General features: G+C 72.3%; 103 protein-coding genes, 4 tRNA genes and 1 riboswitch (2 of these 108 cut by a window edge). Of the genes, 49 read left to right on the top strand and 58 right to left on the bottom strand.

Going from position 1 to position 112,891, the window contains the following annotated elements; genetic code table 11:
* On the top strand, nt 1–1,077 hold the 3' portion of the coding sequence (gene dnaG, locus AC07F3_RS07715) for a DNA primase (RefSeq protein ID WP_479111470.1). The gene continues 819 nt to the left of window position 1, outside the view; only the last 1,077 of its 1,896 coding nucleotides appear in the window; its start codon lies beyond the left edge, outside the window; it ends in the stop codon at nt 1,075–1,077.
* A 308-nt stretch (nt 1,078–1,385) separates the two neighbouring features.
* Entirely contained in the window at nt 1,386–2,636 is a 1,251-nt protein-coding gene (locus tag AC07F3_RS07720; protein WP_479111472.1) for an RNA polymerase sigma factor, read from the top strand.
* A gap of 49 nt (nt 2,637–2,685) precedes the next feature.
* On the opposite strand, the gene AC07F3_RS07725 is transcribed toward AC07F3_RS07720, so the two are convergent.
* The 4 genes from AC07F3_RS07725 to AC07F3_RS07740 all read right to left on the bottom strand — a co-directional run bounded on the left by AC07F3_RS07725 (nt 2,686) and on the right by AC07F3_RS07740 (nt 8,329).
* Nucleotides 2,686–4,614 carry an ABC transporter ATP-binding protein gene (locus AC07F3_RS07725; RefSeq protein ID WP_479111474.1) on the bottom strand — a complete coding sequence of 643 codons (1,929 nt, stop codon included), beginning with the start codon at nt 4,612–4,614 and terminating at the stop codon, nt 2,686–2,688.
* A complete protein-coding gene (locus tag AC07F3_RS07730) occupies nt 4,611–6,344 on the bottom strand; it encodes an ABC transporter ATP-binding protein (protein ID WP_479111476.1) in 1,734 nt (577 codons plus the stop codon). The genes AC07F3_RS07725 and AC07F3_RS07730 overlap by 4 nt, the downstream gene beginning before the upstream one ends.
* 129 nt (nt 6,345–6,473) lie before the next feature.
* Nucleotides 6,474–7,919, bottom strand: a complete 1,446-nt coding sequence (locus tag AC07F3_RS07735) for an FGGY family carbohydrate kinase (protein ID WP_479111478.1) — start codon at nt 7,917–7,919, stop codon at nt 6,474–6,476.
* Between the two features lie 110 nt (nt 7,920–8,029).
* Complete coding sequence (locus tag AC07F3_RS07740) at nt 8,030–8,329, bottom strand: YtxH domain-containing protein (RefSeq protein WP_450893406.1); 300 nt, start codon at nt 8,327–8,329, stop codon at nt 8,030–8,032.
* 171 nt (nt 8,330–8,500) lie between these two features.
* Between AC07F3_RS07740 and AC07F3_RS07745 the strand changes: the two genes are divergently transcribed.
* The 3 genes from AC07F3_RS07745 to AC07F3_RS07755 all read left to right on the top strand — a co-directional run bounded on the left by AC07F3_RS07745 (nt 8,501) and on the right by AC07F3_RS07755 (nt 8,892).
* Nucleotides 8,501–8,573, top strand: a tRNA-Asn gene (locus AC07F3_RS07745).
* Between the two features lie 5 nt (nt 8,574–8,578).
* A tRNA-Asn gene (locus tag AC07F3_RS07750) sits at nt 8,579–8,651 on the top strand.
* 164 nt (nt 8,652–8,815) lie between these two features.
* A tRNA-Ile gene (locus tag AC07F3_RS07755) sits at nt 8,816–8,892 on the top strand.
* Nucleotides 8,893–9,113: 221 nt separating this feature from the next.
* Here AC07F3_RS07755 and AC07F3_RS07760 read toward each other — a convergent pair.
* From AC07F3_RS07760 to AC07F3_RS07775, 4 genes are all read right to left on the bottom strand, one after another.
* Entirely contained in the window at nt 9,114–10,235 is a 1,122-nt protein-coding gene (locus tag AC07F3_RS07760) for a hypothetical protein (RefSeq protein ID WP_479111480.1), read from the bottom strand.
* A 34-nt stretch (nt 10,236–10,269) separates the two neighbouring features.
* Nucleotides 10,270–12,498 carry a hypothetical protein gene (locus AC07F3_RS07765; RefSeq protein WP_479111482.1) on the bottom strand — a complete coding sequence of 743 codons (2,229 nt, stop codon included), beginning with the start codon at nt 12,496–12,498 and terminating at the stop codon, nt 10,270–10,272.
* Between the two features lie 67 nt (nt 12,499–12,565).
* Nucleotides 12,566–12,997 carry a hypothetical protein gene (locus tag AC07F3_RS07770; RefSeq protein ID WP_479111484.1) on the bottom strand — a complete coding sequence of 144 codons (432 nt, stop codon included), beginning with the start codon at nt 12,995–12,997 and terminating at the stop codon, nt 12,566–12,568.
* Between the two features lie 437 nt (nt 12,998–13,434).
* Nucleotides 13,435–13,614 (bottom strand): hypothetical protein, encoded by a 180-nt coding sequence (locus AC07F3_RS07775; protein ID WP_469834005.1) that lies wholly within the window; start codon nt 13,612–13,614, stop codon nt 13,435–13,437.
* Nucleotides 13,615–14,181: 567 nt separating this feature from the next.
* Between AC07F3_RS07775 and AC07F3_RS07780 the strand changes: the two genes are divergently transcribed.
* Nucleotides 14,182–15,420, top strand: coding sequence for an MFS transporter (locus AC07F3_RS07780; RefSeq protein ID WP_479111927.1), 1,239 nt, complete (start codon nt 14,182–14,184; stop codon nt 15,418–15,420).
* On the opposite strand, the gene AC07F3_RS07785 is transcribed toward AC07F3_RS07780, so the two are convergent.
* Both AC07F3_RS07785 and AC07F3_RS07790 read right to left on the bottom strand, forming a co-directional pair.
* The gene (locus AC07F3_RS07785) at nt 15,302–16,615 is read right to left on the bottom strand and encodes a methyltransferase domain-containing protein (RefSeq protein WP_479111485.1); all 1,314 of its coding nucleotides are present in this window, start codon (nt 16,613–16,615) and stop codon (nt 15,302–15,304) included. The two genes, AC07F3_RS07780 and AC07F3_RS07785, sit on opposite strands and share 119 nt — an antisense overlap.
* A gap of 191 nt (nt 16,616–16,806) precedes the next feature.
* On the bottom strand, nt 16,807–17,163 hold the full coding sequence (locus AC07F3_RS07790) for a hypothetical protein (RefSeq protein ID WP_479111487.1): 357 nt from the start codon (nt 17,161–17,163) through the stop codon (nt 16,807–16,809).
* A gap of 323 nt (nt 17,164–17,486) precedes the next feature.
* On the opposite strand from AC07F3_RS07790, the gene AC07F3_RS07795 reads away from it, so the two are divergent.
* Both AC07F3_RS07795 and AC07F3_RS07800 read left to right on the top strand, forming a co-directional pair.
* Nucleotides 17,487–18,323, top strand: coding sequence for a helix-turn-helix domain-containing protein (locus AC07F3_RS07795; protein ID WP_479111489.1), 837 nt, complete (start codon nt 17,487–17,489; stop codon nt 18,321–18,323).
* Nucleotides 18,320–18,526, top strand: coding sequence for a DUF397 domain-containing protein (locus AC07F3_RS07800; protein WP_479111491.1), 207 nt, complete (start codon nt 18,320–18,322; stop codon nt 18,524–18,526). Before AC07F3_RS07795 ends, AC07F3_RS07800 begins: the two co-directional genes overlap by 4 nt.
* A 165-nt stretch (nt 18,527–18,691) precedes the next feature.
* Here the strand turns inward: AC07F3_RS07800 and AC07F3_RS07805 are convergent, their stop codons facing one another.
* The 5 genes from AC07F3_RS07805 to AC07F3_RS07825 all read right to left on the bottom strand — a co-directional run bounded on the left by AC07F3_RS07805 (nt 18,692) and on the right by AC07F3_RS07825 (nt 25,337).
* Entirely contained in the window at nt 18,692–20,059 is a 1,368-nt protein-coding gene (locus tag AC07F3_RS07805; protein WP_479111493.1) for a carboxyl transferase domain-containing protein, read from the bottom strand.
* A complete protein-coding gene (locus tag AC07F3_RS07810) occupies nt 20,052–21,464 on the bottom strand; it encodes an acyl-CoA synthetase (protein ID WP_479111495.1) in 1,413 nt (470 codons plus the stop codon). The genes AC07F3_RS07805 and AC07F3_RS07810 overlap by 8 nt, the downstream gene beginning before the upstream one ends.
* A 275-nt stretch (nt 21,465–21,739) precedes the next feature.
* Nucleotides 21,740–23,317: a GAF domain-containing protein gene (locus AC07F3_RS07815; RefSeq protein WP_479111497.1), complete on the bottom strand. Its 1,578-nt coding sequence runs from the start codon at nt 23,315–23,317 to the stop codon at nt 21,740–21,742.
* 57 nt (nt 23,318–23,374) lie between these two features.
* The gene (locus AC07F3_RS07820) at nt 23,375–24,412 is read right to left on the bottom strand and encodes a rod shape-determining protein (RefSeq protein WP_114035450.1); all 1,038 of its coding nucleotides are present in this window, start codon (nt 24,410–24,412) and stop codon (nt 23,375–23,377) included.
* Between the two features lie 358 nt (nt 24,413–24,770).
* Nucleotides 24,771–25,337: a hypothetical protein gene (locus tag AC07F3_RS07825; protein ID WP_479111499.1), complete on the bottom strand. Its 567-nt coding sequence runs from the start codon at nt 25,335–25,337 to the stop codon at nt 24,771–24,773.
* 147 nt (nt 25,338–25,484) lie between these two features.
* Between AC07F3_RS07825 and AC07F3_RS07830 the strand changes: the two genes are divergently transcribed.
* A complete protein-coding gene (locus AC07F3_RS07830) occupies nt 25,485–26,171 on the top strand; it encodes an SCO2400 family protein (RefSeq protein WP_479111501.1) in 687 nt (228 codons plus the stop codon).
* A 33-nt stretch (nt 26,172–26,204) separates the two neighbouring features.
* On the opposite strand, the gene AC07F3_RS07835 is transcribed toward AC07F3_RS07830, so the two are convergent.
* Complete coding sequence (locus AC07F3_RS07835; protein ID WP_479111503.1) at nt 26,205–26,624, bottom strand: MarR family winged helix-turn-helix transcriptional regulator; 420 nt, start codon at nt 26,622–26,624, stop codon at nt 26,205–26,207.
* Nucleotides 26,625–26,798: 174 nt separating this feature from the next.
* Here AC07F3_RS07835 and AC07F3_RS07840 point away from each other — a divergent pair, with 174 nt between their 5' ends.
* The 3 genes from AC07F3_RS07840 (at nt 26,799) to pip (ending at nt 29,448) form a co-directional block, all read left to right on the top strand.
* Nucleotides 26,799–27,827 (top strand): NADP-dependent oxidoreductase, encoded by a 1,029-nt coding sequence (locus AC07F3_RS07840; RefSeq protein WP_479111505.1) that lies wholly within the window; start codon nt 26,799–26,801, stop codon nt 27,825–27,827.
* A gap of 155 nt (nt 27,828–27,982) precedes the next feature.
* Nucleotides 27,983–28,408: an organic hydroperoxide resistance protein gene (locus AC07F3_RS07845; RefSeq protein WP_388977977.1), complete on the top strand. Its 426-nt coding sequence runs from the start codon at nt 27,983–27,985 to the stop codon at nt 28,406–28,408.
* A 59-nt stretch (nt 28,409–28,467) separates the two neighbouring features.
* Nucleotides 28,468–29,448 carry a prolyl aminopeptidase gene (gene pip / locus AC07F3_RS07850; RefSeq protein WP_479111507.1) on the top strand — a complete coding sequence of 327 codons (981 nt, stop codon included), beginning with the start codon at nt 28,468–28,470 and terminating at the stop codon, nt 29,446–29,448.
* Here pip and AC07F3_RS07855 read toward each other — a convergent pair.
* The gene (locus AC07F3_RS07855) at nt 29,424–30,593 is read right to left on the bottom strand and encodes a serine hydrolase domain-containing protein (protein WP_479111509.1); all 1,170 of its coding nucleotides are present in this window, start codon (nt 30,591–30,593) and stop codon (nt 29,424–29,426) included. The genes pip and AC07F3_RS07855 overlap by 25 nt on opposite strands.
* Before the next feature lie 129 nt (nt 30,594–30,722).
* Here AC07F3_RS07855 and AC07F3_RS07860 point away from each other — a divergent pair, with 129 nt between their 5' ends.
* The 4 genes from AC07F3_RS07860 to AC07F3_RS07875 all read left to right on the top strand — a co-directional run bounded on the left by AC07F3_RS07860 (nt 30,723) and on the right by AC07F3_RS07875 (nt 34,340).
* Nucleotides 30,723–31,541, top strand: coding sequence for an EI24 domain-containing protein (locus AC07F3_RS07860; RefSeq protein ID WP_479111510.1), 819 nt, complete (start codon nt 30,723–30,725; stop codon nt 31,539–31,541).
* Between the two features lie 57 nt (nt 31,542–31,598).
* Nucleotides 31,599–31,937, top strand: coding sequence for a YrdB family protein (locus tag AC07F3_RS07865; RefSeq protein WP_479111512.1), 339 nt, complete (start codon nt 31,599–31,601; stop codon nt 31,935–31,937).
* Nucleotides 31,938–32,023: 86 nt separating this feature from the next.
* Entirely contained in the window at nt 32,024–32,875 is an 852-nt protein-coding gene (locus tag AC07F3_RS07870) for a hypothetical protein (RefSeq protein WP_479111514.1), read from the top strand.
* A gap of 61 nt (nt 32,876–32,936) precedes the next feature.
* A complete protein-coding gene (locus AC07F3_RS07875) occupies nt 32,937–34,340 on the top strand; it encodes a PepSY-associated TM helix domain-containing protein (protein ID WP_479111929.1) in 1,404 nt (467 codons plus the stop codon).
* Between the two features lie 46 nt (nt 34,341–34,386).
* On the opposite strand, the gene AC07F3_RS07880 is transcribed toward AC07F3_RS07875, so the two are convergent.
* Both AC07F3_RS07880 and AC07F3_RS07885 read right to left on the bottom strand, forming a co-directional pair.
* On the bottom strand, nt 34,387–35,583 hold the full coding sequence (locus AC07F3_RS07880) for a pyroglutamyl-peptidase I (RefSeq protein WP_479111930.1): 1,197 nt from the start codon (nt 35,581–35,583) through the stop codon (nt 34,387–34,389).
* Between the two features lie 117 nt (nt 35,584–35,700).
* Nucleotides 35,701–36,294: a TetR/AcrR family transcriptional regulator gene (locus tag AC07F3_RS07885; RefSeq protein WP_479111516.1), complete on the bottom strand. Its 594-nt coding sequence runs from the start codon at nt 36,292–36,294 to the stop codon at nt 35,701–35,703.
* 147 nt (nt 36,295–36,441) lie between these two features.
* Between AC07F3_RS07885 and AC07F3_RS07890 the strand changes: the two genes are divergently transcribed.
* Entirely contained in the window at nt 36,442–38,889 is a 2,448-nt protein-coding gene (locus tag AC07F3_RS07890) for a beta-glucosidase (protein ID WP_479111518.1), read from the top strand.
* A 353-nt stretch (nt 38,890–39,242) separates the two neighbouring features.
* Here the strand turns inward: AC07F3_RS07890 and AC07F3_RS07895 are convergent, their stop codons facing one another.
* Nucleotides 39,243–40,136: an SGNH/GDSL hydrolase family protein gene (locus AC07F3_RS07895; RefSeq protein ID WP_479111520.1), complete on the bottom strand. Its 894-nt coding sequence runs from the start codon at nt 40,134–40,136 to the stop codon at nt 39,243–39,245.
* 335 nt (nt 40,137–40,471) lie between these two features.
* On the opposite strand from AC07F3_RS07895, the gene AC07F3_RS07900 reads away from it, so the two are divergent.
* Nucleotides 40,472–40,966 (top strand): DUF3145 domain-containing protein, encoded by a 495-nt coding sequence (locus AC07F3_RS07900; protein WP_120723681.1) that lies wholly within the window; start codon nt 40,472–40,474, stop codon nt 40,964–40,966.
* A 73-nt stretch (nt 40,967–41,039) separates the two neighbouring features.
* Here the strand turns inward: AC07F3_RS07900 and fabF are convergent, their stop codons facing one another.
* The 5 genes from fabF to AC07F3_RS07925 form a co-directional block, all read right to left on the bottom strand.
* A complete protein-coding gene (fabF, locus tag AC07F3_RS07905; protein ID WP_479111522.1) occupies nt 41,040–42,302 on the bottom strand; it encodes a beta-ketoacyl-ACP synthase II in 1,263 nt (420 codons plus the stop codon).
* Between the two features lie 78 nt (nt 42,303–42,380).
* On the bottom strand, nt 42,381–42,629 hold the full coding sequence (locus AC07F3_RS07910; protein WP_053730594.1) for an acyl carrier protein: 249 nt from the start codon (nt 42,627–42,629) through the stop codon (nt 42,381–42,383).
* Nucleotides 42,630–42,688: 59 nt separating this feature from the next.
* Nucleotides 42,689–43,684, bottom strand: coding sequence for a beta-ketoacyl-ACP synthase 3 (locus AC07F3_RS07915; RefSeq protein WP_479111524.1), 996 nt, complete (start codon nt 43,682–43,684; stop codon nt 42,689–42,691).
* A gap of 13 nt (nt 43,685–43,697) precedes the next feature.
* Nucleotides 43,698–44,615, bottom strand: coding sequence for an ACP S-malonyltransferase (locus AC07F3_RS07920; RefSeq protein ID WP_479111526.1), 918 nt, complete (start codon nt 44,613–44,615; stop codon nt 43,698–43,700).
* Between the two features lie 89 nt (nt 44,616–44,704).
* Nucleotides 44,705–45,901 (bottom strand): PucR family transcriptional regulator, encoded by a 1,197-nt coding sequence (locus AC07F3_RS07925; protein WP_114035463.1) that lies wholly within the window; start codon nt 45,899–45,901, stop codon nt 44,705–44,707.
* Nucleotides 45,902–45,960: 59 nt separating this feature from the next.
* Between AC07F3_RS07925 and AC07F3_RS07930 the strand changes: the two genes are divergently transcribed.
* Entirely contained in the window at nt 45,961–46,620 is a 660-nt protein-coding gene (locus AC07F3_RS07930; RefSeq protein ID WP_479111528.1) for a pirin family protein, read from the top strand.
* Here the strand turns inward: AC07F3_RS07930 and AC07F3_RS07935 are convergent.
* Nucleotides 46,607–47,425 carry a serine hydrolase domain-containing protein gene (locus tag AC07F3_RS07935; protein WP_479111530.1) on the bottom strand — a complete coding sequence of 273 codons (819 nt, stop codon included), beginning with the start codon at nt 47,423–47,425 and terminating at the stop codon, nt 46,607–46,609. The genes AC07F3_RS07930 and AC07F3_RS07935 overlap by 14 nt on opposite strands.
* Nucleotides 47,426–47,604: 179 nt before the next feature.
* Between AC07F3_RS07935 and AC07F3_RS07940 the strand changes: the two genes are divergently transcribed.
* Nucleotides 47,605–48,099, top strand: coding sequence for a MerR family transcriptional regulator (locus tag AC07F3_RS07940; RefSeq protein ID WP_479111532.1), 495 nt, complete (start codon nt 47,605–47,607; stop codon nt 48,097–48,099).
* A 6-nt stretch (nt 48,100–48,105) separates the two neighbouring features.
* Nucleotides 48,106–49,134: an aldo/keto reductase gene (locus tag AC07F3_RS07945; protein WP_479111534.1), complete on the top strand. Its 1,029-nt coding sequence runs from the start codon at nt 48,106–48,108 to the stop codon at nt 49,132–49,134.
* Nucleotides 49,135–49,151: 17 nt separating this feature from the next.
* Here the strand turns inward: AC07F3_RS07945 and AC07F3_RS07950 are convergent, their stop codons facing one another.
* The 7 genes from AC07F3_RS07950 to AC07F3_RS07980 all read right to left on the bottom strand — a co-directional run bounded on the left by AC07F3_RS07950 (nt 49,152) and on the right by AC07F3_RS07980 (nt 57,031).
* The gene (locus tag AC07F3_RS07950) at nt 49,152–50,354 is read right to left on the bottom strand and encodes an acyltransferase family protein (RefSeq protein WP_479111536.1); all 1,203 of its coding nucleotides are present in this window, start codon (nt 50,352–50,354) and stop codon (nt 49,152–49,154) included.
* Complete coding sequence (locus AC07F3_RS07955; RefSeq protein WP_479111538.1) at nt 50,351–51,394, bottom strand: alpha/beta hydrolase; 1,044 nt, start codon at nt 51,392–51,394, stop codon at nt 50,351–50,353. The genes AC07F3_RS07950 and AC07F3_RS07955 overlap by 4 nt, the downstream gene beginning before the upstream one ends.
* A gap of 440 nt (nt 51,395–51,834) precedes the next feature.
* Nucleotides 51,835–52,518 (bottom strand): response regulator, encoded by a 684-nt coding sequence (locus AC07F3_RS07960; RefSeq protein ID WP_479111540.1) that lies wholly within the window; start codon nt 52,516–52,518, stop codon nt 51,835–51,837.
* 9 nt (nt 52,519–52,527) lie between these two features.
* Nucleotides 52,528–53,802 (bottom strand): sensor histidine kinase, encoded by a 1,275-nt coding sequence (locus tag AC07F3_RS07965; RefSeq protein ID WP_479111542.1) that lies wholly within the window; start codon nt 53,800–53,802, stop codon nt 52,528–52,530.
* 97 nt (nt 53,803–53,899) lie between these two features.
* On the bottom strand, nt 53,900–54,763 hold the full coding sequence (locus tag AC07F3_RS07970; protein WP_479111544.1) for a DUF4429 domain-containing protein: 864 nt from the start codon (nt 54,761–54,763) through the stop codon (nt 53,900–53,902).
* A gap of 117 nt (nt 54,764–54,880) precedes the next feature.
* Nucleotides 54,881–56,092: an alpha/beta hydrolase gene (locus AC07F3_RS07975; protein WP_479111546.1), complete on the bottom strand. Its 1,212-nt coding sequence runs from the start codon at nt 56,090–56,092 to the stop codon at nt 54,881–54,883.
* A 255-nt stretch (nt 56,093–56,347) separates the two neighbouring features.
* The gene (locus AC07F3_RS07980) at nt 56,348–57,031 is read right to left on the bottom strand and encodes a TetR family transcriptional regulator (protein ID WP_479111548.1); all 684 of its coding nucleotides are present in this window, start codon (nt 57,029–57,031) and stop codon (nt 56,348–56,350) included.
* Between the two features lie 108 nt (nt 57,032–57,139).
* Between AC07F3_RS07980 and AC07F3_RS07985 the strand changes: the two genes are divergently transcribed.
* Entirely contained in the window at nt 57,140–58,738 is a 1,599-nt protein-coding gene (locus AC07F3_RS07985) for an MFS transporter (RefSeq protein ID WP_479111550.1), read from the top strand.
* 174 nt (nt 58,739–58,912) lie between these two features.
* Nucleotides 58,913–59,227: a small hydrophobic protein gene (locus AC07F3_RS07990; RefSeq protein ID WP_450893287.1), complete on the top strand. Its 315-nt coding sequence runs from the start codon at nt 58,913–58,915 to the stop codon at nt 59,225–59,227.
* A gap of 591 nt (nt 59,228–59,818) precedes the next feature.
* On the opposite strand, the gene aceE is transcribed toward AC07F3_RS07990, so the two are convergent.
* Nucleotides 59,819–62,548 carry a pyruvate dehydrogenase (acetyl-transferring), homodimeric type gene (gene aceE, locus AC07F3_RS07995; RefSeq protein ID WP_479111552.1) on the bottom strand — a complete coding sequence of 910 codons (2,730 nt, stop codon included), beginning with the start codon at nt 62,546–62,548 and terminating at the stop codon, nt 59,819–59,821.
* Between the two features lie 429 nt (nt 62,549–62,977).
* Between aceE and AC07F3_RS08000 the strand changes: the two genes are divergently transcribed.
* The 6 genes from AC07F3_RS08000 (at nt 62,978) to AC07F3_RS08025 (ending at nt 67,575) form a co-directional block, all read left to right on the top strand.
* On the top strand, nt 62,978–63,400 hold the full coding sequence (locus AC07F3_RS08000; RefSeq protein WP_479111554.1) for a DUF3052 domain-containing protein: 423 nt from the start codon (nt 62,978–62,980) through the stop codon (nt 63,398–63,400).
* 113 nt (nt 63,401–63,513) lie between these two features.
* The gene (locus AC07F3_RS08005; protein ID WP_479111556.1) at nt 63,514–63,972 is read left to right on the top strand and encodes a peroxiredoxin; all 459 of its coding nucleotides are present in this window, start codon (nt 63,514–63,516) and stop codon (nt 63,970–63,972) included.
* A 165-nt stretch (nt 63,973–64,137) separates the two neighbouring features.
* On the top strand, nt 64,138–64,713 hold the full coding sequence (locus AC07F3_RS08010) for a TerD family protein (protein WP_114035479.1): 576 nt from the start codon (nt 64,138–64,140) through the stop codon (nt 64,711–64,713).
* Between the two features lie 92 nt (nt 64,714–64,805).
* Nucleotides 64,806–65,381 carry a TerD family protein gene (locus tag AC07F3_RS08015; protein WP_114035480.1) on the top strand — a complete coding sequence of 192 codons (576 nt, stop codon included), beginning with the start codon at nt 64,806–64,808 and terminating at the stop codon, nt 65,379–65,381.
* A gap of 160 nt (nt 65,382–65,541) precedes the next feature.
* Nucleotides 65,542–66,684, top strand: coding sequence for a DUF475 domain-containing protein (locus tag AC07F3_RS08020; RefSeq protein WP_479111559.1), 1,143 nt, complete (start codon nt 65,542–65,544; stop codon nt 66,682–66,684).
* Nucleotides 66,685–66,837: 153 nt separating this feature from the next.
* Nucleotides 66,838–67,575, top strand: coding sequence for a TerD family protein (locus tag AC07F3_RS08025; protein ID WP_479111561.1), 738 nt, complete (start codon nt 66,838–66,840; stop codon nt 67,573–67,575).
* Between the two features lie 9 nt (nt 67,576–67,584).
* Here AC07F3_RS08025 and AC07F3_RS08030 read toward each other — a convergent pair whose 3' ends face one another.
* On the bottom strand, nt 67,585–68,406 hold the full coding sequence (locus tag AC07F3_RS08030; protein WP_479111563.1) for a TerD family protein: 822 nt from the start codon (nt 68,404–68,406) through the stop codon (nt 67,585–67,587).
* A gap of 200 nt (nt 68,407–68,606) precedes the next feature.
* Between AC07F3_RS08030 and AC07F3_RS08035 the strand changes: the two genes are divergently transcribed.
* From AC07F3_RS08035 to AC07F3_RS08050, 4 genes are read left to right on the top strand one after another with little or no spacing between them, the layout of a single operon-like run.
* Nucleotides 68,607–69,770 (top strand): HpcH/HpaI aldolase/citrate lyase family protein, encoded by a 1,164-nt coding sequence (locus AC07F3_RS08035; protein WP_479111565.1) that lies wholly within the window; start codon nt 68,607–68,609, stop codon nt 69,768–69,770.
* A gap of 22 nt (nt 69,771–69,792) precedes the next feature.
* Entirely contained in the window at nt 69,793–72,366 is a 2,574-nt protein-coding gene (locus AC07F3_RS08040; RefSeq protein WP_479111567.1) for a phosphoribosyltransferase, read from the top strand.
* On the top strand, nt 72,363–73,178 hold the full coding sequence (locus AC07F3_RS08045; RefSeq protein ID WP_479111569.1) for an HAD family hydrolase: 816 nt from the start codon (nt 72,363–72,365) through the stop codon (nt 73,176–73,178). Before AC07F3_RS08040 ends, AC07F3_RS08045 begins: the two co-directional genes overlap by 4 nt.
* Before the next feature lie 41 nt (nt 73,179–73,219).
* The gene (locus AC07F3_RS08050) at nt 73,220–73,879 is read left to right on the top strand and encodes an O-methyltransferase (RefSeq protein ID WP_479111570.1); all 660 of its coding nucleotides are present in this window, start codon (nt 73,220–73,222) and stop codon (nt 73,877–73,879) included.
* A 416-nt stretch (nt 73,880–74,295) separates the two neighbouring features.
* On the opposite strand, the gene AC07F3_RS08055 is transcribed toward AC07F3_RS08050, so the two are convergent.
* The 3 genes from AC07F3_RS08055 to AC07F3_RS08065 form a co-directional block, all read right to left on the bottom strand.
* Entirely contained in the window at nt 74,296–74,508 is a 213-nt protein-coding gene (locus tag AC07F3_RS08055; protein ID WP_479111572.1) for an FmdB family zinc ribbon protein, read from the bottom strand.
* A gap of 314 nt (nt 74,509–74,822) precedes the next feature.
* Nucleotides 74,823–75,338 (bottom strand): DUF4383 domain-containing protein, encoded by a 516-nt coding sequence (locus AC07F3_RS08060; RefSeq protein WP_479111574.1) that lies wholly within the window; start codon nt 75,336–75,338, stop codon nt 74,823–74,825.
* Between the two features lie 114 nt (nt 75,339–75,452).
* Nucleotides 75,453–76,814, bottom strand: coding sequence for a hypothetical protein (locus AC07F3_RS08065; RefSeq protein ID WP_479111576.1), 1,362 nt, complete (start codon nt 76,812–76,814; stop codon nt 75,453–75,455).
* 161 nt (nt 76,815–76,975) lie between these two features.
* Here AC07F3_RS08065 and AC07F3_RS08070 point away from each other — a divergent pair.
* A tRNA-Val gene (locus tag AC07F3_RS08070) sits at nt 76,976–77,047 on the top strand.
* 300 nt (nt 77,048–77,347) lie between these two features.
* Here AC07F3_RS08070 and AC07F3_RS08075 read toward each other — a convergent pair.
* Nucleotides 77,348–78,211: a nuclease-related domain-containing protein gene (locus AC07F3_RS08075; protein ID WP_479111578.1), complete on the bottom strand. Its 864-nt coding sequence runs from the start codon at nt 78,209–78,211 to the stop codon at nt 77,348–77,350.
* Nucleotides 78,212–78,350: 139 nt separating this feature from the next.
* Between AC07F3_RS08075 and AC07F3_RS08080 the strand changes: the two genes are divergently transcribed.
* The 3 genes from AC07F3_RS08080 to AC07F3_RS08090 all read left to right on the top strand — a co-directional run bounded on the left by AC07F3_RS08080 (nt 78,351) and on the right by AC07F3_RS08090 (nt 80,836).
* Nucleotides 78,351–78,527 (top strand): hypothetical protein, encoded by a 177-nt coding sequence (locus tag AC07F3_RS08080; RefSeq protein WP_479111580.1) that lies wholly within the window; start codon nt 78,351–78,353, stop codon nt 78,525–78,527.
* Between the two features lie 493 nt (nt 78,528–79,020).
* The gene (locus AC07F3_RS08085) at nt 79,021–79,596 is read left to right on the top strand and encodes a DUF1990 family protein (RefSeq protein WP_479111582.1); all 576 of its coding nucleotides are present in this window, start codon (nt 79,021–79,023) and stop codon (nt 79,594–79,596) included.
* Between the two features lie 154 nt (nt 79,597–79,750).
* Nucleotides 79,751–80,836, top strand: a complete 1,086-nt coding sequence (locus AC07F3_RS08090) for a magnesium and cobalt transport protein CorA (protein WP_479111932.1) — start codon at nt 79,751–79,753, stop codon at nt 80,834–80,836.
* A gap of 30 nt (nt 80,837–80,866) precedes the next feature.
* Here AC07F3_RS08090 and AC07F3_RS08095 read toward each other — a convergent pair whose 3' ends face one another.
* Both AC07F3_RS08095 and AC07F3_RS08100 read right to left on the bottom strand, forming a co-directional pair.
* Nucleotides 80,867–81,136: a hypothetical protein gene (locus AC07F3_RS08095; RefSeq protein WP_479111584.1), complete on the bottom strand. Its 270-nt coding sequence runs from the start codon at nt 81,134–81,136 to the stop codon at nt 80,867–80,869.
* 120 nt (nt 81,137–81,256) lie between these two features.
* The gene (locus tag AC07F3_RS08100; RefSeq protein ID WP_479111934.1) at nt 81,257–81,712 is read right to left on the bottom strand and encodes an RNA-binding S4 domain-containing protein; all 456 of its coding nucleotides are present in this window, start codon (nt 81,710–81,712) and stop codon (nt 81,257–81,259) included.
* Between the two features lie 72 nt (nt 81,713–81,784).
* Between AC07F3_RS08100 and AC07F3_RS08105 the strand changes: the two genes are divergently transcribed.
* On the top strand, nt 81,785–82,015 hold the full coding sequence (locus AC07F3_RS08105) for a DUF2277 domain-containing protein (protein WP_479111586.1): 231 nt from the start codon (nt 81,785–81,787) through the stop codon (nt 82,013–82,015).
* A 100-nt stretch (nt 82,016–82,115) separates the two neighbouring features.
* On the opposite strand, the gene AC07F3_RS08110 is transcribed toward AC07F3_RS08105, so the two are convergent.
* Nucleotides 82,116–82,751, bottom strand: coding sequence for a DedA family protein (locus AC07F3_RS08110; protein ID WP_479111588.1), 636 nt, complete (start codon nt 82,749–82,751; stop codon nt 82,116–82,118).
* Nucleotides 82,752–82,931: 180 nt separating this feature from the next.
* Between AC07F3_RS08110 and AC07F3_RS08115 the strand changes: the two genes are divergently transcribed.
* Nucleotides 82,932–83,537 carry a superoxide dismutase family protein gene (locus tag AC07F3_RS08115; protein ID WP_479111590.1) on the top strand — a complete coding sequence of 202 codons (606 nt, stop codon included), beginning with the start codon at nt 82,932–82,934 and terminating at the stop codon, nt 83,535–83,537.
* A 78-nt stretch (nt 83,538–83,615) separates the two neighbouring features.
* On the opposite strand, the gene AC07F3_RS08120 is transcribed toward AC07F3_RS08115, so the two are convergent.
* Nucleotides 83,616–84,074, bottom strand: a complete 459-nt coding sequence (locus AC07F3_RS08120) for a DoxX family protein (RefSeq protein WP_479111592.1) — start codon at nt 84,072–84,074, stop codon at nt 83,616–83,618.
* Between the two features lie 82 nt (nt 84,075–84,156).
* The gene (locus AC07F3_RS08125) at nt 84,157–85,836 is read right to left on the bottom strand and encodes an alkaline phosphatase D family protein (RefSeq protein WP_479111594.1); all 1,680 of its coding nucleotides are present in this window, start codon (nt 85,834–85,836) and stop codon (nt 84,157–84,159) included.
* Between the two features lie 230 nt (nt 85,837–86,066).
* Between AC07F3_RS08125 and AC07F3_RS08130 the strand changes: the two genes are divergently transcribed.
* Entirely contained in the window at nt 86,067–86,819 is a 753-nt protein-coding gene (locus tag AC07F3_RS08130; protein ID WP_479111596.1) for an ABC transporter permease, read from the top strand.
* 257 nt (nt 86,820–87,076) lie between these two features.
* Nucleotides 87,077–87,658: a TMEM165/GDT1 family protein gene (locus AC07F3_RS08135; RefSeq protein WP_479111598.1), complete on the top strand. Its 582-nt coding sequence runs from the start codon at nt 87,077–87,079 to the stop codon at nt 87,656–87,658.
* Between the two features lie 79 nt (nt 87,659–87,737).
* Here the strand turns inward: AC07F3_RS08135 and AC07F3_RS08140 are convergent, their stop codons facing one another.
* Nucleotides 87,738–88,400 carry an HAD-IA family hydrolase gene (locus AC07F3_RS08140; RefSeq protein WP_479111600.1) on the bottom strand — a complete coding sequence of 221 codons (663 nt, stop codon included), beginning with the start codon at nt 88,398–88,400 and terminating at the stop codon, nt 87,738–87,740.
* Between the two features lie 196 nt (nt 88,401–88,596).
* Nucleotides 88,597–89,472, bottom strand: a complete 876-nt coding sequence (locus AC07F3_RS08145; protein ID WP_479111601.1) for a peptidoglycan-binding domain-containing protein — start codon at nt 89,470–89,472, stop codon at nt 88,597–88,599.
* 193 nt (nt 89,473–89,665) lie between these two features.
* Between AC07F3_RS08145 and AC07F3_RS08150 the strand changes: the two genes are divergently transcribed.
* The gene (locus AC07F3_RS08150; protein WP_479111603.1) at nt 89,666–91,735 is read left to right on the top strand and encodes an MDR family MFS transporter; all 2,070 of its coding nucleotides are present in this window, start codon (nt 89,666–89,668) and stop codon (nt 91,733–91,735) included.
* A 12-nt stretch (nt 91,736–91,747) separates the two neighbouring features.
* Here AC07F3_RS08150 and AC07F3_RS08155 read toward each other — a convergent pair whose 3' ends face one another.
* The 5 genes from AC07F3_RS08155 to AC07F3_RS08175 all read right to left on the bottom strand — a co-directional run bounded on the left by AC07F3_RS08155 (nt 91,748) and on the right by AC07F3_RS08175 (nt 95,941).
* Complete coding sequence (locus AC07F3_RS08155) at nt 91,748–92,251, bottom strand: GNAT family N-acetyltransferase (protein ID WP_479111605.1); 504 nt, start codon at nt 92,249–92,251, stop codon at nt 91,748–91,750.
* A gap of 58 nt (nt 92,252–92,309) precedes the next feature.
* Nucleotides 92,310–92,636 carry an antibiotic biosynthesis monooxygenase family protein gene (locus AC07F3_RS08160; protein WP_114035504.1) on the bottom strand — a complete coding sequence of 109 codons (327 nt, stop codon included), beginning with the start codon at nt 92,634–92,636 and terminating at the stop codon, nt 92,310–92,312.
* A gap of 222 nt (nt 92,637–92,858) precedes the next feature.
* The gene (locus AC07F3_RS08165) at nt 92,859–93,569 is read right to left on the bottom strand and encodes a pyridoxamine 5'-phosphate oxidase family protein (protein WP_479111607.1); all 711 of its coding nucleotides are present in this window, start codon (nt 93,567–93,569) and stop codon (nt 92,859–92,861) included.
* Between the two features lie 63 nt (nt 93,570–93,632).
* Nucleotides 93,633–94,613, bottom strand: a complete 981-nt coding sequence (locus AC07F3_RS08170; RefSeq protein WP_479111609.1) for a phosphotransferase family protein — start codon at nt 94,611–94,613, stop codon at nt 93,633–93,635.
* Between the two features lie 80 nt (nt 94,614–94,693).
* Nucleotides 94,694–95,941: a cytochrome P450 gene (locus AC07F3_RS08175; RefSeq protein ID WP_479111611.1), complete on the bottom strand. Its 1,248-nt coding sequence runs from the start codon at nt 95,939–95,941 to the stop codon at nt 94,694–94,696.
* A gap of 237 nt (nt 95,942–96,178) precedes the next feature.
* Here AC07F3_RS08175 and AC07F3_RS08180 point away from each other — a divergent pair, with 237 nt between their 5' ends.
* On the top strand, nt 96,179–97,348 hold the full coding sequence (locus AC07F3_RS08180) for a steroid 3-ketoacyl-CoA thiolase (RefSeq protein ID WP_479111613.1): 1,170 nt from the start codon (nt 96,179–96,181) through the stop codon (nt 97,346–97,348).
* Nucleotides 97,349–97,444: 96 nt separating this feature from the next.
* The gene (locus AC07F3_RS08185) at nt 97,445–98,650 is read left to right on the top strand and encodes an alpha/beta hydrolase (protein ID WP_479111614.1); all 1,206 of its coding nucleotides are present in this window, start codon (nt 97,445–97,447) and stop codon (nt 98,648–98,650) included.
* Here the strand turns inward: AC07F3_RS08185 and AC07F3_RS08190 are convergent.
* The 7 genes from AC07F3_RS08190 to AC07F3_RS08220 all read right to left on the bottom strand — a co-directional run bounded on the left by AC07F3_RS08190 (nt 98,647) and on the right by AC07F3_RS08220 (nt 107,009).
* Complete coding sequence (locus AC07F3_RS08190; RefSeq protein ID WP_479111615.1) at nt 98,647–99,069, bottom strand: aggregation-promoting factor C-terminal-like domain-containing protein; 423 nt, start codon at nt 99,067–99,069, stop codon at nt 98,647–98,649. The two genes, AC07F3_RS08185 and AC07F3_RS08190, sit on opposite strands and share 4 nt — an antisense overlap.
* 307 nt (nt 99,070–99,376) lie before the next feature.
* Nucleotides 99,377–100,192 (bottom strand): ECF transporter S component, encoded by an 816-nt coding sequence (locus AC07F3_RS08195; protein WP_479111616.1) that lies wholly within the window; start codon nt 100,190–100,192, stop codon nt 99,377–99,379.
* Entirely contained in the window at nt 100,189–101,985 is a 1,797-nt protein-coding gene (locus AC07F3_RS08200) for an ABC transporter ATP-binding protein (protein ID WP_479111617.1), read from the bottom strand. Before AC07F3_RS08200 ends, AC07F3_RS08195 begins: the two co-directional genes overlap by 4 nt.
* Nucleotides 101,982–103,073 (bottom strand): energy-coupling factor transporter transmembrane component T, encoded by a 1,092-nt coding sequence (locus AC07F3_RS08205; RefSeq protein ID WP_479111936.1) that lies wholly within the window; start codon nt 103,071–103,073, stop codon nt 101,982–101,984. The genes AC07F3_RS08200 and AC07F3_RS08205 overlap by 4 nt, the downstream gene beginning before the upstream one ends.
* 584 nt (nt 103,074–103,657) lie before the next feature.
* Nucleotides 103,658–104,299, bottom strand: a complete 642-nt coding sequence (locus tag AC07F3_RS08210) for an SCO2322 family protein (protein ID WP_479111618.1) — start codon at nt 104,297–104,299, stop codon at nt 103,658–103,660.
* Nucleotides 104,299–105,528 (bottom strand): prenyltransferase/squalene oxidase repeat-containing protein, encoded by a 1,230-nt coding sequence (locus AC07F3_RS08215; protein WP_479111619.1) that lies wholly within the window; start codon nt 105,526–105,528, stop codon nt 104,299–104,301. The genes AC07F3_RS08210 and AC07F3_RS08215 overlap by 1 nt, the downstream gene beginning before the upstream one ends.
* A gap of 130 nt (nt 105,529–105,658) precedes the next feature.
* Nucleotides 105,659–105,729: riboswitch (cobalamin riboswitch) on the bottom strand.
* A gap of 224 nt (nt 105,730–105,953) precedes the next feature.
* Nucleotides 105,954–107,009: an MBL fold metallo-hydrolase gene (locus AC07F3_RS08220; protein ID WP_479111621.1), complete on the bottom strand. Its 1,056-nt coding sequence runs from the start codon at nt 107,007–107,009 to the stop codon at nt 105,954–105,956.
* 357 nt (nt 107,010–107,366) lie between these two features.
* Between AC07F3_RS08220 and AC07F3_RS08225 the strand changes: the two genes are divergently transcribed.
* The 5 genes from AC07F3_RS08225 to AC07F3_RS08245 all read left to right on the top strand — a co-directional run.
* A complete protein-coding gene (locus tag AC07F3_RS08225) occupies nt 107,367–108,827 on the top strand; it encodes an aldehyde dehydrogenase (protein ID WP_479111622.1) in 1,461 nt (486 codons plus the stop codon).
* Complete coding sequence (locus tag AC07F3_RS08230; RefSeq protein WP_479111624.1) at nt 108,827–109,060, top strand: ferredoxin; 234 nt, start codon at nt 108,827–108,829, stop codon at nt 109,058–109,060. The genes AC07F3_RS08225 and AC07F3_RS08230 overlap by 1 nt, the downstream gene beginning before the upstream one ends.
* 209 nt (nt 109,061–109,269) lie before the next feature.
* Entirely contained in the window at nt 109,270–111,834 is a 2,565-nt protein-coding gene (lanKC, locus tag AC07F3_RS08235) for a class III lanthionine synthetase LanKC (protein WP_479111626.1), read from the top strand.
* 54 nt (nt 111,835–111,888) lie between these two features.
* Nucleotides 111,889–112,023, top strand: coding sequence for a SapB/AmfS family lanthipeptide (locus tag AC07F3_RS08240; protein WP_114035518.1), 135 nt, complete (start codon nt 111,889–111,891; stop codon nt 112,021–112,023).
* An 84-nt stretch (nt 112,024–112,107) separates the two neighbouring features.
* Nucleotides 112,108–112,891: the start of an ATP-binding cassette domain-containing protein gene (locus AC07F3_RS08245; protein WP_479111628.1), read on the top strand. The gene runs 872 nt beyond the window's last position; 784 of the gene's 1,656 nt are visible here — the first part of the coding sequence; it begins with the start codon at nt 112,108–112,110; its stop codon lies off the right edge, out of view.

Here is a 112,891-nt window from a genome sequence, read left to right on the forward strand (position 1 = left end):
GCGTGCCACCTGGCCGGGGTCACCACCGCCATCGCGACCTGCGGCACGGCGTTCGGCGGCGACCACATCAAGATCCTGCGCCGCCTCCTGATGGACAACGGCTCGGCCCGCGTGATCTTCACCTTCGACGGCGACGCGGCTGGCCAGAAGGCGGCCCTGCGCGCCTTCGAGGACGACCAGAAGTTCGCCGCCGAGACGTACATCGCGATCGCCCCCGACAACATGGACCCCTGCGACCTGCGGCTGGCCAAGGGCGACGAGGCGGTCGTGGACCTGGTCCAACCCCGCACCCCGCTCTTCGAGTTCGCGATCCGCCAGATCGTCGGACGCTACGACCTGGAGACCCCGGCGGGCCGGGCCGCGGCCCTCGACGAGGCGGCCCCCATCGTCGCCCGGATCAAGAACGTCGCCTCCCAGCACGAGGTCGCCGTCCAGCTCGCCGGGATCCTCGGCATCCTGGACACCCAGTTCGTGGTCAAGCGCGTCGCCCAGCTCGCCCGCTGGGCCCGCGACCGCGGCGGCAAGGGCCCCGCGCCCACGCAGCACCGCCGCCAGGAGTACGAGACCGCCGCCCCCCGCGCGGCCGCAGCCCCCGGCCCCGCGCTGAACCTGCGCAGCCCCGCCCACCGCACCGAACGGGAGCTGCTCAAGCTGGCGTTGCAGCACCCGCACCTGGTCTCCCCGGCGTTCGACGCGTACGGGGTGGACGAGTTCACCGCCCCGCCCTACGCGGCGGTCCGCCAGTGCATCCAGGAGGCGGGCGGCGCCACCGACGCCCCCTCCGACTACCTGCCGACCGTCATGGACCGCGCGCCCAACGACGTGGTCCGCGCTTTGGTCACCGAGCTCGCCGTGGAGGCCATCCACGCCCGCACGGTCGACGAGGCGTACGCGGGCGAGCAGCTGGTGGCCGTCCGCCGCCGCGCCGTCGACCGCCGCCTCCTGGACATCCAGGGCACCCTGGCCCGCCTCGGGCAGAACGGCGATCCGGCCCAACTGGCCGCCGTCCAGAACGAGTTGTGGGTCCTCCAGCAGTACGGCCAGGCCCTGCGCAACAAGGGCGCGGCAGCACTCTGACCCTCTGCGGGGCAGCACACCAAACCCTGAGCGGGGGAGCGCGAGCGAGTGTTGCCGGGGGCCCGTCTCGCGGTCGCGAGCCCCCTTTCGGGCGCGCCTTCTTTAATCGCGGCCGTAGTGGGTAGCCGTTGAGGCAGAAGGCCTTCGTCTCATGTATCCGGCGTCCGGTCGGCGTTCCCGGCCGAAAGGCGGATGGGGCGCCCGCGGTGGCATATCCATCCGGGTAACCACCCGGTCACGCACCGGCTTCAAAAAGTCACCGCACGCCCGTCGCGGCGACCATGTGTCGTACCCCACACTGGGTTGCGGTGCCTGAGTCCTCGGAGCGCGGCCGGCCCACCCTCGGGGGTGGGCACCTCACCCCCGCGGATCCGCTCATCGTGTACGGGACGGAAAGCGGCCCGGCCGCCCCCGTCCCGCTGCCGCACGCCCCCGATCCGGCAGCGATCACCCTGGAGGTCGCCCCCGTGCAGACCCAGACCCTGACCGACAACGACGTCGTCACGGCCGTACCGCCGCAGTCGCGGGCCGTACACCACCCGGAGGCGGAGCCGTCCGGCCCGGCCGCCGGGCCCGTTCCCGAGCCGGTCACCGAGGACGAGGTCCCAGAACCCCCCGAACCGCAGCCCGGCCGGGTGGATACCGGCGGGCCGTCCTCCGATCTCTTCCGTCAGTACCTGCGCGAGATCGGCCGCATCCCGCTGCTCACCGCGGCCGAGGAGGTCGAGCTCGCCCGGCGCGTCGAGGCGGGCCTGTTCGCCGAGGAGAAGCTGCGCAACACCCCCGACCCGGACTCCCAACTCGCCGTGGATCTCGACAAGTTGGTCGTCATGGGCCGGATGGCCAAGCGCCGCCTCATCGAGGCCAACCTGCGCCTGGTGGTCTCCGTCGCCAAGCGGTACGTGGGCCGCGGGCTCACCATGCTCGACCTGGTCCAGGAGGGAAACCTCGGACTGATCAGGGCGGTCGAGAAGTTCGACTACGCACGCGGCTACAAGTTCTCGACGTACGCGACCTGGTGGATCCGCCAGGCCATGTCCCGGGCGCTCGCCGACCAGGCCCGCACCATCCGCGTGCCCGTCCACGTGGTCGAGCTCATCAACCGCGTGGTGCGCGTCCAGCGCCGGATGCTCCAGGAGCGGGGCTACGAGCCGACCGCCGAGGAGGTCGCCGCCCACCTCGACCTGACGCCCGAGCGGGTCGGTGAAGTGCTGCGCCTGGCCCAGGAGCCGGTGTCGCTGCACGCGCCGGTGGGGGAGGAGGACGACGTCGCGCTCGGCGACCTCATCGAGGACGGCGACGCCGCGTCCCCCGTCGAGTCCGCCGCGTTCCTGCTGCTCCGCGAGCACCTGGAGGCCGTGCTCTCCACGCTCGGCGAGCGCGAACGCAAGGTCGTCCAGCTGCGCTACGGCCTCGCCGACGGCCGCCCGCGCACCCTGGAGGAGATAGGCCGCATCTTCGGCGTGACCCGCGAACGGATCCGCCAGATCGAGTCGAAGACGCTGAACAAGCTCCGCGACCACGCGTTCGCGGACCAGCTGCGCGGCTACCTGGACTGACGAAGGCCGGTACGGAACGAATCCGCACCGGCCCCGACTCCCGTACGGGTCAGTCGACTTCGGCGACCGCCTGGGCGAACTGGGCCGCGTACAGGCGCGCGTACGCGCCCTCCGCCGCCAACAGCTCGTCGTGCGTGCCCTGTTCGACGATCGAGCCGTTCTCCATCACCAGGATGACGTCCGCGTCCCGGATGGTGGAGAGGCGGTGGGCGATGACGAACGACGTGCGCCCGTGGGCGAGCCGCGCCATCGCCTTCTGGATCAGCACCTCGGTACGGGTGTCGACCGAACTCGTCGCCTCGTCCAGGACCAGGATCACCGGGTCGGACAGGAACGCCCGCGCGATGGTGATGAGCTGCTTCTCGCCCGCGCTCACCCCGGTGCCCTCGTCGTCGATGACGGTGTCGTAGCCCTCGGGCAGGGTCCGGATGAACCGGTCCGCGTGCGCGGCCTTCGCCGCCTCCTCGATCTCCTCGCGGGTGACCTCCTTCGGGGCGCCGTACGCGATGTTGTCCGCGATGGAGCCGCCGAACAGCCAGGTGTCCTGGAGCACCATGCCGATCCCGGAGCGCAGCTCCTCGCGGGTCATCCTCGCCGCGTCGACCCCGTCCAGGGTGATCCGGCCGCCGGTGACCTCGTAGAACCGCATCAGCAGGTTCACCAGCGTCGTCTTGCCCGCGCCCGTCGGACCGACGATCGCGACCGTGTGCCCGGGCTCCACCTTCAGCGAGAGGTTCTCGATGAGCGGCTTCTCCGGCTCGTACCGGAAGGACACCTTCTCCAGCGAGACCGCGCCGCGCAGCACCTCGGGGCGCTCGGGCGAGGCCGTCTCGGGCGCCTGCTCCTCGGCGTCGAGCAGCTCGAAGATCCGCTCGGCCGATGCGACACCGGACTGCACCAGGTTCGCCATCGAGGCGACCTGGGTCAGCGGCATCGAGAACTGGCGCGAGTACTGGATGAAGGCCTGCACGTCACCGATGGACAGGGCACCGGTGGCGACCCGCAGACCGCCGACGACGGCCACCAGGACGTAGTTCAGGTTCGAGACGAACATCATCAGCGGCTGCATGACGCCGCTGTTGAACTGCGCCTTGAACGACGCCTCGTACAGCGCGTCGTTCTGCTCGGCGAAGGCGTCCGCCGACTCCTGCTGGCGCCCGAAGACCTTCACCAGGGCGTGCCCGGTGTACATCTCCTCGACGTGCGCGTTCAGCTTGCCGGTCGACTTCCACTGCTGGACGAACTGCGGCTGCGACCGCTTGCCGACCTTCGCCGCCACGAACACCGACAGCGGCACCGTGACCAGCGCCACGAGCGCGAGCAGCGGCGAGATCCAGAACATCATGACCAGCACGCCGACGATGGTCAGCAGCGAGTTGATGAGCTGGCCCATGGTCTGCTGCATCGTCTGCGAGATGTTGTCGATGTCGTTGGTCGCGCGGCTGAGCACCTCACCGCGCTTGGCCTTGTCGAAGTACGACAGGGGCAGCCGCGACAGCTTCGTCTGGATGTCCTCGCGCATCCGGAACACGGTGCGGTTGATGGCCCGGTTGGAGAGCCGGGTCGCCACCAGCATCATGAGCCCGGCGCCCACGTACACCGCGAGCGCGGTGAGCAGGACGCTGCCGACCGCGCCGAAGTCGATCTTCTGGCCGGGGGTGAAGTCCACGCCCGAGAGCATGTCGGCGAGGCCGCCCTCGCCGCGGTGGCGCAGCCCCTCGATCGCCTGCGCCTTGGTGGGCACGTCGCGCAGGTTCCAGCCGATGACCCCGGCGAAGACGAGGTCGGTCGCCTTGCCGAGGATCTTCGGCCCGACCACCGAGAGGCCGACGCTGCACACCACCGCGAGCAGCATCACGCTCAGCGTGGCCTTCTCCGGAGCCAGCCGCTTGACCAGCCGTTTTCCGGACTCCTTGAAGTTCATCGACCGCTGATCCGGGCCGCCGCCCATCATCATGCGTCCACCGGGCCCGCTCATGCCGCCTCAGCCTCCGTCAGCTGGGAGAGCACGATCTCCCGGTACGTCTCGTTGTCGGCCATCAACTCGTGATGGCGGCCGGTCCCGACGACCTGTCCCTCGTCGAGGACGATGATGCGGTCGGCGTCCCGGATCGTGGAGACCCGCTGGGCGACGATCACGACCGTGGCCTCGGCGGTCTCGCGGCCGAGCGCGGAGCGCAGGGCCGCGTCGGTGGCGTAGTCGAGCGCCGAGAAGGAGTCGTCGAAGAGGTAGATCTCCGGGCGCTGCACCAGCGTTCTCGCGATGGCGAGCCGCTGGCGCTGACCGCCGGACACGTTCGTGCCGCCCTGCGCGATCGGCGCGTCCAGGCCGCCCTCCAGCCTGCCGACGAACTCCTTCGCCTGCGCGACCTCCAGGGCGTGCCAGAGCTCCTCGTCGGTCGCGTCCGGATTGCCGTACCGCAGGTTGGTGGCGACCGTCCCCGAGAACAGGTACGGCTTCTGCGGCACCAGCGAGACCGTCTTGGCGAGCAGGACGGGGTCCAGCGTGCGCACGTCCTCGCCGTCGACCAGCACCTGCCCGTCGGTCACGTCGAACAGCCGCGGCACGAGCCCGAGCAGGGTCGACTTGCCGCTGCCCGTCGACCCGATGATCGCGGTGGTCTCGCCGGGCCGGGCCACCAGCTCCACGCCCCGCAGCACGGAGGCCTCCGCGCCCGGGTACTTGAACTCGGCGCCCCGCACTTCCAGATGGCCGTGCCGGCGCAGCTCGCGCACCGGGCTCTTGGGCGGCACCACGCTCGTGTCGGTCCCCAGGACCTCCTCGATGCGCTCGGCGCAGACCTCGGCCCGCGGCACCATCATGAACATGAAGGTGGCCATCATGACGGCCATCACGATCTGCATGAGGTACGCGAGGAACGCGGTGAGCTGGCCGATCTGCATGTGGCCGCTGTCGATGCGCTGGGCACCGAACCAGACCACCGCGACCGACGAGACGTTCACGACGGTCATGACGGTCGGGAACATGAGCGCCATCAGGCGCCCGGTGGCCAGGGAGACGTCGGTGAGCTCGGTGTTGGCGCCCTTGAAGCGGCCCTGCTCGTACTCGTCCCGTACGAAGGCCCGGATCACGCGGTTGCCGGTGATCTGCTCGCGCAGCACCCGGTTCACCGTGTCGAGCCGGGTCTGCATGGTGCGGAACAGCGGCCGCATCTTGCGCACGATCAGCGAGACGGCGATACCGAGGACGGGGACGACCGCCAGCAGCACAGCCGAGAGCGGCACGTCCTGGCCCAGGGCCATGATGATGCCGCCGACGCACATGATCGGCGCGGACACCATCAGCGTGAACGCCATCAGGACCAGCATCTGGACCTGCTGGACGTCGTTGGTGGTGCGGGTGATCAGGGACGGCGCCCCGAAGTGGCCGACCTCGCGGGCCGAGAAGGACTGCACTCGCGCGAAGACGGCGGCCCGCACGTCCCGCCCGAGGGCGGCCGCGGTCCGGGCACCGAAGAAGACGGCACCGATGTTGCAGAACACCTGGACGAGGCTGACGGTGATCATGATGCCGCCGTGGCTCAGGATGTAGCCCGTGTCACCGTTCACGACACCGTTGTCAATGATGTTCGCGTTGAGGGTGGGCAGATAAAGGGTGGCGCTGGTCTGCAGCAGTTGCAGCAGGACCAGCAGGGCTATCGGTTTCTTGTACGGCCCTAGATGGGACCGCAGGAGTCGTATGAGCACGCGCAGGCTCTCCGGGTCGGCAAGATCGGGGGTTCGACCCCCCATCTTGCGACACTCCACCCCTGGAAGCTCAAGCGATTATCGGGGTGAAGTCAAAAGGAATAGCAAAGAGCGTAGGACCCCTCCGCGTCAAGAACCCTGGCCGAAGGCGCCGGGGTGGATCTCGTCACGCGTCGCGATGTACTGCTGACGCACCGCCTGCCCCACGGCCAGTTCCTCGCCCGGCTCGAAGACCTGCGCCGACGCCCCCTGCCAGGCCGGCGGGGTGTGCGCGGCGAGCGTGCCCTGCGAGACGCCGAGCGCCCAGGCCGCCTGCCGGGCCGCGCCGAGCGCCGCGTACTCGGCGGGCTGCGGCACGACCACCTGCGTACCGAAGATCGCGGGCGCCGCCGCCTGCACGGCGGGCAGTTCGGCCGCGGCACCGAGCAGGAAGACCCGCCGGACCTCGACCCCGCGCACCCGCAGCACGTCCAGGGCGTCGGCCAGCGAGCAGAGCATGCCCTCGAAGGCGGCCCGCGCCAGGTGCTCCGGCTTCATGGACTCGCGCCGCAGGCCGGTCAGGGTGCCCGCGGCGTGCGGAAGCCGGGGCGTGCGCTCGCCCTCCAGGTAGGGCAGCAGCACGAGACCGCAGGCGCCGGGGGTGGACTTGAGGGCCAGCGCGCTCAGTTCGGCGAGATCCTCGACGCCGAGCATCTCCGCCGTGCCGCGCAGGGCCCGGACGGCATTGCTCGTATGCACGACCGGCAGATGCATTCCGGTCGCGTCGGCGAAGGACGTAATCATCCCGCTCGGGTCGGCCAGCGCCTCGTGATGCACGGCCATGACGGAGCCCGAGGCGCCGAGCGAGACCACCGCGTCGCCCGCGCCGACACCGAGCCCGAACGCGGCCGCCATCGTCTCGCCCGTACCGGCGGAGATCAGCAGGCCCTCGGGGGTGGTGCCGGCCGCGTCGGAGGGCCCGAGCACATCGGGCAGGGCCACCTGGTGGCCGAGCGCGAGCTCGATCAGGTCGGGGCGGTAGAAGCCGGTGGCGGCCGACCAGTAGCCGGTGCCGGACGCGGCGCCGCGGTCGGTGGTGCGGCGCGCGGGCCGGCCGAGCAACTGCCACACCAGCCAGTCGTGCGCCTGAAGGATGCCCGCGGTGCGCTGGGCGGCCTCCGGCTCGTTCCGCGCCAGCCAGCGCAGCTTGGCCACCGCCTGCGCGGCCTGCGGCACACACCCGACGGCCTTCGCCCAGGCCTCCCGGCTGCCCAGCGCGTCGATCAGGTCGGCGGCGGAGACCTGCGCCCGCTTGTCGTTCCCGGTCAGCGCGGCCCGCACGAGGTTGCCCTGGCCGTCCAGCGGTACGAGGCCGTGCTGCTGGGCCGCGACCCCGATGGCCTGGACGCCTTCCAGGAGCCCGCCGGTCGCGGCCTCGCCGAGCGAGAGCAGCCAGGCCTGTGGATCGACCTCGGTCGCCTTCGGTTCGACGGGATGCGGGGCGTACCCCTGTCGCAGCACGGCACCCGTGTCCGTGTCGCAGACGACGATGCGAGTGAAGGCGGAAGAGCTGTCAAGACCGGCGACTATCCCCATGCCTGAGATTCTGCCGCACGCGAGGGGCTCCTGGGACGGCGGTGGCCGGGACAACGCTGTCGGGGCCGTCGGGGTTGTCGTGCGGGCCGCGCGCCGGACGCGACGGCGGGTCAGGTGTTGCTGGTGCCCCAGTCGTCCTCGGCCCCCGGACCGCGCTCGCGCAGGGAGCGCACCCGGTCGGTGACGGAGGCGGGCATCTTGTCGCCGACCTTCTCGCTCACGGCCTGGAAGGCCTTGCCCGCGACCTGGCGCGAGGTCTGCGCGGCGGATTCGGCGGTGTTCCGCACCGCGGGGTTCTGCGCCATCTGACGTGCGGACTTCTTCAACTGCTCGTAACGCTCGCGTCCGGCCCGGGTTCCGAGCACGTATCCGAGAGCCAGTCCGGCGGCGAACGTGAGCCGGTATCGCATGGCGGTCACCCTTCCCTAGCGTGTGTGCCGCGCCTACCCGCGCAGCCCCGTGATCACCCAGGGCGGAACCGATTGGCGGAGCACCCCCCTGCTTGCGCTAATGTATGTGTCGCAGCGAACGCACGCCGCCCGGGATCACCCCAGGTAGGTACGTTCGATGCAACGAGGCATTCCCCTGTAGCTCAATTGGCAGAGCAGCCGGCTGTTAACCGGCAGGTTACTGGTTCGAGTCCAGTCGGGGGAGCTCGATCTCCTGTAGCTCAATTGGCAGAGCAGCCGGCTGTTAACCGGCAGGTTACTGGTTCGAGTCCAGTCGGGAGAGCAGCGGAATCGGACCCTTCGGGGTCCTTTTTCGTATCCCGTGGAACCGCTGGGATCCCCGCGAAGTCCTCATGGGCGTGCGATGCCGACCATCCGAGGCAGGAGATCGTATGAGCGGCTATGCTGCGGCAGACGGCGCGCACAAATGTGCGCGACGCGCCGTTAGGGGCGGTAGCTCAGCCGGTTAGAGCAGCGGACTCATAATCCGTCGGCCGTGGGTTCGAGTCCCACCCGCCCCACCACGAGGCGCAGGTGCAGAAACGATCTGGCCTGCGCCTTTGGCGTTTCCGGAGTGCGGTGCGGCGTCCGTCGATCCGCTCCGGGCGGCCGCATCAGGAGCGGATCGGGGCCGCCGGACGATCTCCTTCGAGTGATCACCCGCACGGCTCACCAACGCCGCCGCGCGCGTGTCGTGACCCCGCCGGGCGGGACCTCCCGGCCCCGTCCGGCGCCCTCGACGGGCCTACGCCCCGGCCGTCATCCGCACGTCGGTGCACCCCCGTTGCTTCGCCTCCCCGTCCGCGAACGCCTTCAGGGCGGTGTTCGCGAAGTCGGGGGAGTAGTGGGGGACGGGGTAGGTGATGTCGTTGCCGTGCTCCTCCAGCAGGCGAGTGAGGAGGAACGAGGCCGGTTCCGTGGACTGGGGGCACGTCGCGGTGGCCCAGGCGTAGTCCCTCGGCACGTCCGGCGCCCTGAGGAAGGAGGGCACACTGCCTGCCCGGAGTGCCTTCGCGCTCGCGCCGTAGAACGCGAACAGGCCGTATCCGGGCTTCTGGGACGCGGTGGCGAGGTAGCAGTTCACCTGAGGGGTCTGTGTGTCGGCAGGGAACTCCATGGCATGGGGGACGCCGTTCTGCGTCGCCGTCGAGGCGAGGGCACGCAACGCGGCGCAGGAGCCGGTCGACTGGCCGAGAGGCTTGGCCGGGTTGGGCCTGGCGCCGTAGGGAGGCGATGAGACGGTGGTCAGTTTTTCGCCCCCGCTCGCCTCGCAGCCGTACTTCGCCGCCGTCTTCTGGGCGGTCTCCGCGGTCACTCTGCCCAGTCCCGTGAGGGCGGCAGGACTTTTTGACGGGGCGAAGCCCGGCGCGGCGAAGGACCCGTAGGCGACGAGCGCCTTGCTCCTGTCGTTCCGGCAGTCGAGTGCGACCTGAACAGCCGCGCTGCCGTCATTGCGCACGACGCCGGACCAGCCCGCGCCGAGCGGCGCGACCTGCCCCCTGGTCCCGTTGTTGATGTCGGAGCCGGAGGGAAAGGCCTCCAAGGACGAGGGCTTGGTAGTGCTCCAGCGCAGAGACATCTCCAGAGAGCCTTTGCTCCCGGAGTCCGCCCTCAGCACCAGGCAATGGGCCAGATAGCCGTCATCGACCTCAAGGGATCTCGCCCGCAGCTCCGAGGACTCCAGCGCCGCGGCGAGTTCGCCCTGCGCCACATTCCCCCCACAGGCCCGGTCCACCGACCGGCTGTCGCGCCAGGAGTCGTATATGCCGGTGCTGTAGAGGGTTTGGGCCGCTATGGCCAGAACGGCGACGAACGCCCCCGCGTACCAGCCGGGGTGGATGCGTCGGATCCTGGAGTTCTTCTGCATGGTGCTCATTCTGTCGAGGGCCGTTCCGGGGGCGTCAGCGATCGGGCCGGAGGAAGCGCATGGAGTCGTTGCGGCTGGTGCCGTACTCGTTCTGGCCGACGTGGAGGAAGTACTTGGTGTAGTCGCTGTCGAGGTCGTGCCCGCGGCTCTGGGCCCACATCCTGACCATGTGATCGACGTCGCGCTGGCCGGCGTCGTACGTCTTCGCGTTCGCGTCGGTCGCCTCGAGATTCGCCTCGGCCGTGTGTTCCTTGTTGGACTCGTACGTCCAGATGTCGACGCTCTTGGTGACGAGGTCTCCGACGGGACTGAGATCGGACACCGGGTTGAACATGAGGGCCGTGCTCAGCGACGTGCCGATTCCGTGGTTGAAGTCGGCGGCCCACTGCGTCTTCTTGAAACGCTCGTCGAAGATGATGTCCGCCCGGATACCGTCGTAGGAGCCCATGGCGCGCGAGGACTCGACGATGCGATCCTGGATGGTCTTCTCCCCGGCGTCCTGCGGGATAGCGGCCAGGACGTCGTGCGAGTACTTCTGCTCCGCGCCGTAAAGGTGCCCGAAAGCCTCGGGGTCGTCGGCGATTCCCCGCATGAGTTTGGTCAAGTGGTCCGGTGCCAGGGCCAGATGGGCGCCGTCCTTGTCCTCCCAGACCACCCCTGGCTCGTTGACGGTAGTGTCGTAGTGCGTATCGGACTTGGCGAACGTCTGGTGCGTGTCCGCCGTGTACGACGTCATGATGTGCGCCAGCGGCTCGGTGAGGTTCTTCGGCAGCTTCTGGGCGTGGTTGTCGGCGTTCAACGTGTCCACCGTCTGTTGCAGGATGCTCGCCTGGGCCGTCGTGTGGTGGGCGATGGGGTGGTACGTGCCCGGTGCGTTGCCCGTGGTCGCGGCTTCCAGGGCGGCGCCGAAGCCCTTGCGGACGTCGCCGTCCTCCACCGTGACCGGCATGCCCAGGGTGGTGCCGCCGGGCGGGGTCGCGAAGTGGTCCACCACCGTGTTCCAGTCCCGGCCGTGCAGCAGGTAGTTGAGGTTGTCGCCGTGCGCCGGGTCCAGGTAGGCGGTGCTGGTCGCCGGGTCGTGGGACATGATGCCGAGGACGCCGTCGAGGGGATCGTTGGCGAACCAGCCCCGGTCGCCGTCGCTGAACTTGTCGCGCAGCGACCAGACGGAATCGAGGTTCCCCTTGGCCGTGTAGGACGTCTCCGCGTGACGGATGTCGTCCGCGGTGTCCTTGAGGAACTGCCCGGCATAGCCGTCACCGTGCTGCATGAGCGTGACCAGGCTCTGATAGCCGCGGACCTTCTCGTCCGGGATCTTGCTGAGGCCGTCCAGCTTGAATTGCTCGGTTCCGGCCTTCCGGAGCTGCTCGCGGAAATTCTTGTAGAACGCGGAGTCGGGGTCACGGGTCGCCGTGGCCAGGGTGGTGGCGAGGCCCTTCTGGAGGTCCAGGTACTGGCCGCCGTCCTTCTTGTCCTTGTAATGGGCGAGGCTGTCGAGGGAGTTGGAGAGTTTCACGGTGCCCTCGGCGCCGAGTTCGTCGAGGAGCGTCTGGCTGAAGACCTTGTCGCCGGAATTGTCGCGGAAGAGGCGCTGCAACTCGGCGTAGTCCTGGGGAGTGGCCTTGCCCGAGTCGATGCGCAGCGCGAGGTCCTTGCCCTCGTCCGCCTCGTACTGCTCGATGTCTCCCTTGGCCTTCCCGTTGAACCCGTTGGTGGTCCCGTCCAGGCGGTCGGAGTCCTGGACCACCTGGGTGAGGGCGACCTCGAAGCCCTGGTCCGCGTCGCACACGCTCTTCACCGCGTTGTCGATCCGGCTCTGCCAGGCGGAGGCCTTGTCCCGGGCGGACTGCTGGAAGTCCGGGTCGTGGTGGTAGGCGCTCAGCTCCCCCTTGTCGAGGCTGCCGGCGTCGAACGTGACGTTGCCGGTGGCCGAGACGGCCATGCCGTCCTTGATCGCGGCGTCCCGTTCCGATTCCACCTTCTTTCGGAGCTCGACGAACTGGGTGTGCGCGTCCCTGAGGAGCGAGGCCATCGCCTTGGCCTCGGTCTGGGCGTACTTGTATTCGTTCAGGGTGATGTCGAACGTGGCGTTCGCGGCCTGCGCACTCTCGCCCACCCATTGCGTGGGCAGCGTGATGGTGTGCACCTGATCGTGGTACAGCGTCTCGCGTTCCTTGAACTGGCCGGCCATTTCCTCCCACTTCGTCGCCGCCGTGGTCAAGGTGGACAGGTCGGTCGCCAATATCTCTTGGTACGTGGGCATATGAGGTCGTCCTGTATGTCTGCGAGGCCGGAGATAGGTGGGGAGGGGGATGAGGAAGGGCGAGGAATCAGTAGTGGTCGATGGGGGAGTCGGGGCGGCCGATGTTCTGGTGGACCCCGAAGTCGGTCTTCTGGAAAAGGGAGTTGGCGCCGCGCAGCGCGGACTTCTCGCCTGCGAGGCGGTTCATGAGGCCCTGCACCTGCTCGCCCCAGGTGTGCTGCGCCTTCTTCAACGCGCCGGACGTCACCCAGCCGTGCCCGTCGTGCGGGCCGAATTCCTTGATGGCGGCGGCAGTTGACTCGTCGGCGTGCGTGCCGGACTTCTTGGTGTCCGGTTCGAGGTGGGTCTCGATGGTGTTGGCGGCGGCCCGCTTCGCCTCGGGGGTCGAGACGAGCCCCGACTGCCCGGGGCTGGTGAACAGCGGTGGCCCCGGCGGCGGTTGGTGGTCCAGGCTCATGCGGGACGGCCCGCCGTGCTCAGTGGTCGTATCGGTGGACATGCGACGATCTCCTGAGTCCTGTGGTCCTGCCGTGCGGTGGTCGTGTACTCGACGTTTCCGGGGACGCCCGGACTGCCATCCTCAGTTCTGGTCCACCGGGACGCGTGAGGCTTGAGGGCTTTCTGAGGGAACGGTTCCTCGGGCCTTGGGGCCCGGATCACGGGCACTCCTGGGGCGGCCATGGCTCTCCACCCCCCCACGCCCGCTGGCGGCGGCCGACCGACGCACCGCTTCGGGCCGGGGCCGCCTCATGACTGACAGGTTCTTGATCCTAAAGAGAGCGAGGCGCGGCGGGCGGCCCCTTGGCGCCAACGGAGGGCGCCGACGCGGGTTGTGAGGGTTTCGCGCAGACGGGAACAGCTAAGGCCCCCGGTGGTGCGCACGGGATGTGCGGTGGCCGGGGGCCTCTCGGGCAGGGCTCGTGGGCTACGAATCTTTCACAGGGCGGACTGGAAGGCCGAGGCGCTCGGCACGTTGGCGGCGGTCGTGGTGACGCGGTCGAGGGCGACCGGGACACGGCCGGCGTGCTGTGCCGCCGCCCGCGCGGTGAGCGGCGTGCGCCGGGCGGTCTGCGGGGCGGCGGGGCGGCGGGCGGCGGCGGAGATCAGGGTGTTCATGGTTGGCCTTCCGGCGAGATGCGTCGCCGCCCCCGCCGGATGACGGCGGGGGCGGCGACGACGCTACGTACTGATCGGGGGAAGCGTAGCGGCGCCCGGGGGCCGCGGCGCGCGCTTCCTGGCGTGGCATAAGGATGGCGCGAGCGGCCGGAACGGGCCGCCGCGCCCGCCACCTGAGGCGATGGGCCGAAGAGGGCGTCCGCACCGCTTTCGCGGGGCCCGGGATTGGCCGGGAAACCCGGTTTCGGGGCATTGACCCGGCCGGGGTACGGCGCCCGGGGCGACGGGTCCTGCCGGGGCCGGGGGCCGCCAGGAGCGGGGGGACGCCAGGGGCGATGAGTACGTCTGGACACGTGAGCGGCCGCTGCGGGCCGGGGGCGGTGGCACGCTCGTGAGCACCGGGGGCGTCCCCCTGTGAGGCCGCCCCTACCTCGGTGTTCGTGGCCGGGGTTAGCATCCCGCGTGACCGAACAAGCCGAGCAGCCCGCCGAGACCGCCGCACCGCCCAGCGCCACCGCCGCGTCCGGGACCGCCTCCCCGGCGGCCGACGGCTCCGCCACCGGGGAGATACCCGCGGCGCGGCGCCGCATATTCGCCGACCTCACGCCGTTCCGGGTATCGCCGGACTACCGCAGGCTCTGGTTCGGCAACATGGTGTCCTGGGTCGGCAGCGGCATGACCGCGCTCGCGATCTCCCTCCAGGTCTACGACCTCACCGGCTCCAGCTTCCACGTCGGTCTGGTCGGCATCTTCACCCTCGTACCGCTGGTCGTGTTCGGGCTGTACGGCGGGGCCATCGCCGACACCGTCGACCGGCGCAGGCTCGGGCTGTACAGCGCGCTCGGATCCGCCGCGCTCTCGGGGGCGCTCGCGGCCGGAACGTTCGCCGGGGTCGCGAACGTGTGGTTCCTGTACGCCGTCATCGCTCTCCAGTCGGTCTGCCAGGCCCTGAACGCGCCGGCCCGCTCCGCGATGATCCCGAAGCTGCTGCCGCCCGAGCAGCTGCCCGCCGCCAACGCCCTCAACTCCATGATCATGACGACCGGCACGCTGGTCGGGCCGATGCTGGGCGGCCTCGTCGTCGGCTTCGCCGGGTACAAGACCGCGTACCTCATCGACGCGGTCACCTTCGCGGCCTCGCTGTACGCGATGTGGCGGCTGCCCGCGATGCTGCCCGAGCGGACCGGGGCCAAGCGGGCCTCGGTCCTGGACGGGCTGCGCTTCCTCGCCACCCGGCCCAACCTGCGGATGACGTTCTTCAGCGACTTCTGCGCGATGATCCTGGCCCATCCCCGCGCCCTGTTCCCGGCCGTCGCCGTCCTCTGGTACGGCGGTGACGCGCGCACCACCGGCCTCCTCGTCGCGGCGCCCGCCGTCGGGGCGCTGCTCGGCGGGGTGTTCTCCGGCTGGCAGGGGCGCATCCACCGGCACGGGCTCGCGGTGCTGATCTCGGTCGGCGGGTGGGGCGCCGCCATCGCGGCGTTCGGGCTGACCCGGCAGCTGTGGCTCGGCCTGTTGATGCTCGCGGTCGCCGGGTTCTCGGACACCGTCTCCATGGTGTTCCGCAACACGATGATGCAGGTCGCCGCGCCGGACGACATGCGGGGGCGTCTCCAGGGCGTGTTCATCGTGGTGGTCGCGGGCGGGCCCCGGCTCGGGGACTTCCTCGCGGGTACGGTCGCCGACCTCACGTCGCCCGCGGTGATGGTGGTGGGGGGTGGGGTCGCGTGTGTGCTTGCCGTGACGGTGCTGGGGCTGAGTCGCAGGGGGTTCGCCCGGTACGACGCGCGGCGGCCCGTCGCGTAGGGGGCCGGGGATCTGGGGCCCCGCCCGGTACGGGGTCGTCCGGCTCGTCCAGCCAGACGCGTTCGCCCCCGGCGTCCACCGTCAGGCCGAAGCGCTCGATGCCGGGGCGGCCTCGTGTGGTCCACCAGTCGAGTGCGGCTCGCACCTCGTCCCACAGCCGGCGGGGCCCCGACTGCCACACGCGGGTCGCCGCGTGCTCCCGGAACTGCGCGCACGCCCAGGAGCGGTCCGTCAGGCCGTAGAACCAGACGGCACGCGCGCCGTCGTCCTGATCGGCGACGACGCGCACGCAGTCCCGGACGCACAGGCCCACCACGAAGTCCTGAGCGCTGAATCGACCGCCAAGGAGTTGTTCCTCGGTGACGGTGCTCGAAGACTCCTCCCCCTCGGCGACGCTGCCGGTCACGTACTCGGCGTGCGGCACGGGCGGTTGACGCTGGGTGCGTGCCTTCATGAACTCCACGGGCCCGGTGAACAGCCCCGAAGCGCTCTTGCCGTCATCGGCGACGACCAACCGGGCCACGGCGTCCCCGTGGCTGTAGTGCGTCCCCCACGGGGCCACCACGATCGCGCCGGGCCGGGACTGCTGCACCCACGCGTAGGGGACGGACCGCAGGCCGCAGGTCGCGATGACGCGGTCGTACGGCGCTCCCTCGCCGTAGCCCCGCAGCCCGTCGCGGGTCACCACGTGCACGGGAAGGCCGAACACGTTGAGTGCGGTACGGGCGTCGGCCGCGACATCGGCGTCCAGCTCGACGCTGATGACGTTCTCGGTCCCCAGCCGGTGAGCGAGGAGGGCCGCGTTCCAGCCGGTCCCGGTGCCGATTTCCAGGACGCGGTCGCCGGGCCGCACGTCGAGGTCGGCGAGCATCCGGAAGACGACGGACGGCATCGACGCCGATGACGTGGACGACAGCCCGGGCTCCGTGCCGGTGTGCCTGCCGTCGTCCCATTGCGTCACCACGGGAACGTCCGCGTCCGCGTACCCGTACCACCCCTCCGGGTCGTCGGCGCGCGACACGGGAACGCTCTGCCCCGTCCGCATGTCCCACGGCCAGATGAGGTCGGGGAGGAAGCTGCCGCGCGGAACGGCAGCGAACGAGGGTGCCCAGTCCGAAGTGAGCGCCCCCGCGGAGATGAGGACACGCCCCAGCTCCGCGCGGCCGGGGCGTTCCTGGTGTGCGTCGGCGGCCACCGGCTAGCCGGCCTTCGGCGGGTTGGGTACGCCCGGGCCGCCGTCGGGGGTGGGCGGCGGGTGCGGTCCGGGGTAGGGCTCGCCCGGGAGTTTGTCGCCGCCGTGGGCCAGTGTGGTGCTCATGGGTGCTCTCCTTTGCCACGCGATTGTCGTACCCGTTCCGTTCCTACGAAGCGGGGCCCGGTCCACTGCTACCGATGAGTGAACCGACTCTGGAGGTCCGCCAGGCACGCGGCGTCCTCGGGCCAGAGATGGCCGCCGAGGTGGCGCGCGTACAGCAGGCAGATGTTCTGGGCGTCATTACGTGCCGCGCACGGCTCCGTGACCTGGACGCGGGTTTCCGCCTCGCGCCAGAACACCCACACCGCGCGGCCGCTCCTGTCCTCGATGAACAGCACGTGCGCCGCGTGCTCACCCTCCACGTGCTGCTCCAACTCGCAGTGCTGGAACTCCACCACGTCGTCGGTGGCGGCGCCCGTGCCGACGAGCTCCACGGCGGCGGACACCAGCGGTGCGGAGAGACACAAGGGGGCACGGCAAAGGCTCATCGGGGTGTCCTCGCTCGGTCGGCGACCGGGGCACGGTCCGCACTCGGGTGAAGCCCGCCAGGCAAGGGACCGAGCCGTCGAGACGCCTCGTCCCGCCTGCTGTGCCGGCTCGCTGGATCGGTGGCCCACGCCCTCAACTCCCTTGCCGTGGACACGAGTCGGCGAATGTGACGGGTCGCCGACCGCGTGCTCCCGGGGGCCCTATTCTCACCAGGCACGGCCACTCCTCTCCGTAGCGCCATCGCTACTCGGGGTTTCAGCGTGGCCCACACGTGGGGACCGTTCAACCTGTTGGAAGAGAACGAAAGGTTGGTGAACCGCCCTTGAACCGCAAGGAGTTGAGGCCGGATGCCTCGCCACAGGCAGCGTATGGGGCCCGTCTGCGCAGCTTGCGGGAGGCGCGCGACTGGACGCAGGACCAGCTCGGCGAGCGCATGGAATATTCCAGCGTGCACATCTCGGCGGTGGAAACTGGTCGGAAACCTCCGACTCTCCGATTCTCGCGTAGTGCGGACCGCGCGTTCGGCCTTGAGGGCAGCGCGGACGCGTTCGAGCGTGAGTACCGGCAGGTGCGCCAGGGCTCCCTCTTGGAGGGGTTCCCGGAGTACGTCAAGTACGAGGCTCGGGCCACAGAAATCCGGCTGTACAACATCGGAATCATTCCGGGGCTGTTGCAGACGCCGGAGTACGCACGGGTGTTGGCCGAGAGCGCCGTACGCCGCGGTGCCATCACGCCTGAACAGGCGGCCGATCGCATCGCGTTCCTCGCGGAGCGCCAAGCCGCTCTGATGCGGCCCCGTCCTCCCATGGTCTTCGTGGCCATGGACGAAAGCTGTATCCGGCGTACCGTCGGTGGCCCATCCGTCATGGACGCCCAGCTGGCTCGTCTCGTCGAGTTCGCCGAGCTGCCCAACACCCTTCTCCAGGTGGTGCCGTACGACATCGGCGAGCGTCGCACGTTTGACCTGCCCGTCAACCTCCTGACCCTGCCGGACCGCTCCGTGATCTGCTACGCGGAGTCCCAGGCGCAGGGCAATCTTGACCGCGAGAGCGCATCGGTGGAGCCCATGTTGACGGCCTACCATCAGTTGCAGGCCGAATCGCTGTCGCAGGCGGCATCGGTGGCCATGATCGAGCAGGTACGAAAGGGCAAATCGTGACGACCGAATCTCCTCGCTGGTTCAAGTCTTCGTACAGCAACAACGGTGGTGACTGCGTAGAGGTCGCCGCCAACCTTGTCGTCACGAGCGGTATCGTCCCCGTCCGTGACTCCAAGGCGCCGAACGGTCCGGCTCTGGCCTTCCGTGTGGACGCGTTCTCTTCCTTCGTAGGAAGCCTCAAGACCGGAGAGTTCGGCTCCTGACCGCAAGAGCACCACAGAAAAGCCCCGCCCCTTCGGCCCATCCGAAGCGGCGGGGCTTCCTGTCGCCGGGAGCGAGTCCGCGCGACCGGAACACCGCGCGGGCCCGGTCCGGGCGGTCGGTGCGCGGACCGTCGGCGGCAACGGGCTTGGGCGCGAGCGGCGAAACTACGCGCCCACCACCCCCCTCGCCACCCCCAGCTCCACCAAATCCTGTGGCCGCAGCCGGAGTTGGGACGCCGTTCGGCGGACCTCGTCCTCGCCCCGCTTCAGGATCGCCGCCGCGAGTTCGGGCGCGATCACCGAGAAGTAGCTGTCCGCCGTCACCCACGTGCGGTCGGGGGAGGTCAGGGCCAGGGCTCCGCCCGAGCCGCCCTCCCCGATGACCAGGGTCGTCACCGGGACGCGCGCGGAGGCCACCGCCGCGAAGGCCTCCGCGATGGCCGCGCCCTGGCCGGACCGCTCCGCGGCCGCGTCGTTCGCCGCGCCCGGGGTGTCCACGAGGGTCAGGACCGGGATGCCGAGCCGGTCGGCGAGGCGGATGAGGCGGGCCGCGGCGCGGTAGCCCGCCGGGCGGGTCGCGGTGCCGGTCTGCGCGGCGTACGCGTAACTCACGCCGTCGTGCAGCCCGAAGCCGCACAGCATCCCCGGGTCCACGCCCCCGCACCGGTCGCCCACCAGCTCCCGGCGGTGCGAGAAGTACGCGTCCAAGTAGGGCTCGGCGCGCGGCCGTTGAGCCGATCGGGCGCGGCCCACCGCGTCCCAGCCGTCGGCCGGGAGGGCGCGCGCCACGAAGGGGTCCGGAACCGGGGCCGGTTCGGCGAGGCGGGGCCCGGCCAGCAGGGTGAGCCACTCCGCCAGGGCGTCCCGCAGGTCCTCGCTCGGCACGATGGCGTCGATCTGGCCCGCCGCGAGCTGCCCCTCCGCTCCGTAGGCGGCCGGATCCGCGTCCGCGGGGCGCACCCGGGAACCCGCGAAGCCGATCTGGGCGCCCGGCAGAGCCAGGATCACATCGGCGCCCGCGCCGAGCGTGGCCCAGCCGCCGCCCGTCGTCGGGTCCCGCAGTATCGCGATCTGGGGCAGCCCCGCCTCCCGCAGCAGCGCCGACTGGCGTGCGACGCGCTGGAGTTGGGTCAGCGCCAGCATGCCCTCCTGCATGCGGCTCCCGCCGGTGGCGATCAGCGAGACCAGCGGAAGGCGCCGCTCGCGCGCCGTTTCGTACGCCGCCTCCAGGCGGTCACCCGTCCTCTGCCCCAGCGACCCGCCGAGGAAGCCGAACTCGAAGGAGATCAGCACGCACGGCCGCCCCGCCACGCTCGCCAGGCCGTGGACCACCGACTCCCGCTCGCCGGTGCGCTCCGTCGCCCGGGCCCGTGCGGCTCCGTAGCCCGACCAGGCGAGGGGGCCGTCCTCGGGGAAGTCCCGTGCGGCGTAAGGGAGTTCGGTGAACTCCGTGACCGCCGTGGCGATCGCCGCCCGCGCGGACAGGCGCGCGGGCGTGCCGCCGGACGCGTCGTTCGGCTTCCGCTCAGACATGCAGGGCTCGCTTCATGATCTTGCCCATGTCGTTCCGGGGCAGTTCGGGCAGGTAGTGCACCACGCGCGGACGCTTGTGCGGGGAGAGCTGGGAAGCCACGTGCTGGATCAAGTCGGCCTCGGGGGGCGGTGATTGGTGGTCGGCCGGTACCACCCACGCCACGATCCGCTCGCCCAGGTCCGCGTCCGGCTCGCCCGTCACAGCAGCCTCGCGGACTCCGGGGTGGTCGAGCAGCGCGTTCTCGATCTCGCCCGCGCCGATCTTGTAGCCGCCGCTCTTGATGAGGTCGGTGGCCTTGCGGCCGACGATCCGCACCTGGCCGTCCGCGTCCACGCTCGCCATGTCGCCGGTGCGGAACCAGCCGTCCTCGGTGAAGGCGGCGGCCGTCGCGTCCGGCCGGTTCAGATAGCCGCTGAACAGGTTCGGGCCGCGCACCTGGATCTCGCCGATGCCGTCGGACTCGTCGGCGAGCCGCAGGTCGACGCCGGGCAGCGGCACGCCGACCGTGCCCGGGCGCGCCTCGCCGTCCGCCGTCGCCGCGCAGATCATCAGCGTCTCGGTCATGCCGTACCGCTCGATCACCGCCCGGCCGGTCGCCCGCGCGATGCGGCGGTGGTCGGGTGCGGGCAGCGCCGCGGAACCGGACACCAGCAGCCGCGCGCCCGCCAGCGCCCGCGCCAACTCCGGATCGCCGTCGACCGCTTCGGCGAGCCGGTGGTACATCGTCGGCACCCCGAACAGCATCGTCGCGCCCGCCGACAGCTCCCGCGTCACCCCCTCCACCGAGAACCGCCCGAGGTGGCGCACGGAGCCGCCGCGGCGCAGCGGGCCGAGGACGCCCAGGATCAGGCCGTGGACGTGGAACAGCGGAAGTCCGTGCACCAGGACGTCGTCGGCCGTCCAGCCCCAGGCGCCCTGGAGCGCGTCGAGCGTCGCCGCGAGCGCCCGGCGCGGCAGGACGGCCCCCTTCGGCGGGCCGGTCGTCCCGGAGGTGTACACGATCAGCGCGGGTGCCTCGTCGGCGGGCTCGGGCGGCAGCTCCGTCACCGTCCCGGCCAGCGGTATGTCGATGCGCGTCAACTCGCCGAGCAGAGGCGGAAGTTGGTCCTCCGGCGAGGCCAGCACCACCGTCGGCCCGCTGTCCCGGACGATGTGGGTCAGCTCGCGTTCGCCCGTCTTCGGGTTCAGCGGCACCACGGGCACCCCCGCGACGAGGGCCGCCACCACACCGACCACCGTCCGCGGGGTCGGCGTCGCCCAGACCGCGACCCGCCCGGCGCCCGCGAGACGGCCGGCCAGGGCGCCTGCCGCGCCCGCCAGCTCGGCATGGGTCAGGGACAGCCCGCCGAAGCGGACCGCCTCCCGGGGCTCGGCGGCGTACAGGGAGGGGAAGAGAGGGGACACGTACGGGACTCCTCGGAGGTCGACGGCGCGGGCGGGCCCGAACCGTGCCGGGCCCAGGTCGTCGACCCTACGCGGCGCCGCCCGGACGCATGATCCGCATCCTGCCGTACGCGTCCCCGCGTTCCGCTGGAGCGGCTTGCGGCGGGGGCCGTGGTCCAGCTCACCTCTTACCGCCGACACGGACCCGAGGGGCCGGGACGCAGGCCGTGCGCGGCCGCCCACCCTCACCGAAGGGGCCGTCCGCGGCCGACTTCTCGTGCGCGGACCCGGGCGGGCTACTGGAGCGGGGCCTGCCAGGTCAGGGTCGTGCCGCGGATGCCGTCGTCGCGCATGCCGTTGTCGACGACGGTGAGGCGCACCGCCGCCCGCCCGTCGGGGAGTTCGGCGCCCGCGTCGACGACCACGCGCACCGAGGACACCCCGGCCCGGCGGTGCGCCGCGGCCAGCGCGCCGCGCAGGGCCGCGATCAGCTGGGTGTCCACCGGCTCGCCGACCAGGGCGTCGACCGGGCCCTCGAACCGTACGGAGGGCCGGAAGCCGAGCAGGGCGCCCGCGCCCGCCGTCTCGCGCAGGACCCGGCCGCGCAGGGTGGTCGGGGCGTCGGCGGGCGGCTGCTGGAGGGCGAAGATCGCGGTGCGCACCTCCTGGATGGTGGAGTCCAGCTCGTCGACGGCCCGGGTGAGCATCTCGTCGGTGTCGTCGGCGGCGGCCTTCTCGGCCCGGCGCCGGGTGGACTCCAGCATCATCTCGGTGGCGAAGAGCCGCTGCACGACCAGGTCGTGGAGGTCGCGCGCGATCCGGTCGCGGTCCTCGTACACGGCGAGCTGTTCGCGGTTGTGCTGGGCGTCGGCCAGGACGAGGGCGAGGGCCGCCTGCGAGGCGAACTGGGCGGCGAGCAGCCGGTCCACCGCCGTGTACGGCCGGTCGCCGCGCCTGCGGGGCAGCGCGAGCGTGCCGATCAGCTTGCCTCCGCTCTGGAGCGGCAGCATCATGCTCGGCCCGAACCGGGTGCGCACGTGGGTGGTCATCCGGGGGTCGGTCGCGGAGTCCTCCAGGAACACCGGCTCTCCGCCCAGGAGTTGGACCAGGACGGGCGAGCCGGGCTCGATCGTGGTGCCGATGATGTCGTCGGGGTCGTCCGGCGCGGACGCGGCGACGATCTCCATGCCGCCCGCCGGGGTGGGCTGGAGCACCACGCCGGCCGCCGCGTCCGCGAGCAGCCGGGCCCGCTCGGCCACCGTCATCAGCGCGTCCGCCGCCGTCTCGCCGGTGAGCAGCGAGGTCGTGACGGCCGCCGCGCCCTCGATCCAGCGCTCCCGCAGCCGTACGGTCTCGTAGAGCCGGGCGTTGCCGATGGCGATCCCGGCCTGTGCGGCCAGGACCCGCAGCATCGCCAGGTCCTCGTCGGTGAAGGGGCCGCCGTGCTTCTCGGTGAGGTAGAGGTTGCCGAACACCTGGGTGTGCACGCGGATCGGGACGCCCAGGAACGAGCGCATCGGCGGGTGACCGGGCGGCAGGTCCGTCGAGCGGGGGTCGGTGCGCCGGTCGTCCAGGCGCAGCGGGCGCGGGTCCTCGATGAGGGCGCCGAGCAGGCCGGTGCGGCCGTCGGGCAGCGGGCCGATGCGTTCGCGTTCGGCGTCGGTGAGCCCGGCGGTGTACAGCTCGGTGAGCCGGCCGCGCTCGGGGTCGACCACCCCGAGCGCCCCGTACCGGGCATCGGTCAGCTCGGTCGCCGTGTCCACGATGTGCTGGAGCGTGGTGCGCAGTTCGAGGTCGGTTCCGACGCCGAGCACCGCCTCCAGGAGCATCGGCAGCCGGGGCGCCGTGCTGTCCGGATTCTCCGCTTCACTCATCCTTCGAGGATCTCCCACCGCGGCCGTCCGTCCCGGCAGGGGCGACTGTCGCGCCGCTCACTCGGCCAGCGGGTCGAGCACCATCGGGTGGATCTGGCCCTCCAGCATCGCGCCGAGGCCGAGGATCGCGCACACGTCGGGCCGTTCCGCGATGTGCACCGGCATGCCCGTGGAGTCGCGCAGCATCTGGTCGAGGCCGGGCAGCAGCGCGCTTCCGCCGACCATCATGATGCCGCGCTCGGCCAGGTCGGCGACCAGGTCGGGCGGGCACTCCCGGAGCACCTTGCCGATGCCGTCGAGCACCGCGGTGAGCGGGGTGTGGATGGCGTCGCGTACGGCGGCGGTGTCGACCAGGACCGAGCGGGCGAGGCCGGTGGCGACGTCGCGGCCGTGGATCTCGGTGGACGCGGGGCCCTGCGGGGTGAGCCCGTTGCCCCTCAGGGCGAGTTGCAGGGGGCGCACGGACTGGCTGGGCAGCATCAGTTCGTGCTGGTGGCGCAGGTGCTGGATGACCGCGTGGTCGATGGCCTCGCCGCCGACCGGGATGCGGACGGCGGTCACGATGGCGCCGAGCGAGAGCACGGCGATCTGCGTGGTGGCGGCTCCGCACACCATGATCATGGTGGCGGTGGGCTGCTCCACGGGAAGGCCGCAGCCCACTGCGGCCGCGATCAGGGTGTCGACGAGCTCGACCCGGCGGGCGCCGAGGCCCACCAGGGTCTCCATCGCGGCGCGCTGGGCGAGCGGGTCGCTGTCGTGCGGGGTGCAGGCGGCGGCGCGCAGCCGCGGCTTGCGGCGCAACTGGCGGCGCAGCTTCTCGCCCAGCAGGTGGCGCAGCATGCGCTGGGCCATCTCGATGTCGACGACGGTGCCGCCGGACACCGGGCGGGCCACCCGGATGTAGTCGGGCGTGCGGCCCGTCATCTGTTCGGCGAAGGCGCCGACGGCGATGAGCGCGCCGGTACGGGTGTTGACGGCGGCCACGCTCGGCTCGTCGACGACGAGCCCGGCTCCCTTGACGTAGACCCGGGTTCTCGCGGCCCCGAGGTCGACGGCTACATGGCAACGGCGCAACTGCTCAAGACTGACGGTCACGGCAGATCCTCCCGAGAGCGGTACATAGTTCGCATCATGCGACCGCGCGGGGGCCCGCGCGCGCTGGGATGCGCCGGTCGGGGAACCCCGACCTGACGCCCGGCCAGAAAGGCGACACCCCGCAGGTCAACCCCTGTCTCACGCCCCTGGCCGATCCCCGTCCGGGCGCCTTCTGCCGGGTCGTCAGCTGACCGGGATGAGCGTGCGCGGGGAGGCGGGGCCAGGGTTGAGCGGGGCTCAGCTGACGGGGACGGGCGTGGTCGGGCCGCCGGGTCTCATGGCGGCAGGCGTTGGGGCAGGGCATGGGGTCAGCGTGGGCGGGCTTGGGTGGGTGGGGTGTGGTCGGGTGGCCGGGGTTTCATGGCAGCAGGCGTTGGAGCAGGCCCCAGGTGAACTCCGCGACGCGGGTTCCGCCGCCGGGCAGGGTGATCGCGAGCTGCCAGCGGGTCGGCGCCGAGCCCTCCATCGGGCGGGCCGGGGCGAAGGCCCGCGCCACCTCGTCCACCGTGCACGCCCAGGGCCGCAGATCCTCCTCCCCGCGCAGCTCGGGGCCCGGTATGCCGGGGGCTCGGACCAGCCATTCGTTCCACACCGCGCCGCCGGGCCCGGCCAGCACCTCGAACCGCAGCCCCGGCCAGAGCGGCACCGGCCACAGCCGCGCCTCGCAGTCCAGGTCCCCGATCCGGCGCGGCACCACCGCCTCGGGCTCCCCGAGCACCGAGCGGTAGCGCGCCAGGGCGCCCCGGGACCGGGACGACCGGGTCATCGCCTGCCAGCGTTTGTTGGCCTCGCGCATGTCCGCCACCGAGGCGCCCAGCTCGTGCCGGGCGTCCTCGACGAGGCCCGGCTGGTGGTCGGCCATCCGCCGCAGCAGCACCAGTTGGAAGTCCAGCGGGCCCAGCGGGCGCGTCACGGTTTCCGTCATGACGTCCATCCTGCCCGGCCGCACTGACAACGCCCCGGTCCATGGCGATTCGTCACGCGGCCACGCCCTGGAAGCCTCCCTTCCGCACAAGATCCACACATCTCCGGCCCCATTTGTTGCCCGGCCGCCGCATAGCCTCCCTGGGCCATGGATTACTGCCACTCCTGCCGACGGCACCTCAACGGCGCGCTGGCCTGCGCCGGTTGCGGAACCCCCGTCGAGGAGCTCGCGCCCGCGCCCGAGGACGAGCTCCTGGTGTACGCGGGTGCCCCGCGCGGCGTCGCGGAGGTGCTGGGGCCGTCCGGTCATCGCCGCGCCCGCGGGGGGCGGCGCGGACGGCGCAAGCGCGGGAAGGCGATCCTCTTCGGCTCGGCGGGGCTGGTCCTGGTGGCCGGGGCGGTCGGGTTCGTGCAACTGGCCCTGGAGGCGCCGGTCGACGACCGGGCCTCGACCGTGCACGAGGACCAGACGATCTCCGATCCCCAGCCGCTGCCGTCGGGCAGCGAGGCCGCGGTGCCCGCGAGGCCGACGGTGAAGCCGGTGTCCTCGCGGGGGCACGGGCGCGGATCGGGCCCGGCAGGCGGGGAGCCCGGCCGTGGCGCGGGTGAGGCCGAGCCGCCCCGGAGCGAGGGCCCCTCGCCCCGGGGCTCCACCCCGGACACTCCCGGCCCGGGCCCCACTTCGTCCCGGCCCGCGACCACTCCCACGCCCGGGGCGCCCGATTCACCCCCGCCGGGTGGGCCGAGCACCCCGGGCGGGACCGCGCCGTCGACGCCGCCCCCCGCGCCGCCCAAGCCGAAGCCCTGCAAGCCCTTCCTCTTCTGGTGCGTCTGACCCGCGGACAGGCAGGCACCAGGACGGCGGCCGTCAGCCCAGCATGCGGCGGAGCAGGTCCCGCAGCACCGTGCGCTCCTCGGTCGTGAGCTCGGCCAGCGGCTCCCGGGCGAAGTTCAGGGAGTCCCGCAGACGGGTGGCGGTCGCGAGACCTTCGGGGGTGGGGGCGGCCAGTTTGACGCGGCGGTCGTCCGGGTCCGGGCGCCGTTCCACCAGGCCCCGGACTTCGAGGCGGTCGACGATGCCCGTGATGTTCGACGGCTCGCACTTCAGCTTCAGGGCGATTCGCCGCATCGGCATCGGTTCCAGGGCGAGCAGCCCGAGGACGCGGGCCTGCGCGCCCGTGAGGGCGTGCTCGGCCGCGGCCCGGTCGTACTCCTCGTAGTAGCGGCCGACGACCGTGCCGATCAGCTCGACGACTTCGAGGCTCAGGGGATCCATGCGGGAGGGCATGCCCCCAGCCTACCGAGTTACTTGACAATCTCAAATATCCAGGCGCATTGTTCTTTCAGTACCTGAAGTATTCGGCACTCGGCCCATCGGCGTACCGGTGCGGCGACGGCGTGCCGATAGGTACTGACGTACCCGATCCACCGATCAGCATTTGCTCGCAGGAGGACGCACCCCATGGCCACCTCGTCCGCACTCCCCGCCACCAGCCGCGAATGGCACCTCGTCGCCCGCCCGAACGGCTGGCCCGCGCCCTCCGACTTCGCGCTCCGGGAGGTCCCCGTCACCGAGCCCGGGGCGGGCCGCATCCTGGTGCGGAACCTCTTCATGTCGGTCGACCCGTACATGCGCGGCCGCATGAACGACGTGAAGTCCTACGTCCCGCCGTTCCAGCTGGAGCGGCCGATGGACGGCGGCGCGGTCGGTGAGGTCATCGCCTCGAACGACGAGCGGTTCGCCGTGGGCGACCACGTCCTGCACGGCCTCGGCTGGCGCGAGTACGCCGACGTCGACGCGAAGCACGCCACCAAGGTCGACGGGGAGATCGCCCCGCTCTCCGCGTACCTCGGCGTGCTGGGCATGCCGGGCCTGACCGCGTACGCCGGTCTCCTGGAGGTCGCCTCCTTCAAGGAGGGCGACGCGGTGTTCGTCTCCGGCGCGGCCGGCGCGGTGGGCAGCCAGGTCGGCCAGATCGCCCGGCTCAAGGGCGCCTCGCGGGTCATCGGCTCGGCCGGGTCCGACGAGAAGGTCAAGTGGCTCGTGGAGGAGCTCGGCTTCGACGCCGCCTTCAACTACAAGAAGGGCCCGGTCCTGGAGCAGCTGCGCGCGGCGGCCCCGGACGGCATCGACGTCTACTTCGACAACGTAGGCGGCGAGCACCTCGAAGCCGCCATCTCGGCGCTCAACGTGCACGGCCGCGCCACGATCTGCGGAATGATCGCGGGCTACAACGACACCGAGCCCACCCCCGGCCCGCGCAACATGGCCATGATCATCGGTAAGCGGCTGCGGCTCCAGGGCGTTCTGGTGGGTGACCACTACGGCCTTCAGCAGCAGTTCGTCGGCGAGGTCGCGGGCTGGCTCGCCTCCGGCGAGCTCAAGTACAACGAGACCGTCGTCGACGGCATCGAGAACGGCGTCGAGGCCTTCCTCGGCATGCTGCGCGGCGAGAACACCGGAAAGATGGTCGTCTCGCTCGGCGAGTAGTCCCCGGACGGGCCCCGCCCGGGCGGCGCGGAGTGTGCGGTGGGAAGTGACCCACCGCACACTCCGCCTCATGGTTTCCGCGATCCGATAAGGTTTTTCCACATCCCGGCGGCCGTGGGCGCGAGCGGCCGCGAACCCAGGAGGAGCAGCCCAGCATGTCCATACAGAAGTCCGAGGTCCTCTACACCGCCGTCGCCACCGCCGAGAACGGCCGCGACGGCCGCGTCTCCACCGACGACGGCCGGCTGGACGTCGTCGTCAACCCGCCGAAGGAGATGGGCGGCAGCGGCGCGGGCACCAACCCCGAGCAGCTCTTCGCCGCCGGCTACAGCGCCTGCTTCCAGGGCGCCCTCGGTGTCGTCGCCCGCAACGAGAAGGCCGACATCTCCGGCTCGACCGTCACCGCGCACGTCGGCATTGGCAAGAACGACGACGGCTTCGGCATCCACGTCGAGATCACCGCGTCCATCCCGAACGTGGACCGCGCCACCGCCCAGGACCTCATCGAGAAGGCCCACCAGGTCTGCCCGTACTCCAAGGCGACCCGCGGCAACATCACGGTGAACCTCGCGGTCGCGTAACCAGTGCCCCGCGAAGGACCGCGCCCCGAGGGGCGCGGTCCTTTGTCATGCTGGCCCGCATGACCTTTCCCGAGACGGCCCCGTACGACCACGGCATGCTCGACACCGGTGACGGACACCGCGTCCACTGGGAAGTCTGCGGAAATCCGCGGGGAAAGCCCGCGGTCGTGGTGCACGGCGGGCCCGGTTCCGGCGCGGGGCCGTTCTGGCGGCGCTACTTCGACCCGGCCCGCTACCGCGTCGTCCTCTTCGACCAGCGCGGCTGCGGCCGCTCCACGCCGCCCGCCAGTGACGCGGCCACCAGCCTGGCCACCAACACCACGCACCACCTCGTCGCGGACATGGAGCGGCTGCGCGAACACCTCGGCATAGCCAAGTGGCTGCTGTTCGGCGGCTCTTGGGGCGCCACGCTCGGCCTCGCGTACGCGCAGAAGCACCCGGAGCGGGTCAGCGAGGCCGTCCTCTTCTCGGTCGTGACGACCGGCCGGGCCGAAGTGGACTGGATCACCGAGGGGGTGCGGGTCCACTTCCCCGAGGCGTGGGCCGACTTCCGCGCCGCCGCGCACCCCGCCGAGGGCGAGCGGCTGGTCGACGCGTACGCCCGGCTGCTCGCCGACCCCGACCCGGCCGTGCGCGAGGAGGCGGCCCGGATGTGGTGCCGCTGGGAGGACACGCACGTACGGGCGGCGGGCACGCCGCTGGTCGAGGAGTTCGGCGAGACGCGGTACACCGATCCCGCCTTCCGGATGGCCTTCGCCCGCATCGTCACGCACTACTGGCGCCACGCGGCCTGGCTCGACGAGGGCCAACTGGTCGAGGGCGCGGGCAAGTTGGGCGGCGTCCCCGGTGTGCTCATCACCGGAGGACAGGACCTCAGCTCGCCGCCCGATCCCGCGCGGGCGCTCGCCGCGCGATGGCCGGGGTGCGAACTCCTGGTCGTCGACGAGGCCCGGCACGGCCTGGGCCACCCCGGCATGAGCGGGGCGGCCCAGGCCGCGCTGGACCGGTTCGCGCGCTACTGGCCGATCGCCGCGTTGTAGACCGCGCGCGCCAGCCGCTCGTTCTCCGGGGCGGCGCCGCCCGGGAAGGCGAACCGGCGCCGCGTGTAGCCGTACGCCAGGCCCGAGCGCGGGTCACCGAGGGCGAGGGAGCCCGCGGCGCCGCTGTGGCCGAAGGTGTTCGCGCCCAGCGCGGGGTAGGTGAGGCCGAGCGCCTGGAACCCGAGGGCGAAGTCGCTCGGGTTGCCGAGCACCAGGTCGGGCCCGGTCGAGTGGACGAGGGCGAACTCGGCGACGGTCTCCGGCTTCAGGAGCGGGCCCTGTCCGTTGAACGCGCCGATGGCGGCCGCGTACATCCCGGCGATGCCGCGCGCGTTGCCCGCACCGCCCACCGAGGCCGGGCTCTTGGCCAGCGAGGCGGGCGAGTTGACGAAGTCCACCAGGTCGAAGGACGGGTCGGCGCTCGTGTTGAACGCGATCGGGAGCCGGCTGTAGCGGCCGACCGCGCCCGCTGCGAGGACGGCCTGCTGCTCGGGCGTCGGCAGCATCGGCAGGACGTCGCGGTAGCGGGCCCGCTCGGCCTCGGGCAGCCCGAGGAAGAAGTCCAGGCCGTACGGCGCCCGCACGCGCTCCTCGAAGATCTCCTGGACGGTGCGGCCGGTCGCCCGCACCACCACCTCGCCGGCGAGCGCGCCGATCGCGAGCGCGTGGTAGCCGTGGCCCACGCCCGGCTTCCAGAACGGCCGCTGGCTCGCGAGCCGTTCGGCGACCACGCGGTCGTCGGCGAGCTCCTCCGGGGTGAAGCCGTCGTCCGCGCCGATGACGCCGGAGCGGTGCGTCAGGAGCTGACGCAGCGTCACCTCGCCCTTGCCCTCGGCTGCGAACTCGGGCCAGTAGTGGGCAACTTGACGGTCCAGGTCGAGGACGCCGTCCTGGACGAGGAGGGCCACCACGAGGTAGGCCGCGCCCTTGGTGGTGGAGAAGACGCCGGACAGCGAGTCCCCGGAGACGTCACCGGCCCACAGGTCCACGACCAGACGGCCGTCCTTGTACGCGGCGAGCTGGGCCGCCGGGTCGTGCTCCTCGGCGGCCACGAACGCCGCGAACTCCTCGCGCACGCTCTCGTATCCGTCGGCGACGGTGCCCTGCACGGTGATGGCCGTCGTGGTGATGGTGTTGCTCGACATCTGGAGTACCCCCCGGGTCGTTGCTGGTGATGAGCACAACCCAAGAGTTAGCGCCCTTCATTCCCGCAGCGCGAGCAATCTTCGACGCGGCTGGATCCCGCCCCACCGCGGCCGGATAAGGTCGGTGCCATGCGTGATCTCGGGGCGGGCTTCGGATATCTGGTCAAGGGGCAGCGATGGGCCGCCGGGCACGGCCGGTCGCTGGGCGTCGGGCTGCTGCCCGGCCTCCTCACGCTCGTCCTGTACGTGGGCGCGCTGGTCGGACTCGCCTACGGCGCCGACGACTTCGTCGGCTGGGCGACCCCCTTCGCCGACGGCTGGTCCTCGCCCTGGCTCGGCCTGTTCCGCGGCTTTCTGACCGCGCTGGTCTTCGCGCTCGGCCTGCTCCTCGCCGTGATCTCCTTCACCGCGGTGACCCTGCTCGTCGGGCAGCCCTTCTACGAGAAGCTGTCCGGCGACGTGGACCGGGCCGAGGGCGGCGGCGAGGCCCCCGAGTCCGGCCTCTCGCTCGGACGCGAACTGTGGGTCTCCGCCCGCGACTCCGTGCGCATCCTGGTCAGGGTCGCCTGCTACGGCGTCCTGCTCTTCGCCCTCGGCTTCATCCCGGTCGTCGGCCAGAGCGTGATCCCGGCGATCGGCTTCTGCGTCACCGGCTTCTTCCTCACCGAGGAGCTCACCGCGGTCGCCCTCCAGCGCCGGGGCATGGAACTGCCCTCCCGGCTCGCCCTGTTGCGCTCGCGCCGCCTGATGGCCCTGGGCTTCGGCGTGCCCCTCGCGCTCGCCTTCGTGATCCCGCTGGTCGCCGTCTTCCTGATGCCGGGCGCGGTGGCGGGCGCGACCCTGATGGTGCGGGACCTGCTGGGCGAGTCGGAGCCGGACCCCGAGCCGGAGGCGGAGGGCGGCGCGGGTGCGGGCCCCGGTCCGGTCCGCGTCCCGCACACCTCTTGATCCCGGGGCCGGTCGCGGTCAGCATCGCCGCATGACCGAACGCGCCGGTGTGGCCGGATGAAGACCCTCAAGCCGCTCAACCTGCTGCTGATCTTCCTGCTCGAACTCGCCGTCCTCGCCGCCGCCTGCTTCTGGGGCTTCGCCCGGGACGCGGGTTGGCTCGTGCGCATCCTGCTCGGCATCGGCGCCCCGGCCGCGCTCGCCGTGGTGTGGGGGCTGTGCGGGGCGCCCGACGCCCGGTACAAGACGCGCGGCGCGGTACGGGTCCTCTTCGAGGTCGCCTGGTTCGGCAGCGGGGCGGCCGCCCTGGCCGTCGCGGGCCAAACCGGGGCGGCGCTGGTGTTCGCGGCGGTCGCGGTGGTGAGCAAGACGCTCGCCGTCCTCTGGCGGCAGTAGCCGTCCGCGCGTCCGGAGCGTGACCTCGGGCTTCGGCCGACCCCGACCGCGGGGGCGGCGTCCGCAAATGGCATGATCTGGCCGTCATGACGAATGCCCGGTCGCCGCTGCGCACCCTGCGGGCCGCGATGTTCGCGGCGTTGTGCGTGGCTTTGGCCGCGGTGGGGCATTCGTCCATGTCCGGGCATGACATCCCCTTCCCCGTCCTGCTCGCCGCGTTCGCCGCCACGGGAGCGGTTGCCTGGTGTGGGGCCGGACGGCAGCGCGGGGTCGCCGCCATCGCGGCCGGCCAGGTCGCGGCCCAGGGCGCCCTGCACGTGCTGTTCGCCAAGACCCAGCCCATGACCGGGATGCCCGGCATGACTGGCACGACCGGAGCGTCCGGGATGGCGCACGCGCCGGACCCGATGCCCATGCCGATGCCGATGCCGACGATGACGTGCGGGGCGCGGTACGCCCATCTCATGCCGGACCCGTCCGACGGCCACGCCATGCAGGACATGCCGGGGATGGCGTCCATGACATCCACGTCCATGACATCCGTGGCCGGGGACTCCATGACCGGGGCCGCCGACCAGGCGCACGCCCTCGCCATGGACGCCGCCGCCCACACCATGTCCGGCGGCATGCTCGCCGCCCACCTCCTCGCCGCCCTGGTCTGCGGGCTGTGGCTGTGGCGCGGCGAGACCGCCGCCTTCCGGCTGGCCCGGGCCGTCGGCGCGCTCGGGGTGCTCGCCACGCGACCGCTGCGCCGCGCCCTCGCCCTCGTACGCACCTGCGTGCCCGCGCCGTCGCGGCCCGCGCGCAGGCCGCGACCGCACCACCGCCCGCGCCCGAGGCTGCGCGGAGCGGTGCACAGCCATGCCTTCATCCGGCGGGGGCCGCCGGCCCGGGGACGCACCCGAGCCACGGCCCCCGGCCGACCCGCCTTCGCCTGATCCGGCACCGGCGTGGCCAGGGGTCCCTTCACCCATGCCCACGCCGATCGTCAGGATCCTCATGTCCGTCGACACCCCTTCGCGGGAAACCGCGCCACCTCCCACCACGCGGCCCTCGACCTGGGCCGCGCTGCGCCCGCTCGCGCTGCGGCTGCACTTCTACGCGGGGGTGCTGATCGCCCCGCTGCTGTTCCTGGCCGCCGTCACCGGCCTGCTCTACGCGCTGTCCTTCCAGGCCGAGAACGTGCTGTACCGGCACGAACTGCGGGTCCCCGCGGGTGAGGCCGTACAGCCGCTCACCGCCCAGGTCGCCGCCGCGAAGGCGGCCCACCCCGAGGGGGAGGTGACCGCCGTCTGGCCCTCGCCCGAGGAAGGCGCCACCACCCGTGTCCTCATGAAGGCTCCCGGTCTCGCGCAGGACGAGTCGCTGGCCGTGTTCGTGAACCCGTACACCACCGAGGTGCGCGGCGCGCTCGCCAGCACCGGAAGCTCGGGCGCGCTGCCGCTGCGCAGCTGGCTCTCGTCCTTCCACGCCGACCTCAAGCTGGGCGAGGCGGGCCGCAACTACAGTGAGCTGGCGGCCAGTTGGCTCTGGGTCGTCGCCCTCGGCGGCGCCCTGCTGTGGATCGGCCGGCGTCGGCGGGCCCGGCTGCTGCGCCCCGAGCGCGGCGCCACCGGCCGCCGCCGCACCCTGTCCTGGCACGGGTCGGTCGGCCTGTGGGCGGTGGTCGGCCTGGTGCTGCTCTCCGCCACCGGCCTCACCTGGTCGCGGTACGCGGGCGAGAACATCGCCGAGCTGAAGGACCGGCTCGGCGGCGCCACCCCCACCGTCGCGGCGGCCACCGCGGGCGGCATGGGCGCGGGCGGCCACGAACACCACGAGGGCATGGTGATGCCGCCCGCCGCGCCCTCCACGCTCACCCTCGACCAGGTGGCCGAGACCGCGCGCGCCCAGGGCGTGCGGGCGAGCATCCAGATCAGCCTGCCCAGCGCGGGCAAGGGCTTCGTGGTGCGCGAGCGCGACACCGAGTTCCCCGTGCACCTGGACTCGGTGGCCATCGACCCCGCCGACGGCAAGGTCCTGGACGTGCTGCGGTTCTCCGACTATCCGCTCCTGGCCCAGCTGACCCGCTTCGGCATCGACGCGCACATGGGCGTCTTCCTCGGCCTGCCCAACCAGCTCGCTCTCGCGGCGCTCGCCGTGGCGCTGATCGCGCTCATCGGCTGGGGCTACCGCATGTGGTGGCAGCGCAGGCCCACCAAGGAGCGCGCCCTCGGCGTCGGCCGCCCGCAGCCGCGCGGCGCCTGGCGCAAGGTGCCGCTCCCGGTGCTGCTCGTGCTCGGGGCGGTGACGGCGGTGGTCGGCTGGTTCGTCCCGCTCCTCGGGCTCAGCCTGCTGGCGTTCCTCGCCGTGGACGCCCTGCTCGGCCTGCGCGCCCGCACACGGGCCGCACGTACGTCCTGAACTCCGCCGGGCCCGCACGCGGTTGACGCGTGCGGGCCCCGCGGGGCTATGCGGCGGCGACCCGGACGATCGCCCTCAGCTGGGCCACGATGTCCAGCCGGTTCCGGACGAACTGGGGGTCCGTCACCGTGCCCGTCGCCGGATCGGTGTTCCCCGGCCCGAACTGCAGCACCGGCGTGTGCACATGGCCGCCCGGGATGCTCAGGCCCAGTCGGTCGCGGAGCAGGGTGGCCCGGTAGGCGATCTCGTTGGAGAGGTAGTCGCCGCCGCCCCCGGCCCGTGCGGTCGAGCCCGGGGTCGGCCCGTCGGGCCGGTCCACCGGCTCCGTCGCCCCGGCCGGGATCTCGGTCACGTCGGTGTGGTCGTACACCGGGAAGCGGCCGGTGGGCGCGGCCACGATGTCCTGGTACGGCAGCGTCGTCCGGGTCCACTGCGGCTGCGTCGCCGGGTCGCTCACCGGGACCCGGCCGGTGCTCGACGCGTTGTCGTTGTCCGGGAAGCCGCCCCGCCAGGCCCCGTTGAACCGCTCGACGTCGATGCGTCCGACGCGGCCCTGGCTCACCGTGGTGAAGACGTCCACCTTCGGCAGCACCGGCGCCAGCGCCCGCTCGACCACGCCGTCGGCGAAGTCCTGCCAGCGCACCGGGAAGGTCACCGTCTCGATCCGGGCGGGCTGCCCGTCGGCGGTGCGGACCCAGGTGCCGTCCAGGGCGAGCGCGGTCGCCCCCGACGGATTGCTGATCCTGATGTCCCGGTCCAGGGTGAACGGGTCGAAGCCGGTCAGCAGGATCTTCTTGAAGCCCTTGCCCCGCGGGTAGTCGACGGTGCTCTGCCCGCGCGAGGTCTGCTCCAGCCGGTCCAGGAGGGCCGTGCGGTCCGCGTCGGACAGGCCGAACTCCGGCTGCCAGAGCCGCAGTTCGCGGGTCAGGCCGAGACGGGCCCAGTACAGCGGGCGGTCGTCGTCGCGGCTCAGGTCGCCGCCCGCGGGCCCCCGGCCCTGCACCCGGTCCACCGCCCGCCGCCACAGCCGCGTCCCCTCGCGCTCGACGAGTCGCCGGGCCGCGCCGTAGGACCGGGTGGCCTCCAGAGCGCGGGTGAACCCCGGTGCCACGTCCGCGAATCCGCTGCGCGCCAGGATCTCCTTGGGCACGGGACCGTCGAGGCGCTGCTCCTCGACGGTGGCCTGCCGGGGCACGGTCGCCGCCTGCGCGGGGGCCGGGCCGAGCAGCGTACAGAACGTCATCGCCGCGACCGCCCACCCGAGCCGCGCCACCCGTACACGTCGTCGCACCACAGATCCTTCCGTCGAAGTCCGGTGGCGCCCAGTATTCGCACGGAAGTCCCGTGTGGATAGAGGGACTTATGAGCCGTCGGTGGCGTTGGCGGTCCCGAGCAGGGAGACGAAGTCCTGGAAGGCGGCCGCCATGTCCACCGACCCGGGGTCGAGCAGCCACTGGTACTGGAGGCCGTCCATCACCGCGACGAGCAGCGGGGCCGCCCGTTCCGGGGTGAGCCCGCCGGGGAGCCGGTCGCCGTACTCGGCGCGCAGCACCGCGGTCATCTCCTCGCGCACCTGGGCGTAGCGGCGCGTGAAGAACGGGCGGGCGGGGTGGTCGTCGGTCACCGATTCGCCGAGCAGCGCCGAGAACGTCTGGACGATGCCGGGCCGCATCGCGTTGTACTCGACCAGCGACGCGAGGAGTTCCAGCCGCCAGCCCTCGGCCGAGGTGCGGCGCCCGCCGGTGTCCCACTGGTCCCGCTCCTCCAGGACGGCGACGAGCAGCGCCTCCTTCGTGGGGAAGTAGTGGAGCAGGCCCTGCTGGGTGAGGCCGACCCGCTCGGCGACCGCGCCGAGGGAGGCGCCCCGGTAGCCGCGCTCCGCGATGACCTCCAGGGCGGCCCGCAGGATGTCCGCGCGCCGTTCCTCGCTTCTCGCGCTCCTGGTCCTCGCCATGTCCGCCCCCGCTCCGTGCCGGTCCGTCGGTGTTCCGAGAGGACCGTACGGCATTCGATTGTCACGGACAGATAACTAACCCTACCGTTCTACAGGTAGCCGGGCCACCATGGACCCAGCAGCGGACTTCAACGAGGAGGTACGGCCGTGGCAGACGCACCTGTTTCCACCCCCGACTACAGCGAGGCCGTGGAGACGGCGCTCGGCAAACTCGATCTGGAGGCCAAGGCCCGGCTGCTGGCCGGGCAGGACATGTGGTCGCTGCCCGCCCTGCCGCAGATCGGGCTCGCCTCCCTGGTGATGTCCGACGGGCCGATCGGGGTGCGCGGCGTCCGCTGGACCGCCGACGACCCGTCCGTCGCCCTGCCCTCGCCGACCGCGCTCGCCGCCACCTGGGACCCGGAGCTCGCCCGCCGGGCCGGCACCCTGCTCGCCCAGGAGGCCCGCCGCAAGGGCGTCCACGTGCTGCTCGCGCCGACCGTGAACCTGCACCGCTCACCGCTCGGCGGCCGCCACTTCGAGTGCTACTCCGAGGATCCCTGCCTCACCGGCGAGATCGCCTCCGGCTACGTGGGCGGCGTCCAGGGCGGCGGCGTCGGCACCACCGTCAAGCACTTCGTCGCCAACGACGCCGAGACCGACCGCTTCACCGTCGACAACGTCGTCGCCCCGCGCCCGCTGCGCGAGCTCTACCTCGCCCCCTTCGAGGCCATCGTCCAGAACCCCCGCCCCTGGGGCATCATGGCCGCCTACAACCAGGTCAACGGCACGACGATGACCGAGCACCACCACCTCCAGAACGAGGTGCTGCGCGGCGAGTGGGGCTTCGACGGGTTCATCGTCTCCGACTGGATGGCCGCCCGCTCGACCGCCGGGGCGATCCTCGGCGGACTCGACGTCGCGATGCCGGGCCCCCGGACCGTCTACGGCGACGCCCTCGCCGCCGCCGTCCGCAAGGGCGAGGTCGACGAGTCGGTCGTCGACGACGCGGTACGCAACGTGCTGCGGCTCGCGGCCCGCGTCGGCATCCTCGACGGCGTCGACGGCGCCGTCACCGAGCTCCCCGCCGCCGTCGACGGCCCGGCGCTGGCCCGCGAGATCGCCCGCCGCGCCTTCGTCCTCGTACGCAACGAACGCGACGCCCTGCCCATCGACCCGGCCCGCGTCCGCACCGTGGCCCTCAGCGGCGCCGCCGCCCGCGACGCGCGCGTGCTCGGCGGCGGCTCGGCCACCGTCTTCCCCGAGCACGTCGTCTCCCCGCTCGACGGCCTCACCGCGGCGCTGCCCGAGGGCGCGCTCACCTACACCGTGGGCGCCGACCCGAGCGACGAACTCGCCCCCGCCGACCAGGGGTTCGAGCTGCGCGCCGTGTGCCGCGACGCGGCGGGCAACGTCCTCGGCACGGGCTCGCTGCCCAGCGGCCAGGTCCAGTGGATCGGCGACGACCTGCCCGCCGGGGTGACCCACGAGGCGCTGCACTCCGTCGAGGTCACCGGCACCTTCACCCCGCGCGAGAGCGGCGAGCACGCCTTCGGCACCCGGGGCATCGGCGCCTTCGCCCTCCGCGTCGACAGCCACACCCTGTGGGAGGGGACGCAGCCGATGGGCGACGCGTCCGACCCCTTCGAGGCGTTCTTCGGCGCCCCCGCCGAACGCGGCCGCGCCCACCTCAGCGAAGGCGTCCCCGTCGAGGTGTCCCTGCGGCACACCGTGCACCGCGGCGCCGACGTCCCGCTCACGGCCGTGATGTTCTCGCTCACCCACCTCGGGCCGCGGCGCGACCCCGACGAGCTGATCGCCGAGGCCGTCGAGGCGGCGCGCTCGGCCGAGGTCGCCGTGGTGGTGGTCGCCACCACCGACCGCGTCGAGTCCGAGGGCTTCGACCGCCGCGACCTGCGGCTGCCCGGCCGCCAGGACGACCTCGTCCGCGCCGTCGCCGCCGCCAACCCGCACACCGTGGTGATCGTCAACTCCGGCTCCCCGGTGGAGCTGCCGTGGCGCGACGACGTCGCCGCGGTGCTCCTCAGCTGGTTCCCCGGCCAGGAGGGCGGCGCCGCCCTCGCCGACGTCCTGCTCGGCCGCGCCGAACCGGGCGGCCGCCTCCCCACCACCTGGCCGGCCGCGCTCACCGACGCCCCCGTCACCGAGGTCCGCCCCACGCGCGGCCAACTCCCTTACGAGGAGGGCCTGTTCATCGGCTACCGCGCCTACGACCGGGCCGGTACGCATCCCGCCTACCCCTTCGGGCACGGGCTCGGCTACACCAGCTGGGAGTACGAGTCCCTGGAGGTGACCCCCACCCAGGCCAAGGTCCGCGTCCGCAACACGGGCGCGCGCGCCGGCCGCGAGACCGTCCAGATCTATCTGGTGCCGGTCGCCGACCCGGTGGAGCGACCGCGGCGCTGGCTGGCCGGGTTCGCCTCCGTGGAGGCCGGTCCTGGAGAGGCGGCGGAGGTCGAGATCCCGCTGCGGGGGCGGGCGTTCGAGATCTGGGACGAGGAGGCCGGGGGGTGGGTCTTCGTGCCGGGGCAGTACGAGGTGCGGGCCTGTCGTTCCTTGGCGGACGTTCGCCTCTCAGCGACGCTGGAGGTGTGAGGGTGGGGGCCTCGACCGCCCTGCCGGGCGGGTCCGCCCCCAACCCCTCCTCCGCCCGCGCACCGTGCGTGGTTGGTCGCGCAGTTCCTCGCGCCCCTGACCCGTTTTCGTGCTCGGGCCGTGTGTGGTTGGTCGCGCAGTTCCTCGCGCCCCTGACCCGCTTTCGTGCTCGGGCCGTGCGTGGCTGGTCGGGTGTTTCAGCCTGTCCGGCGTTTGAGGACGAGCGCCCTTTCGGCGCGCGATACGGGGTCTGGGGCGGAGCCCCAGGGAGACGGCCCGCACACATCTCACCCCCGGAGGGTCTAGGGAAGGGGCGGGGTGGGGGACTCCGGGGTCTGGGGCGGAGCCCCGGGTCAGCCCCCCGACGTCACCTTTCCGTACGCGATCTCCGCCAAGCGGCCCTGCCCGTTCTTGCTGGGATGGAACCAGTCCCAGGGACTCAGCTGGTCACCGTCGAAGCGGTAGTCGAAGACCGCCCCGCCGTCGTAGCGACAGGCGCGGTCCTTCGCGCACACGTCCCTGAGGACCTCGTTGTACGCCACCACCCGCCGGTACACCTCCGCGCGCCGCTCGGTCGCGGCCGCGCCCAGGTCGTCGGCGTCGGCCAGCATCGACCGGCAGATGCCCAGCTTCCAGATCTGCTTGCCCAGCGGGCTGCCCCGCCCGGTCGACCACAGCCGCTTCAGATCGGGCACGCTCGACACGTACACCTGGGACTTCGGGGACACCGTCCGCAACTGCCGCAGGGACGCCTGGAACTCCGCGCGGAAGGTGCTCACCGGCGTCATGTCCGCGACGTCGTCGCGGCAGGCGTCGTTGGCTCCGGCCATCACCGTGACCAGGCCCGGGTGCTGGGCCGCGGCCAGGCTCATCTGGGCCGGGAGATCGGCCATCCTGGCGCCGGTCTTCGCGTAGTTCCAGCTCTTGGCGGGAGCCTGGGGGCCGAGCAGGCGGGCCGCGAGCGAGTCGACCTGCGCGTCGCTGCCGGTCGCCCAGGAGACCTCCGGGCAGTCCGCGAGGACCGTACAGGCGTCGAAGCCGCGGGTGATGGAGTCGCCGATCGCGGCGAGCGACTTGGGGCTGCGGTCCCAGGTGGGGGAAGGGCTCGGCGAGGGCTTCTTCGTGGCGGACGGACTCGCCGAGGAGCGGCCGCCCCCGGACTCGCAGCCGGCGGTCAGGGCGAGGGCCGTCGCCGCGAGCAGGGCGGCGGTGGCGCGGACGCGGCGGCTCCGGCGGCTGTCCGGCATCCCGGGTCCTCCTCCGTGCGGCGGGCAACGGTCTTTCGCGGCTTTCGCGGCGTCCTCGCGAGTGAAAGCTTGGTGTTCGAAGGCGCTCCGACCGACATTACGACACCCTGGGCACAGCTCCGCGCGGTAGCTTTGGCCCGTCCAGCCAGACGAACCACGCCAGACGGCTCCGGTAAATTACATCACGTCACATACTGTCCCTTTTCAGGAGATTAGCTCCCGATGCTGTTTACTGTTGAACCCAGGGGCAGAATGTCAGGTGCTGTCCTGACCGGGAACGGCAGGGGCGCGAGGCCGCTGGGGAAGGCGAACCTCGAACCGCACTGGAGGTCCCGGTGACGACACGTGGAGTTCTCTACGTCCACTCCGCCCCGCGCGCGCTCTGCCCGCACGTCGAGTGGGCTGTGGCCGGCGTCCTGGGGGTGCGCGTCCAGCTCGACTGGATCCGCCAGCCCGCGTCGCCCGGCACCTGGAGAGCCGAGTTCTCCTGGCGGGGTGAACCCGGCACCGCCTCCAAACTCGCCTCCGCGCTGCGCGGCTGGCACCTGCTGCGCTTCGAGGTCACGGCCGAGCCCTGCGCCACGGCGGAGGGCGAGCGCTACAGCGCCACGCCCGACCTCGGCATCTTCCACGCCGTCACCGGGATCCACGGCGACATCCTGATCCCCGAGGACCGGCTGCGCGCCGCCCTCGCCCGTTCCGTCCAGGGCGAGACCGACCTGGAGGCCGAGATCGCCAAGCTGCTCGGCAAGCCCTGGGACGACGAGTTGGAGCCCTTCCGCTACGCCGGAGAGGGCGCCCCCGTCCGCTGGCTGCACCAGGTCGTCTGAACCAGACCCAGCACCGCGTACGCGAAAGGCCCCACCGAACGGCGGGGCCTTCTCAGCCGCGTACGGAGCGCGCTCAGACCGAGCGGAACGCCAGCACCACGTTGTGGCCGCCGAAGCCGAACGAGTTGTTGATCGCGGAGATCGAACCCTCGGGGAGCTTGCGCGGCTCGCTGCTCACCAGGCCCGGGTCGATCTCGTCGTCGAGCTCGTCGACGTTGATGGTCGGCGGGGCCGTGCGGTGGTACAGGGCGAGGACCGTGGCGACGGTCTCGATGCCGCCCGCACCGCCGAGGAGGTGGCCGGTCATCGACTTCGTCGCGGAGATCGCCACGTGGTCCAGGTCGTCGCCGAGGACCTTGCGCAGCGCCTTGATCTCGGCGATGTCGCCCTGCGGGGTCGAGGTGGCGTGCGCGTTGAGGTGGACGACCTCGGACGGCTTCAGGTCCGTCGAGTCGAGCAGGTTCTGCACCGCGGCGGCGACGCCCCGGCCGGTCGGCTCGGGCTGCGCGATGTGGTGGCTGTCGGCGGAGAGGCCCTGGCCGAGCACCTCGCAGTAGACCCGGGCACCGCGCTTCTCGGCGTGCTCGGCGGACTCCAGGACCACCACGCCGGCGCCCTCGCCCAGGACGAAGCCGTCACGGGCCTTGTCGTAGGGGCGCGAGGCCTGCTCGGGGTGGTCGTTGTTCTTGGACATCGCCATCATGTTGGCGAACGCCGCGATGGGCAGCGGGTGGATGGCCGCCTCGGTGCCGCCCGCGACCACGACGTCGGCGCGGCCGGTGCGGATCATCTCGACGGCGTACCCGATGGCCTCGGCGCCCGAGGCGCAGGCGGAGACGGGGGTGTGGACGCCGGCGCGGGCGTTCACCTCAAGGCCGACGTTGGCCGAGGGGCCGTTCGGCATGAGCATGGGCACGGTGTGCGGGGAGACGCGGCGTACGCCCTTCTCCTTCAGCACGTCGTACTGGTCGAGCAGCGTGGTGACACCGCCGATGCCCGACGCGATGACCGTGCCGAGCCGTTCCGGAGTGACACCGGCCTCGTCGCCCGCCGGGGCGGTGAAGCCCGCGTCGGCCCAGGCCTCCTTGGCCGCGATCAGCGCGAACTGCGCCGAGCGGTCCAGCTTGCGGGCCAGCGGCCGGGGCAGCACCTCACTGGGGTCCACCGCGGCGGGGGCCGCGATCCGGACCGGCAGTTCGGCGAAGCGCTCACCCTCCAGGGGGCGGACACCGGAGCGTCCCGCCAGCAGACCTTCCCAGGTCGAGGCGGTGTCGCCACCCAGCGGTGTGGTTGCGCCGATACCGGTGACGACCACGGTGCGATTGGTCGAGCTCACAGGAAGTTTCTCCACGTGTGTAAGGGACGTGAATCAGCGGCGCCACCGCTGGGTGGCAGCCCGAATTCAGGTCCTGAATCAGGCCTGGTGCTTCAGGATGTAGCTGGCGGCGTCGCCAACGGTCTTGAGGTTCTTGACGTCCTCGTCCGGGATCTTGACGTCGAAGCGCTCTTCGGCGGCGACGACGACCTCGACCATGGACAGCGAGTCGACGTCCAGGTCGTCGGTGAAGGACTTGTCCAGCTGGACGTCCTCGACCGGGATACCAGCGATCTCGTTGACGATCTCGGCGAGACCCTCGACGATCTCTTCCTGCGTGGCGGCCATGTTGGCGCTCCTTCGGTGTTAATGCTTCGAATTACGGGCTTCCGGAAGATCCGGAGTGCCTAGGGGAGGGTAACGACCGTCGCGGCGTACACGAGACCCGCCCCGAAGCCGATGACGAGCGCGGTGTCGCCGCTCTTCGCCTGTCCGGTCGCCAGGAGCCGCTCCATTGCGAGCGGGATCGAGGCGGCCGAGGTGTTGCCGGTGGTTTCCACGTCGCGGGCGACCGTGACGTGGTCCGGCAGTTTGAGAGTCTTCACCATCGAGTCGATGATCCGCATGTTGGCCTGGTGCGGAATGAAGACGTCCAGGTCGTCCGGGCTGATTCCGGCCGCGTCCAGCGCCTGCTGGGCGACCTTCGCCATCTCGAACACGGCCCAGCGGAAGACCGCCTGGCCCTCCTGCGTGATCGCGGGGAACTTGCCCGAGCTGTCGTACTCGGTCCACGGCACGGTCTGCTTGATGGTCTCCGACTTGTCGCCCTCGGAACCCCAGACGGTGGGGCCGATGGCCGGCTCGTCGGAGGGGCCCACCACGACCGCGCCCGCGCCGTCGCCGAACAGGAACGCCGTCGCGCGGTCCTGGAGGTCGGTCAGATCGCTGAGCCGCTCCACGCCGATGACCAGCACGTACTGGGCCGAACCCTCGACGATCATGCCCTTGGCCAGGGTCAGGCCGTAGCCGAAGCCCGCGCAGCCGGCGGAGATGTCGAAGGCGGCGGCCTTGCCGGTGCCGAGCTTGTCGGCGATCTCGGTCGCCACGGCCGGGGTCTGCTTGAAGTGCGAGACGGTCGAGACGATCACGCCGCCGATCTGGTCGGCGGAGATCCCGGCGTCGGCGATCGCCTTGCCCGAGGCCTCGATGGACATCGCGGCCACGGTCTCCTCGGGGGAGGCCCAGTGGCGGGTGGCGATGCCGGAACGCGAGCGGATCCACTCGTCGGAGGAGTCGATCGTCTCCAGGATCACCTCGTTGGGCACCACGCGCACGGGACGGTAGCCGCCCACGCCCATGATGCGCGCGTACGGGGCGCCCTTGCTGGGCCGGATCTTCGACATGGCTCTCGGCTCCTTAGGCGGATGCATGCTCGGCGATGAGCTCACGAGCCGCGTCGAGGTCGGCGGGGGTCTTCAGGGCGAGGGTCTTGACGCCGGGCATCGCGCGCTTGGCGAGGCCGGTCAGGGTGCCGCCCGGGCACAGCTCGATCAGCGCCGTCGCGCCCAGTTCCTTGAACGTCTCCATGCACAGGTCCCAGCGGACCGGGTTGGAGACCTGGTTGACCAGGCGGGACACAACGTCCTGGCCCGACGCGACGGTCTTGCCGTCGGCGTTCGAGACGTACGTGAACCTCGGGTCGGCGACGGTCAGGGACGTGGCCGCCTCCTTGAGCGCCGCCACGGCCGGGGCCATGTGCTCGGTGTGGAAGGCGCCGGCGACCTTCAGGGCCACCACGCGGCGCACGCCCTCGGGCTTGTCGGCCTCCAGGGCGGCGAGCTGCTCGGCGGTGCCGGCGGCCACGATCTGGCCCGCGCCGTTCACGTTCGCCGGGGTCAGGCCCAGCTTCTCCAGGTGCGGCAGCACGTCCTCGGGCTCGCCGCCGAGCAGCGCGGCCATGCCGGTCGGCGTGACGGCGGCGGCCTCGGCCATGCCCAGGCCCCGCTTGCGCACGAAGCCGAGCGCGGCCTCCTCGGACAGGACGCCCGCGAACGCGGTGGCGGTGATCTCACCGACGCTGTGCCCGGCGACGGCGCCGGGGGAGACCTCACCCAGGGCCGCTGCGGACAGCAGACCCGCGGCGACCAGCAGGGGCTGGGCCACGGCGGTGTCGCGGATCGCGTCGGCGTCCGCCTGCGTGCCGTAGTGGACGAGGTCAAGACCGATGGCGTCCGACCACGCGGCGAGCCGGTCGGCAGCGCCGGGAAGGTCGAGCCAGGGGGTCAGGAAGCCGGGCGTCTGAGCGCCTTGGCCGGGAGCGACGAGTACGAGCACTCTCACACTCTCTCTTGTGGACGGCTCCGCACGCCCGTGGGGACAGGGACGAAGAACCGTCGGGGGAATTGTGGGTGTCCGACAAAAGTCTAGGACTGCGAATCTCCGTCGGCCAGACGCCCCAGGATCAGCGCGATCCGCAGCGTGAACGCGGAGCGCACATCGGACGGTGACCACCCGGTGACGTCCGTCACACGTCGGAGCCGGTAGCGAACGGTATTGGGGTGGACGAAGAGCATCCGGGCCGCGCCCTCCAGGCTGCTCGCCTGCTCCAGATAAACGCTCAAGGTTTCCAGGAGCGCGGACCCGGCCTCCTCCAGCGGTCTGTAGATCTCCTCCACCAACTGCTCGCGCGCGGCAGGATCGGAGGCGATCGCCCGCTCCGGCAGCAGATCGTCCGCGAGCACCGGGCGCGGGGCGTCCTGCCAGGCCGAGCACGCCTTCAGGCCGGCCGCCGCGGCCTGCGCGGACCGGGTCGCGGCCAGCAGGTCGGGGACGATGGGGCCCGCGACGACGGGGCCCGCGGCATAGGGCCCGATCAGGCCCTTCGCCACGTGGAGCGGGTTGTCGCTGCCGCCCGCGATGACGACCAGGCGGTCACCGAGCACCCCGGTGAGCACCTGGAGCTTGGCGTGCCGCGCGGCCCGCCGGATCGCCTCCACGGTGAGCTCGCTGTCGCCGTCCGGCGCCGTACCGAGGACCACGCAGACGTGCTCCGGCGAGTTCCAGCCGAGCGCCGCTGCCCGGGACACGGCACCCTCGTCCGCCTCGCCGGAGAGCACCGCGTTGACGACCAGGGATTCGAGCCGCGCGTCCCAGGCGCCGCGCGCCTCGGCGGCCTGCGCGTACACCTGGGCCGTCGCGAAGGCGATCTCCCGGGCGTACACGAGCAGTGCCTCGCGCAGGATGGACTCGTCGCCCGGCGCCGCGACCTCCTCGATCGCGGTCTCCATGACCTCGATGGTGGTGCGCACCATCTCGACGGTCTGGCGCAGCGTGATGGCCCGCGTCAGTTCGCGCGGGGCCGTGCCGAAGACGTCGGTCGAGATCGCCTGGGGCGTCTCGGGATGCCGGAACCACTCGGTGAAGGCCGCGATGCCGGCCTGGGCGACCAGACCGATCCACGACCGGTTCTCCGGCGGCATCGCCCGGTACCACGGCAGCGTCGCGTCCATGCGGGCGATGGCGTTCGCTGCGAGCCGCCCCGAGGACTGCTCAAGACGCTTCAGGGTCGCGGCATGCGGATGGGCATTCTTCGCGGGGTGTACGGGATCGGGTGCTGGCACGGGGACAAGACTGCCTTATCGGGATCGCTCCCCGCCGGGCCGGGTCTACGGTGGTGGGCGTGATTTCTGTCAGGCGCGGCGACGAGCGCTACCGAGGCGGGGACCCGGGTGCGGGTATCGAGTCCCTGCACGCCTTCTCCTTCGGGCGGTTCTACGATCCGGACAACCTCCGCTTCGGGCCGGTGCTCGCGTGCAACGAGGAGCGGCTCGCGCCCGGGGCGGGCTTCGACGAGCACCCGCACAGCCACACCGAGATCCTCACCTGGGTCATCGAGGGCGAGCTCACCCACCGCGACTCGGCGGGCCGCACCACGGTGGTGCGGCCCGGCGACGTGCAGTGCCTGAGCTCGGCGGGCGGCGTGCGGCACGAGGAGCGCAACGAGGGACCATCCCCGCTGGTCTTCCTCCAGATGTGGCTCGCCCCGAAGAAGCCGGGCGGTGAACCCGCGTACGACCTCGTGCGCGGCATCGCGGACGCCACGCCCTACGCGGTGCTCCCCGCGGGCGCCATGCTCTACGTCCGCCGCCTCGCGGCCGGGGAGCGCACCGCCGTCCCGGACGCGCCGGGCGTGTACGCGCACGTCGTGCGCGGCCGGGTGCGGCTCGCCGGGGAGCGGCTCGGGCCGGGCGACTCGGCGCGGGTCACCGCGGCGCTGGGGCTGGAGCTGACGGCCGACGAGGACGCCGAGGTGCTGTTCTGGGAGCTCAGCTCCGTGTGAACCCGGCCAGCACGGAGTCCGTGAAGGCGGGCCACACCTCGGCCGCCCAGGGGCCGAACGCGCGGTCCGTCAGGGCGACGCAGGCCAGGCCCGCGTCCGGGTCGATCCACAGGAACGTGCCGGACTGGCCGAAGTGGCCGAACGTGCGGGGCGAGGACGAACTGCCCGTCCAGTGAGGGGACTTGGCGCCGCGGATCTCGAAGCCGAGGCCCCAGTCGTTGGGGTTCTGGTGGCCGTAGCCGGGCAGCACGCCCTTGAGGCCCGGGTACTGCACGTGCATCGCCTCGGCGACCGTGGCCGGGTGGAGCAGCTGCGGCGCCTGCACCTCCGCCGCGAACCGCACCAGGTCCTCCACGCTGGAGACGCCGTCCTTGGCGGGCGAGCCGTCGAGGGTGGTGGACGCCATTCCGAGCGGCTCGAACACGGCCTGGTGCACATAGTCGGCGAAGGGGATGCCCGACTGCTTCGCGATGTGGTCGCCGAGCACCTCGAACCCGGCGTTGGAGTACAGCCTGCGCTCACCGGGCGGCGCCATCACCCGGTGCTCGTCGAAGGCGAGCCCCGAGGTGTGCGCGAGCAGGTGCCGCACGGTCGCGCCGGGGGGCCCGGCCGGCTCGTCGAGCTCGATCGCCCCCTCCTCGTACGCGACGAGGGCCGCGTACGCTGCCAGCGGCTTGGTGACGGAGGCCAGCGGGAACCGGTGGGACACCGGCCCGTGGGTGCCGGCAAGCGTTCCGTCGGCGCGCACCACGGCCGCCGCGGCGGTCGGTACGGGCCAGGTCTCGATGATCCGCAGGCTCTCCATGCGTACGAGCCTAGTCGGCGCTCCGCGGGGTGAAGACCCCGGCCGTACCCGCCGGGTCGCCGGGAACGCCCGGACGGTGTCCGGTGGGACCGGGCCCGCGACGCGCGCCGGGCGCGGCACGAAACACGTCACGGAATTCGCTTGCTTGGAGTGCACTCCAAGGTTCTAGCGTGGAGGTCATGACGGTGATCGACAGCACGGCGGTGAAGGTGGCGGCGCGGGTCCGGCGGGGCCTCTGCGCGACGGAGCCGCCCCACCCGCGCCCCGACGGCCAGGACCGCTACACGATCAGCGAGGTCGTGGCGTGCACCGGGCTCACCGCGCACACCCTGCGCTGGTACGAGCGGATCGGTCTCATGCCGCACGTCGACCGCTCGCACACCGGGCAGCGCCGGTTCAGCAACAAGGACCTGGACTGGCTCGCCTTCGTCGGCAAGCTCCGGCTGACCGGCATGCCGGTCGCCGACATGGTCCGCTACGCCGAGCTCGTCCGCGAGGGGGAGCAGACCTTCGAGGCGCGCCAGGAGCTCCTGGAGCAGACCCGGCGCGACGTCATCGCGCGCATGGCGGAGCTCCAGGACACGCTCGCCGTACTCGACTACAAGATCGACTTTTACGCGGGCGCCCGCAGGGCGTCCGAAGCGGACGCCTCCCCGGCGTCGGAAAGGGCCTGAACCCCCATGAGCAACAGCCCCCTTGAGAAGATCAGCACCGTACGGCTCGGCACCGAAGGACCGGAGATCGGCGTCCAGGGCTTCGGCGCCATGGGCATCAGCGAGTTCTACGGCGACACCGACGAGAGTGCCGCCCGCGACACCCTGGAGGCCACCGTCGAGGCCGGTGTCACGCTCATCGACACCGCCGACGTGTACGGCTCCGGCGCCAACGAGGAGTTCCTCGCCCCGTTCCTCGCCGCGCACCGCGACGAGGTGACCCTGGCCACCAAGTTCGCCATCGAGCGCCGCGCGGACGACCCGCACCACCGGGGCATCAACAACAGCCCCGCCTACATCAGGAAGGCCGTCGAGGCGAGCCTGCGCCGCCTGGACATCGAGGTCATCGACCTCTACTACATGCACCGCCGCGACCCGCAGGTGCCGCTCGCCGAGTCGGTCGGCGCGATGGCCGAGCTGGTCCGCGAGGGCAAGGTCAGGCACCTGGGCCTGAGCGAGGTCACCGGCGCCGAGCTGCGCGAGGCCCACGCCGTGCACCCGATCGCCGCCCTCCAGTCGGAGTGGTCGGTCTTCAGCCGCGACGTCGAGCGCAGCGCCGTACCGGCCGCCGCCGAGCTCGGCGTGACGTTCGTGCCGTACTCGCCGCTCGGCCGCGGCTTCCTCACCGGGGCGTTCGCGGACGCGGGCAAGGACCTGTCCGGCGGCGACTTCCGCCGGTTCCAGCCCCGATTCACCGGGGACAACGCCGTGACCAACGCGGCCCTCCTGGAGCCCCTGCACAAGATCGCCGCCGCGCACGGCGCGACGACCGCGCAGATCGCGCTCGCCTGGGTCCAGCAGCGGGCCCAGGTGCACGGCCTGACCGTCGTCCCGATCCCGGGCACCCGCAAGCGCAGCCGCCTCCTGGAGAACACCGGGGCGACGCGCATCACGCTGAGCGCCGAGGAACTGGCGCTTTTGGAGCCCATCGCCGGGCAGGTCGCGGGCGACCGCTACCCGGACATGTCGTCCACCTCGGCGGCCCGCGAGCAGTAGGCCGCGCGAGCGGTACGTCACGCGAGCCCCAGGGCGAACACCGCGAAGCCCGCCGCGAGCAGCCCCGCCGCTGCCCGGCGGGCCTTCGTCGCCCCGGCCCAGGGGGCCTCGAAGCCCCGCGCGTAGCGGGCGATCACCACGAGCAGCACCGCGAACACCGGCATCCAGGCGAGCCGTTCACCGATCCAGGCCAGGGTGTCGGGCGCGGTGGTCAGGCCCGGCACCCGCCCCGCGAAGGAGGCCGGTACGGCGGCCGCGAGCATCGCCGTCTGGTGCCAGCACAGGATGGTCATCGCGGACAGGTTGACGACCACGACCGGCGCCCACAGCGCGGGCCGCCTCAGCCGGTCGGCGATCCGGTCCCGCAGCAGGATCGCGGCGCCGGACTGCGCCGCGGCGAGCGCGAGCACCAGCAGCGACGGCGGATGCGAGTTCGTCCGCGCCTCGCCGGGCACGCCGACCATGGACTCCGGGTAGTGGAACAGGACGAGCAGCGCGGCGAACAGCACCGTCCCGCCGCCGAGCAGCAGCCACGCGCCCCTGCGGCCGATCCTCTTCTCGCCCCAGGAGACGCCGAGTTGGTACGCGAACATCCAGCCCGGCAGGATGTTGACCAGCGAGAGCCAGGACGGCACGGCATCGGCGTACGGCCCGTAGCGCAGGAAGTCCACGAGGGCGACGACGCCGATCAGGGGCGCCGCGGCCCACCCGCCGAGCCGCCGCGCCGCCCGCACGCAGTACGGCGTGAGCGCGGTGACGGCGACGTACACGCCGACGAACCACAGGGGCTGGATCACCAGCGTCGACCCGGTGCGCAGCGTGTCGTGCGGGACGCCGAGGGCGTACAGGACGGGGATCATCGCGGCCCAGACGGCGGTGACGCCGAGCACGGGCCGCCCGAGCCGGGCGATCCGCCCCTTCAGCCACTGGCCGGTCGACCCCTTCCTGCGGTGGAAGGACAGCACCGAGGCGTAGCCGCCGACCAGGAAGAAGATCCCGAGCAGTTGCAGGATCCAACTGGCCGGGGCGAACGCGGCGAAGGAGGACAGCGGGCTCGCGTTGTGCAGCGCGCCCGCGTCGTCGCGGGTGAAGCCGCCGAGCAGCCAGTGCCCGGTCGGCACGGCGAGCAGCGCGAGGGCGCGCAGCCCGTCGATCGCGCGGTCGCGGTGGGCGGGGGTGCGTCGCTCGATGTCCGCGACGGCCTGGGCGAGCGCACTCATCGGGCCTCTCCTGTGGCGATGGCGGCGAACGCCGCGAGGGATCGGGTGCCGGGGGCGAAGTAGCCGGTGTGACCCCGGGCGTCCCCGGCGGGCACCCGGCGCGCGCCGAAGGACGGGTCGGTGGGGTCGGCGCCGTGGCCGAGCCCCGCGAACTCGACGTGCGGTACGTCGTCGATCCAGTCGGAGGGGTCCTTCGCGGCCCATACGCGGGCCTCGGTGTCCAGGTCGGCAACGGTGTCGGCGCGCATGCCGGGGGAGCCGAGCGCCACGATGTCCGAGGCGTCGGTGTCCCGGGCCGCGAGCCCGCACACGACCGATCCGTAGCTGTGGCAGAACAGCGCCGGGTCGGGCGCGCCGACCGCGTCGAGCCCCTCGGTGAGCCGGGTCAGCCGCTCGGCCCCGGCCTCGGCGAGCTTCCCGGTGGCGGCGTCGAGGCCCACGCCGACCGGGGTGGTGTACCCGGCCCACGCGATCACGGCGGTCGCGTCGCGGGTCGCGCCCCGCAGCGCCGAGGCCATGCCGGCGGGGGTGCCGTACGGGTCGGTCGGGCGGTCGAAGGTGCCCGCGTCGATGTCGGACCCGGGCACGACGACGGCCACATGGGCGGCCCGGTCCAACTCGCCGTACACCTGCGCCACTTGACCGCGTCCGCGCGGATCGAAGGCGAGGATCTGGCGACCTGGCTCGGCGAGCCGCGCGAAGCGGGGGTCGTGGGTGTCGGCCACGGCGCGCCGGTTGGCCTCGTACCGCAGGTGTACGGGGGCGCCGTCCAGGTTTCCGACGACCTCGGGGTGCCGGCGGGCCAGGGTCTGCCGCTCCCGCTCGCTCAACCCCGCGAAGAACAGGGCGACTTCGCGGGGTGTCGCGCTCGCCGGGTCGGGCAGGGGGCGCCCGAGCACGGTGTCCGCCCGCCACGCCGCGGAGCCGGGCGGCGGCCCCGTGACGGCCTGCTGCGCGCCGGCCGTCGCCCACCCCGCCGTTCCCGCGACGACCGTGACGGTCAACGCGGAAGCGATCAACGCCCTTCTGAACCGGCGCATGCGATTCCCTCTCCTCGTCCTTGTCCCTCGACGAGGGGGAAGGTAGGGAGGAGGTGGGGCGCGGGGCGTCACCCCGGGGGGCCAGGTGGGAGGTGCTACCTGGGTAGGGGGTGGGTGAGCCGGGGACGGCCGAAGGCCACTCTTCCCCACCCCGCCCCTTCCCGAGACCCTCCGGGGGTTGAAGGACCCTGGGGGCTTCGCCCCCAGACCCCCGTTCGCGCCTGAACGGCGCTCGTCCTCAAACGCCGGACGGGCTGAAGATGCTGACGCTGACCAGCACCAGTGCTGTTAGGGGCGCGGGGAACTGCGCGAGAAGCGAGCACGGTCCGCAGCTGAGCGTGATCCCCCGGAGGCCACGCGGCGGAGCCGCAGAGTGTCACAGCGGGAAGGGGCGGGGTGGGGGCTCTCCGGGGCTGGGGCGGAGCCCCAGGGGGATGGGGCTAGCCGGGGGCGCCCGGGCGGACCACGCCGGATTCGTAGGCGAAGATCACCGCCTGGGCCCGGTCCCGCAGCCCGAGCTTCGCCAACACCCGCCCGATATGCGTCTTCACCGTCTGCTCGGCCAACACGAGCCGCCCCGCGATCTCCTGGTTCGACAACCCCCGCGCGATCAGTTCGAGCACCTCCCTCTCCCGGGGCGTGAGCCCGTGCAGACGCAGCGCCTCCGCCCCCCGCCGCGGAGCCGGCCGCTGCGCCGCGAAGTCCGCGATGAGGCGGCGCGTCACGGACGGGGCGAGCAGCGCCTCGCCCGCCGCGACGACCCGCACCGCCCCGATGAGGTCGGCCGGAGGCGCGTCCTTGAGCAGGAACCCGGACGCCCCGGCGCGCAGCGCCTCGTACACGTAGTCGTCGACGTCGAAGGTGGTCAGCATGAGCACCTTCGGGCGGTGTACGACGCCCGCCGGCGGGTCCAGGATCTCGCGGGCCGCGGCGAGCCCGTCCATCTCCGGCATGCGGACGTCCATGAGGACCACGTCCGGATGGGTCGAGCGGGCCACCCGGACCCCCTCGCGGCCGTCGGGCGCCTCGCCCACCACGTCGATGTCGGCCTGCGCCGAGAGCAGCGCGGCGAACCCCGCCCGCACCATGGCCTGGTCGTCGACGATGATCACGCGGATGGTCAACTGGTGTCCTCAGAGGGGGAGTTCGGGTGCGGATGCGGGGTCGAGGGGCAGCCGTGCGGCCACCCGGAAGCCGCCGTCCGGCAGCGGCCCGGTGTCCAGCGACCCGCCGGTCAACCGTACGCGTTCGCGCATGCCGACCAGGCCGTGACCGGTGCCGGACCCCTCCAGCGGCGAAGTGCGGCCCGCCGCCGGGCCGTTGACGACGACCACCGTCAGGTGCCGGCCGTCACCCGTGACGGAGACGCGGGTGGTGGCGCCCGGCGCGTGCCGCACGACGTTGGCGAGCGCCTCCTGCACGATCCGGTACGCCGACAGATCGACCGCGGGCGGCAGCGCGGGCAGCTCCGCGGAGAGCGAGAGCCGGACCGGCAGCCCCGCGCGTACGGTCGCCTCGACGAGCTGCTGAAGGCGGTCCACGCCGGGCTGGGGCGCGCGCTCGCCGCCCTCGCCGCTGCCGTCGCTGCGCAGCACCGCGAGCAGTCGGCGCATCTCGCTGAGCGACTCCCGGGCGCTGGACGCGATGGACTCGAACTCCCCGCGGGCCGCGTCGTCGAGTCCGGTCAGCCGGTAGGGCGCCGAGTCGGCCTGCACGGTGATCACCGACATGTGGTGGGCCACCACGTCGTGCAGCTCGCGCGCGATCCGGGCGCGTTCCTCCAGGAGGGTGCGCTGGGCGCGCTCGGCCTCGCTGATGGTCTCCTGCTCGGCGACCCGCCGCTCGGCCTCCGCGCGGGTGCGTACCGCGCCCGCGAAGGCCAGCACCACGCCGGAGAGCACGAACAGCAGGACGTAGGTGCTGCTGGAGCCGTGCGGCGGGAAGGCGCCCAGCGCCACACTGGCCGCGCCCGTCACCAGCCACACCACGACGAGCGTGCGGGTCGTCTCGCGCAGCCCGAGACAGACCATGAGGACCAGGTGGCCGACGATCACCGTCGGCGTCCACGGCCAGGAGCGCCCGGTCGTCTCGCCGTGGAACAGCACCAGCGCGCCGAGCACGTCGGCGCCGAAGACGATCAGCCAGGCCGGAAGCGGGCGGGTCACGGCGAGCAGCAGCGGCACCGTCTGGGCCACCCCGAGCGCCCCGGCCCAGCCGCCGCCCAGCCGGTAGTCGTTGGCGAGCACGGCGATGGTGACCGGCAGCAGCACCAGCACGAAGACGCCGGTGACGACGTACGGACTCCACCGCTGCCAGCGCTTGGGCGCCTGCCAGAACAGGGGCCGGGCGGCTTCGGCGGGGGGCCGCAACAGGGCGAGGGCCCTTCGGGAGGCGGGTGCGATCTTCATGGCCCGGCCAGCGTAGGCAGGATCGGGCCGCGAGGCGTCATACCGGGGTGCCAGCCGGGTCTCGCACCTGGGTATCGGTCCGGCGGCGCCGCGCCCGCTACAGCTCGGCCAGCAGCTCCGCCTTCTTGGCGCTGAACTCGTCGTCGGTGACCAGTCCCGCCTGGTGCAGGTCGCCGAGGTGGCGGATCCTTTCCGCGATGTCGGCGGGATCGCGCCGCCCCGCCGCGACCGGGACCGGCTGGTGCGGGATGGAGACCCCGGCCGTGCCGCGTACCGCCGCGAGGACCGCCGCCGCGAACGGCAGCGACTCGTGCACCGGGCCGTAGCCGAGGCCGAAGACCACGGCCGCCGGGTCGAGGTCGGCCGGGGCGGCGTCGTCGCCCTCGCGGCGCAGCAGGCGCAGGTAGCCGTTGAAGGCCTCGGGGGAGCGCCACTCGACGCCGCTCAGCGCGGCCAGCGGAAAGGTCTGGTCGCCGGCCTTCCACTTCTCCGAGGACGCGCCCGTCCAGAACCAGCGGAAGGTGACCTGGTGCCCGTCGAAGGCGGCCTTGGCGTCGTACGCCTTGAAGTTCAGCGGGGCCTCGGGGGCCGCCACCAGATGGCGGTCGGCGGGTTGCGAGGCGAGCGGTACCAGGGCGTCGCGCAGTTCGTCCGCGTAGTACTCGGCGAGCGTCTCGCGCTCGGCCGGAAGCACCAGGCGGTAGGGGTCGCAGGACTCCTTCAGCTGACCCGCCGCGACGTCCATCAGTGGATCGGCGCCCGGTCTCGGCACCGCGTGCAGCACCACCGTGCCGCGTTTGCCCTGGGACAGCGTCACCGACTCCAACGCCTCGTAGGGGATGCGTCGTTCGCGCAGCGCCTGGAACAGCTTCGGCGCGCGGATCCCCCGTTCGAAGCGGATGAGCACGGAGTCGGACCCGAACTCCCAGGTGGCATGAATTCCGGCCAGCACATCACCCATGCGCCTCATCGTAGGCGGCGCACGCCCGCGCGTCCCCCCTCGGAGGGAACCCCGTCCGGGAGCGGCTGCTCCGGCGATCACGCGGCGTCTACGCGTGTCAGCCCGCCGGAGTCTGCGTCAAGCCGCCGACCGATCGGAAATTCCGCTGCCGCACACGGCGCTGCCGTCGGCACAGCCGACCGTCTGGTATGCGCCAACTCCGATGGCCGCGAAGTTGGCGAGGCTCTTGGTGCCCGGCTCGAAATAACCGGTGTGGCCGATGGCCCCGGCCGCCGAGAGCACCCGCGCGCCGAAGGCCGCCGAGACCGGGTCGGCGCCGTGGCCGAGGCCCGCGACGTCGAGGTACGGCACGTCCTGGATCCAGTCGTCCCTGTCCCGCATGGCCCAGACCCGCGCCGAGGTGTCCAGCTGGGCGGCGTTGCGCACCCGCATGCCGGGGCTGCCGGCCACCGCGATGTCGCTGACCCGGCGCGGCAGTTCGCGCGTGGAGACCCCGCACACCACCGAGCCGTAGCTGTGGCAGAACAGCTCGACCGAGGAGCTGCCGGGCAGCGCGCGCACCATGGCGGACAGCCGTACGGCACCGTCCTCGGCCAGTTTGCCGATGGCCGCATCCATGCCGAGCCCGGCGGGCGCGGTGTAGTCGGCCCAGGCGATCACGGCGGTCCGGGTGTCCGGGGCGGCCGCCCGCTCGGCCGCGTACAGCGACTCGGCCATGCCGACCGGGGCGGTGTTCTTGCGGTTGGACTTCTCGAAGGTCAGGACGTCGGTGTCGACTCCGGGCACGATCACCGACACCCGCTGGGCGTGGTCCAGATCACCGAAGACCTCCGCGACCCGGCCGGTGTCGGAGGGGTCGAAGGCGAGGATCTGGCGGCCGTCGTCGAGCAGGGACTCGAACCGGTGCATCCGGCGGCCCGCGTCCAGGCGGCCGTCGGCGGTGAGCCGGGTGTCGACCATGCGTTTCCCCTCGACCGCGCGGGCCTCGCCGAGCGCCACCCGGTTGGCCTGATAGCGCAGGGGCACGGGGGCGCCGTTCATGTTGCCCACGACCAGCGGATAGCGGTCGGCGAGCTCGCCCCGCTGGGAGGCGGTGAGCGAGCCGAAGAAGTGCGCGAGCTGCTGGGGGGCGGAGTCCGCCTTGGGCAGCTTGTGGCCGTCCAGGGTGCCCCGGGCCCAGGCGGCCAGGGATGCCGCGCGCGGCTCGGAGTCGGCCGCGTGGCCGCGGATCGCCGTCCAGCCGGAGGTCGCGAGCATGACGAACACGACGGCGAGCGCGAGCAGCGCGCGCCAGACGTTGAGCGTGGGGGAGGAGTCGAAGGAAGTCACTGCGGACCACAGTAGGAGACCCTGGAGGTCCACTGGGCTGACAGTGACTCAGATCACGTTTGAGCGGGGAGTGGTCTCACGAAGAGCGCGCGCGGGCGCACGCTCCGTGCGGCCCGGACACGGTCGGGCGCGGTTCGGACACGCATCCGGAGCGGGTCCCGGTGTGCGGTCTCCGGCCTCGCCGCGCCCCGGCGGGCCGCCCGGCCCGCAGGCGCCCCGGTGCGCCCCCGTCGGACCCGGCGCCCTCGGCGTGGCTCACTCGCGCCAGTCGTCGGCCAGGGCGGGGCCGAGGTGGTCCAGGTAGTTCGCGGTCAGGTCGCGGATCGCGGCCACGCTCGGGTCCTTGCGCTGCCCCCACTGGCCGCCCGCCACCCGCATCACGCCGGTGAAGGCCGCCACCGCCACCCGGGGCCGCGGGTCGGCGTCCACGTCGAGGCCCTCGCGCTCGGCGATGAGCCGCGCGACCTGCTCCTCCAGCTCCGCCGAGCGGCGCAGATGAACGGCGAGCAGCGCCGGTGTCGACTCGATCACCTGGTACGTCCGCATGTAGAGGGCGACCGGCACCACGGGGGACAGGAGCTCCTCGATGGTGTCCCAGGCCGACAGCGCGGCCCTGCGCATGGCGGTGAACGGGCCCTCGGCGGGCGGCCGTTCGCGCAGCGCGTCCACGAAGTGCGACTCGATGGTGTCCTGGGCCGCGAAGACCACGGCCTCCTTGTTGGCGAAGTAGCGGAAGAAGGTGCGCTGCGACACGTCGACCGCGTCCGCGATCTCGTCCACGGTCGTCTGCTCGTACCCCTTGGTGGTGAACAGCTCCAGGGCCACCCGCAGCAGCGCGTCGCGGGTGCGCTGCTTCTTCCGCTCGCGCAGTCCGCCGACCGGCGCCATCGGGCGCTGCTCCACCGTCACTTCGAGGACCCTTTTCCCTTTGAGTTCCATCAATTTTCAGTCAATCTGGCGCGTTCAGCTTAGCTGTGAGCGACGTGACAGCCACCGACTTGTGAAATGGTTTGTCAACTGTCAGTAGCTGACATTAGCCTCGATGGCATGACTAGTCAGACCACCGTCGAAAAGGCGCCACAGGACGAGATACCGGCGCCGGTCAGGGGGCTGCGCGGCCACCCCTGGCTGACGCTCTTCGCCGTGGCCATCGGCGTCATGATGGTGGCGCTCGACGGCACCATCGTGGCGATCGCCAACCCCGCCATCCAGAAGGACCTCGGAGCCTCGCTCCAGGACGTCCAATGGATCACCAACGGCTACATGCTGGCCCTGGCCGTCTCCCTGATCACCGCGGGCAAGCTCGGCGACCGGTTCGGGCACCGCCAGACCTTCCTCATCGGCGTCGTCGGCTTCGGCGCCGCCTCGGGTGCCATCGGCCTCTCCCACAGCGTCACCTTCGTCATCGCCTTCCGTGTGCTCCAGGGTCTGTTCGGCGCGCTGTTGATGCCGGCCGCGCTCGGCCTGCTGCGCGCCACCTTCCCGGCCGAGAAGCTGAACATGGCGATCGGCATCTGGGGCATGGTCATCGGCGCCTCCACCGCGGGCGGCCCGATCCTGGGCGGCGTGCTCGTCGAGCACGTCAGCTGGCAGTCCGTCTTCTTCATCAACGTGCCGGTCGGCGCCATCGCGCTCGTCCTCGGCCTGCTGATCCTGCTCGACCACCGCGCGGAGAACGCGCCGAGGTCGTTCGACATCCTCGGCATCGTGCTCCTTTCGGTCGCGATGTTCTGCATGATCTGGGCGCTCATCAAGGGCTCGGAGTACGGCTGGGGCAGCGGCAGGACCCTCGGGTTCATCGCGGCCGCCGTGATCAGCTTCGTCCTCTTCGCCTTCTGGGAGACGAAGGTCAGGGAGCCGCTCATCCCGCTCAGCCTGTTCCGCTCCGTCCCGCTGTCGGCGGGCACGATCCTGATGATCCTGATGGCGTTCGCCTTCATGGGCGGGCTCTTCTTCGTCACCTTCTACCTGCAGAACGTGCACGGCATGTCGGCCGTCGACAGCGGCCTGCACCTGCTGCCGCTCACCGGCATGATGATCGTGGCCTCGCCGATCGCGGGCGTGCTGATCACCAAGCTCGGCCCGCGGGTCCCGCTGGTCGGCGGCATGGTCTGCACGGCCGTCGCCATGTTCGGCATGTCCCGGCTGACCATCGGCACCGGCACCCTGACGATGTCGATCTGGTTCGCCCTCCTCGGCCTGGGGCTCGCCCCGGTCATGGTCGGCGCCACCGAGGTCATCGTGGGCAACGCCCCCATCGAGCTGTCCGGCGTCGCGGGCGGGCTCCAGCAGGCGGGCATGCAGGTCGGCGGCTCGCTCGGCACCGCGGTGCTCGGCGCCGTGATGTCCTCGCAGGTCACCTCCAAGCTCCCGGACAACTGGGCCGCGGCCAAGCTGCCGCCGCTGTCGCCCGAGCAGTCCTCGGGGCTGTCCAAGGCGGTCGAGGTCGGCATGGGCCCGGTCCAGCCGGGCACGCCGCCGGAGATCGCGGCCAAGGTCGCCTCGGTCGCCCATGACACGTTCGTGTCGGGCATGAGCACCGCCTTCACCGTCGCCGGGATCGTCGCGGTGCTGGCCGCCGCGGTCGCCCTGTTCACCAAGCGCGGCGAGAACGCACCGGCGGGCGCGGGCGCGGGTCACATCTGATCCCGTCAACTCCCGTACGCGACAGCCCTGTCGGGCCACCCGGCAGGGCTGTCGCGTACGCCGAGCGACGCCGCCCGCCCCAAGTCCCGCATCGGATAAGGGCGTTCGGGGTGTGGGAGCGCGGATGCGTGGTACACGACTCCTTGAGGCCGAGCCGACCAACCCCAGGGAGTGATGATGGCGGGCTTCGGACACAGCACGCGTATGCGCAGGACCCCCCGGTCACGGAACCGCATGTGGCCCCGGACCGGGCCGGACCGCGCGACGCTCGGCATCGTCGGACTGGTCTGCGCGGTCGCGGGGTTCTTCGTCCTCGGGATCGTGCTCGGCCCGGTCGCGATCGCCTGCGGCTGGCTGGGCATGGGGCGCCGCTGGAACGGCGCACACCCACTGCCCGCCCTGGTGGCCCTGGTCCTGGGCGCCATCGACACCCTGCTGGCCATCATCTGGCTGATAGGGGCGGCAAGCCTGGGCAACGGAGTCTTCTGACCCAGCCGCGAACCCCGGAAGGGGCGGGTCCCTGTGGGGGACCCGCCCCTTCTGAATGCGTACAGGCCCACCTGCAAGGGGCGCGGGGAACTGCGCGATCAGGCGGGCGGCTGGGGTCATCTACAGGGGCCGCACGGAAGCGCGCGCCGCCGATGCGACTCGGGCCCGCCTACAGGGGGCGCGGGGAACTGCGCGACCGGCCAGGCGGCTGGGGTCATCTACAGGGGACGGGCGGAAGCGCGCGCCGCCGGTGCGACTCGGGCCCACCTACAGGGGGCGCGGGGAACTGCGCGACCGGGCAGGCGGCTGGGGTCATCTACAGGGGACGGGCGGAAGCGCGCGCCGCCGATGCGACTCGGGCCCACCTACAGGGGGCGCGGGGAACTGCGCGATCAGCCACGTCGGACGGTCAGCCGAACCATCCGCACAGCACGCGAACGCACACAATCCCGTACAGGCCCGGGAGGGCCGGGGCCCCGGGGGCCAGAGCCCGGGAAGCCAGGGGCCGCAGGCCCGAGAAGTGACGGGGGCCGGGGGGAAGAACCCCGCCGCACCCATCACCCCCCGAGCCCCCAAACCAGCGGACGCGGCCTACGCGTCGCCCCCCGCCGCCCCGGGATCGGCCGCCGTGACATCCAGCAACCGGTACCGGTCGACCGCCTGCTTCAACGCCGACCGGTCGACCTTGCCCTCGCGGGCCAGCTCTGTGAGGACCGCCAGCACGATGGACTGCGCGTCGATGTGGAAGAAGCGCCGCGCCGCACCCCGCGTGTCCGCGAAGCCGAACCCGTCCGCGCCCAGCGACTGGTACGTGCCCGGCACCCAGCGTGCGATCTGGTCCGGAACGGCCCGCATCCAGTCGGAGACGGCCACGAACGGACCCTGCGCGCCCTGGAGCTTGCGCGTGACGTAGGGGACGCGCTGCTCCTCCTCGGGGTGCAGCAGGTTGTGCTCCTCCACCTCGACGGCCTCGCGGCGCAGCTCGTTCCAGGAGGTGGCGGACCAGACGTCGGCCCGTACGTTCCACTCCTCGGCGAGGATGCGCTGGGCCTCGACGGCCCACGGCACGGCCACGCCGGACGCCATGATCTGCGCCGGGATGGAGCCCGAAGTGCCCGCGGCGAAGCGGTGGATGCCCTTGAGGATGCCGTCCACGTCGACGTCCGCCGGCTCGGCCGGGTGCTGGATCGGCTCGTTGTAGACGGTGAGGTAGTAGAAGACGTCCTCGCTGTCCGGGCCGTACATCCGGCGCAGGCCGTCCTGCACGATGTGCGCGATCTCGTAGCCGAACGCCGGGTCGTAGGCGACACAGGCCGGGTTGGTCGAGGCGAGCAACTGCGAGTGGCCGTCGGCGTGTTGCAGACCTTCACCGGTCAGCGTCGTACGCCCGGCGGTCGCGCCGAGCACGAATCCGCGCGCCAACTGGTCGGCCATCTGCCAGAACTGGTCGCCGGTGCGCTGGAAACCGAACATCGAGTAGAAGACGTATACCGGGATCAACGGCTCGCAGTGCGTGGCGTACGCCGACCCCGCGGCGATCAGCGAGGCCGTGCAGCCCGCCTCGGAGATGCCGTCGTGCAGCATCTGCCCGGTCGGCGACTCCTTGTAGGCGAGCAGCAGTTCGCGGTCGACCGCCTCGTACTGCTGGCCCAGCGGGTTGTAGATCTTGGCGCTCGGGAAGAACGCGTCCATGCCGAAGGTGCGGTACTCGTCGGGGGCGATCAGCACGAAGCGCTTGCCGATCTCCTTGTCCCGCATCAGGTCCTTCAGGATGCGGACGAACGCCATCGTGGTGGCGATCGACTGGTGGCCCGAGCCCTTCTTGGCGACCGCGTACGTCTTGTCCTCCGGCAGGGCCAGCGGCTTCGAGCGCACCACACGGGTCGGCACGTAGCCGCCGAGCCCGAGCCGGCGGTCGTGCATGTACTGGATCTCCTCGGACTTGCGGCCCGGGTGGTAGTACGGCGGCGCGCCGGACTCCAGCTCCTTGTCCGTGATCGGGATGTGCAGCCGGTCGCGGAAGCCCTTGAGGTCGTCGACCGTCAGCTTCTTCATCTGGTGGGTCGCGTTGCGGCCCTCGAAGTTCGGGCCGAGCGTCCAGCCCTTGACGGTGTGCGCCAGGATCACGGTCGGCTGGCCCTTGTGCGCCTTGGCCGCCGAGAACGCCGCGAAGATCTTCTTGTGGTCGTGGCCGCCGCGCCCGAGGTGCAGGATCTGCTGGTCGGTCATGCCCTCGACCATGGCGCGCAGCCGGTGGTCGTCGCCGAAGAAGTGGTCCCGGATGTAGGCGCCGGTCTCGGTGGCGTACGTCTGGAACTGGCCGTCCGGCGTGGTGTTCATCTTGTTGACCAGGACGCCGTCGCGGTCCTGCGCGAGCAGCGGGTCCCAACTGCGGTCCCAGATCAGCTTGATGACGTTCCATCCGGCGCCGCGGAACTGCGACTCCAGCTCCTGGATGATCTTGCCGTTGCCGCGCACCGGCCCGTCGAGGCGCTGGAGGTTGCAGTTGACGACGAACGTCAGGTTGTCCAGGTTCTCGCGCGCCGCGATGGACAGCTGGCCGAGCGACTCGGGCTCGTCCATCTCGCCGTCGCCGAGGAACGCCCACACGTGCGAGTTGGACGTGTCGGCGATGCCGCGCGCCTCCATGTAGCGGTTCATCCGCGCCTGGTAGATCGCGCCGAGCGGGCCGAGACCCATCGAGACGGTCGGGAACTCCCAGAAGTCCGGCATGAGCCGGGGGTGCGGATACGAGGAGAGCCCGTACGGCGCCTTCGACTTCTCCTGCCGGAACGCGTCGAGCTGCTGCTCGCTGAGGCGGTCGAGCAGATAGGCGCGGGCGTAGATGCCGGGCGAGGCGTGGCCCTGGAAGAAGATCTGGTCGCCGCCGTCCTCCTCCTTGCCGCGGAAGAAGTGGTTGAAGCCCACGTCGTACAGCGAGGCGGAGGAAGCGAAGGTGGCGATGTGGCCGCCGACGCCGATGCCCGGGCGCTGGGCCCGGGAGACCATCACGGCCGCGTTCCAGCGGGTCGCGTTGAGGACCTTGCGCTCGATCTCCTCGTTGCCGGGGAAGAACGGCTCGTCCTTGGTGGCGATCGTGTTGACGTAGTCCGAGCTGCGCATCTCGGGCACGGCCACGCGCTTCTCGCGGGCCCGCTCGATCAGCCGGAGCATCAGATAGCGGGCTCGTTCCCGGCCGCGTTCGTCGACGGCGGCGTCCAGGGAGTCGAGCCACTCCTGGGTCTCTTCGGGATCGAAGTCCGGGACCTGGCTCGGCAGGCCGCCAATGATGATCGGGTTGCGATCGGATCCGGAAGCCACGCTGTTCCTTCACTGTCGGGGGAATGCGGAAGACAGCCAATTCTGCGCCGCATCCCATCGTGTACCGCTGGGGCGCAAACGTCATCTCTACCGAGAGGTAACCGTCACCGGAGCAGGAAGTAGGCTCAGGGCCTGGACGGGTCGGGCCAAATCGCAACCTTACGCTCAACCCGGCCATCCGTTCCCGAAGGGTGTTCGGGCCCGATTGGAGTACCCGAAGGAACACAACGGAGCAAACGGTCACCAAAGGTGTGGGATGAATCACCGGCGGGGATGCGGATGTCCCTGAACACGGCCACACTGACCCCCAAAGGGCGGGTTCGGGGGCCGGGTACTTGCGAGATTCGTCCCGCCCGTGTGGACTACGCCCAATGCCACGCGTATGCGCGCGGCTGCAGAACTTACCGAATCAAGATCAGGAGGCAAGCCGTGAGCGCGACCGCGGACCACGCGGAGGAGCGGACCAACCCGGCCGGAAGGCTGGGGTTCGAGCCCGGACAGGTGGTCCAGGAGATCGGTTACGACGAAGACGTCGACCAGGATCTCCGCGAGGGCATCGAGTCCCTGATTGGCCAGGATCTCGTCGATGAGGACTATGACGACGTCGCCGACGTCGTACTGCTGTGGTTCCGCGACGAGGACGGCGACCTTACGGACGCCCTGGTGGACGCCATCGGCCTTCTGGAGGACGGCGGCACGATCTGGCTGCTGAGCCCGAAGACCGGCCGGGACGGATACGTCGAGCCGAGCGACATCAACGACGCCGCGCAGACCGCCGGCCTGTCGCCGGCCAAGAGCGTAAGCGTCGGCAAGGACTGGTCGGGCACCCGCCTGAAGTCCCCCAAGCGCTGATCCTCCTCACGCCCTCAGGGCCCCCTCAGGCACCCGCCTGAGGGGGCCCTGTGCGTGGGCGGGTGCGTAGGGTGGGGTTCACCAGAACGGCCCACTGAAGGGAAGGCGTTTCCATGGCTATCGAGGTCGGCACCAAGGCCCCGGAGTTCGAGCTCAAGGACAACCACGGCAGGACCGTGAGGCTCAGCGACTTCCGCGGTGAGAAGAACGTGGTGCTGCTCTTCTACCCGTTCGCCTTCACCGGCGTGTGCACGGGCGAGCTGTGCGAACTGCGCGACAACCTGCCGAAGTTCGTGAACGACGACACCCAGCTGCTCGCCGTCTCCAACGACTCCATCCACACCCTGCGCGTCTTCGCCGAGCAGGAGGGCCTGGAGTACCCGCTGGTCTCCGACTTCTGGCCGCACGGCGAGGTCAGCCGCGCCTACGGCGTCTTCGACGAGGACAAGGGATGCGCGGTGCGCGGCACCTTCATCATCGACAAGGAGGGCGTGGTCCGCTGGACCGTCGTGAACGCCCTGCCGGACGCGCGCGACCTGAACGAGTACCTCAAGGCGCTCGACACCATCTGACCGCGGCATACCGTCCGGTCCCGGCGGCACGGCCGACACCGCTGACGTTCGGCCGAATCGTCTGTTTGACCCGGGAACCGGTCACTAGGATCCATTCGTTGATCCGATGCCAACGCACGACGGGGACGCTGACCAAGCCGGCCCCTCACACCATTGGGAGGACTCGTGGGAGTCAGCCTCAGCAAGGGCGGCAACGTCTCGCTGACCAAGGCCGCCCCCAACCTGACCGCGGTCATCGTCGGTCTGGGCTGGGACGCACGCACCACCACCGGGGGTGACTTCGACCTGGACGCCAGCGCCCTGCTGACCAACGACCAGGGCAAGGTCACCAACGACTCGAACTTCGTGTTCTTCAACAACCTCAAGAGCCCCGACGGCTCCGTCGAGCACCAGGGTGACAACCTCACCGGTGAGGGCGAGGGCGACGACGAGGTCATCAAGGTGAACCTGGCCGCGGTGCCGGCCGACGTCGCCAAGATCGTCTTCCCGGTCTCGATCTACGAGGCCGAGAGCCGCCAGCAGTCCTTCGGCCAGGTGCGCAACGCGTACATCCGCGTCGTGAACCAGGCGGACAACAGCGAGCTGGCCCGGTACGACCTGAGCGAGGACGCCTCGACGGAGACCGCGATGGTCTTCGGCGAGCTGTACCGCAACGGCGCGGAGTGGAAGTTCCGCGCCATCGGCCAGGGCTACGCCTCGGGCCTGCGCGGCATCGCGCAGGACTTCGGCGTCAACGTCTGAGCCGACCGCTCTCTCCGTCCGGCGCCGCACCCCTTCCGGTGCGGCGCCGGATGTGCTCACCAGCTGTTCCACTTCTCGGGGAGGACACGAACATGGGCGTCACGCTCGCCAAGGGAGGCAATGTCTCCCTCTCCAAGGCCGCACCGAACCTCACGCAGGTGCTCGTCGGTCTCGGCTGGGACGCGCGCTCCACCACCGGAGCCGACTTCGACCTCGACGCCAGCGCCCTGCTGTGCGCGAACGGGCGGGTGCTCGGCGACGAGTACTTCGTCTTCTACAACAACCTCAAGAGCCCCGAGGGGTCGGTCGAGCACACCGGGGACAACCTGACCGGCGAGGGCGAGGGCGACGACGAGTCGCTCATCGTCGACCTGACGAAGGTGCCCGCCGCCTGCGACAAGATCGTCTTCCCGGTCTCGATCCACGACGCGGACAACCGCGGCCAGACCTTCGGCCAGGTGGCCAACGCGTTCATCCGCGTCGTCAACCAGGCCGACGGCCAGGAGCTCGCCCGGTACGACCTCAGCGAGGATGCCTCGACGGAGACCGCGATGATCTTCGGCGAGCTGTACCGGTACAGCGGCGAGTGGAAGTTCCGTGCTGTTGGTCAGGGGTACGCATCGGGACTGCGGGGCATCGCTCTAGACTTCGGGGTCAACGTCTCCTAAAGAGATCGCCCGGTTGCGTTCAAGTCGAGTGCCGTCGGGGGCGGTCCCTGCCGGGGGCCCGGGGGCGCTCCCCGGGGAGACAGCAGCGTCAAGCCGTGCGCGGTGCGGGGGGACACCCGCTCTACGTGGGGTCGGCCCGCTCTACACGATGGGGAAGTCAGTGCTCCTGAAAACCTTCGGCTGGTCGTTCGCGATCACCGCGATCGGCCTGGCCCTGGCCGTGCTCTACGACGGCTGGACCGCCTTCGGGGTCGTCGCCATCCTGGCGGTCCTGGAGATCTCGCTGTCCTTCGACAACGCGGTGGTCAACGCCGGGATCCTGAAGAAGATGAACGCCTTCTGGCAGAAGATCTTCCTCACGGTCGGCGTGCTCATCGCCGTCTTCGGCATGCGGCTGCTCTTCCCCGTCGTCATCGTCGCGATCAGCGCCAAGATCGGCCCGGTCGACGCGGTCGACCTGGCGCTGAACGACGCCGACCGCTACCAGCAGCTGGTGACCGACGCGCACCCGTCGATCGCCGCCTTCGGTGGCATGTTCCTGTTGATGATCTTCCTCGACTTCATCTTCGAGGACCGCGACATCAAGTGGCTCGCCTGGCTTGAGCGCCCGCTGGCCAAGCTCGGCAAGATCGACATGCTGTCTGTCTGCATCGCCCTGGTCGTCCTGCTCATCGCCTCCATGACGTTCGCCACCCACGCCCACCAGCACGGCGGCGTCCACGTCGACAAGGCGCAGACCGTCCTGATCTCCGGCATCGCCGGCCTCATCACGTACCTCGTCGTGGGCGGGCTCTCCGGCTTCTTCGAGAACCGCCTCGAAGAGGACGAGGAGCGCGAGCACGAGGCCGAGGAGGAGGCCAAGCGCACCGGCAGCAAGGTTTCCGCCGTCGCCATGGCCGGCAAGGCCGCGTTCTTCATGTTCCTCTACCTGGAGGTCCTGGACGCGTCGTTCTCCTTCGACGGCGTCATCGGCGCCTTCGCGATCACCAACGACATCGTCCTGATGGCGCTCGGCCTCGGCATCGGCGCGATGTACGTCCGGTCGCTCACCGTCTACCTGGTCCGCCAGGGCACCCTGGACGACTACGTGTACCTGGAGCACGGGGCGCACTACGCGATCGGTGCGCTCGCCGTGATCCTCCTGGTCACCATCCAGTACGAGATCAACGAGGTCATCACCGGCCTCGTCGGCGTGGTCCTCATCGCCTGGTCCTTCTGGTCCTCGGTGCGCCGCAACCGGCGGATCGCGGCGGACGGCGGCGAGGATTCCAGCGAACGGGCGGAAGTCGGCTCCGGGGTGTGACCCCGGTGCTTCAGGAGCGCACGCCCCGCGGCGTGTGATCCGCCTTCGATTGAGGAACGCTCTCTGCGGGGCGGTCACGAGGTCCCGGCCTCGCCGGCCGCCCCGCAGTCGCTTGTGTGCGGGGACAGTTCACGGACCGATGGGGTGGGGGCAATGGCGTTCTGGGACGGCGTGTGGCGGGGCAGGGCCTCACAGTTCGACTCGGGCAGCGCGGCGACCAACACGATCGAGCTGACCCGACGGCACAACACGGTCTCGCTGGGGAAGCAGGGCGCCAACACCGGCAGCCTGCGGGTCAACCTGTCCTGGCGGATGCGCACCTCGGACTTCGGGGGCAAGCCCGACCAGAGCGGGCGGCTGCTGCGCCACCCGCTCAAGTTCTTCAAGCCCGAGATGGTCCAGGGGCACACCCAGTCCATGGTCAACGTCGACCTGGACCTCGGCTGCCTCTACGAACTCCAGGACGGCACCAAGGGCGTGGTCCAGCCCCTTGGCAACTTCCTGGGCGCCACCAACAAGCCGCCCTACGTGGAGTGCAGCGGCGACGACCGGTTCGGCTCGGCGTCCGGCGAGACCATCTTCATCAACCTGGACCACCGCGACGACATCAAGCGGCTGCTGGTCTTCGTCTACATCTACGACCAGACCCCGGCCTTCGACCGCACCCACGCCAAGGTGACGCTCTACCCGAGCAACGGCCCGCGCATCGAGATAGAGCTTGACGAGCGCGCCCCCGAGGCCCGCTCCTGCGCCGTCGTCTCCATCGAGAACGTCAAGGGCGACATGGTGGTGCGGCGCGAGGTGAAGTTCGTGTACGGCTTCCAGGCCGAGCTGGACCGTCTGTACGGGTGGGGCCTCCAGTGGGGCCGCGGCTACAAGACCAAGGCGTGAGCCGCCGCCCTACGAGCGGATGAACTGCGGCCCCATGGGCGGCAGGACGAACGCGGGGTCGGGCGCGGGCGCCGGAGCGGCCGGCTGGGGGTAGCCGTACGCGGGCTGCGGCGTGGCCGGCTGCGGATAGCCGTACGACGGCTGCGCGGGGGGCGGCTGGGCGGGCGGCGCGGGATGCGGGTACCCGTAGGCGGGCTGGGCCGCGTGCTGGGGGAGCGGCTGGGGCACGGACGGCGCACTGGGCGCGCTGTCCGTGCTCGGCGCGCTGTCGGGGCCCTCCCCGTCGTCCACCGAGATGCCGTACTCGGTGGCCAGGCCCACCAGGCCGGTCGGGTAGCCCTGGCCCACCGCGCGGAACTTCCAGCCCTCGCCGCGGCGGTACAGCTCGCCGCAGATGATCGCCGTCTCCTCGCCGGTCTCCGGCTTCACGTCGAACAGCGCGACCGGCTCGGCCCCCGACACCGCCGCGTCGAACAGCAGGATCCGCAGATCGCGTACGGCGCGGAAGGTCGCGCCGTCCGAGGACGCCGTGATCAGCACCCGGTCGACGGAGCGGTCGAGCGCGGCCAGATCGGCCTCGACGGTGTCGGTGAGCCCCTCCGCGACGCGCTTCTTGGGCAGCCTGCGCACCAGGCCCGAGGGATGGCGCGGCTGGTTGTAGAAGACGAAGTCCTCGTCCGAACGCACCCGGCCGTCGGCGGCGAGCAGCAGCGCCGAGGCGTCCACGTCCGGGACGTCGGCGCCGGGCGACCAGCGGAGCACGGCCCGCACGGCCGGGGCCTCCAGCGGGACGTTCGATCCCTTCAGCATCGCGTGCGTCATGCCCGTCATCCTGCCTTCCCGCGGGCCTCGCGGACAACGCGGGGCCCGGCCGGGTACGCCCCGAGATGTACTCGCCGACCACACCCGGGGCGGATGATGCAGACGAGTTACCTGAACTTCACGCACTTGGGGAACTCTTGACACGTGTTCCTACGTACTATTACCGGCCACCCAAATTCTCGGCCGTCCTGGCAGTACGGGGAATGTATATGCGGCATTTCGGGCACGTCCCGCCGACGGCGCGGAAGAACCTCTTCCACCAGGAGCCCTGCGAGTTCACCGCGGGCTCCTCAGCGCGCGTGTTGTCGGCCGCCCTCGGCGCCACCCTGTACAGCCCGGCGACGCGGCCCACGCTCGCCGACGATGTCCTGAAACAGGCTCGCCGCGGTGTCGTGTCCATGGTGCTGTGCCTGGAGGACTCGATAGACGACGCCGAGGTGGTGGCCGCCGAGGCCAATCTGGTCCGCCAGTTCGCCGACCTCGACGCCCGCGGCGAGGAGGTCCCGCTGCTCTTCGTGCGGGTCCGCGAGCCGCTCCAGATACCCGACCTGGTGCAGCGCCTGGGCGCGTCGGCGCGTCTCCTGTGCGGCTTCGTCCTGCCGAAGTTCACCGAGGAGCGCGGCCTCGACTTCCTGGAGGCGCTCACCGCCGCCGAGTCCGCGAGCGGGCGCCGGCTCTTCGCCATGCCCGTCCTGGAGTCGCCCCAGCTGCTCCACCTGGAGACCCGCGCCGAGACCCTGACCGGGATCGCGCGCACGGTGGAGAAGTACCGCGAGCGCGTCCTCGCCCTGCGCCTGGGCGTCACCGACTTCTGCTCCGCCTACGGGCTGCGCCGCTCGCCCGACATGACGGCGTACGACGTGCAGATCGTGGCCGGGGTCATCGCGGACGTGGTGAACGTGCTCGGCCGGGCCGACGGCACGGGCTTCACCATCACCGGGCCCGTGTGGGAGTACTTCCGGCTCCAGGAGCGGATGTTCAAGCCCCAGCTGCGCCGGAGCCCCTTCCTCGAAGGGCGCGCCGAGGAGCTCCGTACCACGCTGATCGAGCACGACCTGGACGGCCTGCTCCGCGAGATCGAGCTCGACCGCGCCAACGGGCTGCTCGGCAAGACCTGCATACACCCCTCGCACGTGGTCCCCGTGCACGCCCTGTCGGTGGTCAGCCACGAGGAGTTCAGCGACGCCCAGGACATCCTGCGGCCCGAACGGGGTGGCGGCGGGGTGCTGCGTTCCTCGTACACGAACAAGATGAACGAGGTGAAGCCGCACCGGGCCTGGGCCGAGCGCACCCTGCTGCGGGCCGAGGTGTTCGGCGTCGCCGCGGCGGACGTCGGCTTTGTGGACCTGCTGGCGGCCGGGCTCGCCGACTGACACGTACGAACGAACAGCCCGCATGAGCAGCACGAACGAGCAGCACGAACGAACAGAGAGACACAGCAACGTGGTTGAGTGGTCGGGAACCTGGGTCGCCGAGCGGCTGGGCGTCGAGCTCGTCGGGGACGCGCGGCTGAGCGCTCTGCTCGGGCTCGCCCTGCGCCGCAACCCGAAGCGCGCTCACCTCCTCGTGTCGAACGTGCTGGGCAAGCACGTGCCCCAGTGCCCCTCCGTGGTGTGGCGGGCCGGATACGAACTGGGCGTACGGGTGGGGGAGTTGCTGGGTGCGGAGGCGGCCGCGCGGGCCGTGGTGCTCGGGTACGCCGAGACCGCCACGGGCCTCGGCCACTCGGTCGCCGACGGCCTCGCCCTCGCCCCCTTCCTCCACTCCACCCGCCGCCCGGTCCGGGGCGTCACGGCCGCGGGCGGCTTCGAGGAGTCCCACTCCCACGCCACCTCCCACCTGCTGCTGCCCGAAGACCCCCAACTCCTCGCGGGACAGGGGCCGTTGGTCCTGGTCGACGACGAGTTCTCGACCGGCAACACGGTCCTCAACACCATCCGGGACCTGCACGCGCGGCATCCGCGCGACCACTACGTGATCGTCGCGCTCGTCGACATGCGCTCCCCCGAGGACCGCGACCGCCTCGACGCCTTCGCGGCGGAGATCGGCGCCCGCGTCGACCTGGTCGCCTCGGCATCGGGCACGGTACGGCTGCCGGAGGGGGTGCTGGAGAAGGGGAGGGCGCTGGTGGAGGAGTACGAGACCGGCCGTGCGGCAGCGGTCGGCGGCTCGCCCGGCGCGGACCCGGCGGCCCCGGCCGAGAACCCTGGACATCCGCTGTGCAAGAGCAGCGCTCACCACTCGACGTGCGCCCGGGTCGAGGTGGGCTGGCCCGAGGGGCTTCCCGACGGGGGTCGGCACGGCTTCACCCCGGCCCACCGGGCCACCCTGGACGCCGCGCTGCCCGGCATGGCCGCCCGCCTCGCCGAGGCCCTGCCCGCTCCCGGCGGTGCGGGGACGCCACGCGTCCTCGTGCTCGGCTTCGAGGAGCTGATGTACGCGCCGCTCCGGCTCGCCGTCGCCCTCGAAGAGCTCGGCGGCGCCGAGGTGCGCTACTCCACCACCACCCGCTCGCCCGTGCTCGCCGTGGACGACCCCGGGTACGCGATCCGCACCCGCCTCGCCTTCCCCGCGCACGACGACCCGGCCGACGGCCCCGGCGAGCGGTACGCGTACAACGTCGCGGGGGGCGGCTTCGACGCGGTCGTGGCCGTGGTGGACTCGGCCGCCGACACCCCCCGACTGCACGCTCCCGACGGCCTGTTGGCCCAGCTCGCCGCCCACGTCCCGCACGTCGTGCTCGCCGTGCTGCCCTCGTACGTACCCGAAGGTGCCCCCATGCCCGAGCCGCTGCCCGAACCCCTCAGGGGCCCCGCCTTCTCCTCCTACGCGCCCGAGGACGTGGGCTGGCTGCTCAAGGACCTGTCCGGGGTCGAGCTCGAAGCCCCCACCGAGGAGCGCGAGGAGGCCATCCAGAGCGGCGGCGCCCACTACGCGGAGTCGCTGCCGGTCGAGTACCAGCCGAGCCCGCGGTACCAGGAGCTGTTCCGCGCCGCGCTCGACACCTCGGCCCACCGGATCGCGCGGGCCGTCGGCGTGGTCACCGAGACCGTCCTGACCGAGCTCCCCCAACGCCGAAAGCGCCGGGGGGACGCCCATCCGCGCCCCGTGCTCGTCTCGCTCGCCCGCGCCGGGACGCCCGTCGGCGTACTGATGCGCCGCTGGGCCCGGCACCGCCACGGACTGGACCTGCCGCACTACGCGGTGTCCATCGTGCGCGGCCGGGGCATCGACCCGAACGCGCTGCGCTGGCTCGCCGCCCACCACGACCCCGCCGACGTGGTGTTCGTCGACGGCTGGACGGGCAAGGGCGCCATCGCCCGCGAACTGGCCGCCGCCATACGGGAGTTCCCCGAGTTCGAGGGCTTCGACCCGGAGATCGCCGTACTCGCCGACCCCGGGTCGTGCGTGCGGACGTACGGCACCCGCGAGGACTTCCTGATCCCGTCCGCCTGCCTCAACTCCACGGTCTCCGGCCTGATCTCGCGCACCGTGCTGCGCCGCGACCTCATCGGCCCCGGCGACTTCCACGGCGCCAAGTTCTACCGCGAGCTGGCCGGAGCCGACGTCTCGGGGCATTTCCTCGACGCCGTCACCGCCCGCTTCGACGAGGTCGGCGCCGACGTGGACCGCGAGGCCAAGGCCCTGCGCGACGCCGACCGCACCCCGAGCTGGGAGGGCTGGGCGGCCGTCGAGCGGATCAGCGAGGCGTACGGCATCCACGACGTCAACCTGGTCAAGCCCGGCGTCGGCGAGACCACCCGGGTGCTGCTGCGCCGGGTCCCCTGGAAGATCCTCGCCGGGCGGGATGCCGGGGCCGACCTCGACCACGTGCGGCTGCTCGCCGAACAGCGCGGGGTGCCGGTCGAGGAGGTCGACGGGCTGCCGTACAGCTGCGTCGGACTGATCCACCCCCAGTACACGCGCGGCGCCACCGGCGCGGACGGCAAGGCGGTGGCGGCCCGGTGAGCACCCCGCTTCCGCTGGTCGCCAGCGACCTCGACCGCACCCTGATCTACTCCGCGGCAGCCCTCGGCCTCACCATGGCGGACCACCGGGCCCCGCGGCTGCTCTGCGTCGAGGTGCACGAGCACAAGCCCCTCTCGTACGTCACCGAGGACGCGGCCCGGCTGCTGGCCGAGCTGAAGGCGGCGGCCGTGTTCGTGCCCACCACGACCCGCACCCGCAAGCAGTACCAGCGCATCCAACTCCCGGGCCCGCCCTCGCAGTTCGCGATCTGTGCCAACGGCGGGCACCTGCTCGTGAACGGCGAGTCCGACCTCGACTGGGCGCGCCGGGTGGCCGCCCGCATCGCCGCCGAGTGCGCCCCGCTCGACGAGGTCCGCGCGCATCTGCGGGCCGTCGCCGACCCGCGCTGGCTGCGCAAGGAGCGGGTCGCCGAGGACCTCTTCGCCTACCTCGTGGTGGAGCGGGAACTCCTGCCCGACGAGTGGGTCAAGGAGCTGGCGGCCTGGGCGGATCCGCGCGGCTGGACGGTCTCGCTCCAGGGCCGCAAGATCTACGCGGTGCCGAAGCCGCTCACCAAGAGCGCGGCGGTCCGCGAGGTGGCCCGCCGCACCGGCGCGGAACTGACCCTGGCCGCCGGTGACTCGCTCCTGGACGCCGACCTTTTGCTCGCCGCCGACCGGGGCTGGCGCCCGGGCCACGGCGAGCTCGCCGAGGCGGGCTGGCGGTCGCCCGCCACCGAGGCGCTGGCCGCGTGCGGGGTGCTCGCGGGCGAGGAGATCCTGCGCCGCTTCCTGGCCGCCGCCGCGCGCTGACGAGGACGCCGTGCCGCTGCCGCACCCGGTACGGTCGCCGCATGACCAAGGGAAACAGCACCAAGATCACTGACGAGTTGTACGCCTACATGCTGGCCCACAACCCCCCGCTGGACGCGGTGCAGCGGGGGCTCGTCGAGACGACGTACGAGCGGCTGCCGGACTTCGCGGGCATGCAGTCGGCCGAGGAGCAGGCGCCGCTCCTCGCCTTCCTGGTGCGGCTGGTGAACGCCCGTCACATCGTCGAGGTGGGGACCTTCACCGGGTTCTCGGCGCTGGCGATGGCGCAGGCGCTTCCGGCCGACGGGAAGCTGATCGCCTGCGACGTCTCCGAGGAGTGGACGGCGTACGGCAAGGAGGCCTGGGCGAAGGCCGGGGTCGCCGACCGCATCGAGCTGCGGATCGCGCCCGCCCTCGACACCCTGCGGGCGATGCCGGCCGAGCCGCACATCGACCTCGCCTACCTGGACGCGGACAAGGGCAACTACATCGCGTACTGGGAGGAGTTGGTGCCGCGGCTGCGGCCGGGCGGGCTCATCGCGACGGACAACGTGCTGTACCACGGCCGGGTCCTGGACCCGGAGGCGACCGGCGCGCCCGCCGCGATCCGCGCGTTCAACGAGCACGTGGCGGCGGACGAGCGCATGGACAGCGTCATGCTGACCGTCGCGGACGGTCTGACGCTGTCCCGCAAGCGGTAGCGCTCCGCTGGGGGGGGGTGGGGTTCTGCGGTGGCCCGGCACGGGTTTCGCGCAGTTCCCCGCGCCCCCAGGGGGGTGGGGGGTGCTCAGCTCCCCGCGGCCCTGGGGGGTTGGGGGGTGCTCAGTTCTCCGCGTTCCTGGCGGGCTGGGTGTTGCCTTTGTCTGCGGGTCGTTGGTGGCTGGTCGCGCAGTTCCTCGCGCCCCTAGGAGGTTGGGGGGTGCTCAGCTCCCCGCGCCCCTGGGGGGTTGGGGGTGCTCGGTTCTCCGCGTTTCTGGCGGGCTGGGTGTTGCCTTTGTCTGCGGGCCGTTGGTGGCTGGTCGCGCAGTTCCCCGCGCCCCTAGGAGGTTGGGGGTTGCTCAGCCCCCGTGCCCCTGGGGGTTCTCCGCGTTTCTGGCGGGGCTGGGGCTGGGGCGGGCTAGCTGCAGCAGCCGCCTCCGCAGCAGCCTCCGCCGCCGACGGACGGGGTGGGGGAGGACTTGGCGGTGCCGGCCACGGCCACCGTGGAGAGCAGCTTCACCGTGTCGTCGTGGCCGACCGGGCACGGCGCGGGGGCGGCGGACTCGGCCATCGGGCGGCTGAGTTCAAACGTGTCGCCGCAGGTGCGGCAGCGATATTCATAGCGAGGCATACCCCAAGCCTAAGCGCCCCGAAGCCGAGCGGGCCGGGGATCCACCCCGCTGGGGGCGCGGGGAACTGCGCGACGAGCCATGCACGGTCCGCAGTCGAGGGGTTCCGGCTCTGGTGGGCTGGTGGGGCGTCCGGTGAGGTGCACGCTGTTGGGGGCGCGGGGAACTGCGCGACCAGCCACGCACGGTCCGCGGTCGAAGGGGGCCCGTCCCAGCGGGCTGTTGGCGGGCCCGGCCAAGCGCACCCCGCTGATGGCGCGCACGCACGGGCCGTGGCCGGGGAGGCGGCCCGGATGGCCCGGGCCACTTGGGCTGGTCAGAGCTCGTCGGCGTGCTCGTGCCGCGCCTTCCAGTACGGGTTGTCGTGCGGCAGGAACCCGGTGACCCGGCCGTACATCCCGAACACCATCAGAAGCAGCCCGACCACAAAGCTGAACAGCACGTTCTGCATCTTGAAGGCCAGGAAGTTGCGCGAGGTGTCCAGCAGCGCGAGGTTCACGAACCCGCTGATCAGGAACAGGACGCCGAGCACGATGTTGAGCGTCGAGGCGAAGTTGCCGCCCCTGACCATCCCGTACAGGAGCAGCACCCCGACGACGATGGACAGCACGCTCAGCGCGCCGTTGGTGTTGAGCCCGGCGACCCGGGAGCCGCCGGTGTCGAAGAACCCGATCTGGTGGATCAGGCCGAGGATGCCGAAGACCAGCAGGGCCAGCCCCATCAGCCCGGCGCCGAAGCGGTAGACGCGGCTGAGGCGGTGGTCGATCGGCAGATGTTCGTTGAGCGAGACCCGGCTGTGGTTGAGGCGCTGCGAGATCGTATGGGTGGCCATGGTGGGGGCCCTCCTCATCCCTAGGCACGCGGGGCGTACGTACTCCAGGATCCGCCCGGTCCTGGCCCGCAACAACTCAGCGGGAGCCCCGCCAGTACGCTCCGCAGCCGCCGGTCACGCGCCGTGGCCGCGCTCCTCGCGGATGCGGGCCACCACCTGCGCCACGGTCGCCCGCACCGCCTCGGTCTCCGTCAGGAAGTGCCAGTAGTCCGGGTGCCTGCCCTCCAGCGTGGCGATGGCCCGCTCAAGCCGTGCCACCGATTCGTCCAGCGGCCCGGCGTGCTGCGGATCGGGAGTGTTGCGGCCGGACATCGCCAGGCGCTGGGCGTCGCGGATCGCGAACCGGGTGCGCTGGATCTCCTGCTGCGGGTCCTTCGCGACGGCGTTCAGCCGGTTCAGCCGGTCACCGGCGGCCGAGACGGCCTCGTCGGTGGTGTTGAGCAGCGCCCGCACCGTACTGAGCCGCGAGGTCGCGTCGGCCCAGCGCTGCTCCTCGCGCGCCTTGGCCGCCTCCTTGAGCTTGTCCTCCGCCTGCCGTACGGAGACGGCGGCCTGGTCGGGCACCTGCTGGAGGTCCTGCCAGCAGGCGGCGGCGAAGCGGCGGCGCAGCTCGCTCAGGACCGGGTCGACCGCGCCGGCCCGGGTGGTGAGCGCTTGGGCGCGGGTGCGCAGCGAGACCAGCCTGCGGTCGATCTCGGCGGCCTTGGCGGGCAGCTGCTCGGCCTCGGAACGCAGCGCCTCGGCCTCGCGCAGGACCCGGTCCGCACGCTGGAGCGTCTCCGGCACGCCGTGCTGCCCGGCCCCCTGGTTGAGCTTGGTGAGCTCCGGCCCGAGGGCGGCGAGCCGGGCCGCGAGCTCGTCGGCGCGCAGCCCCGAGGCGCGCACGGCGTCCAGGGCGGTGCTGGCGCCGAGCAGCGCGTGCCGGGCCCGCTCGATGGCCGGGGCGAGCCGGGCGAGCTGGGTCTCGGCGGTGTCCAGGAGCGGACGCAGGTTCTGCTCGAAGCGGTCGAGCTCGCCCTTCACCCGGACGAGTTCGTCCTTGGCGGCGGTCAGCTCGGCCCGCGCCCGGGAGGCGACGGAGGCGTCCAGGTCGTCCCGGTCCAGGTCGTGGGCGTCGACGGCGGTGATGTACTGGTTGCTGGCCTCGTCGATGCGGCGGCCGAGCGCCTCGAAGTCGTCCACGGCCCGGCGGGCGCCGGGCGAGCTGTCCACCGCCGTGATCGTCTCGATGGAGATCCGCAGATCGCGCTGGGCGGTGTCGAGTTCGTAGAAGGCGGCCGCCGCCGCGTCCTTGGCGGCCTGCGCGTCCGCGCGCACGCTCTCGCCGCGCCCGCCGAACCAGCGGCGGGTACCGCCCCCGGCGAACGCACCCGGCAGCACCGCGGCGCCGAGCACGACGGGGAACGCGATGAGCGCCACCACGTCCCGGACGGTGGCACCCGCTCTGCTGTACGGCCGCGCGTGTGTCCCCGTCACATCCCTCTCCCGTGCTGTGTCGCCCTGCCCGTTCCATTCTCCCACCAGGAAAGGACGAACACACGGCCCGGTCAGTTCGCGCTTCCCCGTCCCCTCCTCACGGCCTTCCCGCGGGTTTGTCGTCCCACCCCGTGGGCCATGTACGCTGTTCCCTCATCCACGGGTGTGTAGCTCAGGGGTAGAGCGCTGCTCTTACAAAGCAGATGTCGGCGGTTCGAAACCGTCCACGCCCACCGGAACGAAGGCCCCCCGCCGATCTCGGCGGGGGGCCTTCGGCTTCCCCTCCTGACGTCTCCGCCCGTCACGCCGCGCCGGATCGCTCTCTGCGGGGCCGGTCGGGCCCGTGGCCTGGACGCCCTGCTCTTCGGCTGTCGGCCCGCGGATGGTTCCACGACGGGTGAGCGGCTTGCCCCGGGAGAGCCCGGCAAGATCGGCGACGTCTGCTCGGGCCACGTCTTGGTCGGGCTGGGCGACAGCGGTCCGCGCGTTCGCACGTCCGGCGCCTCCGCGCCGCGGGCCGACCCTGGGCGCCCTCAGGCGTTCTCCCATACGGGCTTGCGGCGGGCGATCTCGTAGAGCCGCCGTACCTGCTCGGGCTGGAGCACTCCCGTGAGCGGGGCCAGTGCGGAGACGGCCCGCTCCTCGTAGACCCGGACGTCGAGCAGGGTGGCGACCTTGTCGAGGCGGCGGACGTCGACGAAGACCAGGACCGGTGTCACCGGGACGTCGAAGTCGCAGTAGCGCTCCAACACCCGCTGTACGCGCCCGGCTTCGGCACGGCTCTTTCGCAGGTAGGGCTGGGGCTTGCCGTGATTGACCCTGACCACCTCGTCTCCGACCCAGACGTCCTTGTCGGGGTGCCTCTTGGTGTTGATGTTGAACACGCCGCCGGGCCCGATGAGCAGGTGGTCGATGTCGACCTCCCGGGGAAGCGGTACGGAGTGCAGGACGAACCAGCCGGCGGCGGATAATCGGCGCAACTCCCGGCCCACCCGCTTCTCACCGGCCAGCCCCTTCCGCCAGGGGTCCCACTCGGTCTCCCGACGCAGCAGCAGGTCCACGAAGCGCTCCGCCGGACCGGGCCCCTCGTGGCGGAGCTTGTCCCGCAGCCCTTTGCCCGGCTCACGCAGAGCGAGGTCGTCCTCCCGGCCGAGCTCGGGCAGGGGGCGCGGTGCGGGGCGGGGTGGAGCTGGAGGCCGGGGCGGGGGAGCGGGCGGTTCGGCGCCGGGAAGGTACTGAACGAGAGCCTGGGTGGCGGCCGTTCGGTACTCGTCCCGCAGGACGGTGACCTTGCCGGTGTGCCGGTCGAGGAATGCGACGGCCACCCCGTTGGGCAGGTTCACGTACAGCCGATCGTGCCCGTACCGCTTCCACGCAGTGATCTTCAGTTCGCTCACGCAAGCCCCCCTGCGTCGGCGTGCTCCCCCGCACCAACATGTCAACAGCCGGGGTCTCGTCCCCGCAAGACGACAGACGCCGTAGAAGCCGTCCGACTCCCCTGAGGGGGCTGAGCCCTGGCAGCCTGTCCTGCACTTCGTGGTGCAGCCCGCCTGCCGCGAGGACATGGTCGAGCACAACGCCTACGGGCCGGTGCTGCAACTGGCGATGTCCCGGGCCAATCGGTTGCCAGGCGCGGAAGCGGTCGAGGAGGTGTGCGCACGTCTCCGCGCCGAGCTTCCGGACGCGCTGGGTGGCAGCGGGCTGAGTGGCTGACCGCGGGACAACTTCGACGCGCTGTGGCGTACCGGTCGCGGCCGTCGGGAGGCCGTTCGCGCTGGTGACGTGACGAGACTCGCCCACAGACCACAGACCACAGACCACAGACCACAGACCACAGACCACAGACCACAGACCACAGACCACAGACCACGGCCCACAGCGCCAACCCATGGCCACTCCCTCGGTCCCGCGCGCAGGATGGGAGGGCGGGGCGGCGGGAAGCCCCGTCGGGGTGGGGACGGGGCTTCTCGGCCGGTGCCGCAGCGTGCTCGGGGAAACGCTCGGCCCGGGGGTCCGGCGGGTCAGGAGCGGGGAGGACTCCGCCGGATGGCCGAGATTACGCCTGTGGTTGGCTGAAAAGTAACCCCCGTGCGGGATGTGGCTCCCATGGATCCGCGGGGCGGTGGGGGCCTGGGAGTTCGGGCGCGGTTCCGTGTGGTTCGGGTTCCGGTTCTGGTGCGTGGTGAGGGCGAGACGAGGGGTGGTCATGGTCGTGAAGCGGAGTCTGCGGGCGGCGTACGCACGCGCCTGCGCGGCACGGCCCGGCTATCCGGAGGTGGGTGCGACCGGCGAGCGGGTGCTGCCCGGCGCCGAGGCCGGGTACCGCACCTTCCGGCGGCGGATCCGGGTCGGGTACGGGCAGGACACCTTCGAGCGGGCCGGCGCGCTCGTCCTCGCCTGGGGCGCGCAGCGCGGGGCCGGGTTCGGGGTGCGGCCCGCCGCACCCGCCGTGCCCGGCGCGACCGTGCTGATCGTCGTGCGACCGCCCGGCCTGCCCTTCCCGCGCCTGGTCATCCCGTGCCGGGTGGTGTGGAGCGTACGGGCCGCCGAACGCATCGGATTCGCCTACGGCACCCTGCCCGGCCACCCCGAATGCGGCGAGGAGGCGTTCGTCGTGGGGCGTGAGGCCGACGGCCTCGTGTGGTTCGAGGTCACGGCGTTCTCGCGGCCCGCACGCTGGTACGCCCGGCTCGGCGGGCCCCTCACGCGCCTGCTCCAGGACCTGGTGATCCGGCGCTACCTGCTGTCGGTGGCCGCCGCCGTGCGCGAGGGATCGCCCTGACGACGGAACGCCGACGGGGCGCGGAACGTCTCCCAGGGAGGTGCGTGCGGGCACTCCGGGGAGTGCGTACGGGCAGTTCCGGGGAGGCGCGTACCGGCACAGGAGGCGGTGGCACACTGGCCGCTCGTTCGGGGAAGGGAAACGGGTCGTGGCGATGATGCGGAACCTGCGCAGGGCGGTGCGCCGCGCCTACCGGCGGACCGTCGACCTCAGCCATCCGGCGCGCTCGCCGCTGGGCAGTGCGGTGGTCAACTGCGTCGTGTACGCGGGCGGCGTGCGGCAACAGGAGGACTGCCCCGTCGACGAGGCGCTGCGCCGGGTGCGCAAGGCGGGCGGCGACGCCTTCGTGTGGATCGGGCTCCACGAGCCGACCGAGGAGGAGTTCGCGGGGCTCGCCGAGCTGTTCGGGCTGCACCCGCTGGCCGTCGAGGACGCCGTGACCGCGCACCAGCGGCCCAAGGTCGTGCCGTACGACGACATCCTGTTCTCCGTCTTCAAGACGTGCCGGTACGTCGAGCACGAGGAACTCACCGCCAGCAGCGAGGTGGTGGACACCGGGGAGCTGATGGTGTTCACCGGACCCGACTTCGTGATCACCGTGCGGCACGGCATGCACGGCTCGCTCGGGCCCCTGCGGGAGGTGCTGGAGAAGGAGCGCGAGCAGCTCGCCAAGGGGCCATCGGCCGTGCTGCACGCCATCGCCGACCACGTCGTCGACGAATACCTCGCCGTCACCGACGCCATGCAGATCGACATGGACGCGGTCGAGACCGCCGTCTTCGCCGAGAACGCGGGGCGCGGTGACGCCGGGCGGATCTACCAGCTCAAGCGTGAACTCCTGGAACTGAAGCGGGCGGTGGCACCCCTCGACCGGCCGTTGCAGAAGCTCGCCGGTGAAGCGGTGCCGTCGGTCGCCGCGGACGTCAGGCCGTACTTCCGCGACGTGGCCGACCACCTGCTGCGCACCACCGAGCAGATCGCCGCCTTCGACGGGCTGCTCGACTCCATCCTCCAGGCCCACCTCGCCCAGGTCACGGTGGCCCAGAACGAGGACATGCGGAAGATCACGGCGTGGGCGGCCATCGTGGCGGTGCCGACGATGGTGTGCGGCATCTACGGCATGAACTTCGAGAACATGCCCGAACTGCACTGGCGCTACGGCTACTTCATGGCCCTGGGGGTCATGGCCGTGGCCTGTTTCGTCATTCATCGAGGGTTCCGGCGCAACGGCTGGCTCTGAAGCCGGCCGCCGCGCCGGAGCTGACGGCGATCAGTCGCGGTGCCGGGAGAACAGGCCCTGGCGCTCGCGCCGGTAGCGGCGCTCCCAGCGGTCCATCCGGTCCCGGCGGGCACGGTAGGCGCGGTAGTCGGAGTCCGTGCGGCCGGATCCGCCGCCCCCGGCGGATGCCGAACCACCGCCGCCGACGTGGCGGTTGAGGGTGAGCAGAGCGGCCACGACGGCCACCCAGAAGACGATGCTGCCGAGGCTGAGTCCGAATCCGTACAGGATCAGGGCGAGAAGGATCATCCAGAGGATCATGGTGGGTCCTTGAGGGACGGATCGGGGGCTTCCCCAGGCCCCCGGTTCAAGCCACCAAGGTACTCCGGGACGGCGCGAGTTGCCCCCGGGTCAACGACCGGTGGAACCCGGCCGAACCCCTCAACCCGCCGTGCGGCGGCTCTCGTTGAGGCCGCGCAGCCGCTCCATCTCGCGCCGGTCGCGCTTGGTCGGACGGCCCAGGCCGCGGTCCCGCACGCCAGCCGCGAGGACGTCCGCGCGGGCGGGCGGCGGCGGGCTGTTGTCGACGTACGCCTCGACCGCGACCGGGGCGCCGACCCGCTTGCGCAGCAGCTTGGCGACCTTGACGATCCGCTCCCGGCCGTCCATGCGCAGCCGCACCTCGTCGCCCACCTTCACCTGGTGGGCGGCCTTCACGCGCTCGCCGTTGACCTGGACGTGGCCGGCCCGGCAGGCCGTGCCCGCCTGGGAGCGCGTCTTGGTGAGCCGGACCGACCAGATCCAGCTGTCGACGCGTACGGGGCCGGTGCTGGTGCCGTTCGCTTCTTCCGCCATGCCTTCGACTCTAGACGGCGACGGCGGCGCGGCCGCGCGGATTTCGGACCCGGACCCGGGTGCCGGTCTCGGCGGCCGGAAGGCGTTGTCGGTGGCGTCGGTCACACTGGGGGCATGTGCAGAAGCATCAAGACGCTGAGGCCACCGGCCATGCCGCAGGAGGCCACCGACGACGACATCAGGGCCGCGGCCCTGCAGTACGTGCGCAAGGTGTCCGGCTTCCGGGCGCCCGCCGAGCACAACAGGGAGGTGTTCGAGCGGGCGGTGGACGAGATAGCGGAGTCGACCCGCGAGCTGCTCGCCGGCCTTGAGGTGCGCGGGGCGGCCGCGCGAAAGCCCGCCTAGCGGGAGGGGCGGGAACGGGCGACGCGCACTCGACGGGACGCGGTGCGCCTTCGTCAGGCGCGACGACGCGCGGCCCGGCGCGCTTCGATCACGACGCGCGTCAGGACGCCGGGGCCGTCGTCGGCGCGGGGCGCTTCACGACGTACGCCGCGAGGCCGCCCGCGGCGAACAGGGCGAGCACCGAGACCGCCGTGCCCAGCCAGGTCGCGCCGAGCCACTGCCCGCCGAAGTAGCCGAGCCCCACGCTGTACGTCGCCCAGGCCACGCCCGCGAGCGCCGACCACGGCAGGAACTCGCGGACCTTGCGGTGCGCGGCGCCCGCGCCGAGCGAGACGACGGAGCGCCCGGCCGGGGCGAAGCGCGCGATGACCACGAGGCCCCCGCCGCCCCGGCTGAGCGCGATGCCGAGTCGTTCCTGCGCCCGCGTCAGGCGGCGGGAGCGGGCGATCGCGCGCTCCAGACGGGCGCCGCCGCGCCGCGCGAGGCGGTACGCGATCAGATCGCCCAGGACGGAGGCGGTCGCCGCGCAGGCGGCGAGCAGGAGCAGATCGGCATGCCCGGCCCGGGTGGCGTCCCCGGCTCCGGCCACGCCCGCCGAACCGGCCGCCGTGGTCGCCGCGGTGATCACCAGCACACCGCTGGGGAGCACCGGAAGGAAGACGTCGAGCAGCACGGAGAGCGCGACCACGGCGTAGATCCAGGGGCTGGACGTCAGCGCCCCCACACTCTCCAGCACGTTCGCTCCTCTGCGGCTTGTCGGTTCCCCGGGACTGAATACCGCGGTGTCGCGGGGAAGCGGCAGGGGCGGCGGTACAGCCGTACAGCGTACGCCTGGGCCTCTGGGGGTTTCTGTCAGGGGTGGCTGGTGTTACAGCACAGGGAGAGTCGAGCGGGACACGATCGTTGGGAGTGGAGCATGGTGTCGAGGATGTCCGCGGTGCAGGCCGGGGTGGCGGCGCTCGCGGTGTTCGCCGCTGGTGCGGCGGGCCAGGGCGCGGGCGGTGGCGCGCCCGGGGACGCGGTGCGGCTGCGGGCGCAGGCCCGGTTCGCGCCGCCCGGCGCCTTCGTCCCCTCCCCGGCGGTGACGTACGCCATGGACCTCGTACCGGCCGGTGCGTGGATCGGGGTGGAGCAGCGGACGGTGGGGGTGCGGGACGCGGGGCGGGCGGGCCGGGAGGAGCCCGGCGGGACGACCGTGGCGCTGCGGGTGCGCGGTCTGGCGCCCGGCCACGCCTACGGCGTGCATGTGCACCGGGCTCCCTGCGGCGGCAGCCCCAAGGACGCGGGGGACCACTACCGGGACTCGGCCGCGCCGCTGCCCGGCCCGGCCAACGAGGTGTGGCTGGACTTCACGTCCGACGCGCACGGGGACGGCGCGGCGGTCGCGCACCACGCCTGGGGGTTCCGGCCCGGCGAGGCCAACTCGGTGGTGATCCACCGGGAGCCCGGCGGCAAGGGGGACCGGCTCGCCTGTTTCACGGTGCCGTTCGCCGCGCCGAAGGCGCCGCGCGCCACCGGCTGACGACCTGCCGCTGCCCGGAGTTCCGCGGCTGAACTCCGGGCAGCGGGGCGGGTGTTGGGGCCGGGGCCCCGGCCGCGCTCAGGCGGCGACGGTCTCGCGCTGGGTGTCGGCGGCCGGTCCGGCGGCGCGTCGGGCGCCCAGGAGCTGGTCGAGGGCGAGCGCGCCGGGCCCGGTGAAGACGAGGAGCAGGAACGCCCAGCAGTACATCGCGGAGGCCTCGCCGCCGTTCTGGAGGGGGAGCAGCGCGTTGGACTGGTGGACGCTGAAGTACGCGTACGCCATCGAGCCGGAGGAGACCAGCGCCGCGGCGCGGGTGAAGAGGCCGGTCAGCACCAGGATGCCGCCGACGAGCTGGATCACCGCCGCGTACCAGCCGGGCCAGGTGCCCGCCGGGATCGAGCCGCCGCCCGCCGCTCCGCCGAAGACGCCGAACAGGGAGGCGGCGCCGTGGCAGGCGAAGAGGAGGCCGATGACTATGCGGAACAGGGCGAGCGCGTAGGGACGCGCGCGCTCGGCATCGAGCGTGGGGGAGGCCATGGGGGGCTCCTTCGGTGGGGGACGTGACCGATGGGACCCACAGGTTAGGCAGCCCTCAGTAGTGCTTGCAAGTTCAACATTCTTAATGTCTTGTTTCGGCTGGGTGAATTGAGCCAGGCGTGCCGCCGGGGGTGAGTGGCCGATCCAGAATGGTTTTCAGTTGGACTGGACCAATTCGCCAACGGCTGGCGCGGCGCGCCCGATCGAGCCGCAGCCGCGCCGAACGGCCGTGCAGCGTAAGGGTCATGAGCTGATTGCCGAACCACGGTCCGCCGGTCCTGCGCCAGTCGAGCGGCGGCCGGACCACGCGTCCGTGCCGGGTCAGGGCGCGGCCGAGACCGCGCCCCGGGCCGCTCCAGCCGAAGCAGAATCCGGCCCGCACGGGGGCCGGAACGGAGTTGTGGACCGGCGAACACGTCAACTGCGCCACGTGCGACGTGAGGTGGGGCGCGGAATTTGGCCAGAAGGGCTCCGCCACGTATGCGTGGTGCACATCACCCGACAGCACGCTGATGGTGGCCGGAGCGCCGGCCTGGGACCCCGCCGTGGCGATCAGCTCGGCGAGGAGCCCGAACGAGCGGGGGAACGCGGCCCAGTGCTCCAGGTCGGCCCGCCGCCGCAGGTTCTCTCCGATGCGCGCCCAGCGCGGCCCGCGCGAGCCCGCGCACAGCGCCGCGTTCCAGCCCTCCGCGTCATGGACGAGCGGCGGGAGCAGCCAGGGCAGTGAGGTCCCGATGAGGAGGTGGTCACAGGTGCCCGGTGCCGGGACCTGTGACCACAGCCACTTCGCCTCCTCCTCGTCGAGCATCGCCCGCCGCCCCTCGGCCAGCACGCGGGCCGCCCGGGTGTCCACCATCACCAGCCGGGTGCGGCCGAAGTCGCGCCGGTAGCTCCAGCGCACGGCCGCCGGGTCCGCGTCGGCGAGCGCGGCGAACTCGCGCAGCGCCTCCGTGCCGTCCGGCACGGCCCGTACCCGCGCGTACAGCGGATCGGCGGCGAGTTCGGCGGGTGAGAGGTTGCCCAGGTGCTGATGGACCCAGTACGACATCAGCCCGCTGACCACCCGCTCCTGCCACCAGGGGGTGGCGCGCATCTCGGCGAGCCAGGCGGCGCTGGTGTTCCAGTCGTCGATCACGTCGTGGTCGTCGAAGATGTGGCAGCTCGGGACGGTGGACAGGAGCCAGCGCACCTCGGGGTCGAGCCAGGACTCGTAGTACAGCCGGGTGTACTCCTCGTAGTCCGCGACCTGCGCGCCCGGTGGGTCGCGCGGATCGCGGCGCGCGGCCAGCCAGGCCCGGGTGTCCGCCGAGACACTGTCCGCGTAGACCTGGTCGCCGAGGAGCAGCAGGAGGTCCGGCCGCTCGGCCGCCGGGTCGGCCGCGAGCCCCGAGGCCAGGGCGTCCAGCGCGTCCGTGCCGCCGGGCTCGGGCGCGCGGCGGCACGAGCCGAAGGTGACGCGGAGCCGCCCGGAGCCGTCGGCCGGGACCGCGATGGTGCTCGGTGGGAAGCGGGACTCCGGCGGCGGCCAGACCGGCCGCTCGTCGAGCAGCACCTCGTACGCGGTGGCCGGGCCTGGAGTCAGCCCGTCCAGCGGGACCAGCGCGTAGTGGTGCCCGGCGATCTGGAACGTACGGGAGGCGCCCTCGGTGCCGTCGGCGCAGCGCACCCGGGCCGTGCAGGGCCGGTCCGCCTCGACCCACACCGTGGCGGACCCCCGCGGATCCACGTACCGCAGCAGCGGCCCCAGGCGAAGCCCGGCCATGTGATGCCCCCTCTGTCGCCGGTCCGTTCGTACGGTACGGAACGACGCGGGGGTCCGACAGGTTTCAACGGCCTTTGCGGAGGCGGCGGTTGAGGGAGCGGTGTGCTGCCCGGCACGTCCGGCGGCGAGGACACGGGGCGCCGCGCGGCGGCCCGCCTCCGGGCGGGGGTGGCACCGACGCGCCGTCCGCCCGGGCCGCTCGGGGCGGGCGCCCGTCGTACGGTGGGCGCGTGCTGCTGCCGGTGAACGTCACGCTCGGGGCCGTTCTCGTCGCCCTGCTCCTCCTCGCCGCGGGCGTGGCCGCGGCCGCGCACCTGGGGCGGTACCGCGAGATCCTGATCGCCGGGGTGCGGGCGGCCGTTCAGCTCGCCGTGGTCGCCCTGGCGATCCACTGGGTGGTCGGCTCCCTGCCGCTGCTGCTGGGATTCCTGACGCTGATGTTCGCCGTCGCGGTCCGCACCGCGGGCCGCCGCATGACCGCCAACACCACCTGGTGGTGGGCGGCCGCCCCCATCGCGGCCGGAGTCGTCCCGGTGGTCGCGGCGCTGCTGCTCACCGGGCTCGTCCCGGTCAAGGGCATCGCGCTGATCCCGGTCACCGGCATCCTCATCGGCGGCGCGCTCACCGCGACCGTGCTCGGCGGGCGCCGGGCGCTCGACGAGCTGACCGCGCGGCGCGGCGAGGTGGAGGCCGGGATGGCGCTCGGCCTGCTCGACCGGGACGCCCGCCTGGAGATCGCCCGGCCCGCCGCCTCGGACGCGCTGCTGCCCGGCCTCGACCAGACCAGGACCGTGGGGCTCGTCACGCTGCCCGGCGCGTTCGTGGGCATGCTGCTCGGCGGCGCCTCGCCCGTGCAGGCGGGCGCGGTCCAGCTCTTCGTCCTGGTCGCGCTCATGGCCGTCCAGGCGATAGCGGTGTCCGTGGTGCTCGAACTCGTCGCCCGGGGCAGGGTGCACCGGGACGTACGGGACCTTGGTCCCTGATGGGGTGCGCGAGGCATGCCGTACCCTTGAGGGCGCAGAAGGGGAGTAGCTCTTCGCCGGAACGTCGACATACTGCCGGATCCCCCAGGGGTCCCCGGCCGGCGCCCGGAGGCGCGTGCCCGTCAGGGACCCGCCAGCGAGACCTTCGGCCGCAGTGACCATGACCATTCATGGCGCTGCCGTGCCGAAGCGACCCCGGATTCAGCTCCGAACTGCTCTCGGTACGGCCGCGCCCGACCGATTGAGGAACCCCTTCCGTGCTCAGCTTCACGATCATGGCGATCACCTTCGGCGTGATCTTCCTTGCCGAACTCCCCGACAAGACCGCGCTCGCGGGACTGATGCTCGGCACCCGCTACAAGGCCTCGTACGTCTTCGTCGGGGTCGCGGTCGCCTTCGCGGTCCACGTGGTGCTCGCCATCGCGGCGGGCAGCGTGCTGACCCTGCTGCCGCACCGGCTGCTCCAGGCGATCGTCGGCGTGCTCTTCCTCGCGGGCGCGGCGATGCTGCTCTTCAAGAAGGACGAGGACGACGAGGAGGTGAAGGCGCCCGCCGACCAGTCGTTCTGGAAGGTGTCGGGGGCGGGCTTCATGCTGATCCTGGTCGCCGAGTTCGGTGACCTGACCCAGATCATGACGGCCAACCTGGCCGCCCGCTACGACAACCCGCTGTCCGTCGGCATCGGCGCGGTGCTCGGCCTGTGGGCCGTCGCCGGGCTCGGCATCGTGGGCGGCCGCACCCTGATGAAGCACGTGCCGCTGCGCCTGATCACCAAGGTGGCGGCCTGCCTGATGCTGGCGCTCGCCGGGTTCAGCCTGTTCGAGGCCATCGCGGGCTGAGCCCCGCGGGGCTTCGGACGTGAAAACGGCCCCCGGGGTAGGCCGGGGGCCGTTCGCTCATGGGGTGGTACGGGCTGGGTCAGCCGTGGATCTCCAGGCGCAGGGTGCCGTCCGCCCCGGCGGTCACGGTCAGGTGCGTCAGGTCCGGGACGTACGCGGTGGGCTCGTGGGCGTGCGCGCGCGGGCCCACGCCCACGACCCGCATCCCGGCCGCCCGGCCCGCCGCGATCCCGGCCTCCGAGTCCTCGAAGACGATGCAGTCAGCCGGGTCGAAGCCCAGCTCGGCCGCGCCCTTGAGGAAGCCCTCCGGGTCCGGCTTGCTCGCGCCCACGCACTCGGCGGTGACCCGCACGTCCGGCATCGGCAGGTCCGCGGCCGTCATGCGGGCCCGGGCGAGCGCCGCGTCGGCCGAGGTCACCAGGGCGTGCGGGTGTCCGGCGAGGGCGGCCATGAAGGCGGGGGCCCCGGCCACCGGCACGACGCCGTCGGTGTCCGCGGTCTCCTCGGCGAGCATCACCTTGTTGTCCGCGTGGTTCTGCTCCATCGGCCGGTCCGGCAGCAGCACGGCCATCGTGGCGTAGCCCTGGCGGCCGTGGACGACCTTGAGCGCCGCCTCCGGGTCGAGGCCGTGCCGCTCGGCCCAGCGGCGCCAGCAGCGCTCCACGACGGCGTCGGAGTTCACGATCGTGCCGTCCATGTCCAACAGGAAGGCGCGGGCGGTCAGGACGGTGGTGGCCGACATCGGCGGACTCCAGGGCGCGGGAGCGGGGGGCGCAGAAACACAAAGGTGATCCCCGCCCGCCGGTCAGGGAGTACAGGCAGGGATCACTTTGTTCCTCCACGATACAAAACGCGGAGCGGTTTGTGCCACCCGCCCCCCTCCTGCCCGCTCGGGCGGTACGTCGGCACGGGGCGGCCGGGGCTCGGGCGGCGGCCGCCTACGGCTGGTCGGTCATCGACTCCAGGGCGCGGCGGGTCGGCGGACCGTAGACGCCGGCCGGGTCGCCGTCGATGCCCGTGTACGACTGGAAGTCGCGCACCGCGCGCTCCGTACGGGACCCGAAGGTGCCGTCCGTGCTGCCGGTGTACAGGCCCAACTGGGCCAGCCGCTGCTGGAGTTCGAGCACCGCGGGGCCGCTGTCGCCGCGCCGCAGCGTCGTGCCCGGCGGCGGCGCGAGCGGCTTGCCGCCGGGGGAGCTCGCGGGTGCGACCGAGGCCGGTGCGGACGGTGGGGGCGCGGACCTGGACGCCGTCGGCGAGGCGGCCCTGGACGCGGAGGGCGACGGCGAGGGCCGCGCCGAGGGGGAGTGGCTCGGCGTCGCCTTCGCCGTACGCGACGGGGCGGCCGAGGGGGCCGCGGCCGACGCGGTGTCGGTGCCGCTGTAGGGAGCGCCGCTGTCCGCGGCCGCGGGCAGTGCCTGCTTCGGCGTGGCGTTCCCGGCGAACAGGGTGCTCGCGAACGCCGCCGTGCCGATGACGACCGCGGCGGCGGCGCCGATGACCACCGCGGCTGTACGGCGGCGCCTGCGGGGCGCCTCGGCGAGGCCCGGGGCGTCCGCTTCGGGGGGTTCGGGGCGCTCGGAGCCGGTGGGCGGGGCCTGGTGGGCGGGCACCGCCGCGAGGCGCATGGTCCGCTCGGTGGCGGGGACGGGAGGCGGCTCCCGGTCCGGCCCCACCGAGGCGTTCGGCAGCATCACGTACGGCCGGATCCGCAGCGGGTCGAAGTCCTCCGCGGCGGCGGCCTCGGCCGAGCGCTCGGCGTGCAGGGTCTCGGCGGCGCGCTCCGCGCAGTCGCAGCCGGGTCTGCCGTCCACCCCGCGTTCCGCACCGCATTCAGGACAGCCGTGTCCGGTCATCGTCGGGTCCCCTCCCCATGGGCTGCGAGCGATTATGCCCGGCGGCCCCGGGGCACCCGGGCCGTGCGGCCGGTCCCGGCAGGCCATATCTCCACATTCCGATCAAGATGGGGAGAGCGACTCGCGGCACACACACGGATGGGACGTGACCATGGCTCAGGGTTCAGCTCCCGCCACCGTCGCCCCCGGTGCGGGGCAGGAACGGCGGACCGTACTGGTCGCCATCGGCGCGCTGCTGCTCGGCATGCTGATCGCCGCGCTCGACCAGACCATCGTCTCGACCGCGCTGCCCACCATCGTCAGCGAGCTGGGCGGGATGGAGCACCTGTCCTGGGTCGTCACGGCGTACATGCTCGCCTCCACCGCCGCGACGCCGCTCTGGGGCAAGCTCGGCGACCAGTACGGCCGCAAGAAGCTGTTCCAGGCCGCGATCGTGATCTTCCTCATCGGCTCGGCGCTGTGCGGCATCGCGCAGGACATGGGGCAGCTGATCGGCTACCGCGCGCTCCAGGGCCTGGGCGGCGGCGGCCTGATGGTGCTCTCCATGGCGATCGTCGGCGACATCGTCTCGCCGCGCGAACGCGGCAAGTACCAGGGCCTGTTCGGTGCGGTCTTCGGCGCCACCAGTGTGCTCGGCCCGCTGCTCGGCGGGTTCTTCACCGAACAGCTCAGCTGGCGCTGGGTGTTCTACATCAACCTGCCCATCGGCGTGATCGCGCTCCTCGTCATCGCCGCCGTCCTGCACATCCCGGTGCGCGGGACCCGGCACACCATCGACTACCTGGGCACCTTCCTCATCGCCTCGGTGGCGACCTGCCTGGTCCTGGTCGCCTCGCTCGGCGGCACGACCTGGGCCTGGGGCTCGGCGCAGATCATCGGGCTCGCGGTGCTCGGCGCGGTGCTGCTCGCCGCCTTCGTCGCGGTCGAGCGCAAGGCGGTCGAGCCGGTGCTGCCGCTGAAGCTGTTCCGCATCCGTACGTTCACGCTCGTCGCGGTCATCAGCTTCATCGTGGGCTTCGCGATGTTCGGCGCGATGACGTACCTGCCGACGTTCCTCCAGGTCGTGCAGGGCGTCTCGCCGACCATGTCCGGCGTGCACATGCTGCCGATGGTCCTCGGCATGCTGCTGACGTCGACGGCGTCCGGACAGGTCGTGTCGCGCACCGGGCGGTGGAAGGTCTTCCCCATCGCGGGCACGGCGGTCACCACGCTCGGCCTGCTGCTCCTGCACCGGCTCACCGAGACGAGCCCCACCTGGGAGATGAGCGTCTACTTCTTCGTCTTCGGCGCGGGCCTCGGCCTGGTCATGCAGGTCCTGGTCCTGGTCGTGCAGAACGCCGTCGACTACGCGGACCTGGGCGTCGCGACCTCCGGCGCCACCTTCTTCCGCTCCATCGGAGCCTCGTTCGGCGTCGCCATCTTCGGCACGATCTTCACCAACCGGCTCACCGGCAAGCTCTCCGACGCACTGGCCGGGCAGCCGCTCCCGCCGGGCGTCGGCCCCGGCACCATCGCCGCCGACCCGCGTGCGATCGGCCAACTCCCGCCCGCCGCACGGCAACCGGTGCTGCACGCGTACGCCTCCTCCATCACCGACGTGTTCCTGTACGCGGCGCCCGTCGTCCTCGTCGCCTTCCTGACGGCGTGGCTGCTCAAGGAGGACAAGCTGCGGGGCGCGGTGACCGCGCCGGACACCAGCCAGACGCTCGCCTCGAACCCCGTCGAGCGGTCCTCCTACGACGAGTGCGCACGCGCCCTGTCGGTCCTCGGCACGCGCGAGGGCCGCCGCGCGATCTACGAGACGATCACGGAGAAGGCCGACCTGGACCTCCTCCCGGCGGCGAGCTGGCTGCTCCTGCGCATCAGGAAGTACGGATCCGCCGAACCCGGCATGCTCGCCGAGCGCAGCCCCGTACCGCTGCACGTCATCACCGAGGCGGCCCGCCAGGTCGAGGAGCGGGGCCTCGCCCGGCGCGAGGGCATGCCGATGGTGCTGACGGACCGGGGCCATCAGGTCGCGGTCCGGCTGGCGGCGGCGCGGGAGGAGTCGCTCGCCGAGCTCCTGGGCGACTGGTGGGGCCCGGAGCGCCCGACGGACCTGGTGAAACTGGTGGCGGAACTGTCGTCGGAGCTGTCGGGTTCGGACCCGGAACGTCCGACCGGCCCTGCCGCGCCCCGCGACCACATGGCCCGGGGAAGGAGCGACGGCCCCGTCGGCTGAGCCCCTCCCGGATCACAGCTCCTTGGCGAACCACCGCTCCCTGTACGGGCCTTCGCTGTACGGGGCCACCTCGCGGTAGCCGTGCTTCGCGTACAGGCCGCGTGCCTCGACCAGGTCGTGCCGGGTGTCCAGGGCGAGCCGTCGCGCGCCGAGCCGCCGGGCCGCGTCCTCCAGGGCCGAGAGCAGCGCCGCCCCGCCCCCGGTCCCGCGCGCGAAGGGGCGGACGAACACGCGGGTGAGCTCGGCCGTCGCCGGGGCGGTGCCGTCGATCACGGGCGCCCGGGCGAACAGCAGGACACCCCCGCACGCCGCCGGGCGTCCTTCGTACCGGCCGACCACGAAGTCCCCGGTGGGCGGCCGCAGTTGACCGGACCCGTCGTCCGCGAGGCCCTGCTCGATCTCCTCGGCGGTGGCGGGCCGGCCGTACCACCGGCTCGCCACCTCGTCGTAGTAGTCGCGCCGCAGCAGGCTCGCGTCGGGGGTGTCGGGCCGCTCGGTAGCCATGATCCAACTCATGGGCCCTGCCTATCCCGGGCGGGACCGGCGTGGCCACCGAATTAATCGGCCCCCGCGCTCACGCCTTGGGTTCGGCCTGCTGGACGACCTCGAAGGACCACAGCGTGGACGCGGACGCGGCGGGCTTGGGCCGCTCGCCGCCCTCGCCCTGGCCGCCGTGCGCACCCCGCATGGAGGTGGCCATCCAGTTCTGGAAGTCCTCCTCGCTGCGCCAGCGGGTGTAGACGAGGTACTGATCTGTTCCCTCGGCGGGCCGCAGCAGCTCGAACCACTCGAACCCGTCCGCGTTCTCCACCGACCCCGCCCGCGCGGCGAACCGCTTTTCGAGCACCTCGCGCTGCTCGTCCGGCACGGTCAGTACGTTGATCTTTACGACGCTGGCCACGCGACACCTCTCGTCGGAAGGCCGCCGGGGTGGCGCCTTCGGCTCGTCCATCGGGGATCAGTCTGCTACAGGCGCAGGTCAAAGCGGTGTGAGGGGACGGGCGCCGGTCGCCCGCCGCCCGTGGCGGGTCCGCACGCCGCCGCGAGCACGAGCGCCGCGCCGCCCGCGGCCACCAGCCGTGCCGGAATCCCGCAGGGGGTCAGCAACGCGTCGTCGTGGCGGTCAGCCCACCGAGTTGCCGCCGCCCAGGGCCGCGACGTGATCGGGCACGGAGATGCCCGCCGGGAGCGCGGGGTCGGGCTCGGGCGCGCCGAAGCGGGTGTGCAGCGGCACCACCCCGGCCCACAGGCCGAGCTCCCCGTCGGGGCCGTCCCCGTCCTCGGGCGGGCCCGCGGCCACCTTCACGGACGCCTCGTCCAGTGGCAGCGCGAGCAGTGAAGTGGCCGCCAGTTCCTTGGAGTTGGGCCGTCGGGCGTAGTCCCACTGGCCGGGCGCGCAGTGCTCGGTCAGGACCCGCAGGCCGTGCAGGAGCTCGTCCCCCTCGGTGATCAGCCGGGGCACGGCGTAGACCATCGCGCTGCGGTAGTTGACGCCGTGCTCGAACACCGACCGGGCGAGCACGAGACCGTCGACGTGGGTGACGGTCACGCAGACCGTGGCCCCCGGTGCCCGCACGATGCTGCGGCTGGCGACCGAGCCGTGCACGAACAGCGTGCGGCTGTCGAAGTCGACGCCGTACACGGTCGGCACCACCATGGGCGTGCCGTCGACGACGACCCCGAGGTGGCAGACGAACCCGGCGCGCAGGATCGCGTCGAGGTCCTCGACCCGCGTGCTGCCCTGGTCGCGGAGCCGCCGATGACGGGTCCGCTCCGTGACGGCCAGCTCGGACGGTATTCGCCGGGCGTGCTGATCCTGTCGCTGTGTGTCCATTTTCCTGCCGATTCAGTTGCGAGAGGCTTCTCGGTCAACTGTTTCAGTGGGGGACGTGAGGGATCAAGAGGCGTGGGGCTCCGGGACACCGGAATCGGGTCCGTCGTCGAGCACGGCCTGGAGGTAGTCCTCCAGGCGCTGGGCGACGAGCTCCTGGGTGAGGTCGGTGCGGCCGAGCGCCTGCCAGGGGAGCGCGACGTCCTCGGCGTCCGGGGCGAAGGCGAGGGCGTCCAGGAGCCGCCAGTACTGACGATCGCGGGCGGTCGCGGCCAGCTCGCCGCCCGCGGCGACGTACTGCCCGGCGAAGGCGAGACCGGCCGCGGGGCCGTGGAGCAGCGCGAGGTTGGTGGAGCAGTGGGCCACGTCGAGGTCGGCGGGGCCCCAGGAGGTCTCGACCCAGTCGACCACGCCGCTGACGCGCAGGCCGTCCCCGGCGCCGCTGAACAGGACGTTGCCGGGATGGAAGTCGCGGTGCAGGAAAGCGGGCCGGTACGGGGGAGGCTGACGGCGGATGGCGTCGACGGCGCGCCGCCAGACCTCGGGCCGACGCGTCGCCTCGGGCAGTTCGACCTCCTCCGCCGAGGTCCACGCCTCCCAGACGCGCGGCCGCTCGGCCTCGGCGACCTGGACGCGATGGATGGCGAGGAGCTGGCGGGCCAGGAGCGGCGCGCGCTCGTCGGCCCCCGCCTCGTCGAGGCGTACGCGGCCCGGGAGCAGCGACATGAGCAGCGAGGGGTGGTCGCAGTGCGCGGCGTCCGGGTCGACGGCGACGAGCTCGGCCGCGGGCACCCCGGTGCGGCCGAGCAGGGTCAGGACGTCCGCCTCGCGGGTCAGCATCGCGGGGGCGTCCGCCAGGTGGAAGTCGTCGGTGAAGGAGCGGAGCACCACGGAACGGGGCCGGTCGCCGCCGATGTCCAGGCGCCGCACCTCGCAGCTCAGCCCGCCGTGCAGGGTGACCGCCCGCTCGACGCGCGCGCCCACGCTCCGCTCCACCCACCGCCGGGTCGCGTCCCGGCCCTGCCCCGTGTCCACCCCGTCGATCATGGGACGAGCGTAACGAACCACCCGGAAGGAGACAGGGGCGGGGCGTAGGGGGGATGGCCCCTGCCTCCCGGCTCCGGGGGTCAACTACGCGTCACTTGAAGGCCCTTGATGCCGTTCAGCCAGGCCGAGCGCAGTCGGCGCGGGTCACCGGCCAGGCGCAGGTCGGGCAGGACGTCGGCGACCGCGTTGAAGATCAGGTTGATTTCGAGGACCGCGAGCGACTTGCCCAGGCAGAAGTGCGGGCCACCGCCGCCGAAGCCGAGGTGGGGGTTGGGGTCCCGGGTGATGTCGAAGCGCTCCGGCTCGTCGAAGACCTCGGGGTCGTTGTTGGCGGAGGAGTAGAAGAGGCCCACCCGGTCGCCCGCCTTGATCTTCTGGCCGCCCAGCTCGGTGTCCTGGGTCGCCGTCCGCTGGAAGGAGACGACCGGGGTGGCCCAGCGCACGATCTCCTCTGCGGCCGTCACGGGGCGCTCGCGTTTGTAGAGTTCCCACTGGTCGGGGTGGGTCAGGAAGGCGTGCATGCCGTGGCTGATCGCGTTGCGGGTCGTCTCGTTGCCCGCCACCGCGAGCAGGATCACGAAGAAGCCGAACTCGTCCGAGAGCAGATTGCCCTCGCCCTCGGCCGCGACCAGCTGGGAGACGATGTCCTTGGCCGGGCACTCCTTGCGGGCCGCGGCGAGGTTCATCGCGTACGACACCAGCTCCATCGCCGCCTCGGCGCCGATCTCCTCGGTGATCGCGTACTCCGGGTCGTCGTACGCCGCCATCTTGTTGGACCAGTCGAAGATCTTGGTCCGGTCCTCCTGGGGGACGCCGATCAGTTCGGCGATGGCCTGGAGGGGAAGCTCGACCGCGATGTTGGTGACGAAGTCGAAGGCTCCCTCGTTCTTGTTGGCTTCCAACAGCGCCGTGTCCACGATGGAGCGGGCGCGGTCGCGCAGCGCGCCCTCCAGGGAGCGGATCGCGCGGGGCGTGAAGCCGCGCTGGACGATCTGGCGGACCCGGGTGTGTTCCGGCGGGTCCATGTTGAGCATGATCAGCTTCTGGACGTCGATCTGCTCGCGGCTGATCGACTCGTTGAAGCGGATGACCGCGGTGTTGGTGTTGGAGGAGAACAACTCCGGGTGGGTGGAGACGTACTTGACGTCGGTGTGCCGCGTCACCGCCCAGTAGCCGTCGTCCTGGAAGCCGGAGATGCCGGTCGGCTGGGCGCACCACCACACCGGGGCCGTCTGGCGCAGCTGGGCGAACTCCGGGTGCGGCACGCGGGATTGGAGCAGGTCGGGGTCGGTGAAGTCGAACCCGTCGGGCAGGTGGGGGCAACGCATCGGCCACTCCATGTCTGACGGTCCATCAGAAGTTGTCCGAAAGGTAGTAACGGGTTCTACAAGTAGCAAGGCCCGCGGCGGCATCTGTTGCCCACTGAACTCCCCATGCGGGCCGTGCACAACCCTTGCGTACCCGGGGTAGCTCTCATAAGACTGCACTCAGAACTAGAACGCGTATCAGTTCGTGGCCGTGCGGTGCCGGGACACCCAGCGGCTGTGTCAGGAGAGGACGAGCTCATGGCCGCGGAACCCGTCATCGTCGAAGCCGTACGCACCCCCATCGGCAAGCGCGGGGGCGCGCTCGCCAATCTGCACCCCGCCTACCTGCTCGGTGAGACCTACCGCGAACTCCTCGGCCGCACCGGCATCCACGCCGACTGCGTCGAGCAGATCGTCGGCGGCACGGTCACCCACGCGGGCGAGCAGTCCATGAACCCGGCGCGCAACGCCTGGCTCGCGGTGGGGCTGCCGTACGAGACCGCCGCGACCACCGTCGACTGCCAGTGCGGCTCCTCGCAGCAGGCGAGCCACATGGTCGCCAACATGATCGCGGCGGGTGTCATCGACGTCGGGATCAGCTGCGGGGTCGAGGCGATGTCCCGGGTGCCGCTGGGCTCCGGCTCTAAGCACGGGCCGGGCAAGCCGTGGCCCGACGAGTGGAACGTGGACCTCCCCAACCAGTTCGAGGCAGCCGAGCGGATCGCCCGCAACCGGGGGCTGACCCGCGAACGGGTCGACTCGCTCGGCCTGTTGTCGCAGGAGCGGGCGGCCGTGGCCTGGGCCGAGGAGCGCTTCAAGCGGGAGACGTTCGCCGTGCAGGTGCCCACGACGGAGGAGGAGCAGGCCGCCGGGCAGGGGATGTGGCGCCTCGTCGACCGCGACGAGGGGCTCCGCGACACCTCGATGGAGGCGCTCGGCCGGCTGAAGCCGGTCATGCCGACGGCGGTGCACACGGCGGGCAACTCCTCGCAGATCTCCGACGGTTCGGCGGCGATCATGTGGGCGTCCAAGCGGATGGCCCGCGCGCTGAAGCTCAGGCCCCGGGCGCGGATCGTGGCCCAGGCCCTCGTCGGGGCCGACCCGCACTTCCACCTCGACGGTCCCATCGACGCGACCAGGGCGGTGCTCGGCAAGGCGGGCATGTCGCTGCGGGACATCGACCTCGTCGAGATCAACGAGGCGTTCGCGTCCGTGGTGTTGAGCTGGGCGCAGGTCTTCGAGCAGGACCTGGAGAAGGTGAACGTCAACGGGGGCGCGATCGCGCTGGGGCATCCCGTGGGGGCGACCGGGGCTCGTCTCATCGCGACGGCGCTGCACGAACTCGAGCGGCGGGACAAGGAGTTCGCGCTGATCACCATGTGTGCGGGCGGGGCGCTGGCCACGGGCACGATCATCCAGCGCCTGTAGCTTCCGGGCGGGGCCTCGGGGTGTTGCCAGGCCCCCTCGGCGGACGGGGGCTCGTCGGATGTCGGCGGGGCAGGGGGAGAAGACAGGCTCTTCCCCATGACGAAGACACGCGTTCTCGCCGCGGCCGCCCTCGCTCTCGCGACGGTCGGCGCCACCGTTCCCCTCGCCCAGGCCCACCCGGCGGGCGGCAGGGGCGAGCTCATCTCGCTCACCCCCGTATCCGACCTCGGGCCCGCCCAGGTCGCCGGCTTCCTGAAGGCCGCCGACGTGGACAGCGCCGGGGTCCGGTACGGGGTGCGGGGCTACCGGGTCACGTACCGGACCATCACCCCGCAGGGCCGCCCCACCACCGCCACCGGCCTGCTCGTGCTGCCCGCCGACGGGCGGCACGGGCGGCTCGACCTCGTCGCGGACACCCACGGCACGATGGTCGACCGCGACTACGCGCCGTCCGTGGGCGAGGACTCCGGCCGCCTCTCCCCTTATCTGCACGCCTCCGCCGGGCGGGCCGTGGCCGCCCCCGACTACCTCGGGCTCGGCAAGGGGCCCGGCCACCACCCCTACATGGACACCGCCTCGTCCGTGTCCGCCTCGCTCGACATGCTGCGGGCCACCCGCACCGCGGCCCGCGAGCTGGGCAGGCCGCTGACCGGGGACGTGTACGGCACCGGTTTCTCGCAGGGCGGGCAGGTCGCCATGGCGCTCGGCAAGGCGTTGAGCCAGGGCGCGGACGCGCACTTCCGGCTCAAGGCGCTGGCCCCGGTCTCGGGACCGTACGACATCGAGGGCCAGGAGGTGCCCGCGCTCTTCGACGGGCGGGTGAACGACATCAGCGGGGTGCTGTACATGTCGTACTGGCTCACCGCCCAGAACCGGCTGCACCCTCTGTACAAGGACCCGGCCGAGGCCTTCCGCGCCCCGTACGCGGGGGTCGTGGAGGGGCTGCTCGACGGGACGCACACCGAGGAGCAGATCCTCGGCGCGCTGCCGGGCAGCGTGAAGGACCTGCTCACGCCCGCGTTCTACGAGCGGCTGCGGCACCCGGACGGAGCGCTGCTCGACGCCATGCGCCGGAACGACCACACCTGCGACTGGAAGCCCGCCGTGCCCATGCGGCTCTACACCGCGAGCGGGGACACCGACGTGCCGATCGCCAACGCGCTCAGCTGTGCGCGGCAGCTCGCCGCGCACGGAAAGAAGGCCCCGGTCGTCGACCAGGGAGCGGTCGACCACAACGGGGCCTTCAGGAAGTCGGCGCCGGGGATCGTGCGGCTCTTCGACTCCATCGCCGGTACGGCTTAGTACCAGCTGTTCTGCTGCCAGAAGTTCCAGGCGCCACACGGGCTGCCGTAGCGCTCCTTCATGTAGTTCAGGCCCCACTTGATCTGGGTGGCCGGGTTGGTCTGCCAGTCGGCGCCGGCGGAGGCCATCTTGGAGCCCGGAAGGGCCTGGACCAGGCCGTAGGCGCCGGAGGAGGCGTTCGTGGCGGACGGGTTCCAGCCGGACTCGTGGTTCACGATCTTGCTGAAGCACTGGAACTGGTCGGACGGCATCATCTGCTGCGCGATCGCCTGGGCGCTCGTCGGTGCGGCCTGGGCCGGGACGGCGGCCATGGCGACACCGGCGGCGGCCAGCAGGGTGGCGCCAGTGGCGGCGATGGTCTTCTTGCGAGCGGTGAAACGGGCGGCGAAAGACAACGCGAAACCTAACCTCGGGGACATGGGCGCCGCGCTCCGCCGGAGGTTCTCAGACCTCCACGGCGAGGGAACCCGTAGTGAGTCGGCCCGGCGAGCGGACCGGGCGGTTCCGGCGACTCGAACAGTTGTAACGGGCCGCCCGGGCGGGTGCAATGACCCCGCTTACTAGTGGGAGTCGCATGAGAGGTGAAACGTCCCCGGGGGTGTAAGGGACGGATAAGTGCAGGTCAGACCCGCTGGCGGGACCCGCTTGGATCATGCCGTGGGCCCACTATTCCGCCTCGTAGAGGACCAAGGTCCTGTGGGCGGCCTCACCCCCACGGGACCCCGATCAGGCCTCGAATGTGACCTGGGCCTCGAAGGCGGCGCGTCGCGTCGCCCGCCTCAGCGCCTTGAGGAGGGTGGTGCCGAGCGCCAGGGTCAGCACCACCGTGAGCGCGGCCCGGCCCAGGTCCCAGCCGAGCGAGGTGGCGGCGCAGTACGCGAAGAAGCGGATCAGGTTGTCGTGCAGCGGGTCGCCGGGATGGAAGGAGATCCCCGAGGACATCCCGCCGATGAAGGTCCAGCCCTGGAGGTTCATGACCGTGCCGTACGCGAGGGAGGCGAGCGCCCCGTAGAGGGCGAGCAGGGCCAGCTCGGCCCGGCCGCGCAGGCGGTCCGGGCCGGGCAGCAGGCCCGCGCCCATCGTGAACCAGCCCATCGCGAGCATCTGGAACGGCATCCACGGGCCGACCCCGCCGGTCAGCAGCGCTGACGCGAACATCGTCACGGAGCCGAGGACGAAGCCGAAGCCCGGGCCGAGCACCCGGCCGCTGAGCACCATCAGGAAGAACATCGGCTCAAGACCCGCCGTGCCCGCGCCCAGCGGGCGCAGCGCGGCGCCCACCGCGGCCAGCACCCCGAGCATCGCGACGGCCTTGGCGTCCATGCCGTCGTCCGCGATGGTGGCGACCACCACACCCACCAGGAGCGGGAGCAGCGCGGCGAAGAGCCAGGGGGCGTCCTGGGCGTGGGCGAGCCCGGAGTCGGCGTCCGCGAGGAGCGGCCAGCCGAACGCGGCGACGCCGATGAGGGTGATGAGGCAGAGGGCGACGACCGCGCGGGGGCCCAGGCGGACGGGCCTGGCCGCTCCTGTGTTCCGCGTCACGACAGCGCCTCGGTGACCTGCGGGACGGTGAGCCAGTGCTGCGGCGCGAGGATCTTGGCGACCTGCGGGGCGAAGGCGGGCGAGGAGACGACCACCTCGGCGGTCGGGCCGTCCGCGACGACCTCACCGCCCGCCAGGATCACCACCCGGTGGGCGAGCTCGGCGGCCAGCTCCACGTCGTGGGTCGCGAGCACGATGGCGTGTCCCTCGGCGGCCAGCGCCCGCAACACCTCGACCAGGCGGGACTTCGCCGCGTAGTCCAGGCCGCGGGTCGGCTCGTCGAGGAGGAGCAGGGGAGGGCGGCCGGTCAGCACGATCGCGAGGGCGAGGGCGAGACGCTGGCCCTCGGAGAGGTCGCGCGGGTGGGTGTCGTCCGCCACCCCGGGCAGCAGCGCGGAGACCAGCGCGCGGCAGCTTCCGGGGGCGGCCCCCGCGTCCTGGTCCGCGGCGGCGCACTCGGCGGCGACGGTGTCGGCGTACAGCAGGTCCCGCGGCTCCTGCGGTACGAGGCCGACCTCGCGGACCAGTTCGCGCGGCGGGGTGCGGTGGGGAGTGCGGCCGCCGACCGTGACCGAGCCGGTCGTCGGCTCGATCATGCCGACGAGGGTGCCGAGCAGGGTGGACTTTCCGGCGCCGTTGCGTCCCATCAGCGCGATCGTCTCGCCCGGGGCCACGGTGAGGTCCACCCTGCGCAGGGCCTCCACACGTCCGCGTCGTACGCCGAGGGCGCTCGCCGTGGTGACGGTGGGGGCGCTCGGGGTGCCCGGCGCACGGCGGAAGAGGGCGGCCAGGGTCCGCAGGGGAGCCGCGCGGGGTCCGGCCTCGGGGCGGCGGGGGTGCGCCCGGCCCCCGTCCGGGCTGTGCTTCCCGTCCGTATCGCCGAGCGGGTGCGCCGGGGTCTCCGCGGGAGACTCCTGCGCCGTCGGTGTCGGCCCGCCGTCGGTGGGGGCCGTGGCCTGCGGGTGCCGCGGGGTGAGGGTGGCCAGTCGGTCGCGCAGCGGGCCGGCTCTGCGGCGGGCGTCGCGCACCGACAGGGGGAGCGGCTCCCAGCCCGCCAGGTGCCCCAGGGCCACCACCGGGGGGTGGACGGGGGAGATCTTCATGATCTCGGCAGGGGTGCCCATCAAGGGAGGGGCGCCGGGGGTGGGGAGCAGGATGACCTGGTCCGCGTACTGGACCACCCGCTCCAGGCGGTGCTCGGCCAGCAGGACCGTCGTGCCCAGGTCGTGGACCAGGCGTTGCAGGACCGACAGGACGTCCTCGGCGGCGGCCGGGTCGAGCGCCGAGGTCGGCTCGTCCAGGACCAGGACCTTCGGGTGCGGGGTGAGGACCGAGCCGATCGCGACGCGTTGCTGCTGCCCGCCGGAGAGGGTGGCGATGGGGCGGTCGCGCAGCTCCGCGAGGCCCAGCAGGTCCAGGGTCTCCTCGACCCGGCGGCGCATCACGGCCGGGGCGAGGCCCAACGACTCCATGCCGTAGGCGAGTTCGTCCTCGACGGTGTCGGTGACGAAGTGGGCGAGCGGGTCCTGGCCCACGGTGCCGACCAGATCGGCCAGCTCGCGCGGCTTGTGGGTGCGGGTGTCGCGGCCGTCCACGGTGACCCGGCCGCGCAGGGTGCCGCCGGTGAAGTGCGGGACGAGCCCGGAGACCGTACCGAGCAGGGTCGACTTGCCGACCCCGGACGGTCCGACCAGGAGAACCAACTCCCCTTCGGGGACGGCCAGTTCGACACCCCGTACGGTCGGCCGCGGGGCGGAGTCGTAGGTGACCGACACGTTCTCGAACCGGATCACCGGGACTCCTTCGACGGGACGGGGGCGACGAACGCCGGGAGCAGCCCGGCGAGCAGGGACAGCGCGGGCCACAGCGGCAGGCTCGGCGCCGCCAGCGGGACGACGCCGAAGGTGAGGGCCTCGGGAGCGTACGTACCCGCCCAGAGCATCAGGGCCGCGACCGCCGCGCCCGAACCGGCCACCAGCCAGGACCGGACGCCCCAGCGGTCGGGGCGGTAGCGGGTGCGGATCTGGCGGCGCCCGCCCAGGCGGAGCCCGGCGAGGGAGGCGAGCAGCCCGGCCGCGAGCACGGGGAGACCGTACCCGGCGCCTTCGGCGGCGAGCAGTCCGTACGTTCCCGCGCACACCCCGAGGAGTCCGCCGAGCGTGAGGACGGTCGTGGTGAGGCGAACGGGGGCGGGGACCTGGGCGGTGCGGCCGTAGCCGCGCGCGTCCATCGAGGCGGCCACCGCGACCGAGCGCTCCAGGGCGCCCTCGAGCACCGGCAGGCCGATCTGCGCGATCGCCTTGATGCCGCCGGTGGGGCGGCCGCGCAGCCTTCTCGCGGTACGCAGCCGTACGACGTCGGCGACCATGTTCGGCGCGAACGTCATCGCGACGACCACGGCGACGCCGGCCTCGTACAGGGCGCCGGGCAGCGACTTGAGGAGGCGGGCCGGGTTGGCGAGGGCGTTCGCCGCGCCCACGCAGATGAGCAGGGTGGCCAGGCGGGCCCCGTCGTACAGCGCGAAGAGCATGCCCTCGGCGGTGACCCGGCCGCCGATCCGGATGCCCTGCGCCCAGGCGGGGAGCGGGAGTTCGGGCAGCGTGAACAGGGTGTGGCTGCCGGGGATCGGCGAGCCGAGGACCAGGTTGAACGCGAGCCGGACGCCGACCACGAACAGGCCGATCCTGAGGAACGCGGTGTACGAGCGGGCCCAGGGCGCGTCGGTCTTGCGGGCGGCCACGACGTAGCCGGCCACGCCGACGAGCAGGCCGAGCAGGAGGGGGTTGTTCGTGCGCGACGCGGCCGTGGCCAGGCCGAGCGCCCAGAGCCACCAGGCGCCGGGGTGCACGGCGTTGCTCCGGCTCGCGACCGGCGCGGTCAGCCTCCGGCTCGGGTGGGGGGTGGGGGCGTGCGGCTCGGCCCCGGGCCGGGGGGTTTGGGGCTCGGCCCCGGGCCGGGGTGTGCGGGGGTTGGCCTCGGGCCGGGGTGTGCTGGGTTCGGCCCCGGGCCCGGAGGTGGTGTCTTCGGCCGCGGGCCGGTGGGGGAGCGCCCGGCCTCCGGCCGGGCCGTGTTTCCCACCCGCACCACCCGTACTACTGAGTGGATACGTGCGGGTCTCCCCGTGGGTGGTGTTCGCCGTCGGCGGCTGCGGGGTGGGGGTGGTGTCCGCTGCGTCCGTCGGGGTGGGGGGATGCGTGCGGGTCTCTCCGTGGGTGGTGTTCGCCGTTGGCGGCTGTGGGTCGGGGGTGGTGTTCGCGTCGTTCGTGCTGCGGACCGGCCGTGGTGCTCGCGCAGTTCCTCGCGCCCCTTGGCGGGGTTCGTCGTGCCCGGGCGCATCGCTGCCGACGGCCGGGGGGTCAATTCCCCGGTCGGAGGTCGCCTGTGGGGCGGGGGGCGGGGGCGCGCCGTTCTCAGGGGTGGAGTCCCCCGGTGTTGGGGGATGTTGCTCGGGGGGCATGGTGGGGGTCAGCTTTTGCGGTGGCGGGATTGCCAGATGGCTGCCGCGCCCAGGGCCAGGACCGCGGCCACTCCGGCCAGGAGGCCCAGCGAGGGGCCGCTGCCCGAGTCGTCCTTCGCGGCCGGGGCGGGCTTGGGGGCCGTGTCGCCCACCTGCTCGCCGCAGCCCGTGCGCGGGTAGCCGCCGATCGCGCACAGCAGGGCCGCGCTGTTGTACCGGAGCGGCTTGGCCACGGCGGCCAGGGCGTCCGCGCTGGTCGCGTCCGGGGGGAGCTGGGCGCACGCGCTGCGCGCGGCGGGCGGGGTCTCGCCCTGGGCGGCGTCCTGGGGCGTACCGAAGTCGATGACCAGCGCGACCCGCTTCGTTCCGCCCTTGGTCGGCGTCGCACCGCACACCGCCTCGAAGGACGGCGTCGTGCGCGGCTTGGACGCGTCCTTGGAGTCCGCGCTCACGGCGAAGCGGAAACCCTGGACCGAGCCGTCGCCGGGGTGCGCGGACGCCGGGCCCTGGGTGGCGTACGTCCAGGTGTCGCCGGTCAGGTCCCAGAAGGACCAGTAGCGGTACCCGGCCGCCTCGGCCGGGCCCGCACCGGCGGTCAGGACCGCCAGGGCCAGGAGCGGCGCGGCGAACGAGGCGAGTCGCGTGCGCATCACAGCTGCTGGTTCTTCTTGCGGCCGCTGATCAGGAAGCCCACGCCGATACCGGCCACCAGGCCGACGCCGACGATCCACCACACCGAGATCCCGTCGTTCTTCTTCGCCTCGGACTTCTCCGCGGACGCGGACGGCGTGGCCGCGGTCCGCGGGGCGGGGCCCGTGGCGTTGAGGGACTGGATCAGGTTCACGCCGCCGAAGTTCTTCGGGTCGGCGCCGGTCGCGTCGGCGGCGAAGACGAGCTGGGCGTAGGCGGCCGGGCCGTTCTCCTTGGCCCAGGCGGCGGCGTTCTTCGACAGCCAGTCGGCGGACGCCTTCGCCTGCTGCGCCATGCCGTCGGCGGCCAGCGCGACGACCGCGTCCGCGGTGTTGCCGAAGTCGGGCTGGTCGGCGGCGCCCGGCATCGCGGACTTCAGGAACCCGGTCGGGGCCAGCGTCTTGGCGAGGTAGGCGGCGCCGTTGTGCGCGGCCTGCTCGGGGGTGGTCGCCTTCTCGCAGGCGGTGCCCTTGGCGTCGGCCTGGCCCGCGGTGGCGGTGAGGCCCTTGCCGAGGGAGCCCGTCACGGCCGCGGCGGTGGCGTCCGCGTTGGCGTACAGCTTCTGCGTCTTCGGGTCGGGCTGGAAGGCGAAGGCGCCCGGGCCCGTGGGGTCCTCGCAGGGCAGCGCGAAGGTGAGCAGCGCGTCGAAGGGCGTCTTGCCGCCCTTGGCCGACTTCACCTCGTCGGGCTTCTCGCCCGCGGCGGCCAGCGCGCCGATCACGATGCCGGTGGAGTTGGCGTCGCTGCCGCCCATGCCCGGGGTGTACGGCCAGCCGCCGTCGTCCTGCTGCACCGACTTCAGCCAGACGACGCCCTTCTTGACGGCGTCGCCGTGACCGCCGACCGCGACGAGCGCCTGCACGGCGGCCGAGGTGGCGTTGGTGTCCAGCTTGGTGGGGTCGCAGGCCTTGGCCGGGTCCGCGCGGAACGACATGAACGAGCCGTCGGCGCACTGCTGCCCGGTGAGCCAGGAGACGGCCTGCTCGGCGGGCTTGACGTCGGCCTTCTCCTGGGCGAGGAAGGCGAGGGACTGCCGGAAGACCCCGTCGTACTGCGGGTCCTTCGTGCCGTACAGGCCCGGCGGGACCGCCGCGGGGGACGGCGTGCCGTCGGCGAAGGCCGCCGGGGCGGCCCCGCCCAGGACGGCGGTGGCGGCGGCGAGCGCTGCGGCGCAGCGGCGTACGGTCATGGCGGGCGGTGCCTCTCCTGCGGGGAGCGCGGGCACGGGCGCGCGCTGGCACCCGGCTCCGGCTCCGTATGCCTCGACGGTGCCGGTCACCTGCGGTGTGCGGGTGACGTGAGCCGGTCATGCGGCCGCGGGGCATTCCGGCTCACCGCGGGGTGCGGTTCACGGCTGCAAGGTCAGCGCCGGGTTTGCACCGGCTTCCCCCCGTACGGGCATGACGACCCGACCACCCTACCCGGCGGGGCCGGGCGCCCTTCCCCTGCGGGGTGCAGTTGAGAGCCTGCGGGCCGTGCTCGCTTCTCGCGCAGTTCCCCGCGCCCCGTGGCGGCACGGTGCCGGACCAGGCCGGCAACCTCAGCCCGCCATGGGGGGTCCCTGGCCCTCAACGGGGTCCGGGGTGGAGCCCCAGGAGGTCCCGCGGGGTGGGGCTAGACCGCGTGGTAGCGCTGCGCCCCGCCCCCCGGCACCCGCTCCGCCCGCCCCAGCTTCTCCAGCCGCCGCAGATGCGCCTCCGCCTCCGACACCGCGATCGTGCGCGAGCCGTACGGGATCTGGGACCACGGCCGGTTCCACTCCATGCGTTCCGCGAGCTGCCACGGCGTGAGCGGGGTGGCCAGCAGGGCCAGCAGGTCGGTGAGGCGGTCCTCGTGGTGGGCCAGCAACTCCCGCACCCGCGCGGAAGGTTCGGTGAAGGCGTGCTGGTGGGCCGGGAGCACCTCGGCGACGCCGAGCCGGCCCACGCGTTCGAGGGAGTCGAGATAGTCGCCGAGGGGGTCCGTCGCGCCCGCCTCGTCGGGGTCCTCGTACAGGCCGATGTGCGGGGTGATGCCGGGCAGCAGGTGGTCGCCGCTGAACAGGCGCCCGTTGCCCGGGAGTTGGGAGGGGTGGGCCTCCTCCAGGTGGAGGCAGACGTGGCCGGGCGTGTGGCCGGGTGTCCAGATCGCGCGGAGCCGGCGCCCCGCCAGCGGCAGCAGGTCGCCGGGCACGATCTCGCGGTCGGGCAGCGCGGCCCGCAACCCCGGCAGGGTCCGCGTGCGGCCGGAGGCGCGGGCCTCGCGCAGGGGAGCGATGTGCTCCTCGGGGGCGCCGGCCGCGGCGAGCTTGGCGCACAGGTGGTCGAGCCAGACGCCCGGTTCGGCCTCGCGGGTGCGGCGTACGACGGCGGTGTCGGCGGCGTGCATCGCGATCCAGGCGCCGGACGCCTCCCTGACCCGGCCGGAGAGGCCGTGGTGGTCGGGGTGGTGGTGGGTGATGACCACGCCGTGGACGGCCGAGACGTCGGTGCCGAGGGCGCGCAGCCCGGCGGTGAGGGCGCCCCAGGAGGCCGGGTCGTCCCACCCCGTGTCCACGAGCACCGGACCCCGGTCGGTGTCGACGAGGTGGACCAGGGTGTGGCCGAGTGGGTTGTCCGGGATCGGCACCTCGATGGAGTGGACGCCGCCACCGTGGTCGGTCACCTGAGGTCCGGCTGGCTCCTGCGGCATGGAGTCCTCGTCTCTCTGGGGCTCTCTGGGTCTCTCCGGATCGTTCTGGGTCCTTCTGGAGTTCCCGCCGGGAGCGATCCGGCGGGGCGCTGCCCGGTCACTATAACTAGAACTGGTTTCAATGGTCGCCCGAGTCATCCATGAGGACGGCCTCCGCTTCGACGGAGGGGCGGTTGGCGCGTGGCGGTTCGGGCCGTGGACTCCTGCAACTAGAACTGGTATCAGTTCTGAAGCGACGTCAGATGCGTCGGACGAGTCCAGGCAGCAGAGAGTCAGGCAGCAGAGCCGGGTGGCGGCGGCGGACCGCGCCGCCGGGCCGCTGCGACAGGGAAGCCCGCCCCGCAGGAGGCACCAGGCATGACCGAGCTCGTGGAACACGGACAGCTTTTCATCGGCGGGGAGTTGACCGACCCCCTCGGCTCCGACGTCATCGAGGTGATCTCACCCCATACCGAGCAGGTCATCGGCCGCGTCCCGCACGCCTCGCGCGCCGATGTGGACCGGGCCGTCGCCGCGGCGCGCAGGGCCTTCGACGAGGGGCCCTGGGCGCGGGCGACGCCCGAGGAGCGCATCGAGGTGGTGTCGCGGATCAAGGACGCGATCCTGGTGCGGCACGAGGAGATCGCCCGGTCGATCAGCTCGCAGAACGGATCCCCGTACTCCTGGAGCGTGCTCGCGCAGGCGCTCGGCGCGATGATGGTGTGGGACTCCGCGATCACGGTCGCACGCGGGTTCCCGTACGAGGAGCGGCGGGCGGGCGCGCTGGGCCCGATCCTGGTGCGGCGCGAACCGGTCGGTGTGGTCGCGGCCGTGGTGCCGTGGAACGTCCCGCAGTTCGTGGCCGCAGCCAAGCTCGCGCCCGCGCTGCTCACCGGCTGCTCGGTGATCCTTAAGCCGTCCCCCGAGTCGCCCCTCGACTCGTACATCCTCGGCGAGATCGCGGCCGAGGCGGGGCTCCCCGAGGGCGTGCTCTCCATCCTGCCCGCGGACCGCGAGGTGAGTGAATACCTCGTCGGGCACCCCGGCATCGACAAGGTCTCCTTCACCGGGTCCGTCGCGGCTGGCAAGCGGGTGATGGAGGTCGCCGCGCGCCACCTCACCCGCGTCACCCTGGAGCTCGGTGGCAAGTCCGCGGCGGTGATCCTGCCGGACGCGGACCTGGAGGCGACCGTCGCCGGAGTCGTCCCGGCCGCCTGGATGAACAACGGGCAGGCCTGTGTGGCGCAGACCCGCATCCTGGCGCCGCGCAGCCGCTACGACGAGATCGCCGAGGCGTTCGCGGCCGCCGCGGGGGCGCTCGTGGTCGGGGATCCGCTGGACGCCGCGACCCAGGTCGGGCCGCTGGTGGCCAGACGCCAGCAGCAGCGCTCGCTCGACTACATCCGGATCGGCCAGGAGGAGGGCGCCAAGATCCTCACCGGCGGCGGCCGCCCGGCCGGGCTCGACCGGGGCTGGTACGTCGAGCCGACCCTCTTCGGCGGCGTCGACAACACGATGCGCATCGCCCGCGAGGAGATCTTCGGGCCGGTCATCTGCCTGCTGCCGTACGGGGACGAGGCCGAGGCGCTCAGGATCGCCAACGACTCCGAGTACGGGCTCAGCGGCAGCGTGTGGACCGGCGACGTCGAGCACGGCATCGAGTTCGGGCGCAAGGTGCGGACCGGCACCTTCAACGTCAACACCTTCAGCCTGGACATGCTCGGGCCGTTCGGCGGCTACAAGTCCTCCGGCGTGGGGCGGGAGTTCGGGCCCGAGGGCTTCGGCGAGTACCTGGAGCACAAGATGATCCACCTGCCCGCCGGCCACGGAGGCGAGTGATGGGCGACCGCTGGCACGTCGAGGTCGACCGGAGCGTCTGCATCGGCTCCGGCATGTGCGTCAACCACGCACCCGCCGCGTTCGAACTCGACAGCGCACGTCAGTCCCATCCCCGCACCCCCGACACCGACGCCAACGAGCAGATCCTGGCGGCCGCCGAGGGCTGCCCGGTCGAAGCCGTCCTGATCACCCTGCTCGACTCCCGCGAGACGGTGTTCCCGCCCGAGGAGTAGCCCGGGAAGGCCTGCGGAACAGTCCTGAAATCGCCCCCTTCGAACGCTCCTGTTCGAGCCCCTGCGAACACAGGTTGATCCATGCGTAGTGCACGGCGACCTGATGACAGGCGTGACTGGTCCGGCCCGTCGGCGGCGTGGAAAAGTCGTGGCCACGCCGTCGAGGGGGGAGTGCCAACTCGATGTCACACCGTCGAGGGGGAGGCACGATGGACAAGCGGTACGAGGTCTTCTGTCTGGCGGACAGGCATTTCTACGAGACCCCGGACCGCTTGTCCTCTTCGCGTGCGGACGGTCGCGACGACCGGGTGCCGCTCTTCGAGACCGCCCGGCGCACCGTCCCCGAGGGCTGGACGGCCCAACTCGCCGGAGACTGGCTGCACTTCAGCCCGGACGGCATACCGGGACGCAGAACGCGGCCGCAGCAGGGCTGGAAGATCCACGTGTCGGCCTGTCTGGACAACGCCGAGAAGGTGGCGGAGTACGTGTGGGACTACTGCGTCCCGCGCGCCGTCCCGTTCAAGTTCGTCCCCGGACGACGTCCCCTGCACCTGCGCAACTCCAAGTACGCGGGCCGCGGTTCCAGCGGGAAGTTCGCCACCCTCTACCCCGCCGACGAGGCCGAGTTCCGGGTGATCCTGGAGGAGCTGGGCGCCCTGCTCGCCGGGGAGCCGGGACCGTACATCCTCAGCGACCTGCGGTGGGGCGAGGGCCCGCTCTACGTCCGCTACGGCGGCTTCACCAAGCGGCACTGCGTGGACGCGAACGGCACCCTGGTGCCCGCGATCGAGAACGCCGACGGCGTGCTCGTGCCCGACCGCCGCGACCCCGTCTTCCACCTGCCCGACTGGGTCGCCCTGCCGCCGTTCCTCGCGCCCCACCTCGCCGCCCGCAACGCGACCACCACCGGCGACCTGCCGTACCGCATCGAACGCGCCCTGCACTTCTCCAACGGCGGCGGCGTCTACGCCGGGGCCGACACCCGCACCGGCGAGAAGGTCGTCCTCAAGGAGGCCAGGCCCCACGCCGGGCTCGCCGCGGACGGCGCCGACGCGGTGACCCGCCTGGAACGCGAGAAGAACGCCCTGGAACGGGTCGCGGGCCTCGGGGTCGCCCCCGCCGTGCGGGACTGGTTCACCCTCGGCGAGCACCGCTTCCTCGTCATGGACTTCCTGGAGGGGCGCACCCTCAACTCCTTCTTCGCACCCCGCCACCCGCTCATAGGCGTCGAGCCGGACCCCGACGAGGTCGCCGAGTACACCCGCTGGGCGCTGCGCCTGCTGGGCTCCGTCGAGGACGCGGTGGCCGCCGTGCACGAGCGGGGCGTCGTCTTCAACGACCTGCACATGTTCAACATCATGGTCGACCCCGACGAACAGGGCGTCCGCCTCCTCGACTTCGAGGCCGCCCTGCCCGTCGACGAGCACCGCGGCCAGTCCATGGCCCACCCCGGCTTCATCGCGCCCCTGGACCGCAAGGGCTTCGACGTCGACCGCTACGCGCTGGCCTGTCTGCGGATCGCGCTGTTCGTGCCGATGACGAGCCTGCTGGTGATCGACCGGTCCAAGGCCGCCCACCTCGCCGCCGTCGCCGCCTCCCAGTTCCCCGACCTGCCCGCGGGCTTCCTCGACGAGGCGGTCCGGGTGATCGAGGGGGAGAGCGCGCCGCAGGGCGCGAGCGTGCCCGTCGCGCCGGGCGACTGGCCCGCGAGCCGTGACTCCATGACCCGCGCCATCCTCGCCTCCGCGACCCCCGAGCGCGACGACCGGCTCTTCCCGGGCGACGTCGCCCAGTTCACCCCCGGCGGCGGCCTCGGCCTCGCGCACGGCGCCGCCGGAGTGCTGTACGCGCTCGCCGAGACCGGCGCCGCGCGCTACCCCGAGGGCGAACAGTGGCTGCTCGCGCACACCGCTCCGCCGCCGTCCGGCACCCCGCTCGGCCTCTACGACGGGCTCGCTGGAGTGGCCCTCGTCCTCGACCGGCTCGGCCACACCGAGCGGTCCCGCGAACTGATCGAGTCCGTCCTGGCCGAGAACTGGCAGCGGCTCGCCCCCGAACTGCACGGCGGCCTCGCGGGCCTCGGTCTGGTCCTGGACCGACTCGGCTTCAAGGAACAGGCGTTGGAGGCGGCCGAGCTGCTCGCCGGGCGCACCGGCGGCGGCCGCCGGGCCGGGCTGCTGCACGGAGCCAGCGGGCCCGCGCTGTTCCTGCTCCGCCTGTACGAGTCCACCGGCGACCCCGCGCTGCTCGACCGGGCGGCCGAGGAGCTGCGGCGCGACCTGGACCGCTGTGTCACCAACCCGGTCGGCACCCTGGTCGTCAACGACACCACGCGCACCCTGCCGTACCTGGGCGGGGGCAGCGTCGGCATCGCCGCCGTGCTCGACGACTTCCTCGCCCACCGCGCCGACCCGGCGTTCCAGGAGGCGCGGGACAAGATCCAGCCCGCCGCCCGCTCCCGGTACTACGCGCAGCCCGGTCTGTTCAACGGGCGCGCCGGAATGGTGCTCCACCTGGCGAGGAGCGGTGCGCCACGCGCCTGGCTCGACGACCAGATCGACCTCCTCGCCTGGTACGCGCTCCCCTACGAAGGCCAACTCGCCTTCCCCGGCGACCAGATGATGCGGCTCTCCATGGACCTCGCGACCGGCACGGCGGGCTGCCTCCTGGCGCTCGGCGCGGCCCTCGCCGACCGGCCCGTCGGACTGCCCTTCCTGGCGCCCACCCCCGCCGCCGAGACCGGCGGCCCCAGAAACGGCCCCACCCGGGGCTGAAACAAACCCCGTCCCCCACGGACGGCTTGTACATCGCCGACAAAGGAGAAAGCAATGTCCCTTCTGGACCTGCAGAACCTCGACGTCGAACTCGACATCGACGAGGGCGACGGTGGCGGTCACGGTGGCGGCAGCCAGCTCAGCCTGCTGCTCTGTGACAGCGTCGCGAGCCTGACGCTCTGCCTGTGATCACCGCGTAACCAGTGACACAGTGAACGACGCGGCCCCGTCCGGCACCGCTCGCCGGCCGGGGCCGCCTCGCGGGAGGCCGCCTTGCTGTTGCGTGAGACCGTCCGGCAGAGCGCCGGCCCCGGCACCCTGATCCTGCTCCTGAGCTGTGCGTCGGCCGGCGCCGGGCTCGCCCTGCCCGCCGCGCTCGGCCGCGCCCTCGACCTGGTCCTGGCCGGGCGGCAGTCCCAGGCCGGCCCGTGGATCACCCTGTGCGTGCTGCTCACCGTCCTCACGGTGCTGATCGGCGCCGTCGAATCCGCCGCCACCGCGACCGCCGCCGCCCGCAGCGCGGCCTGGATCCGGCGCCGGGTCCTCGGCCACGTACTGGACGCGGGCCCCCAACACGTGGGTTCCGAGGGCGAGTTGGTGGCTCGCCTCACCGGCAACGCGGTGCAGGCCGCGACCGTCCCGGTGTCGATCGCGGGCACCCTCGCGGCCGTGGTCACCCCGGTCGGCGGCCTCGTCGCGCTCGCCCTCACCGACGGGTGGACCGCCCTGGTGGTGCTGGCCGGAATGCCGCTGTTCGCCCTGCTCCTCAAGGTGTTCGTGCGCGGCTCCGGCGCCAGCAGCGCCGGATATCTGCACACCCAGGGCGAGATCGCGGGCCGACTCCTCGAAGCCGTGCGCGGGGCCCGTACGATCGCCGCCGCCGGACGCCCCGAACGGGACGCCGCCCGGATTCTGGCCCCGCTGCCCGAACTGTCCCGCCAGGGCCACCGCATGTGGGAGGTGCTCGGCCGCTCCACCGCGCAGGCCGCCGTCCTGCTGCCGCTCCTCCAGCTCGCCGTCCTCGCCGTCGCCGGGCTGCGCGTGGCCCGCGGCGACC

It is taken from the genome of Streptomyces sp. NPDC045846 (genome assembly GCF_056431605.1).

Bases quoted from the DNA above. Each gene is read 5' to 3' on its own strand.
- AC07F3_RS07725 (WP_479111474.1), bottom strand. From the start codon at position 4,614: ATGAGCGGGCCCGGTGGACGCATGATGATGGGCGGCGGCCCGGATCAG.
- AC07F3_RS07735 (WP_479111478.1), bottom strand. From the start codon at position 7,919: ATGGGGATAGTCGCCGGTCTTGACAGCTCTTCCGCCTTCACTCGCATC.
- AC07F3_RS07740 (WP_450893406.1), bottom strand. From the start codon at position 8,329: ATGCGATACCGGCTCACGTTCGCCGCCGGACTGGCTCTCGGATACGTG.
- AC07F3_RS07760 (WP_479111480.1), bottom strand. From the start codon at position 10,235: ATGCAGAAGAACTCCAGGATCCGACGCATCCACCCCGGCTGGTACGCG.
- AC07F3_RS07765 (WP_479111482.1), bottom strand. From the start codon at position 12,498: ATGCCCACGTACCAAGAGATATTGGCGACCGACCTGTCCACCTTGACC.
- AC07F3_RS07770 (WP_479111484.1), bottom strand. From the start codon at position 12,997: ATGTCCACCGATACGACCACTGAGCACGGCGGGCCGTCCCGCATGAGC.
- AC07F3_RS07775 (WP_469834005.1), bottom strand. From the start codon at position 13,614: ATGAACACCCTGATCTCCGCCGCCGCCCGCCGCCCCGCCGCCCCGCAG.
- AC07F3_RS07790 (WP_479111487.1), bottom strand. From the start codon at position 17,163: ATGAGCCTTTGCCGTGCCCCCTTGTGTCTCTCCGCACCGCTGGTGTCC.
- AC07F3_RS07805 (WP_479111493.1), bottom strand. From the start codon at position 20,059: ATGTCTGAGCGGAAGCCGAACGACGCGTCCGGCGGCACGCCCGCGCGC.
- AC07F3_RS07815 (WP_479111497.1), bottom strand. From the start codon at position 23,317: ATGAGTGAAGCGGAGAATCCGGACAGCACGGCGCCCCGGCTGCCGATG.
- AC07F3_RS07825 (WP_479111499.1), bottom strand. From the start codon at position 25,337: ATGACGGAAACCGTGACGCGCCCGCTGGGCCCGCTGGACTTCCAACTG.
- AC07F3_RS07830 (WP_479111501.1), top strand. From the start codon at position 25,485: ATGGATTACTGCCACTCCTGCCGACGGCACCTCAACGGCGCGCTGGCC.
- AC07F3_RS07835 (WP_479111503.1), bottom strand. From the start codon at position 26,624: ATGCCCTCCCGCATGGATCCCCTGAGCCTCGAAGTCGTCGAGCTGATC.
- AC07F3_RS07840 (WP_479111505.1), top strand. From the start codon at position 26,799: ATGGCCACCTCGTCCGCACTCCCCGCCACCAGCCGCGAATGGCACCTC.
- AC07F3_RS07845 (WP_388977977.1), top strand. From the start codon at position 27,983: ATGTCCATACAGAAGTCCGAGGTCCTCTACACCGCCGTCGCCACCGCC.
- pip (WP_479111507.1), top strand. From the start codon at position 28,468: ATGACCTTTCCCGAGACGGCCCCGTACGACCACGGCATGCTCGACACC.
- AC07F3_RS07855 (WP_479111509.1), bottom strand. From the start codon at position 30,593: ATGTCGAGCAACACCATCACCACGACGGCCATCACCGTGCAGGGCACC.
- AC07F3_RS07860 (WP_479111510.1), top strand. From the start codon at position 30,723: ATGCGTGATCTCGGGGCGGGCTTCGGATATCTGGTCAAGGGGCAGCGA.
- AC07F3_RS07865 (WP_479111512.1), top strand. From the start codon at position 31,599: ATGAAGACCCTCAAGCCGCTCAACCTGCTGCTGATCTTCCTGCTCGAA.
- AC07F3_RS07870 (WP_479111514.1), top strand. From the start codon at position 32,024: ATGACGAATGCCCGGTCGCCGCTGCGCACCCTGCGGGCCGCGATGTTC.
- AC07F3_RS07875 (WP_479111929.1), top strand. From the start codon at position 32,937: ATGTCCGTCGACACCCCTTCGCGGGAAACCGCGCCACCTCCCACCACG.
- AC07F3_RS07880 (WP_479111930.1), bottom strand. From the start codon at position 35,583: ATGACGTTCTGTACGCTGCTCGGCCCGGCCCCCGCGCAGGCGGCGACC.
- AC07F3_RS07885 (WP_479111516.1), bottom strand. From the start codon at position 36,294: ATGGCGAGGACCAGGAGCGCGAGAAGCGAGGAACGGCGCGCGGACATC.
- AC07F3_RS07895 (WP_479111520.1), bottom strand. From the start codon at position 40,136: ATGCCGGACAGCCGCCGGAGCCGCCGCGTCCGCGCCACCGCCGCCCTG.
- AC07F3_RS07910 (WP_053730594.1), bottom strand. From the start codon at position 42,629: ATGGCCGCCACGCAGGAAGAGATCGTCGAGGGTCTCGCCGAGATCGTC.
- AC07F3_RS07915 (WP_479111524.1), bottom strand. From the start codon at position 43,684: ATGTCGAAGATCCGGCCCAGCAAGGGCGCCCCGTACGCGCGCATCATG.
- AC07F3_RS07935 (WP_479111530.1), bottom strand. From the start codon at position 47,425: ATGGAGAGCCTGCGGATCATCGAGACCTGGCCCGTACCGACCGCCGCG.
- AC07F3_RS07940 (WP_479111532.1), top strand. From the start codon at position 47,605: ATGACGGTGATCGACAGCACGGCGGTGAAGGTGGCGGCGCGGGTCCGG.
- AC07F3_RS07945 (WP_479111534.1), top strand. From the start codon at position 48,106: ATGAGCAACAGCCCCCTTGAGAAGATCAGCACCGTACGGCTCGGCACC.
- AC07F3_RS07950 (WP_479111536.1), bottom strand. From the start codon at position 50,354: ATGAGTGCGCTCGCCCAGGCCGTCGCGGACATCGAGCGACGCACCCCC.
- AC07F3_RS07955 (WP_479111538.1), bottom strand. From the start codon at position 51,394: ATGCGCCGGTTCAGAAGGGCGTTGATCGCTTCCGCGTTGACCGTCACG.
- AC07F3_RS07965 (WP_479111542.1), bottom strand. From the start codon at position 53,802: ATGAAGATCGCACCCGCCTCCCGAAGGGCCCTCGCCCTGTTGCGGCCC.
- AC07F3_RS07970 (WP_479111544.1), bottom strand. From the start codon at position 54,763: ATGGGTGATGTGCTGGCCGGAATTCATGCCACCTGGGAGTTCGGGTCC.
- AC07F3_RS07980 (WP_479111548.1), bottom strand. From the start codon at position 57,031: ATGGAACTCAAAGGGAAAAGGGTCCTCGAAGTGACGGTGGAGCAGCGC.
- AC07F3_RS07985 (WP_479111550.1), top strand. From the start codon at position 57,140: ATGACTAGTCAGACCACCGTCGAAAAGGCGCCACAGGACGAGATACCG.
- AC07F3_RS07990 (WP_450893287.1), top strand. From the start codon at position 58,913: ATGATGGCGGGCTTCGGACACAGCACGCGTATGCGCAGGACCCCCCGG.
- AC07F3_RS08005 (WP_479111556.1), top strand. From the start codon at position 63,514: ATGGCTATCGAGGTCGGCACCAAGGCCCCGGAGTTCGAGCTCAAGGAC.
- AC07F3_RS08015 (WP_114035480.1), top strand. From the start codon at position 64,806: ATGGGCGTCACGCTCGCCAAGGGAGGCAATGTCTCCCTCTCCAAGGCC.
- AC07F3_RS08025 (WP_479111561.1), top strand. From the start codon at position 66,838: ATGGCGTTCTGGGACGGCGTGTGGCGGGGCAGGGCCTCACAGTTCGAC.
- AC07F3_RS08030 (WP_479111563.1), bottom strand. From the start codon at position 68,406: ATGACGGGCATGACGCACGCGATGCTGAAGGGATCGAACGTCCCGCTG.
- AC07F3_RS08035 (WP_479111565.1), top strand. From the start codon at position 68,607: ATGCGGCATTTCGGGCACGTCCCGCCGACGGCGCGGAAGAACCTCTTC.
- AC07F3_RS08040 (WP_479111567.1), top strand. From the start codon at position 69,793: ATGAGCAGCACGAACGAGCAGCACGAACGAACAGAGAGACACAGCAAC.
- AC07F3_RS08050 (WP_479111570.1), top strand. From the start codon at position 73,220: ATGACCAAGGGAAACAGCACCAAGATCACTGACGAGTTGTACGCCTAC.
- AC07F3_RS08055 (WP_479111572.1), bottom strand. From the start codon at position 74,508: ATGCCTCGCTATGAATATCGCTGCCGCACCTGCGGCGACACGTTTGAA.
- AC07F3_RS08060 (WP_479111574.1), bottom strand. From the start codon at position 75,338: ATGGCCACCCATACGATCTCGCAGCGCCTCAACCACAGCCGGGTCTCG.
- AC07F3_RS08085 (WP_479111582.1), top strand. From the start codon at position 79,021: ATGGTCGTGAAGCGGAGTCTGCGGGCGGCGTACGCACGCGCCTGCGCG.
- AC07F3_RS08090 (WP_479111932.1), top strand. From the start codon at position 79,751: ATGATGCGGAACCTGCGCAGGGCGGTGCGCCGCGCCTACCGGCGGACC.
- AC07F3_RS08095 (WP_479111584.1), bottom strand. From the start codon at position 81,136: ATGATCCTCTGGATGATCCTTCTCGCCCTGATCCTGTACGGATTCGGA.
- AC07F3_RS08105 (WP_479111586.1), top strand. From the start codon at position 81,785: ATGTGCAGAAGCATCAAGACGCTGAGGCCACCGGCCATGCCGCAGGAG.
- AC07F3_RS08115 (WP_479111590.1), top strand. From the start codon at position 82,932: ATGGTGTCGAGGATGTCCGCGGTGCAGGCCGGGGTGGCGGCGCTCGCG.
- AC07F3_RS08120 (WP_479111592.1), bottom strand. From the start codon at position 84,074: ATGGCCTCCCCCACGCTCGATGCCGAGCGCGCGCGTCCCTACGCGCTC.
- AC07F3_RS08125 (WP_479111594.1), bottom strand. From the start codon at position 85,836: ATGGCCGGGCTTCGCCTGGGGCCGCTGCTGCGGTACGTGGATCCGCGG.
- AC07F3_RS08140 (WP_479111600.1), bottom strand. From the start codon at position 88,400: ATGTCGGCCACCACCGTCCTGACCGCCCGCGCCTTCCTGTTGGACATG.
- AC07F3_RS08150 (WP_479111603.1), top strand. From the start codon at position 89,666: ATGGCTCAGGGTTCAGCTCCCGCCACCGTCGCCCCCGGTGCGGGGCAG.
- AC07F3_RS08155 (WP_479111605.1), bottom strand. From the start codon at position 92,251: ATGAGTTGGATCATGGCTACCGAGCGGCCCGACACCCCCGACGCGAGC.
- AC07F3_RS08165 (WP_479111607.1), bottom strand. From the start codon at position 93,569: ATGGACACACAGCGACAGGATCAGCACGCCCGGCGAATACCGTCCGAG.
- AC07F3_RS08170 (WP_479111609.1), bottom strand. From the start codon at position 94,613: ATGATCGACGGGGTGGACACGGGGCAGGGCCGGGACGCGACCCGGCGG.
- AC07F3_RS08175 (WP_479111611.1), bottom strand. From the start codon at position 95,941: ATGCGTTGCCCCCACCTGCCCGACGGGTTCGACTTCACCGACCCCGAC.
- AC07F3_RS08180 (WP_479111613.1), top strand. From the start codon at position 96,179: ATGGCCGCGGAACCCGTCATCGTCGAAGCCGTACGCACCCCCATCGGC.
- AC07F3_RS08185 (WP_479111614.1), top strand. From the start codon at position 97,445: ATGACGAAGACACGCGTTCTCGCCGCGGCCGCCCTCGCTCTCGCGACG.
- AC07F3_RS08190 (WP_479111615.1), bottom strand. From the start codon at position 99,069: ATGTCCCCGAGGTTAGGTTTCGCGTTGTCTTTCGCCGCCCGTTTCACC.
- AC07F3_RS08210 (WP_479111618.1), bottom strand. From the start codon at position 104,299: ATGCGCACGCGACTCGCCTCGTTCGCCGCGCCGCTCCTGGCCCTGGCG.
- AC07F3_RS08215 (WP_479111619.1), bottom strand. From the start codon at position 105,528: ATGACCGTACGCCGCTGCGCCGCAGCGCTCGCCGCCGCCACCGCCGTC.
- AC07F3_RS08220 (WP_479111621.1), bottom strand. From the start codon at position 107,009: ATGCCGCAGGAGCCAGCCGGACCTCAGGTGACCGACCACGGTGGCGGC.
- AC07F3_RS08225 (WP_479111622.1), top strand. From the start codon at position 107,367: ATGACCGAGCTCGTGGAACACGGACAGCTTTTCATCGGCGGGGAGTTG.
- AC07F3_RS08230 (WP_479111624.1), top strand. From the start codon at position 108,827: ATGGGCGACCGCTGGCACGTCGAGGTCGACCGGAGCGTCTGCATCGGC.
- lanKC (WP_479111626.1), top strand. From the start codon at position 109,270: ATGGACAAGCGGTACGAGGTCTTCTGTCTGGCGGACAGGCATTTCTAC.
- AC07F3_RS08240 (WP_114035518.1), top strand. From the start codon at position 111,889: ATGTCCCTTCTGGACCTGCAGAACCTCGACGTCGAACTCGACATCGAC.